The 111,879-nt window shown below is 66.1% G+C and carries 107 protein-coding genes, 1 tRNA gene and 1 pseudogene (2 of these 109 only partly in view); 66 read left to right on the top strand and 43 right to left on the bottom strand.

Annotated features, from left to right (window positions below):
• Together AAFF27_15040 and AAFF27_15035 are read right to left on the bottom strand one after the other, a co-directional pair.
• On the bottom strand, window positions 1-386 hold the 5' portion of the coding sequence (locus tag AAFF27_15040) for a CoA transferase (GenBank protein ID XAH21343.1). Its footprint begins 814 nt before the window's first position; only the first 386 of its 1,200 coding nucleotides appear in the window; it begins with the start codon at window positions 384-386; its stop codon lies off the left edge, out of view.
• On the bottom strand, window positions 383-1,561 hold the full coding sequence (locus AAFF27_15035; GenBank protein XAH21342.1) for an acyl-CoA dehydrogenase family protein: 1,179 nt from the start codon (window positions 1,559-1,561) through the stop codon (window positions 383-385). Before AAFF27_15035 ends, AAFF27_15040 begins: the two co-directional genes overlap by 4 nt.
• Before the next feature lie 239 nt (window positions 1,562-1,800).
• Between AAFF27_15035 and AAFF27_15030 the strand changes: the two genes are divergently transcribed.
• Genes AAFF27_15030 through AAFF27_15020 form a run of 3 tightly spaced genes read left to right on the top strand, consistent with a single transcriptional unit; the run spans window position 1,801 to window position 4,194 of the window.
• A complete protein-coding gene (locus AAFF27_15030; GenBank protein XAH21341.1) occupies window positions 1,801-2,340 on the top strand; it encodes a cupin domain-containing protein in 540 nt (179 codons plus the stop codon).
• Window positions 2,341-2,342: 2 nt separating this feature from the next.
• On the top strand, window positions 2,343-3,308 hold the full coding sequence (locus AAFF27_15025) for a tripartite tricarboxylate transporter substrate binding protein (GenBank protein ID XAH21340.1): 966 nt from the start codon (window positions 2,343-2,345) through the stop codon (window positions 3,306-3,308).
• A gap of 10 nt (window positions 3,309-3,318) precedes the next feature.
• Entirely contained in the window at window positions 3,319-4,194 is an 876-nt protein-coding gene (locus AAFF27_15020) for an amidohydrolase family protein (protein ID XAH21339.1), read from the top strand.
• Between the two features lie 65 nt (window positions 4,195-4,259).
• On the opposite strand, the gene AAFF27_15015 is transcribed toward AAFF27_15020, so the two are convergent.
• Window positions 4,260-4,991, bottom strand: a complete 732-nt coding sequence (locus AAFF27_15015) for an IclR family transcriptional regulator (protein ID XAH21338.1) — start codon at window positions 4,989-4,991, stop codon at window positions 4,260-4,262.
• Window positions 4,992-5,167: 176 nt separating this feature from the next.
• On the opposite strand from AAFF27_15015, the gene AAFF27_15010 reads away from it, so the two are divergent.
• From AAFF27_15010 to AAFF27_14985, 6 genes are all read left to right on the top strand, one after another.
• Entirely contained in the window at window positions 5,168-6,385 is a 1,218-nt protein-coding gene (locus AAFF27_15010) for a CoA transferase (protein XAH21337.1), read from the top strand.
• Window positions 6,386-6,415: 30 nt separating this feature from the next.
• Window positions 6,416-7,276 carry a CoA ester lyase gene (locus AAFF27_15005; protein XAH21336.1) on the top strand — a complete coding sequence of 287 codons (861 nt, stop codon included), beginning with the start codon at window positions 6,416-6,418 and terminating at the stop codon, window positions 7,274-7,276.
• A gap of 338 nt (window positions 7,277-7,614) precedes the next feature.
• Window positions 7,615-8,889: an acetyl-CoA hydrolase/transferase C-terminal domain-containing protein gene (locus AAFF27_15000; protein ID XAH21335.1), complete on the top strand. Its 1,275-nt coding sequence runs from the start codon at window positions 7,615-7,617 to the stop codon at window positions 8,887-8,889.
• A complete protein-coding gene (locus AAFF27_14995; protein ID XAH21334.1) occupies window positions 8,886-9,653 on the top strand; it encodes an enoyl-CoA hydratase-related protein in 768 nt (255 codons plus the stop codon). Before AAFF27_15000 ends, AAFF27_14995 begins: the two co-directional genes overlap by 4 nt.
• 33 nt (window positions 9,654-9,686) lie before the next feature.
• Window positions 9,687-10,859, top strand: coding sequence for an acyl-CoA dehydrogenase family protein (locus AAFF27_14990; protein ID XAH21333.1), 1,173 nt, complete (start codon window positions 9,687-9,689; stop codon window positions 10,857-10,859).
• Window positions 10,860-10,918: 59 nt separating this feature from the next.
• On the top strand, window positions 10,919-11,926 hold the full coding sequence (locus AAFF27_14985) for a tripartite tricarboxylate transporter substrate binding protein (GenBank protein ID XAH21332.1): 1,008 nt from the start codon (window positions 10,919-10,921) through the stop codon (window positions 11,924-11,926).
• A 12-nt stretch (window positions 11,927-11,938) separates the two neighbouring features.
• Here the strand turns inward: AAFF27_14985 and AAFF27_14980 are convergent, their stop codons facing one another.
• The 4 genes from AAFF27_14980 to AAFF27_14965 form a co-directional block, all read right to left on the bottom strand.
• Window positions 11,939-12,577, bottom strand: coding sequence for a LysE family transporter (locus AAFF27_14980; GenBank protein ID XAH21331.1), 639 nt, complete (start codon window positions 12,575-12,577; stop codon window positions 11,939-11,941).
• Window positions 12,574-13,224 carry an RnfABCDGE type electron transport complex subunit B gene (locus AAFF27_14975; protein XAH21330.1) on the bottom strand — a complete coding sequence of 217 codons (651 nt, stop codon included), beginning with the start codon at window positions 13,222-13,224 and terminating at the stop codon, window positions 12,574-12,576. The genes AAFF27_14980 and AAFF27_14975 overlap by 4 nt, the downstream gene beginning before the upstream one ends.
• Entirely contained in the window at window positions 13,221-14,543 is a 1,323-nt protein-coding gene (phaZ, locus tag AAFF27_14970; protein XAH21329.1) for a polyhydroxyalkanoate depolymerase, read from the bottom strand. The genes AAFF27_14975 and phaZ overlap by 4 nt, the downstream gene beginning before the upstream one ends.
• 253 nt (window positions 14,544-14,796) lie before the next feature.
• Complete coding sequence (locus AAFF27_14965; GenBank protein XAH21328.1) at window positions 14,797-15,993, bottom strand: amino acid aminotransferase; 1,197 nt, start codon at window positions 15,991-15,993, stop codon at window positions 14,797-14,799.
• A gap of 140 nt (window positions 15,994-16,133) precedes the next feature.
• Between AAFF27_14965 and uvrB the strand changes: the two genes are divergently transcribed.
• The 11 genes from uvrB to AAFF27_14910 all read left to right on the top strand — a co-directional run bounded on the left by uvrB (window position 16,134) and on the right by AAFF27_14910 (window position 28,061).
• Window positions 16,134-18,239 carry an excinuclease ABC subunit UvrB gene (gene uvrB, locus AAFF27_14960; GenBank protein XAH21327.1) on the top strand — a complete coding sequence of 702 codons (2,106 nt, stop codon included), beginning with the start codon at window positions 16,134-16,136 and terminating at the stop codon, window positions 18,237-18,239.
• Between the two features lie 215 nt (window positions 18,240-18,454).
• Entirely contained in the window at window positions 18,455-18,991 is a 537-nt protein-coding gene (iscR, locus tag AAFF27_14955) for a Fe-S cluster assembly transcriptional regulator IscR (GenBank protein XAH21326.1), read from the top strand.
• Window positions 18,992-19,081: 90 nt separating this feature from the next.
• Window positions 19,082-20,302 (top strand): IscS subfamily cysteine desulfurase, encoded by a 1,221-nt coding sequence (locus tag AAFF27_14950; protein XAH21325.1) that lies wholly within the window; start codon window positions 19,082-19,084, stop codon window positions 20,300-20,302.
• Window positions 20,303-20,347: 45 nt separating this feature from the next.
• Complete coding sequence (gene iscU / locus AAFF27_14945) at window positions 20,348-20,752, top strand: Fe-S cluster assembly scaffold IscU (GenBank protein XAH21324.1); 405 nt, start codon at window positions 20,348-20,350, stop codon at window positions 20,750-20,752.
• Between the two features lies 1 nt (window position 20,753).
• Complete coding sequence (iscA, locus tag AAFF27_14940; protein ID XAH21323.1) at window positions 20,754-21,077, top strand: iron-sulfur cluster assembly protein IscA; 324 nt, start codon at window positions 20,754-20,756, stop codon at window positions 21,075-21,077.
• A 138-nt stretch (window positions 21,078-21,215) separates the two neighbouring features.
• A complete protein-coding gene (gene hscB / locus AAFF27_14935) occupies window positions 21,216-21,734 on the top strand; it encodes a Fe-S protein assembly co-chaperone HscB (protein XAH21322.1) in 519 nt (172 codons plus the stop codon).
• Between the two features lie 45 nt (window positions 21,735-21,779).
• Window positions 21,780-23,645 (top strand): Fe-S protein assembly chaperone HscA, encoded by a 1,866-nt coding sequence (gene hscA / locus AAFF27_14930; GenBank protein ID XAH21321.1) that lies wholly within the window; start codon window positions 21,780-21,782, stop codon window positions 23,643-23,645.
• Window positions 23,646-23,683: 38 nt separating this feature from the next.
• Window positions 23,684-24,022, top strand: coding sequence for an ISC system 2Fe-2S type ferredoxin (gene fdx, locus AAFF27_14925; GenBank protein ID XAH21320.1), 339 nt, complete (start codon window positions 23,684-23,686; stop codon window positions 24,020-24,022).
• Window positions 24,023-24,035: 13 nt separating this feature from the next.
• A complete protein-coding gene (gene dnaQ, locus AAFF27_14920; protein XAH21319.1) occupies window positions 24,036-24,752 on the top strand; it encodes a DNA polymerase III subunit epsilon in 717 nt (238 codons plus the stop codon).
• Window positions 24,753-24,781: 29 nt separating this feature from the next.
• Window positions 24,782-24,856 (top strand) — tRNA-Val (locus tag AAFF27_14915).
• Window positions 24,857-25,001: 145 nt separating this feature from the next.
• Window positions 25,002-28,061 (top strand): EAL domain-containing protein, encoded by a 3,060-nt coding sequence (locus AAFF27_14910; GenBank protein ID XAH21318.1) that lies wholly within the window; start codon window positions 25,002-25,004, stop codon window positions 28,059-28,061.
• An 80-nt stretch (window positions 28,062-28,141) separates the two neighbouring features.
• Here AAFF27_14910 and AAFF27_14905 read toward each other — a convergent pair whose 3' ends face one another.
• The gene (locus tag AAFF27_14905; protein ID XAH21317.1) at window positions 28,142-29,191 is read right to left on the bottom strand and encodes a quinone-dependent dihydroorotate dehydrogenase; all 1,050 of its coding nucleotides are present in this window, start codon (window positions 29,189-29,191) and stop codon (window positions 28,142-28,144) included.
• Between the two features lie 35 nt (window positions 29,192-29,226).
• Here AAFF27_14905 and rpiA point away from each other — a divergent pair, with 35 nt between their 5' ends.
• Entirely contained in the window at window positions 29,227-29,916 is a 690-nt protein-coding gene (gene rpiA / locus AAFF27_14900; protein ID XAH21316.1) for a ribose-5-phosphate isomerase RpiA, read from the top strand.
• A 7-nt stretch (window positions 29,917-29,923) separates the two neighbouring features.
• On the opposite strand, the gene AAFF27_14895 is transcribed toward rpiA, so the two are convergent.
• From AAFF27_14895 to AAFF27_14875, 5 genes are all read right to left on the bottom strand, one after another.
• Entirely contained in the window at window positions 29,924-30,550 is a 627-nt protein-coding gene (locus AAFF27_14895) for a glutaredoxin family protein (GenBank protein XAH21315.1), read from the bottom strand.
• Window positions 30,551-30,569: 19 nt separating this feature from the next.
• Entirely contained in the window at window positions 30,570-32,618 is a 2,049-nt protein-coding gene (locus AAFF27_14890) for a M3 family metallopeptidase (protein ID XAH21314.1), read from the bottom strand.
• Between the two features lie 51 nt (window positions 32,619-32,669).
• Window positions 32,670-33,524, bottom strand: a complete 855-nt coding sequence (gene folD / locus AAFF27_14885; protein XAH21313.1) for a bifunctional methylenetetrahydrofolate dehydrogenase/methenyltetrahydrofolate cyclohydrolase FolD — start codon at window positions 33,522-33,524, stop codon at window positions 32,670-32,672.
• Between the two features lie 77 nt (window positions 33,525-33,601).
• The gene (locus AAFF27_14880; GenBank protein ID XAH21312.1) at window positions 33,602-34,234 is read right to left on the bottom strand and encodes a response regulator transcription factor; all 633 of its coding nucleotides are present in this window, start codon (window positions 34,232-34,234) and stop codon (window positions 33,602-33,604) included.
• The gene (locus tag AAFF27_14875; protein ID XAH21311.1) at window positions 34,231-36,777 is read right to left on the bottom strand and encodes a PAS domain S-box protein; all 2,547 of its coding nucleotides are present in this window, start codon (window positions 36,775-36,777) and stop codon (window positions 34,231-34,233) included. Before AAFF27_14875 ends, AAFF27_14880 begins: the two co-directional genes overlap by 4 nt.
• A gap of 175 nt (window positions 36,778-36,952) precedes the next feature.
• Between AAFF27_14875 and aceE the strand changes: the two genes are divergently transcribed.
• From aceE to AAFF27_14845, 6 genes are all read left to right on the top strand, one after another.
• Entirely contained in the window at window positions 36,953-39,673 is a 2,721-nt protein-coding gene (gene aceE, locus AAFF27_14870; GenBank protein XAH21310.1) for a pyruvate dehydrogenase (acetyl-transferring), homodimeric type, read from the top strand.
• 42 nt (window positions 39,674-39,715) lie between these two features.
• Window positions 39,716-41,374 carry a dihydrolipoyllysine-residue acetyltransferase gene (aceF, locus tag AAFF27_14865; GenBank protein ID XAH21309.1) on the top strand — a complete coding sequence of 553 codons (1,659 nt, stop codon included), beginning with the start codon at window positions 39,716-39,718 and terminating at the stop codon, window positions 41,372-41,374.
• A complete protein-coding gene (locus AAFF27_14860) occupies window positions 41,371-41,961 on the top strand; it encodes an MFS transporter (GenBank protein ID XAH21308.1) in 591 nt (196 codons plus the stop codon). Before aceF ends, AAFF27_14860 begins: the two co-directional genes overlap by 4 nt.
• Window positions 41,958-43,793, top strand: a complete 1,836-nt coding sequence (lpdA, locus tag AAFF27_14855; protein XAH21307.1) for a dihydrolipoyl dehydrogenase — start codon at window positions 41,958-41,960, stop codon at window positions 43,791-43,793. The genes AAFF27_14860 and lpdA overlap by 4 nt, the downstream gene beginning before the upstream one ends.
• A gap of 197 nt (window positions 43,794-43,990) precedes the next feature.
• Window positions 43,991-44,836: an AraC family transcriptional regulator gene (locus tag AAFF27_14850; protein ID XAH21306.1), complete on the top strand. Its 846-nt coding sequence runs from the start codon at window positions 43,991-43,993 to the stop codon at window positions 44,834-44,836.
• 163 nt (window positions 44,837-44,999) lie between these two features.
• Complete coding sequence (locus tag AAFF27_14845) at window positions 45,000-45,551, top strand: YbhB/YbcL family Raf kinase inhibitor-like protein (protein ID XAH21305.1); 552 nt, start codon at window positions 45,000-45,002, stop codon at window positions 45,549-45,551.
• A gap of 111 nt (window positions 45,552-45,662) precedes the next feature.
• Here AAFF27_14845 and AAFF27_14840 read toward each other — a convergent pair whose 3' ends face one another.
• The 7 genes from AAFF27_14840 to AAFF27_14810 form a co-directional block, all read right to left on the bottom strand.
• Entirely contained in the window at window positions 45,663-46,985 is a 1,323-nt protein-coding gene (locus tag AAFF27_14840) for a four-carbon acid sugar kinase family protein (protein XAH21304.1), read from the bottom strand.
• Window positions 46,982-48,259 (bottom strand): ribulose-bisphosphate carboxylase large subunit family protein, encoded by a 1,278-nt coding sequence (locus AAFF27_14835; protein XAH21303.1) that lies wholly within the window; start codon window positions 48,257-48,259, stop codon window positions 46,982-46,984. Before AAFF27_14835 ends, AAFF27_14840 begins: the two co-directional genes overlap by 4 nt.
• A 68-nt stretch (window positions 48,260-48,327) precedes the next feature.
• Entirely contained in the window at window positions 48,328-48,870 is a 543-nt protein-coding gene (locus tag AAFF27_14830) for a VOC family protein (GenBank protein XAH21302.1), read from the bottom strand.
• Window positions 48,871-48,917: 47 nt separating this feature from the next.
• A complete protein-coding gene (locus AAFF27_14825; GenBank protein ID XAH21301.1) occupies window positions 48,918-49,721 on the bottom strand; it encodes a transporter substrate-binding domain-containing protein in 804 nt (267 codons plus the stop codon).
• Between the two features lie 48 nt (window positions 49,722-49,769).
• The gene (locus AAFF27_14820; GenBank protein XAH21300.1) at window positions 49,770-50,522 is read right to left on the bottom strand and encodes an amino acid ABC transporter ATP-binding protein; all 753 of its coding nucleotides are present in this window, start codon (window positions 50,520-50,522) and stop codon (window positions 49,770-49,772) included.
• Window positions 50,523-50,536: 14 nt separating this feature from the next.
• Window positions 50,537-51,220 (bottom strand): amino acid ABC transporter permease, encoded by a 684-nt coding sequence (locus tag AAFF27_14815; protein XAH21299.1) that lies wholly within the window; start codon window positions 51,218-51,220, stop codon window positions 50,537-50,539.
• A 43-nt stretch (window positions 51,221-51,263) separates the two neighbouring features.
• A complete protein-coding gene (locus AAFF27_14810; GenBank protein ID XAH21298.1) occupies window positions 51,264-51,956 on the bottom strand; it encodes an amino acid ABC transporter permease in 693 nt (230 codons plus the stop codon).
• 252 nt (window positions 51,957-52,208) lie between these two features.
• Here AAFF27_14810 and AAFF27_14805 point away from each other — a divergent pair, with 252 nt between their 5' ends.
• Both AAFF27_14805 and AAFF27_14800 read left to right on the top strand, forming a co-directional pair.
• Window positions 52,209-53,267: a LacI family DNA-binding transcriptional regulator gene (locus tag AAFF27_14805; GenBank protein XAH21297.1), complete on the top strand. Its 1,059-nt coding sequence runs from the start codon at window positions 52,209-52,211 to the stop codon at window positions 53,265-53,267.
• A 231-nt stretch (window positions 53,268-53,498) separates the two neighbouring features.
• Window positions 53,499-54,434, top strand: a pseudogene (locus AAFF27_14800) (class I SAM-dependent methyltransferase).
• Between the two features lie 13 nt (window positions 54,435-54,447).
• Here AAFF27_14800 and AAFF27_14795 read toward each other — a convergent pair.
• The 3 genes from AAFF27_14795 to AAFF27_14785 all read right to left on the bottom strand — a co-directional run bounded on the left by AAFF27_14795 (window position 54,448) and on the right by AAFF27_14785 (window position 55,801).
• Window positions 54,448-54,870 carry a type II toxin-antitoxin system VapC family toxin gene (locus tag AAFF27_14795; GenBank protein ID XAH21296.1) on the bottom strand — a complete coding sequence of 141 codons (423 nt, stop codon included), beginning with the start codon at window positions 54,868-54,870 and terminating at the stop codon, window positions 54,448-54,450.
• 3 nt (window positions 54,871-54,873) lie between these two features.
• Window positions 54,874-55,107: a plasmid stability protein gene (locus tag AAFF27_14790; GenBank protein XAH21295.1), complete on the bottom strand. Its 234-nt coding sequence runs from the start codon at window positions 55,105-55,107 to the stop codon at window positions 54,874-54,876.
• Window positions 55,108-55,252: 145 nt separating this feature from the next.
• Window positions 55,253-55,801 (bottom strand): C40 family peptidase, encoded by a 549-nt coding sequence (locus AAFF27_14785; protein ID XAH21294.1) that lies wholly within the window; start codon window positions 55,799-55,801, stop codon window positions 55,253-55,255.
• 112 nt (window positions 55,802-55,913) lie between these two features.
• Here AAFF27_14785 and AAFF27_14780 point away from each other — a divergent pair, with 112 nt between their 5' ends.
• From AAFF27_14780 to AAFF27_14760, 5 genes are all read left to right on the top strand, one after another.
• Complete coding sequence (locus AAFF27_14780; GenBank protein XAH21293.1) at window positions 55,914-57,053, top strand: PQQ-dependent sugar dehydrogenase; 1,140 nt, start codon at window positions 55,914-55,916, stop codon at window positions 57,051-57,053.
• 66 nt (window positions 57,054-57,119) lie between these two features.
• Entirely contained in the window at window positions 57,120-57,722 is a 603-nt protein-coding gene (locus AAFF27_14775) for an isochorismatase family protein (protein XAH21292.1), read from the top strand.
• 114 nt (window positions 57,723-57,836) lie between these two features.
• Entirely contained in the window at window positions 57,837-59,753 is a 1,917-nt protein-coding gene (locus AAFF27_14770; GenBank protein ID XAH21291.1) for a propionate--CoA ligase, read from the top strand.
• A gap of 64 nt (window positions 59,754-59,817) precedes the next feature.
• On the top strand, window positions 59,818-60,123 hold the full coding sequence (locus tag AAFF27_14765; GenBank protein XAH21290.1) for an NIPSNAP family protein: 306 nt from the start codon (window positions 59,818-59,820) through the stop codon (window positions 60,121-60,123).
• 33 nt (window positions 60,124-60,156) lie between these two features.
• Complete coding sequence (locus tag AAFF27_14760; protein XAH21289.1) at window positions 60,157-60,843, top strand: DUF1345 domain-containing protein; 687 nt, start codon at window positions 60,157-60,159, stop codon at window positions 60,841-60,843.
• Between the two features lie 68 nt (window positions 60,844-60,911).
• On the opposite strand, the gene AAFF27_14755 is transcribed toward AAFF27_14760, so the two are convergent.
• The 3 genes from AAFF27_14755 to AAFF27_14745 are packed head-to-tail and all read right to left on the bottom strand — an operon-like array spanning window position 60,912 to window position 63,896.
• Entirely contained in the window at window positions 60,912-61,841 is a 930-nt protein-coding gene (locus AAFF27_14755) for a DMT family transporter (protein XAH21288.1), read from the bottom strand.
• Entirely contained in the window at window positions 61,838-62,353 is a 516-nt protein-coding gene (locus AAFF27_14750) for a methylated-DNA--[protein]-cysteine S-methyltransferase (protein ID XAH21287.1), read from the bottom strand. The genes AAFF27_14755 and AAFF27_14750 overlap by 4 nt, the downstream gene beginning before the upstream one ends.
• The gene (locus tag AAFF27_14745) at window positions 62,337-63,896 is read right to left on the bottom strand and encodes an AlkA N-terminal domain-containing protein (GenBank protein XAH21286.1); all 1,560 of its coding nucleotides are present in this window, start codon (window positions 63,894-63,896) and stop codon (window positions 62,337-62,339) included. The genes AAFF27_14750 and AAFF27_14745 overlap by 17 nt, the downstream gene beginning before the upstream one ends.
• A gap of 150 nt (window positions 63,897-64,046) precedes the next feature.
• On the opposite strand from AAFF27_14745, the gene AAFF27_14740 reads away from it, so the two are divergent.
• Genes AAFF27_14740 through AAFF27_14720 form a run of 5 tightly spaced genes read left to right on the top strand, consistent with a single transcriptional unit; the run spans window position 64,047 to window position 67,657 of the window.
• Complete coding sequence (locus AAFF27_14740) at window positions 64,047-65,429, top strand: phosphomannomutase/phosphoglucomutase (protein ID XAH21285.1); 1,383 nt, start codon at window positions 64,047-64,049, stop codon at window positions 65,427-65,429.
• Window positions 65,430-65,473: 44 nt separating this feature from the next.
• Window positions 65,474-65,764, top strand: a complete 291-nt coding sequence (locus tag AAFF27_14735) for a nucleotidyltransferase family protein (protein XAH21284.1) — start codon at window positions 65,474-65,476, stop codon at window positions 65,762-65,764.
• Window positions 65,761-66,147: a DUF86 domain-containing protein gene (locus AAFF27_14730; protein XAH21283.1), complete on the top strand. Its 387-nt coding sequence runs from the start codon at window positions 65,761-65,763 to the stop codon at window positions 66,145-66,147. The genes AAFF27_14735 and AAFF27_14730 overlap by 4 nt, the downstream gene beginning before the upstream one ends.
• Window positions 66,144-66,308 carry a hypothetical protein gene (locus tag AAFF27_14725; protein ID XAH21282.1) on the top strand — a complete coding sequence of 55 codons (165 nt, stop codon included), beginning with the start codon at window positions 66,144-66,146 and terminating at the stop codon, window positions 66,306-66,308. The genes AAFF27_14730 and AAFF27_14725 overlap by 4 nt, the downstream gene beginning before the upstream one ends.
• Window positions 66,299-67,657, top strand: a complete 1,359-nt coding sequence (locus tag AAFF27_14720) for a 3-deoxy-D-manno-octulosonic acid transferase (protein ID XAH21281.1) — start codon at window positions 66,299-66,301, stop codon at window positions 67,655-67,657. Before AAFF27_14725 ends, AAFF27_14720 begins: the two co-directional genes overlap by 10 nt.
• A gap of 135 nt (window positions 67,658-67,792) precedes the next feature.
• On the opposite strand, the gene AAFF27_14715 is transcribed toward AAFF27_14720, so the two are convergent.
• The 5 genes from AAFF27_14715 to AAFF27_14695 form a co-directional block, all read right to left on the bottom strand.
• Window positions 67,793-68,653 (bottom strand): hypothetical protein, encoded by an 861-nt coding sequence (locus AAFF27_14715; GenBank protein ID XAH21280.1) that lies wholly within the window; start codon window positions 68,651-68,653, stop codon window positions 67,793-67,795.
• 139 nt (window positions 68,654-68,792) lie between these two features.
• Window positions 68,793-70,130, bottom strand: a complete 1,338-nt coding sequence (locus AAFF27_14710) for a TolC family outer membrane protein (GenBank protein XAH21279.1) — start codon at window positions 70,128-70,130, stop codon at window positions 68,793-68,795.
• A 136-nt stretch (window positions 70,131-70,266) separates the two neighbouring features.
• Window positions 70,267-70,620: a rhodanese-like domain-containing protein gene (locus AAFF27_14705; protein XAH21278.1), complete on the bottom strand. Its 354-nt coding sequence runs from the start codon at window positions 70,618-70,620 to the stop codon at window positions 70,267-70,269.
• The gene (locus AAFF27_14700; GenBank protein XAH21277.1) at window positions 70,620-71,309 is read right to left on the bottom strand and encodes a protein-L-isoaspartate O-methyltransferase; all 690 of its coding nucleotides are present in this window, start codon (window positions 71,307-71,309) and stop codon (window positions 70,620-70,622) included. The genes AAFF27_14705 and AAFF27_14700 overlap by 1 nt, the downstream gene beginning before the upstream one ends.
• 39 nt (window positions 71,310-71,348) lie before the next feature.
• The gene (locus AAFF27_14695; GenBank protein ID XAH21276.1) at window positions 71,349-72,020 is read right to left on the bottom strand and encodes a TetR/AcrR family transcriptional regulator; all 672 of its coding nucleotides are present in this window, start codon (window positions 72,018-72,020) and stop codon (window positions 71,349-71,351) included.
• Between the two features lie 110 nt (window positions 72,021-72,130).
• On the opposite strand from AAFF27_14695, the gene msrA reads away from it, so the two are divergent.
• The 4 genes from msrA to AAFF27_14675 all read left to right on the top strand — a co-directional run bounded on the left by msrA (window position 72,131) and on the right by AAFF27_14675 (window position 76,289).
• Window positions 72,131-72,676, top strand: coding sequence for a peptide-methionine (S)-S-oxide reductase MsrA (msrA, locus tag AAFF27_14690; GenBank protein XAH21275.1), 546 nt, complete (start codon window positions 72,131-72,133; stop codon window positions 72,674-72,676).
• 38 nt (window positions 72,677-72,714) lie between these two features.
• The gene (locus AAFF27_14685) at window positions 72,715-73,107 is read left to right on the top strand and encodes a hypothetical protein (GenBank protein ID XAH21274.1); all 393 of its coding nucleotides are present in this window, start codon (window positions 72,715-72,717) and stop codon (window positions 73,105-73,107) included.
• A 102-nt stretch (window positions 73,108-73,209) separates the two neighbouring features.
• The gene (locus AAFF27_14680; protein ID XAH21273.1) at window positions 73,210-75,276 is read left to right on the top strand and encodes a TonB-dependent receptor; all 2,067 of its coding nucleotides are present in this window, start codon (window positions 73,210-73,212) and stop codon (window positions 75,274-75,276) included.
• Between the two features lie 71 nt (window positions 75,277-75,347).
• A complete protein-coding gene (locus tag AAFF27_14675; GenBank protein XAH21272.1) occupies window positions 75,348-76,289 on the top strand; it encodes an AEC family transporter in 942 nt (313 codons plus the stop codon).
• Between the two features lie 9 nt (window positions 76,290-76,298).
• Here AAFF27_14675 and pdxH read toward each other — a convergent pair whose 3' ends face one another.
• Complete coding sequence (gene pdxH / locus AAFF27_14670; protein ID XAH21271.1) at window positions 76,299-76,946, bottom strand: pyridoxamine 5'-phosphate oxidase; 648 nt, start codon at window positions 76,944-76,946, stop codon at window positions 76,299-76,301.
• Window positions 76,947-76,979: 33 nt separating this feature from the next.
• Here pdxH and AAFF27_14665 point away from each other — a divergent pair, with 33 nt between their 5' ends.
• Window positions 76,980-77,561, top strand: a complete 582-nt coding sequence (locus AAFF27_14665) for an NTP transferase domain-containing protein (GenBank protein XAH21270.1) — start codon at window positions 76,980-76,982, stop codon at window positions 77,559-77,561.
• Here the strand turns inward: AAFF27_14665 and AAFF27_14660 are convergent.
• On the bottom strand, window positions 77,548-78,072 hold the full coding sequence (locus AAFF27_14660; GenBank protein XAH21269.1) for a superoxide dismutase family protein: 525 nt from the start codon (window positions 78,070-78,072) through the stop codon (window positions 77,548-77,550). The two genes, AAFF27_14665 and AAFF27_14660, sit on opposite strands and share 14 nt — an antisense overlap.
• A 46-nt stretch (window positions 78,073-78,118) precedes the next feature.
• A complete protein-coding gene (locus AAFF27_14655; GenBank protein XAH21268.1) occupies window positions 78,119-78,685 on the bottom strand; it encodes a gamma-glutamylcyclotransferase in 567 nt (188 codons plus the stop codon).
• A gap of 104 nt (window positions 78,686-78,789) precedes the next feature.
• Between AAFF27_14655 and AAFF27_14650 the strand changes: the two genes are divergently transcribed.
• Complete coding sequence (locus AAFF27_14650) at window positions 78,790-79,293, top strand: OmpA family protein (GenBank protein ID XAH21267.1); 504 nt, start codon at window positions 78,790-78,792, stop codon at window positions 79,291-79,293.
• 89 nt (window positions 79,294-79,382) lie between these two features.
• Here AAFF27_14650 and AAFF27_14645 read toward each other — a convergent pair whose 3' ends face one another.
• Window positions 79,383-80,357: a tripartite tricarboxylate transporter substrate binding protein gene (locus tag AAFF27_14645; GenBank protein XAH21266.1), complete on the bottom strand. Its 975-nt coding sequence runs from the start codon at window positions 80,355-80,357 to the stop codon at window positions 79,383-79,385.
• Window positions 80,358-80,428: 71 nt separating this feature from the next.
• On the opposite strand from AAFF27_14645, the gene AAFF27_14640 reads away from it, so the two are divergent.
• On the top strand, window positions 80,429-81,337 hold the full coding sequence (locus AAFF27_14640; GenBank protein XAH21265.1) for a LysR family transcriptional regulator: 909 nt from the start codon (window positions 80,429-80,431) through the stop codon (window positions 81,335-81,337).
• Here AAFF27_14640 and AAFF27_14635 read toward each other — a convergent pair.
• From AAFF27_14635 to AAFF27_14620, 4 genes are all read right to left on the bottom strand, one after another.
• Window positions 81,325-82,188 carry an amidohydrolase family protein gene (locus tag AAFF27_14635; GenBank protein ID XAH21264.1) on the bottom strand — a complete coding sequence of 288 codons (864 nt, stop codon included), beginning with the start codon at window positions 82,186-82,188 and terminating at the stop codon, window positions 81,325-81,327. The two genes, AAFF27_14640 and AAFF27_14635, sit on opposite strands and share 13 nt — an antisense overlap.
• A complete protein-coding gene (locus AAFF27_14630; protein ID XAH21263.1) occupies window positions 82,185-83,318 on the bottom strand; it encodes an NAD(P)/FAD-dependent oxidoreductase in 1,134 nt (377 codons plus the stop codon). The genes AAFF27_14635 and AAFF27_14630 overlap by 4 nt, the downstream gene beginning before the upstream one ends.
• Before the next feature lie 19 nt (window positions 83,319-83,337).
• Window positions 83,338-84,507, bottom strand: coding sequence for a CoA transferase (locus AAFF27_14625; protein XAH21262.1), 1,170 nt, complete (start codon window positions 84,505-84,507; stop codon window positions 83,338-83,340).
• Window positions 84,508-84,695: 188 nt separating this feature from the next.
• Window positions 84,696-85,559: a CoA ester lyase gene (locus AAFF27_14620; protein XAH21261.1), complete on the bottom strand. Its 864-nt coding sequence runs from the start codon at window positions 85,557-85,559 to the stop codon at window positions 84,696-84,698.
• A gap of 183 nt (window positions 85,560-85,742) precedes the next feature.
• On the opposite strand from AAFF27_14620, the gene AAFF27_14615 reads away from it, so the two are divergent.
• From AAFF27_14615 to eda, 3 genes are all read left to right on the top strand, one after another.
• Entirely contained in the window at window positions 85,743-86,723 is a 981-nt protein-coding gene (locus AAFF27_14615; GenBank protein XAH21260.1) for a tripartite tricarboxylate transporter substrate binding protein, read from the top strand.
• A 203-nt stretch (window positions 86,724-86,926) separates the two neighbouring features.
• Window positions 86,927-88,771, top strand: coding sequence for a phosphogluconate dehydratase (gene edd, locus AAFF27_14610; GenBank protein ID XAH21259.1), 1,845 nt, complete (start codon window positions 86,927-86,929; stop codon window positions 88,769-88,771).
• Complete coding sequence (gene eda, locus AAFF27_14605) at window positions 88,762-89,415, top strand: bifunctional 4-hydroxy-2-oxoglutarate aldolase/2-dehydro-3-deoxy-phosphogluconate aldolase (protein XAH21258.1); 654 nt, start codon at window positions 88,762-88,764, stop codon at window positions 89,413-89,415. The genes edd and eda overlap by 10 nt, the downstream gene beginning before the upstream one ends.
• A gap of 257 nt (window positions 89,416-89,672) precedes the next feature.
• On the opposite strand, the gene AAFF27_14600 is transcribed toward eda, so the two are convergent.
• From AAFF27_14600 to AAFF27_14590, 3 genes are all read right to left on the bottom strand, one after another.
• Window positions 89,673-90,668, bottom strand: coding sequence for an aldo/keto reductase (locus tag AAFF27_14600; GenBank protein XAH21257.1), 996 nt, complete (start codon window positions 90,666-90,668; stop codon window positions 89,673-89,675).
• Between the two features lie 261 nt (window positions 90,669-90,929).
• Window positions 90,930-91,442, bottom strand: coding sequence for a 2,4'-dihydroxyacetophenone dioxygenase family protein (locus AAFF27_14595; protein ID XAH21256.1), 513 nt, complete (start codon window positions 91,440-91,442; stop codon window positions 90,930-90,932).
• 18 nt (window positions 91,443-91,460) lie between these two features.
• The gene (locus tag AAFF27_14590; protein XAH21255.1) at window positions 91,461-91,904 is read right to left on the bottom strand and encodes a nuclear transport factor 2 family protein; all 444 of its coding nucleotides are present in this window, start codon (window positions 91,902-91,904) and stop codon (window positions 91,461-91,463) included.
• A gap of 315 nt (window positions 91,905-92,219) precedes the next feature.
• On the opposite strand from AAFF27_14590, the gene AAFF27_14585 reads away from it, so the two are divergent.
• The 5 genes from AAFF27_14585 to AAFF27_14565 all read left to right on the top strand — a co-directional run bounded on the left by AAFF27_14585 (window position 92,220) and on the right by AAFF27_14565 (window position 96,825).
• Window positions 92,220-93,293 carry a substrate-binding domain-containing protein gene (locus AAFF27_14585; protein XAH21254.1) on the top strand — a complete coding sequence of 358 codons (1,074 nt, stop codon included), beginning with the start codon at window positions 92,220-92,222 and terminating at the stop codon, window positions 93,291-93,293.
• A 149-nt stretch (window positions 93,294-93,442) separates the two neighbouring features.
• Entirely contained in the window at window positions 93,443-93,982 is a 540-nt protein-coding gene (locus AAFF27_14580; GenBank protein ID XAH21253.1) for a VOC family protein, read from the top strand.
• Entirely contained in the window at window positions 93,979-94,977 is a 999-nt protein-coding gene (locus AAFF27_14575) for a zinc-binding dehydrogenase (protein ID XAH21252.1), read from the top strand. The genes AAFF27_14580 and AAFF27_14575 overlap by 4 nt, the downstream gene beginning before the upstream one ends.
• A 77-nt stretch (window positions 94,978-95,054) precedes the next feature.
• The gene (locus tag AAFF27_14570) at window positions 95,055-96,026 is read left to right on the top strand and encodes a tripartite tricarboxylate transporter substrate binding protein (protein XAH21251.1); all 972 of its coding nucleotides are present in this window, start codon (window positions 95,055-95,057) and stop codon (window positions 96,024-96,026) included.
• 16 nt (window positions 96,027-96,042) lie between these two features.
• Complete coding sequence (locus tag AAFF27_14565; protein XAH21250.1) at window positions 96,043-96,825, top strand: SDR family oxidoreductase; 783 nt, start codon at window positions 96,043-96,045, stop codon at window positions 96,823-96,825.
• Window positions 96,826-97,147: 322 nt separating this feature from the next.
• Here AAFF27_14565 and AAFF27_14560 read toward each other — a convergent pair whose 3' ends face one another.
• Window positions 97,148-98,173 carry a LacI family DNA-binding transcriptional regulator gene (locus AAFF27_14560; protein XAH21249.1) on the bottom strand — a complete coding sequence of 342 codons (1,026 nt, stop codon included), beginning with the start codon at window positions 98,171-98,173 and terminating at the stop codon, window positions 97,148-97,150.
• 196 nt (window positions 98,174-98,369) lie between these two features.
• Here AAFF27_14560 and AAFF27_14555 point away from each other — a divergent pair, with 196 nt between their 5' ends.
• From AAFF27_14555 to AAFF27_14500, 12 genes are all read left to right on the top strand, one after another.
• Entirely contained in the window at window positions 98,370-98,903 is a 534-nt protein-coding gene (locus AAFF27_14555) for a gluconokinase (protein XAH26244.1), read from the top strand.
• Window positions 98,900-99,406, top strand: coding sequence for a TRAP transporter small permease (locus tag AAFF27_14550; protein XAH21248.1), 507 nt, complete (start codon window positions 98,900-98,902; stop codon window positions 99,404-99,406). The genes AAFF27_14555 and AAFF27_14550 overlap by 4 nt, the downstream gene beginning before the upstream one ends.
• Before the next feature lie 10 nt (window positions 99,407-99,416).
• Window positions 99,417-100,697 (top strand): TRAP transporter large permease subunit, encoded by a 1,281-nt coding sequence (locus tag AAFF27_14545; GenBank protein ID XAH21247.1) that lies wholly within the window; start codon window positions 99,417-99,419, stop codon window positions 100,695-100,697.
• Between the two features lie 46 nt (window positions 100,698-100,743).
• The gene (locus AAFF27_14540; protein ID XAH21246.1) at window positions 100,744-101,757 is read left to right on the top strand and encodes a TRAP transporter substrate-binding protein; all 1,014 of its coding nucleotides are present in this window, start codon (window positions 100,744-100,746) and stop codon (window positions 101,755-101,757) included.
• Window positions 101,758-101,979: 222 nt separating this feature from the next.
• A complete protein-coding gene (locus AAFF27_14535) occupies window positions 101,980-102,480 on the top strand; it encodes a sigma-70 family RNA polymerase sigma factor (GenBank protein XAH21245.1) in 501 nt (166 codons plus the stop codon).
• A gap of 6 nt (window positions 102,481-102,486) precedes the next feature.
• The gene (locus tag AAFF27_14530; GenBank protein XAH21244.1) at window positions 102,487-103,500 is read left to right on the top strand and encodes a FecR domain-containing protein; all 1,014 of its coding nucleotides are present in this window, start codon (window positions 102,487-102,489) and stop codon (window positions 103,498-103,500) included.
• Between the two features lie 116 nt (window positions 103,501-103,616).
• Entirely contained in the window at window positions 103,617-106,145 is a 2,529-nt protein-coding gene (locus AAFF27_14525; protein ID XAH21243.1) for a TonB-dependent siderophore receptor, read from the top strand.
• A gap of 78 nt (window positions 106,146-106,223) precedes the next feature.
• Complete coding sequence (locus AAFF27_14520) at window positions 106,224-106,727, top strand: sigma-70 family RNA polymerase sigma factor (GenBank protein ID XAH21242.1); 504 nt, start codon at window positions 106,224-106,226, stop codon at window positions 106,725-106,727.
• A gap of 5 nt (window positions 106,728-106,732) precedes the next feature.
• On the top strand, window positions 106,733-107,716 hold the full coding sequence (locus AAFF27_14515; protein XAH21241.1) for a FecR family protein: 984 nt from the start codon (window positions 106,733-106,735) through the stop codon (window positions 107,714-107,716).
• Window positions 107,717-107,808: 92 nt separating this feature from the next.
• Window positions 107,809-110,244 (top strand): ferric-rhodotorulic acid/ferric-coprogen receptor FhuE, encoded by a 2,436-nt coding sequence (gene fhuE / locus AAFF27_14510; GenBank protein XAH21240.1) that lies wholly within the window; start codon window positions 107,809-107,811, stop codon window positions 110,242-110,244.
• Between the two features lie 91 nt (window positions 110,245-110,335).
• A complete protein-coding gene (locus tag AAFF27_14505; protein ID XAH21239.1) occupies window positions 110,336-110,629 on the top strand; it encodes a hypothetical protein in 294 nt (97 codons plus the stop codon).
• A 35-nt stretch (window positions 110,630-110,664) separates the two neighbouring features.
• Window positions 110,665-111,879, top strand: the 5' portion of a protein-coding gene (locus AAFF27_14500) for a PepSY-associated TM helix domain-containing protein (protein ID XAH26243.1). 450 nt of this gene lie beyond the right edge of the window; the window shows 1,215 of its 1,665 coding nt (coding positions 1-1,215); its start codon is at window positions 110,665-110,667; its stop codon lies off the right edge, out of view.

Here is a 111,879-nt window from a genome sequence, read left to right as displayed (position 1 = left end):
TTCAGCTCCGACAAGGCTGCGTAGTCGAGCCGCAGCTTGGCGGGCTGGTCGCCGCGCAGGTTGTTCAGCACTACGTCGGCACCGCGCGCCAGTTCCTCGAACGCGGCGCGGCCCTCGGGCGACTTCAGGTCCAGCGTGACGCTGCGCTTGTTCAGGTTCCAGCCCTGGAAGTACTCGCTGTCGTCCTGGCCAAGAAAGTAGGGCCCGCTGTGGCGCGACGGGTCGCCGCGCTGCGCGGGGTTCTCGATCTTGATCACCTCCGCACCCAGGTGGGCGAGGAACATGGTGCCGTACGGGCCGGCGCCAAACTGCTCCACCGCAATCACCTTCACGCCCTGCAGCGGCAGGTGCGCCGGCCGGCTTGCGCCGTCGCGGGCCGCGCTCATGCGGCGGGGTTCCTCTTGACCCACTGCTTGGCGATGATGATGCGTTGCATCTCGTTGGTGCCTTCGCCGATGCAGGTGAGCGGCGCATCGCGGTACAGGCGCTCGATGTCGTACTCCTTGGAGTAGCCGTAGGCGCCGTGGATGCGCATCGACTCGGTGCTGTTCTCCAGTGCCGCCTCCGAGGCGAAGTACTTGGCCATGCCGGCCTCCATGTCGCAGCGCTCGCCGCGGTCGAAGATCGCCGCGGCGTCCAGCGTGAGCAGCCTCGCGGCGCGAGCGCGCGTGGCCATTTCCCCGAGCTTCAGCGCGATCGCTTGGTGCTCGGCAATCGGCTTGCCGAAGGTCTTGCGAATCTGCGCGTACTGGGTTGCCAGGCGCAGCGCGCCTTCGGCAATGCCCACGCCGCGCGAGGCCACGTTGATGCGGCCCAGCTCCAGCCCGCCGGTTGCCTGGTAGAAGCCCTGGCCTTCGACACCGCCTATCAGGTGTTCTGCGCCCAGCACGTAGCCGTCGGCGATCAGCTCGCCGGAGTCGATGCTCTTGTAGCCCAGCTTCTCCAGCTTGCGGCCGCTGGAGAAGCCCGGCCCCTTGGGCGCGATGAACAGGCTCATGCCCTTGTGGCGCGGCTGCGCCTCCGGGTCTGTCTTGACCAGCAGCGCAAAGCAGGAGCCTTCCACTGCGTTGGTGATCCAGGTCTTGGCGCCGTTGATGACATAGTGCCCGCCCTCGCGGCGCGCCGTCATGCGGATGCCCTGCAGGTCGGTGCCGGCGTCCGGCTCGGTCAGGGCCAGGCCGCCGCGCACCTCGCCGGAGGCGAGCCTTGGCAGCCATTCGTCCTTCTGGTCTTCGGTGCCGAACTTCTCTATCGCCAGCGCCAGCATCAGGTGCGAGTTGAAGATGCCGGTCACGGCCATCCATACGGAAGAGATCCGCATCACGATCTTGGCGTAGGTACTGGCGGGCAAGCCAAGGCCGCCGTACTCGGTGCCAACCGTGGCGCCAAACAGCCCGAGGGCCTTCATCTCTTCCACGATCTGCGCGGGGTAGCGGTCGGCGTGATCGAAGTCGCGGACCACTTCCGGCTTGAGCGAGCGTTCGATCCAGCGGTCGATGGCGGCGATGAACTCGGCCTCGTCCTCGGCTGAAATGGTGTGGGGTTTGCGTCGTACGTCCATGTTGTTTCCTAAAATGTACGTACAACTATAAAAACCATTCCGCGCATTTGTCAACTGCAGGCACTTGGCTGACTTCTGTGGAAATCGCATTTATTCCGCTGAAAACAGAGTGGAATCGTGCGATGTTTTAGGTGTTAACCCGGCTTGAGTCACGTGCTTGTTCGTATAAATTTGATTGTCCGTACAAATAAACCATGACGCACAGACGTGTCCCGTGGTCCAGACGAAAGGATTCCCCTGTGACAACTCTTGCCGATGCCGCCTCGGTGGCCTCAAAGCTGGTCTTCTCCATGCGCAACCTGCCGCTGCTGGAAGGCGGCGCCACCATGGAGCTGCTGGGCCTGGCGCCGATGCTGTGGGCGCACTCCAAGGTCTATTCGTCAGGCGGCGAGAACGCGCTGCACAGCCATGACATCGAGGACCACGTGTTCCTTGTGCTCCAGGGGCAGGCGGTGTTCACCTTTGGTGACGGCAGCACCTCGTCCGTGCGGGCGTTTGAAGGGGTGATGGTGCCGCGCGGCACGCGCTACCGCTTCCACGCGGAGGAGGGCGGCGGCAATCTGGTGATGTTCCGGGTGGGCGGCGGGGCGGTCAAGGACTCGTCCGACCTGGACCCCAGGTTCTCGATCCCGCGGGAGGCGCTGCAGAGCCGCAAGGACCCGGGCGGCCAGTACGCGGCTGGTGATGCCAAAGCCAATGGCGTTGCGGCACAACCCACGGTGTTCAAGGCGGGTGCTTTCTTCGCCGCCGATGCCGACACGATCACCCAAGGAGACTGAGCATGGACCGACGCACGTTATTGCAGGCGGCCGGCGCAGCGCTGGCTGCGCCCGTGTCTGGGCTGAGCTTCGCGCAGGCCTTTCCCTCGCGGGCGCTCACGCTGGTGGTGCCGTATGCGGCCGGCGGCAACGCCGACCTGACCGCGCGCCTCTTCGCTGATGCGCTGTCCAAGGCGGTGGGGCAGTCGGTCATCGTGGACAACAAGGCGGGTGGTGGCGGTGCGATTGGCGCGATGCACCTGGTCGGGTCGCGGCCCGATGGCCACACCTTGCTGTTCTCGGCGCCCAGCGTGTTCTCGGTCACGCCGCACCTGGTGAAGGTTGGCTATACCTTGACCAACATCCGGCCGGTGTGCCTGGTCAGCAAGACGCCGCTGGTGCTGGTGGTGAAGAAGGGCAGTCGGTTCAAGTCGCTGGCCGAGGTGGTGCAGGCCGCCAAGGCGGGCGCGTCTGCGGTGGCCATGGGCTATAGCGGCCTGGGTACGCCCAACCATCTGGCCATGCTGGACCTGGAGATGGTGGCGGGCGTGAGCTTCAACGGCATCGCGTACAAGGGCTCCGGCCCGATGCTGCAGGACATGCTCGCGGGCCAGATCGAGCTGGCCGCCGACCAGATATCCACCTCCAGGCCCTATATCGAATCCGGCGACCTGGTTCCGCTGGCTGTGTTTGGTGCGCCGCTGGAGCAATTGGCGGGCGTGCCTTCCGTCTCGACGCTGGGCAAGGAGCCCTTCGACGTGACCACCTACCTGGGCATTGCCGCGCCCAGCGGCACGCCGGATGCGGTGGTCACCGCGTTCCAGGCGGCCGCGAGTGCGGCGGTGCAGGAGGCCCGCTTCCAGGCCGGCATGCAGAAGATGGGGTCTTCTGTCTTCTGGGGCACGGGCGAGGCCTACGAACGCACGATGCGCGCAGAGAACGACTTCATGCAGCAGATGGTGGCCAGCGGGCGCGTCAAGGCAGGCTAGGCGGGCGTCCATGATTGCATCGCACGCAAACAGTCGCCTTGAAATCGATCCAGCGCCCGACGCCCAGCCGCGGCCGCCGCGCCGCTACAAGCTGCCCGAAGGTGCCGTGGACGCGCATGCGCATGTCATCGGTGACACCTACATAGAGGCACGCAGCTATACGCCACAGCCAGCGCCCGCGAGCGCCTACCTGCGGATGCTGGATGCCACCGGCATGGCCCGTGGCGTGCTGGTCCAGGTGAGCGTGCACGGCACTGACAACAGCTTGATGCTGCAGACCCTGCAAGCCCACCCTGAGCGTCTGCGCGGCATCGCCGTGGTCAGGCCGGACCTGCCCGAGGCCGAGCTGGCGCGCCTGAAGGCGTTGGGGGTCGTCGGCTTGCGCTTGAACACCACCACCGGTGGCGGTGTGGGCGTGGCCGATCTCGAGCGCTATGACGCCTTGTGCGCGGAGCTTGGCTGGCACCTGCAGTTTCTGGTTGAGCCTGGCCAACTGGGGCCACTCGCCCCAAGAATCGCCAGGCTGCGCGTGCCGGCCGTCTTTGATCACATGGGTTATGTCCATGCGGGCGAGGGGATGGAGGAGGCCGCGCGCACCTTGGTGCAACTGGTACGCGACGGTGCGTGGGTGAAGCTGTCTGGCGGGTTCCGGCTCTCGCGCGCACCGGCGCCCTACGCGGACACCATCCCGTTCGCCAGCGCGCTCGCCGAGGCCGCACCCGAGCGCTGCGTCTGGGGTTCGGACTGGCCCCACGTGAGCTTTCGCGGCGTCATGCCGAACACGGGTGACCTGCTTGATCTGCTGGCCGATTGGGTGCCCGATCCGCAGCGCCGCGAGGCCGTCCTTGTTCACAACCCGCGGCGCCTGTATGGCTTCGTGGCGTGATCAATGATCAATCGCGGACTGGTCGATCAGCCTGCCCTCGTAGGTGAGCGCGCCCGAAGCGGTGCTCACTTCGACAACTGTCGGCTGATGGCTGCCTGAACGATGTCCACGAACTCCGCGATCCGGTGCTCGATCCTCGTCAGTGGCCCCGCCACCAGCACCGCGAACTGCCGGTTGGCCAGGCTGAGCGGCACGGCGATGCCACCGAGGTCGAGCGTGTACTCGCCGCGCCCCTCGAACCACCCAAGCCCGCGCGAGGCCTCTACCGCTTCCTCGACCGCCTGGGCGGTCATCAGCGTGGTGGGCGTGTAGCGCTTGAACACCGCCTTGCGCAGGATGGCGGCGCGGTCTTCGGGCGTCATCTGCGACAGCAGTGCGCGGCCGGTGGCGGTGACATGGAGCGGCACCAGCTTGCCCGGCTGTGCGGTGTAGCGCACGGCATGCGGCGACTCCACCGCATCCAGGAAGAGGGCGTGCGAGCCGCTGGCGGCCGCCAGCACCGCGGTCTCGCCGGTCTCGCTGGCCAGTGTCTCCAGCAGGCCATGGAATTCAGCCGGGATCGGCTGCGCTGATTCGATCTCGCGGATCAGTGCCGCCCACATCGGTGCCGGGTAGTAACCGCCGCGCGCACGCGGCTCGTAGAGAAAGCCGCGCGCGGCCAGCGTGCCCAGCAGGTTGAAGGTGCTGGAGCGCGGCCAGTCGAAATGCTTTGCGATGTCGGCCAGCGTGGCTGGGCGACGGTGGGCCGCAAAGAACTCGATCAGGTCCAGGACGTTGGCGGCTTGCTTGACTATCACTTGGGGAGGGCGCTTTCGAGGCAGGAACGAGCGGGTTGAAAACCGGGGACGCGCCACTTTACCCGAGGGGTGCGCCCGGTTGGTATTGTGCTTTCATTCATGTATATGTATGATTTGTTCACAAACATGAATGATAAAGACGGCCGCCACGACAGCGGCGGCCGCGACAGGAGACCATGGGACCACTTGCCGGAATCAAGGTGCTGGACATGACGTCTGTGCTGATGGGGCCTTTTGCCTCGCAGGCACTGGGCGACATGGGCGCCGACGTGATCAAGGTCGAAGCGCCCTCAGGCGATCTGGTGCGCCAGATCGGTCCGCTGCGCAATGAGGGCATGGGCCCGGTCTTTCTCAACGCCAACCGCAACAAGCGCAGCATCGTGCTGGACCTGAAGCAGGCCGGCGGCCTGGCCGCGCTGCAGCGCCTGATCGCCGATGCCGACGTGCTCATGTACAACGTCCGGCCCCAGGCCATGGCCCGCCTGGGGCTGGGCTATGAAGAAGTCGCATCGATCAACCCACGCATCGTCTATGCCGGGCTCTTCGGCTTCGGCCAGGATGGCCCCTATGCGGCCCGGCCGGCCTACGACGACCTGATCCAGGGCGGCGCGACATTGCCCGCGCTGATCGCGCGCGCCTCTGGCGGCATTCCGCGCTACGTGCCCACAGCGCTGGCAGACCGCATCGTCGGCCAGACCGCAGTGGGCGGCATCCTCGCGAGCCTGCTGGCGCGCGAGCGCACCGGCCGGGGCGACCGCGTCGACGTCCCGATGTTCGAGACCATGGTCGCCTTCGTGCTGGGCGACCACCTGGGCGGGCTCACCTACGAGCCTGCACTTGACGCGGGCGGTTACGCGCGCCAGCTGTCGCCCGAGCGCCGCCCGTACCGCACACGCGATGGCTATATCTGCGCGCTGGTCTACAACGACAAGCAGTGGGGCAGCTTCCTGCGTGCGGTCGGCCGCGATGCCTTGCTGGAGGACGAGCGCTTTGCCTCTTATGCGGGCCGCTCCCGCCACATCGACTTCGTGTACGGCACGCTCGGCACGATCTTTGAAGAGCGCTCGACCGCCGAGTGGGTGGACATCCTCGACCGCGCAGACGTGCCCTTCATGCCCATGCACGACCTCGAAAGCATCCTGCAAGACCCGCACCTGAAGGCGACCGGTTTCTTCTCGATCGTCGAGCACCCAAGCGAGGGCCCGATCCGCTCGATGCGCATGCCGATGAGCTGGCAGAACAGCACGCCCGATGTGGCAAGAGCGGCGCCGCGCCAGGGTGAGCACACCCGCGAAATCCTGCAGCAGGCCGGCTACGCCGCCGAAGAAATCGATGCGATGTTGGCCGCGGGTAGCGCCGCCCAGGCATTGCCACACCCGCCCCTGGCTGCGTAGCCGCTTGTCCACCCTGGAGACCCCGCTCCCATGATCCGTTCGCTCTTCTTCGCCCCGGCCAACCGGCCTGAACTTGTCGTGAAGTTCCAGCGCTTTCGCGCCGATTGCTGCGTCATCGACCTGGAGGACGGCACGCCCGAGCTGGAGAAGGCCAAGGCGCGGCAGATGCTGGGCGAGACGGTCCGCCAGGTGCGCGAGGCAGGGCTGCAAACCATGCTTGCCATCCGTGTCAACGTGCCGGATTCACCGCACTACCTGGCCGACCTGGAAGCCGCCTTCGCCTGTGACATCGACGCCGTCGTGATTCCCAAGCTTGAATCCCCCGAGCAGGCGTTTCCGGTGGCCCACTGGATCAGGCAGCGCGACGCGCAGGCGCCGCGCGCGCGACCGCGCACCATCATCGGCGGCATCGAGTCGGTGCGCGGGGTGTTGAACGCGGTGAAGATCTGCGACGACACGCCGCACCTGGGCGCGGTCTATTTCGGCGCCGAGGATTTCGCGGCGGATATCGGTGGCCGGCGCACGCCGGGCGGCGAAGAGGTCGCTACGGCGCGCTCGTGGGTGGTGATGGCGGCACGCGCCGCGCAACGCGTGGCCATCGACCAGGCGGTGCTGGACATTCGTGACGACGCGCTGTTTCGGCAGGACGCCGCTAAGGGTTGCGACCTGGGCTACCAGGGAAAGATCTGCGTCGCGCCGGCCCAGGTGAAGCTCGCCAACGAGGCCTTCTCGCCCACCCCGGAGGAGCGCGCCTATGCCGCGCGCCTGGTGCAGGCCTATGAAGAGGCCACTGCGCGCGGCATCGGCACCATCGACTTCGAGGGGCGGATGGTCGATGGGCCGCTGCTGAAGCGCTCGCTCGCTGTGCTTGCTACGCCGCAGGATGTTTGAGATGAACTCCAGCCCTTCTGTTTGTAGCGTGGTGCGCGATCACGCCGACGGGGTGCGCAGCGAAGCGAATGTCCTCCGGCCTGCGGCCTCCCCCTCTATTTCGCTGCGCAAGGCCCCCCATCGACGTGATCGTCATGCGCCGCGGTTGTTGATCGGTCGCACATCAACAGCGTGCCCACGTGCGCAGGGCATCGGGTGCTTCCCGCAGCGAAATAAAGGAGGAGCCGCAGGCGGGGGACATTCGCGAAGGGGAGTACCCGGTGTCTTGTGCACGCTCACCAAACGCACAAAAGGGCTCACGCACAGCGCATCACGCGCGGGAACTGTGAAAAACTGACATGGCGCAGCACACCGAAACACCGGCCAGCATCGACCTGGCCGCTTACATCCGCCCCGGCGACGGCATCGTGTTCGGGCAGGGCACCGGCGAGCCCTTGAGCCTGACGGAGCAGTTGGTCGCGCAGCGCGCGGCGTTCAGCGGCGCGGGCATCTTCTTCGGTTCGGGCTTCTCTACGACGTTCCAGCCCGAGCATGCCGATCACCTGCGCTTCAAGGGCATCGGCGGCATCGGCACACTGCGCAAGTTGTCGAGCGCTGGCGTGCTGGACCCGGTGCCGTGCCACATCTCGGCGGTGGCAGACCTGATCCGCCAGGGCAGCATCCGCAGCGACGTGGTCATGCTGATGGTGAGCCCACCCAACGAACAGGGAGAGCACAGCTTCGGGCTGGTCAACGACTACCTGCGCACGGCCATCTCGCGCGCCCGGGTTGTCATTGCCGAGGTCAGCAGTCAGGTGCCGTGGACGCCGTGCGACGCGCCGCTGAGGGCCAGCGAGATCACCGTTGCGGTGCACACCGACAGGGCACCGCTGGAGCTGCCGGCTGCGAAATTTGGCGCGCTCGAACGCAGCATTGCCGCCCATGTGGCAGACCTCATCCCCGACCGCGCAACCCTGCAGATGGGCATTGGCGCCGTGCCAGAGGCCATCGTCTCGCTGCTGGTTGACCGGCGCGACCTGGGCGTGCATTCCGGCATGGTGGGGGATTCGCTGGTCGACCTGATGGAGCGAGGCGTTGTGACCAACGCCCACAAGGGCCTGGACGAGGGCGTAAGCATTTCGGGTGTGCTGTTTGGCACCCAGCGGCTGTATCGCTTTGCGCACCGCAACCCGCAACTGCGCCTGTGCCCGACGAGCTATACGCACCACCTGTCTACCTTGTCGCGCGTGAAGAACCTGGTATCGGTCAACTCCGCGCTCGAGGTAGACCTTACCGGGCAGGTGAACGCAGAGGCGATCGGCGCGGACTACATCGGTGCGGTGGGCGGGCAGGTGGACTTTGTCCGTGCTGCGGTGCAGTCCGAAGGCGGGGTTTCCATCGTGGCGCTTGCCGCTACCGGTAAGACCGGTGACAGCAAGATCGTCAGCCGCCTGTCAGGCCCGGTGACCACCGCGCGCAGCGACGTTGACGTCATCGCCACCGAGCATGGCATCGCGCGGCTGCGCGGGCTGGGCCTGCGTGAGCGCGTGCGGGCGATGGTGGCGATTGCGGCGCCTGAGCACCGAGAGTCTCTGCTGCGAGATGCGCACGCGTTTTTGAGGGACGCATCATGAACGACGAAGTCAGCTATGAAGTCGTCGAGGGCTGCATCGCCATCATCACCCTCAACCGGCCGGCGCAGCGCAATGCCATCAATCGCGGGGTCATCGACGGCCTGCGAAAGGCCTGGCGCGCGCTGGAGCAGGACGACGCGGTGCGCGTGGGCATCCTCACCGGCAGCGGGGACCAAGCGTTCTGCGCGGGCATGGACCTGAAGGAGGCCGCCGCTACAGGGCTGCGGGTGCCGCCGCGCGACATGCTGCCGGTGCTTGGCGATGTCGAGCATGTGAGCAAGCCCATGATCGCCGCGGTCAATGGCGTGGCGTATGCAGGGGGCTGGCTGTTTGCACAGATGTGCGACCTGTGCATTGCCGCAGACCACGCGAAGTTCGGCATCACGGAGGCGAAGGTGGGCCGGGGCATGCCTTGGGCCGCGCCGCTGGTGCACATGCTGCCGCAACGCGTGGTGATGGAGCTGCTGCTCACGGCGCAACCGATGTCAGCGCAACGCGCCATGGCGCTGGGTTTCGTGAACGACGTCGTTCCGCTGCCGCAACTACGCGAGCGCGCCCTCGACATGGCCCGCAGCATCGCCGCCAACGCACCGCTGACCGTCAAGGCCGCACGCGAGCTGGTCTACCTGTCGTCGGAGATGGGGCGGTCCGCAGGGCTGCGCGCGGCGCAGCACCTTTTCGAAAGCGTCTACCTGAGCGACGACGCGCAGGAAGGCCCGAGGGCCTTCGCAGAGAAGCGGGCGCCTCGTTGGACCGGCAAATGAACCACGCGAACCACGCCTGCAGCAACCCCGACCATGAACTTTGAACAAACCCCTGAGCAGCAATCGATCCGCGACGCCGTCAAGGATCTCTGCACACGCTTCCCCGAAAGCTATTGGCGCGAGCGCGATACCGACGGTGTGTTTCCGCATGCGTTCTATGACGCCATGGCCGAGGCCGGCTGGCTGGGGCTGGCGATCCCTGAGGAATACGGCGGCGCCGGGCTGGGCGTGCAAGAGGCCTGCGTGATGATGCAGACCGTGGCCGAATCCGGCGCTTGCCTGAGCGGTTGCTCCAGCGTTCACATCAACATCTTCGGACTCATGCCGATTGCCGTGTTCGGCACGCCCGAGCAGAAACGCCGCATGCTGCCGCCGATCGCCAAAGGCCAGGTCAAGGCCTGCTTCGGCGTGACCGAACCCAACGCGGGACTGAACACCACACGGCTCAAGACCCGTGCCGTGCGCCAGGGCGACAAGTACGTCGTACATGGGCAGAAGGTGTGGATCTCCACCGCACAGGTTGCCGACAAGATCCTGCTGCTGGCGCGCACCACGCCCATCGAAGAGCTGCCGCCGGGCAAGCCTGGCTCGGGCTTGTCGCTGTTCTATACCGACCTGGACCGCAGCAAGGTTGACGTGCGCCTGATCGAGAAGATGGGGCGCAAGTGCGTGGACTCCAACGAGCTGTTCATCGACGGCCTGGAGATCCCGGTAGAGGACCGCATCGGTGAAGAAGGGCAGGGCTTCAAGTACATCCTGCATGGCATGAATCCCGAGCGGGCGCTGCTGGCGGCGGAGGCCGTCGGCATCGGCCGCATCGCGCTGAAGAAGGCTGCGGACTATGCGCGCGAGCGTGTCGTCTTCGATCGTCCCATCGGGCAAAACCAGTCCATCCAGCATCCGCTGGCAGAGAACTGGGTCGAGCTGGAAGCAGCGCAGCTGCTCACCATGCGGGCCGCATGGCTGTACGACAACGGCAAGGAGTGCGGTGCCGAGGCCAATGCCGCCAAGTACTTCGCAGCCGAAGCCGGCTTTCGCGCCTGCGAGCGCGCGGTGCTCACGCACGGCGGCATGGGCTACTCCAAGGAATTCCATGTGGAGCGCTACATGCGCGAAATCATGATCCCGCGCATTGCCCCGGTGAGCCGCGAAATGATCCTGAGCCATATCGCCGAGCGCGTGCTGGGCCTGCCCAAGTCCTACTGAGTTTTCCCGACAGACATGGACCCATCGAGGTCCTCATGAATCACTACAAGGAGACAACCATGCGTTCAGCACTTGTGAACTTTGCCGGCCGCCGCGGTTCGCGGCTCATGCCGGTTTTGGTGGCTGCGGCCTTGCTTGGCAGCCTTGCGCCGGCTGCGGTCGCGCAGCCGTGGCCGGCGAAGCCGATTCACATCATTGTCCCCGCGGCTCCGGGCGGCAGTGCCGATCCGCTTGCCCGCCTGATCGCGGATGAGCTTGGCAAGGCGGTGAATCAATCCGTGATTGTCGAGAATCGCCCGGGGGCGAATGGCAACCTGGGCGGATCGCTTGCGGCGAAGGCGCCTGCCGATGGCTACACCTTGCTGATGAGCTGGACCGGGACCGTGGTCTCGGCCGTGACGCTCTACGACGCCAAGCCCTTCCATCCGCTGAAGGACTTCGACCCGGTCGTGATGGTGGGGTCGATTCCCAACGTCATCGTGGTCAACGCCTCCATTCCGGCCCGGGATCTGAAGGAACTGACGGAGTACGCGAAGAAGAACCCCGCCAAGCTGAATTTCGGATCGACCGGAAGCGGCAGCTCCTATCACCTGTCCGGCGAGCTGTACAAGAAGACCTTCGGCGTCTTCATGGTGCACGTGCCCTACACCTCTCCCGGCGCGGTCTTCACCGACCTGCTGGGGGACCGCTTGCAGCTCGCGTTCCCGGGCGTGGCGGCCGTGGTGCCCTTCGTGAAGGACAAGCGCCTGCGCGCGCTGGCCGTGATGTCGGACAAACGCTCGGTGGCCATGCCCGACGTGCCGACGACAACGGAGCTGGGCTATCCGGCACTGGTATCGGAGACCTGGTTCGGTCTGCTGGCGCCAAAGGGCACGCCGCCTGAGGTGACGCAGCGCATCAACAGCGCGCTCAACGCCGCACTGAATTCGCCGGCCTTCAGGGAGAGGATCGAGCAGATGGGCTACACCCCGCTGGGCGGCACGCCAGAGCGCTTCGTGACGGCCATCAAGGACGACATCGTGAAGTGGGGAGAGGTTGTGAAGTTCTCCGGGGCCAAGGTCGATTGAGTCTAGGCAAGCTCAGGCGCCTGGCCTGCGCCAGAACGCGAGCGTGGCCGCCAGCAGCCACATGCCGGCCGCGCAGCCGCGGTTCATGGCCCTGAGGCCGCGCTGCGAGAGGAATCGAACGGCTTGCGTGCCGGCACCCGCATAGGCCAGCATCACGCAGGTATCGAGCACGACGAAGACCGCGCCCAGCAGCAGGTACTGCGGGCCTTGTGGCTGGGTGATGTCGATGAACTGCGGCAGGAAGGCCGCGAAGAACAGCACCGTCTTGGGGTTCGACAGGGCCACCATCAGGCTGCGCAGCAGCGCGACGCGGCCGTGTGGACGTACCTCAATGTCGGACTTGGCGAGCGCGCTGCCAAGATCGGTTGCCTCGCTGCGCCAGAGCTTGATGCCAAGCCAGACGAGGTAGGCAACGCCCGCAATACGGATTGCGTTGAAGAGCAACTCGGATGCGGCCAGCAGCGAGCCCAGCCCCAACGCAACGACTGCGATCAGCACGACGCTGCCGAGCGACGCGCCGGCAATGCCCCAGCTTGCGCGGCGCATGCCGCCGTCGATACCGTTGGACAGCGCCAGCAGCATGGTCGGGCCGGGAATCACGGCTAGGGCGAGCGAGGCGACGCTATAGATCAGCAGGGTGTCGAGTGTCATGGCTTGGTGGCAGGTGGGCGTTGTGAGGCGGCGCGGGCGCGCGCCAGGGCGGCTTCGACGACGGAGCGCTTGCGCGTGTCGGCGGCCTGCACTTGGGCGACAGCAGGGGCCTCTTCGGCGTCCTGCTTGGCCGTATCGCGCTGGCTGCGATGTCGCTGGTAGCGCTGCAGTGCGACCTCGGCTTGCACCTGTGACCAGGCTTGCCAGCCGCTGCGGCCCGGCGTTGCGACTTCAAGCGATATGCAATCGACGGGGCAGACCGGAATGCACAGCTCGCAGCCCGTGCAGTGCGCATCGATCACCGTGTGCATGCGCTTGTTGCTGCCCAGGATGGCGTCGGTCGGGCAGGCGTCCAGGCACAAGGTGCAGCCTATGCACCAGGCCTCGTCGATCACCGCCAACTGGCGCGGGCCTTCGCTGCCAAAGACCGGGTCCAGCGGCAATGCCGCGCGGCCGGTGATGCGGGCCAGGCGCGCAATGCCTTCGGCGCCGCCGGGCGGGCATTGGTTGATGCCGGCTTCACCGGCGGCGATGGCCTGCGCATAGCCCGCGCAGTCCGGGTAGCCGCAGCGGGTGCACTGGGTCTGTGGCAGGGCCGCATCGATGCGGGCAGCCAGGGTTGGTTCGAGCAGGGCGGGTGCGCTCACGCCGCCTTGGCGGCCGCATTGCGCCGCCGGCGGGCTGGCGTGGCGGCCGTGTCCTGCACATCGTGCGTGCGGATGAAGTCGCGCACCTTGGGGTAGACGATCTCGCGCCAGCGGCGCCCGCTGAAGATGCCGTAGTGGCCCGCGCCCTTGGCTTCCAGGTGCTGCTGCTGGGTGGCCGGGATGCCGGTGCACAGGTCATGTGCGGCGGCGGTCTGGCCCGAGCCGGAGATGTCGTCCAGCTCGCCTTCGACCGTCAGCAGTGCCGAGCCGGTGATGTCCTGCGGGCGCACGCGCTCGACCTTGCCGTCCACACCGCGCACGTCCCAGGTGCCGTACACCAACTGGAAGTCCTGGAACACGGTGCGGATGGTCTCGAGGTAGTAGTCCGCGTCCATGTCGAGCACGGCGTTGTACTCGTCATAAAACTTGCGGTGCGCTTCGGCGCTGGCGTCGTCGCCCTTGAGCAGGTCCTTGAAGTAGTCGTAGTGGCTGGTGGCGTGCCGGTCCGGGTTCATGGCGACAAAGCCGGTGTGCTGCAGAAAGCCGGGATACACGCGCCGGCCTTCACCGGGGAAGTTGCCTGGCACGCGGTAGATGACATTGTTCTCGAACCACTCGTAGCTCTTGTTCATCGCCAGGTTGTTGACGGCGGTAGGCGACTTGCGCGCGTCGATCGGGCCGCCCATCATGGTCATGGACAGCGGCGTGGTCTCGCCGCGCGAGGCCATCAGCGACACGGCCGCCAGTACCGGCACCGTGGGCTGGCAGACGCTGATCACGTGGCAGTTGCCGTAGCTGGCCTGCAGGTGGCGGATGAATTCCTGCACGTAGTTGACGTAGTCGTCGAGGTGGAATTCGCCCTCAGACAAGGGCACCAGGCGGGCGTTTTTCCAGTCGGTGATGTAGACCTTGTGGTCGCGCAGCATGGTGCGCACGGTGTCGCGCAGCAAGGTGGCGTAGTGGCCGGAGAGCGGCGCCACGATCAGCACCACGGGCTGGGACTTGATGCTGGCCAGCACATCCGAGTCGTCGGTAAAGCGCTTGAAGCGCCGCAGCTCGCAAAACGGCTTGTCGATCTCCACGCTCTCGTGGATGACCACCTCGCCGCCGTCCACCGCCACGGTCTGGATGCCGAACACCGGCTTCTCGTAGTCCTTGCCCAGCCGGTACAGCAGGTCGTAGCCGGCAGAGACGCGCTGCGCAAAGGGCATCTGGCCCAGCGGCATGAGCGGGTTGCTATACACCTTGGAGGCGGCAAGGGCGAAGTCGGCAAAGGGCTCCATCATGGAGCGCTGGGCCTCGTAGAGCTGGTAGAGCATGCTGTGTTTTCGTGGAATTGTTGCAGTGCAATATAGCACCGGGGGCGCACAAAATATTTGACAACGAATTCCCACGCCGGTCTGCGGAGCAAACCCGGTACCGATGTTTGCAAATGCTTCATTTGCATCGAAAATGATAGCTAATAGCCCAGGCCTGTATTGGGCTAAAGCCACTTTTTATCAATATTTTTGATCGTAAAAAAGCCGCCCGGAGGCGGCTTCCATCAGGCCGTGGTGTTGCCTTCACGCCAACTTAAATCACCTTGGCGATGGCGGCGCAGACGTAGTCGACGTTCTTGCTGTTGAGCGCGGCCACGCACATGCGGCCGGTGTCGGTGCCGTACACGCCAAACTCGTTGCGCAGGCGCACCATCTGGTCCTTGTTCAGGCCCGAATAGCTGAACATGCCGATCTGCTCGACGATGAAGGACATGTCCTGCTGCACGCCAGCGGCCTTCAGGCCATCGACCAGCTTCTGGCGCATGGCCTTGATGCGCACGCGCATCTCGCCCAGTTCCTTCTCCCACAGGGCGCGCAGCTCGGGGTTGCCGAGCACCGCAGCCACCACGGCGCCGCCGTGCGTGGGCGGGTTGCTGTAGTTGGTGCGGATGGCGATCTTGAGCTGCGACAGCACGCGGCCGGCTTCTTCCTTGTTTTCGCACAGCACCGACAGGGCGCCGACACGTTCGCCGTACAGGCTGAAGCTCTTGGAGAACGAGGTCGAGACGAAGAAGGTCAGGCCAGCGTCAACAAATTTGGCGACAGCCGCGCCGTCTTCCTTCAGGCCGTAGCCGAAGCCTTGGTAGGCCATGTCGAGGAAGGCCACCAGGCCCTTGGCCTTGACGGCGGCAACCACCTGGTCCCACTGGGCGGCGGTGATGTCATAGCCGGTCGGGTTGTGGCAGCAGGCATGCAGCACGACGACGGTGCCGGCGGGCGCTGCATTCAAGGCAGCCAGCATGCCGTCGAAGTTGACGCCGCGCTTGGCTGCGTCGTAGTAGGGGTAGCTCTCGACCTCGAAGCCCGCGCTGATGAACAGGGCGCGGTGGTTTTCCCAGCTCGGGTCGCTGATCAGCACCTTGGCCTGGGGGTTGAGCTTCTTCAGGAAGTCGGCGCCGACCTTCAGGCCACCCGTGCCGCCAATGGCCTGGACGGTGGCGACGCGACCGGAGGTGACTGGCTCGCTGTCGGCACCAAACACCAAGGTCTTCACGGCTGCGTCGTAGGCCGCAATGCCGTCGATCGGCAGGTAGCCGCGCGCCGTCGGCGTGGCCATCATGCGCTTTTCGGCTTCCTGCACGCATTGCAGCAGGGGCAGCTTGCCGTTGTCGTCAAAGTAGACGCCCACGCCCAGGTTGACCTTCTTGGGGTTGGTGTCTGTGGCGAATTGCTCGTTGAGGCCCAGGATCGGGTCGCGCGGCGCCATCTCGACGGCGGTGAAGAGAGACATGAGAGAAAAGTCCTTGTGGATGGAAAAAGGTTTGCTGCTCCGCGTCCGCGGGCTGGCTGACTTGAATCGGCCGGCTGCGGGCCAACCTGGAATTTTACCTACGCCCGGGCCGTTCGCCCTGCCTGTACAGTTTCCCCACCATGCCTGATATCGCCGAAGCCCTGCCCGACACCGCTCCCGTCCCGGAGGGCACCTTCGTGCGCTTTCCCGACTCGCCCTTCGAACTGTTCCAGCCGTACCCGCCCGCGGGCGACCAGCCGGCGGCCATTGACCAATTGGTGGCCGGCGTGCAAGACGGCGAGGTGTTCCAGACCCTGCTGGGCGTGACCGGCTCGGGCAAGACCTTCACCATGGCCAACGTGATCGCCCGCCTGGGGCGCCCGGCCATCGTGTTTGCGCCCAACAAGACGCTGGCGGCGCAGCTCTACAGCGAGTTCCGCGAGTTCTTCCCCAAGAACGCGGTCGAGTACTTCGTCAGCTACTACGACTACTACCAGCCCGAGGCCTATGTGCCGCAGCGCGACCTTTTCATCGAAAAGGACTCGGCCATCAACGAGCACATCGAGCAGATGCGGCTGTCGGCCACCAAGAGCGTGCTGGAGCGGCGTGACGTGATCATCGTCGCCACCGTCAGCGCCATCTACGGCATCGGCGCACCCGAGGACTACACGCAGATGCGCTTCATCCTGAAGGTGGGCGGCAAGCAGAGCCAGCGCGACGCCATCTCGCAACTGATCCGCATGCAGTACACCCGCAATGAGCAGGATTTCGCGCGTGGCACCTTCCGCGTGCGCGGCGACACCATCGACGTGTTCCCGGCCGAGCACTCGGAATTGGCGGTGCGCATAGAGCTGTTCGACGACGAAATCGAGTCGCTGCAGCTGTTCGACCCGCTCACCGGCCGCATCCGACAAAAGATCCCGCGCTTTGTCATCTACCCGTCGAGCCACTACGTCACCCCGCGCGACAAGGTGCTGGCGGCGGTAGAGGCGATCAAAGAGGAACTGGCTGGGCGACTGAAATTCTTCGTCTCCGAAGGCAAGCTGGTCGAGGCCCAGCGGCTGGAGCAGCGCACCCGCTTCGACCTGGAAATGCTCAGCGAAGTCGGCCACTGCAAAGGCATCGAGAACTACTCACGCCACCTGGCCGGCTCGGCCGAGGGCGAGCCGCCGGCCACCTTGACTGATTACCTGCCCAAGGATGCGGTGATGTTCCTTGACGAGAGCCACGTCATGATCGGCCAGCTCGGCGGCATGTACAACGGCGACCGGGCGCGCAAGACCACGCTGGTGGAATATGGCTTTCGCCTGCCGTCCGCGCTCGACAACCGGCCGCTGCGTCTGCAGGAATTCGAGGAGCGCATGCGCCAGGTGGTGTTTGTCTCTGCCACGCCAGCCCAGTATGAGCAGGACCATGCCGGCCAGGTGGTGGAGCAGGTCGTGCGCCCCACCGGCCTGGTCGACCCGCAGGTCGAGGTGCGCCCCGCCACCCACCAGGTCGACGACGTGTTGCAAGAGATCCGCATCCGTGTCGACAAGCACGAGCGCGTGCTGATCACCACCCTGACCAAGCGCATGGCCGAGCAGCTCACCGACTATCTGGGCGACAACGGCGTGAAGGTGCGCTACCTGCACAGCGACATCGACACCGTCGAGCGGGTGGAAATCCTGCGCGACCTGCGCCTGGGCGCCTTCGACGTGCTGGTGGGCATCAACCTGTTGCGCGAAGGCCTGGATATCCCGGAAGTCAGCCTTGTCGCCATCCTGGACGCCGACAAGGAAGGCTTCCTGCGCTCCGAACGCAGCTTGATACAGACGATTGGCCGCGCAGCACGGAACCTCAATGGCCGCGCCATCCTCTATGCAGATAGGGTCACTGAATCCATGAAGCGGGCCATTGGCGAGACCGAACGCCGTCGCGCCAAGCAACTGGCCTGGAATGAAGAGCAGGGCATTACCCCGCGCAGCATCGTGAAACAGGTGCGTGACCTGATCGACGGGGTTTACAGCGAGAAGTCAGGCCGTGACGAGGCCTTGCTGGAGCAAAACGCTTTACAAAAGGCGCGGGTGGAGGACATGTCCGAGAAAGACATCGCCCGCGAGATCAAGCGGCTGGAAAAGCAGATGCTGGAGCACGCGCGCAATCTGGAGTTCGAGAAAGCGGCACGTTTGCGCGACCAGTTGGCGCACCTGAAGGAGCAGGCCTTCGGGGCCTCTGGCGGCGACCACGTGGAAGGGCTTTCGTAGTCGGTCGCAGGCGGGAAGGGAAGGCTATCCCGACACGGGCCACGGGTCTTATGCTATACTTGACGGAAATACTCAACAACAGAAACCTGCGATGAAGGGCTCCTGCCTCCCTTGACGGAGCGCAAGAGTAAGGGCGGAGACGGTACCCCGGTCGAGACCTGCAAGTGCAGGTTTCCTGGGTGTTTTGAAAAAGCAACAGCCAACAAGGAGCTGACATGCGTCTCACAACCAAAGGTCGTTTTGCCGTGACTGCCATGATTGATCTGGCCCTGCGCCAGAACAATGGTCCAGTCACCCTCGCTGCCATCAGCCAACGCCAGCAAATCTCGCTGTCCTACCTGGAGCAGCTGTTTGGCAAGCTGCGCCGCCATGAGCTGGTCGAATCCACCCGTGGCCCGGGCGGCGGTTACACGCTCGGTCGCAAGGCGGCCGACATCACGGTCGCCGACATCATCGTGTCGGTAGACGAGCCGATCGACGCCACCCACTGCGGCGGCAAAGAAAACTGCCTGGGTGAAGCCGGCCGTTGCATGACGCACGAGCTGTGGGCCTCGCTCAACCAGCGCATGGTGGAGTTCCTGGACTCCGTCACCCTGCAAAAGCTGGTGGACGAGCAGATCGCCAAGGGCGTTCAGATCGAAGACCGGCCGGTCGTGCGCCGCGCCATTTCCAGCGCTCCCGTGGTCAAGCCGATTCGCGTCAATGCGCCGAATTCGGTGTTTGCCCTCGGCAACGTCTTCGCCAAATCCTAAGGCCTTGGCCTGGTGCATGCCCCTGTCGGGGGCTGCGCTGCCGAGCCCGTTTTTAGCCAGCCACATAGCCAGCATTCGACAGAGTTAGCCATGGACATGACCCCGCATTTCCCGATCTACCTCGACTACGGCGCCACCACGCCGGTCGATGACCGCGTCGTTGACGCGATGATTCCCTGGTTGCGCCAGCACTTTGGCAACCCGGCTTCCCGCAGCCACGCCTGGGGCTGGGAGGCCGAAGAGATCGTGGAGAAATCGCGTGGCTACGTGGCCGACCTGATCGGTGCCGACCCGCGCGAGATCGTGTGGACCAGCGGTGCCACCGAATCCATCAACCTGGCCTTGAAGGGCGCTGCCCAGTTCTACAAGACCAAGGGCAAGCACCTGATCACGCTCAAGACCGAGCACAAGGCCGTGCTCGACACCATGCGCGAGCTGGAGCGCCAAGGCTTCGAGGTCACCTACCTGGATGTCCAGGAAGACGGCCTGGTGAACTTTGACGCGCTCAAGGCAGCCATTCGCCCCGACACCATCCTGATCAGCGTGCTGTTCGTGAACAACGAAATTGGCGTGATCCAGGACATCCCCGCCATCGGCGCCCTGTGCCGTGAGAAGGGCATCCTGTTCCATGTGGATGCTGCCCAGGCCACCGGCCGCGTGGACATCGACATGAAGGTCCTGCCCATCGACCTGATGAGCATGACTGCGCACAAGACCTACGGCCCCAAGGGTGTGGGCGCGCTGTATGTGCGCCGCAAGCCGCGCGTGCGGCTGGAAGCCCAAATCCACGGCGGTGGCCATGAGCGTGGCATGCGCTCGGGCACGCTGCCCACCCACCAGATCGTGGGCATGGGCGAGGCCTTCCGCATCATCAAGCTGGAAATGGCCGAAGTGAATGCCAAGGCCCGCGTGCTGCAGCAACGCCTGCTCGACGGGCTCAAGGACATCGAGCAAGTGTTCATCAACGGCAGCATGGAGCACCGTGTGCCGCAAAACCTGAACATCAGCTTCAACTACGTCGAGGGCGAGTCGCTGATCATGGGTATCAAGGGCCTGGCGGTGTCGTCTGGCTCGGCCTGCACGTCGGCCAGCCTGGAACCCAGCTATGTGCTGCGCGCCCTGGGCCGCAGCGACGAGCTGGCCCACAGCAGCCTGCGCATGACCATCGGCCGTTTCACGACCGAGGAAGAGATCGATTATGCGATCTCCACCATCAAGCACAACGTGGCCAAGCTGCGCGAGCTGAGCCCGCTTTGGGAGATGTTCCAGGACGGCGTGGACATCAGCACCATCCAGTGGGCGGCGCACTGACCCCCGCCGCGGTTTCCTGAATACAGAATCGAAGAGGTACCCACCATGGCTTATTCCGAGAAGGTCATCGACCACTACGAAAACCCCCGCAATGTCGGCTCTTTCGACAAGGGTGACGACACCGTTGGCACCGGCATGGTCGGCGCGCCAGCCTGCGGCGACGTGATGAAGCTGCAGATCAAGGTCAACCCCGAAACCGGTGTGATCGAAGACGCGCGCTTCAAGACCTACGGCTGCGGCTCGGCCATTGCTTCTTCCTCGCTCGTCACCGAGTGGGTCAAGGGCAAGACGCTGGACGAAGCGGCTGCGCTCAAGAACAGCGTGATCGCCGAAGAACTGGCCTTGCCGCCGGTGAAGATCCACTGCTCCATCCTGGCCGAGGATGCGATCAAGGCGGCCGTCGAAGACTACAAGAAGAAGAGCGTGGCGCTCGCCGCCGCTGCCCACTGACATGGCCGTCACGCTGACCGAAGCCGCCGCACGGCACGTCAACCGCTACCTGACCAAGCGGGGGCGCGGCCTGGGCGTGCGGCTGGGCGTGAAGACCACGGGTTGCTCGGGCCTGGCCTACAAGCTGGAGTACGTGGACGACCCGATCGAGGGCGACGTGATGTTCGAAGACCACGGCGTGAAGGTCATGATCGACCCCAAGAGCCTGGCCTACATCGACGGCACGCAGCTCGACTTCGTGCGCGAAGGCCTGAACGAAGGCTTTCGCTTCAACAACCCGAACGAACGGGATCGCTGCGGCTGCGGCGAGAGCTTCAGAATCTAGGCTCGCCCCCAGGCTGCGCGCACTTCGTGTCGCTGCGCCAACCCCCGACCGGGGGCAACACCTGCGGCCCGGCGGAGCCGGTTCCGCGGTGTTCCCTGATAAACGCCGCCGCTTTGTTGCAGGCGGCATTTTTTTGCCATGAACCTCAACGACACCGATTTCGAACTGTTCGCTGTACCGGCGGTTTTTGCGCAGGATCGTGCCGTGCTGGATGCGCGTTGGAAAGAGCTGCAGCGCGAAGCGCATCCTGATCGCTTTGCCGCCCAGGGTGCCGCCGCGCAGCGCGTGGCGCTGCAGTGGTCGGTGCGCATCAACGAGGCCTACCGGCGCCTGCGCGATCCGCTGAAGCGGGCTGCTTACCTGTGCGAGCTGCGCGGTGCGCCGATCGAGGCCGAGAACAACACCGCGATGCCGACCGAGTTCCTGATGCAGCAGATGGAATGGCGCGAGGCGCTGGACGACGCGGCCAGCGTGGCGGATGTCGACCGCCTGGAGCGGGATGTCGATGCCGCCCGCGCCGCAGCGCTGCAGCGCTGCGCTGCCTTGCTGGACGAGGCCGGCGATGCGGCCAGTGCCGCGCGCGAGGTCAGAGCCCTCATGTTCATTGCGCGTTTCGCCGAAGACGTGGGTGCTCGGCAAGAGCAACTGGGACAATAGACGGCTGCGGCCGGCACGAGACCGGCCCCCACAACACATTTGCACATGGCGCTTCTCCAGATATCCGAGCCTAACCAGTCCCCTGATCCCCATCAGCGCCGTATTGCCGTGGGCATTGACCTGGGCACCACCCATTCGCTGGTGGCCGCAGTGCGCAACGGCGTGGCCGAATGCCTGCCCGACGAGCGGGGCGAAGTGCTGCTGCCTTCGGCCGTGCGCTATCTGTCGCCGCAAGGGCGGGCCATTGGCGCTGCTGCTCGCGACGCGCAGACGGCCGACCCCGAAAACAGCATCGTCTCCGTCAAGCGCTTCATGGGCCGCGGCCTGGCCGACATCGAGCGGCCGGAGAGCCTGCCCTATCGCTTTGTCGCGCCCGAAGGGCAGGGCGGCATGGTCGGCATTGCCACGGTGGCGGGCGTGAAGTCGCCGGTGGAAGTGAGCGCCGAGATCCTGGCCACGCTGCGCCAGCGGGCCGAGGACTCGTTTGACTCCGACATCCACGGCGCGGTAATCACCGTGCCGGCCTATTTCGACGACGCCCAGCGCCAGGCCACCAAGGATGCGGCCAAGCTCGCGGGCATCGAGCTGCTGCGCCTCATCAACGAGCCCACGGCCGCCGCCATTGCCTACGGGCTGGACAACGGCAGCGAAGGCGTCTACGCGGTCTATGACCTGGGTGGCGGCACCTTTGATATCTCCATCCTGCGCCTGACCCAGGGCGTGTTCGAGGTGATCGCCACCGGCGGCGATTCGGCCCTGGGCGGCGATGACTATGACGCCGCACTGGCCGACTGGCTGCTGGCGCAGACAGGCCAAGCGGCCACTACGCCTTCGGAGAAGGCTGCGCTGCGGCAGGCAGCCCGTGCCTGCAAGGAAGCGCTGTCTGCTACTGATTTGGTAGCTTTCAGCCTAGATCTGGCAACGGGTTCCGTACGATTTGACGTAAAAAACGCAGATTTCGAGGCCGCCACTGCAGCCTTGACGGCGCGCACCATGGCCGCCGTGCGCCGCGCGCTGCGCGACGCCGGGCTGGCCCGCGACGATATCCAGGGCGTGGTGCTGGTCGGTGGCTCTACGCGCATGCCGCAGATCCGCCGCGCCGTGCATGAGTTCTTTGGCCGCGCGCCGCTCACCAATCTCGATCCTGACCAGGTCGTGGCGTTGGGCGCTGCGATCCAGGCGAACCAGCTGGCTGGCAATGCCGGCGAGGATGGTTTGCTGCTGCTGGATGTGATCCCGCTGTCGCTGGGCATCGAAACCATGGGTGGGCTGGTCGAGCGCATCGTCTCGCGCAACGAGACCATTCCCACCGCCAAGGCGCAGGATTTCACCACCTACCAGGACGGCCAGACCGCGCTGGCGCTGCACGTGGTGCAGGGCGAGCGTGATCTGGTGGCCGATTGCCGCAGCCTGGCGCGCTTCGAGTTGCGCGGCATCCCGCCCATGGCGGCCGGCGCGGCGCGCATCCGCGTGACCTTCACGGTAGATGCCGACGGCTTGCTGAGCGTTGCGGCGCGCGAGCAGGGCAGTGGCGTGGAGGCACGCATCGACGTCAAGCCGTCTTACGGCCTGTCTGATGACGACATCGCCCGCATGCTGCGCGACAGCTTCAGCACCGCCGGCCAGGACATGGCTGCACGCGCGCTGGTCGAGGCGCGGGTGGATGCCGACCGCATGCTGCTGGCCACGCGCAGCGCACTGGCCGCCGACGGCGACCTGCTGCCAGCAGAAAGCCGCGCTGCGGTGGATGGCCTGATGGCCGCGCTGGGGGCCAGCCGTGGCGCTGGCGACGCTGCCGCCATCGAGGCCGCCACGCAAGCCCTGGCCAAGGGCACCGAGGCCTTTGCCGCCGAACGCATGAACCGAGGCATCCAGCGTGCGCTGGCCGGCCGCAACGTGCAGTCGATCTAGCACCGCCCCATTCCAGAAGACCTCACCACGATCACGCCATGCCGGTCATCAAGATCCTCCCCCATCCCGAATACTGCCCGCAGGGCGCCGAAATCACCGTGCCCACCGGCACCTCTGTGTGCGAAGCGCTGCTGGACCACAAGATCAACATCGAGCATGCCTGCGACATGAGCTGCGCCTGCACCACCTGCCACGTGGTGGTGCGCCAGGGCTTCAATTCCCTGGGTGAGCTGGACGAGGCCGAGGAAGACCTGCTGGACCGTGCCTGGGGCCTGGAGCCGCAATCGCGCCTGTCCTGCCAGGCCATCCTGGCGCAGGAAGACGTGACGATCGAGATCCCCAAATACTCGATCAACCACGCCAAGGAAAACCATTGATGAAGGGGCTCGCATGACACGCCAGATCGTCCTCGATACGGAAACCACCGGCCTCTCGGCAGAAGGTGGCGACCGCATCATCGAAATCGGCTGCGTCGAGCTGGTGGCGCGCAAGCTGACCGGCAACAACCGCCACTACTACCTGAACCCCGAGCGCGACAGCCATGAAGACGCGTTGAAGGTGCACGGCATCAGCAACGAGTTCCTGCGCGACAAGCCCAAGTTCCCGGCGGTGGCCGACGAGCTGATGGACTACCTGGCCGGCGCCGAGGTCATCATCCACAACGCGGCCTTTGACGTCGGCTTCCTGAACAAGGAGCTGGAGTTGTCCGGGCGCGCGCCATTCCGCACCATCGTCGGCAGCGTCACCGACACATTGGTGATGGCCAAGGAAATGTTCCCGGGCAAGCGCAACTCGCTCGATGCGCTGTGCGATCGCCTGGGCGTGGACAACTCCAGCCGCACGCTGCACGGCGCACTGCTGGACGCCGAGCTGCTGGCCGATGTCTACATCGGCCTCACGCGCGGCCAGAACGCGCTGCAGATCGACGTCGCCACGCCAGAGGAAGGCGCGACCGAGGTGGTGCGCGTGGACCTGAGCCAGTTCACGCTGCCCGTGATTGCCGCCAACGAGCAGGAGCACACCGCGCATGCGGCGATCCTGAAGCAGCTCGAAAAAGCGAGTGGCGGAAAGACAATCTGGAAGGATTCCGTCGAATCTGTGTCATAATCAGTGGCTGACGTAAACACAACGTCAACGGGTGATTAGCTCAGCGGTAGAGCACTGCCTTCACACGGCAGGGGTCGCAGGTTCAAACCCTGCATCACCCACCAATTTCGAAAGGCCCGGCAATCGTCCCGGGCCTTTTTTGTTAGGGCCGCAGGATGCCGCAAGGGAACGCAATGAATACGTTGAACCCCGGGTGTGTCGATCGCAGGTTTTTCTTCCTGAGAGCTGCGCTGCGCTAACGCGCTTGCCATGGCTCCCTCCGCCAGCTTTTCCCCTACTGTTCCAGTGGCCCAAGGGCGCGGCGGCAAGCGCGCCTGGGCCTGGTTTGCCATCGGCTTTGCCGGCCTGGGGCTGCTGGCTGTACACACCCTCTATCTGGACCGCCTGCGCGTGGCCGCGCAGGAGCAGGACCGCCTGGAGGTGCAGGCCCGCATCATCGATGAGACGCTGACCCAGCAGATCGATGCAGTCCATGCCGTGCTGCTCGCCGTGCGCGATGAATGGGCGCAGGTGCGCGGAGCGGAAGAGGGCGCTGCTGCGGTTTTGTTGACGCGGCGCCTGCAGGCGATGGTGGACATCGTGCCCAGCGTGCGCAGCATCCTCGCGGCAGACAGCCACGGCAAGGTGCACGCAAGCAATCGCCCAGAGGCCTTGGGCCAACTGGTGGCGGAGTCGCCTTTCTTCCTGGCTGCGCGCAACGGCGGCAGCGCACGCGTGCTGCATGCCTCGGCCGCCGAGCCCGATGCGCCGCAGGGATCACTGGCCCTCACGCACAGGATGCAAGACACCGCCGGCGGCTTCGCGGGCATTGTTTCGGCTGCCATCGATCCGGACTATGTGTCGGCGCTGCTGCGTTCGACCGCCTACGCGCCGGACATGCTGGCCACGGTGGGCTACGGCACGGGTGCGCAGGCGCAGGGCTTTGTCGACAGCGGCACCAGCGGCAGCGCCCACCGTGTCGATGGGCCGCCGCCGGAGCGCCTGGCCACATCACGGACGGTGCTGGGCCCGGCCGCAGCCGCGCTGGATCGGCCGTTGGTGGTGTCCGTCAGCCGTGATGGCGGCGAGGTTTTCCGCATCTGGCGCCAACGTGTGGGCATGTATGTTGCCCTCTACCTGACGCTGTTGGTGGGCGGCGCCATGCTGCTCCTGCTCGTCCAGCGCCGGCAGCGGGTGCTGCATGAGCTGGCGTACCAGCGCGAGGCAGAGCGGCTGGCCTATGTGGAGCGGCTCGACTTCATGCTGACCGGCGCCGATGTCGGCCTGTGGGACTGGAACGTCTCGGCGCAGCGCATCGACTTCAGCGACCGCTGGCACGCCTTGCTGGGCCTGGCGCCCGGCGAATACTCCGAGAACGACGAGGCTTGGCATGCCCTGGTGCATCCCGACGATCTGCCCAGCCTGCGCGCCGGCCTGGCGGGGCACCACCAGGGCGGTGCCTCGCTCCACGAGATCGAGTACCGCATGCGGCACAAGTCGGGCCGCTGGATCTGGGTGCTGGACCGCGCCAAAGTCATGCGGCGCGACCGGAACGGGGCGCCGCTGCGCATCGTCGGTGCGCACATGGACGTCACCCAGCGCAAGCACGCGGACGAGGCGCTGCGCCAGAGCGAGGCGCGCTTTCGCAGCCTGACCGAGCTGTCTTCCGACTGGTACTGGGAGCTGGACGAGCAGCACCGCTTCGTGCGCTTCGAGGGCTATTCCGGCACCGAGATCGGCCTGCCCCAGGAAGACAACATCGGCCTCACGCGCTGGGACCTGGGCGCGCTCAACATGACCGAGGCGGACTGGCAGCGGCACCGGGCGGTGCTGGATGCGCACCAGACCTTTCATGATCTTGAACTGCAGCGGCTCGATGGCAGCGGCTCGGTGTACTGGGTGTCGATCAGCGGCACGCCGATTTTCGATACGCAGGGGGTATTTCGCGGCTACCGCGGCATCGGCCGCAGCATCACCGAGCGCAAGCGGGTAGAGGACGAGATCGAGCGGCTCGCTTTCTACGACGCACTCACCGGCCTGCCCAACCGCCGCCTGCTGCTGGACCGCCTGATCCTGGCGCTGGCGCAGTGCCGTGTGCAGCAGCAGCGCGGCGCCTTGCTGTTCATTGACCTGGACAACTTCAAGGACCTCAACGACACCATGGGCCACGATGTCGGCGACTCCCTGCTGGAGCGCGTGGCCAACCGCCTGGTGACCTGCGTCAAGGGCGGCGACACCGTGGCGCGCCTGGGCGGCGATGAGTTCGTGGTGATGCTCGAGGGCCTGGCCCAGGACGAGGCCGGGGCCACGGGCCAGGCACGCCTGGTGGGTGAACGCATCCTGGCGCTGCTGAACAACCCGTACCAGCTGGAGGGCTACCAGCACCACAGCACGCCTAGCCTGGGCGTTGCGCTGTTCGACGGCTCGGTGGAGAGCGTGGACGACCTGCTCAAGCGCGCCGACCTGGCCATGTACGAGGCCAAGGCCGCCGGCCGCAACACCATGTGCTTCTTCCACCCGAACATGCAAGAGGCGGTGTCTGCCCGCTCGGTGCTGGAGGCCGATCTGCGCCACGCGATCAACAACCGCGAGCTACTGCTCTATTACCAGCCGGTGGTAGACCACGAGGGCCGCCTGACGGGCGTCGAGGCGCTGGTGCGCTGGCGCCATCCACGGCGCGGCATGGTGTCGCCGGGCGAGTTCATTCCCCTGGCAGAGCAGACCGGGCTGATCCTGCAACTGGGCCACTGGGTGCTGACGACGGCCTGCGAGCAATTGGTGCAATGGCAGGCGCAGCCCGAGACCGACGGGCTGGCGATTGCCGTCAACGTGAGCGCGCGCCAGTTCCGGCAGCTGGATTTCGTCCAGCGCGTGCTCGACGTACTGAAGGAAACCGGCGCGCGCGGGGACCGCCTGAAGATCGAGCTCACCGAAACCCTGCTGCTCAACGACGTGGAAGACATCATTGCCAAGATGGCGGCGCTCAAGGCCCATGGCGTGGGCTTCTCGCTTGATGACTTTGGCACCGGCTATTCGTCGCTCAGCTACTTGAAGCGCCTGCCGCTCGATACGCTGAAGATCGACCAGTCCTTTGTGCGCGACGTGCTGACCGACCCCAACGACGCGGCCATCGTGCGCACCATTCTTGCGCTGGCGGAAAGCCTGGACCTGGCGGTGGTGGCCGAAGGTGTGGAGACACAAGGCCAGCTTGATTTCCTCAACCGCAACGGCTGCCGCGCCTTCCAGGGCTACCTGTTCGGCCGGCCCGCGCCGATGCAGGTGATGCTGGCCCAACTGGTGCCGAACGCGCTTGCGCAGCCCAACCGGTAGCCGGCAAAAAAATTTAAGCCAAATAGGCCTCTAGCCCAGGACCCGCCTGGGCTTTTAGCTATAAAAATAGGAGTGCGGGCTCAGCGCCGGGCGTCGCGCAGCGCCTGTGCTGCCTCGGTCACCAGGCCCGGGCCGCGGTAGATCAGGCCGGTGTAGAGCTGCACCACGTCGGCGCCGGCCTGGATCTTGGCCAGCGCGTCGGCCGCCGACAGGATGCCGCCCACGCCGATGATCGGGAAATCCTGGCCCAGCCGCGCGCGCAGTTGCGCGATCACGCGGTTGCTGGCCTCGCGCACCGGCGCGCCCGACAGGCCGCCGGCCTCCATCGCATGCGGCAGGCCGGCCACGGCCTCGCGCGCGATGGTGGTATTGGTGGCGATGACACCGTCCATCGCGTGGCGGCGCAGCGTGGCGGCGATGGCGTCGACCTGGGCCTCGTCCAGGTCCGGCGCGATCTTCAGGAACAGCGGCACGCGGCGGCCAAGGCGCTCGGCCAGCACGCTGCGGCGCTCGGTCAATGCGCCCAGCAGGCCGTCGAGTGCGTCGTCGGACTGCAAGCTGCGCAGGTTGCGCGTGTTGGGCGAGCTGATGTTGATGGTGACGTAGTCGGCATGCGGGTAGACGCCTTCCAGGCAGGCCAGGTAGTCGTCGGCGGCGCGTTCGATCGGCGTGTCGGCGTTCTTGCCGATGTTCAGGCCCAGCAGCATCGAACGCCCGGCGCGCCGGCGCAGGCGCGAGCGCTGCACATTGGCCAGGAAGGCATCGAGCCCGAGGTTATTGAAGCCCAGCCGGTTGATCAGCGCCTCGGCCTGCGGCAGGCGGAACATGCGCGGCTGCGGGTTGCCGGGCTGGCCGCGCGGCGTGACCGTGCCGACCTCGACAAAACCAAAGCCCATGGCGCCCAGCGCGTCGATGCAGCGGGCGTTCTTGTCCAGGCCTGCGGCCAGGCCCACACGGTTGGGAAAGTTCAGTCCGGCCAGTTGCACCGGGTCATGTACCGGCGTTTGCTGCCAGAGCGCCTGCAGCGGCGTGTTCTGGCCGCGGGCCAGCCAGTCCATGGTGAAGTCGTGGGCGCGCTCGGCGTCCATGCAAAAGAGCAGGGGGCGGGCCAGGGGGTAGGGCAGCAGCATTGGATAATTCCGGATTCGACTGCGGATTCTCTCCCATGCCCAACACCTCACTCTCCCAAGACGAACTCAAAACCCTGGTCGGCCGCGCCGCACTGGACTACGTGGTACCCGGCCAGGTGGTCGGCGTTGGCACCGGCTCTACCGTGAACAAGTTCATCGACGCCCTGGCCACCATACGCGACCGCATCCCTGGTGCCGTCTCCAGCTCGGTCGCCAGTACCGAACGGCTGCAGGCGCTGGGCATCCCGGTGCTGGACGCCAACGCGGTCGAATCGCTGGCCGTGTACATCGACGGCGCCGACGAGATCGACGGCCAGGGCCACATGGTCAAGGGCGGCGGCGCCGCGCTCACGCGCGAGAAGATCATTGCCGCACTGGCCACCAGCTTCGTCTGCATCGCAGATGCCTCCAAGCGCGTGCAGACCCTGGGCGCCTTCCCGCTGCCGGTAGAGGTGATCCCGATGGCCGCGCAGCGCATCGCGCGCCAGTTCGCCGCCATGGGCGGCCGCGCCGCCATCCGGCAGAAGGACGGCGCGCCGCTGGTCACCGACAACGGCCAGCACATCCTCGACGTGCAGGGCCTGAAGATCAGCGACCCACTGGCCTTCGAAACCCTGGTGAGCCAGTGGCCCGGCGTGGTGACGGTGGGCGTGTTCGCGTACCAGAAGGCGCAGATCTGCCTGCTGGGCACAGCGGATGGTGTGGAAACCATCCGCTACGCATAACCAGAAATTAGAACTGAATGCCGGCCGGATTGGCCGGCGCCGATGCTGGCGCGGCGGGCAGCGTCGGTATGTTGGCGCGTGGCGCAGGTGCTGCTGGCGGCGGCGCGCTGCGCTTGGCTACCAGCGGGCTTGGCGCAGGCGCCTGGTAGTTGGCCGGCAACTGCGACTGCTGCGGATAGCCGGCGGCATCCAGGTACTGGGTCCATTCCGTGCTGGAGAAACCCTTGAGCTGCTGCGCCCCCACGGTGGCAAAGGGCAGCGAGGTGTCGCCGCTGAGGCGCTGCAGCGCGTCGCTGTCCTCGGACGTGGTGATGGTCTTTTCCGTGAAAGGCACGCCGCGCGCCTTTAGCAGCGCCCGCGCACTGTTGCAGGGCTCGCAGTTGTCGGCGCTATAGAGCGTGGCGGGGTAGCGGTCGGCGGCCTGCTTCAATTCATAGGGCAGGTTGGCCGTATTGGGCGCGCCGGAATTGCGGGTGTTGACCGGTGCCACGCGCGCCTGCGCGGGCGCCTCGGGCCGGTCCGAGAAGCTGACCTTCCCGTCCGGGCCGACGATGCGGAACACCTGCTGGGCCTGTGCGCTGGCGCCCAGCGCGCAGAGCAGCAGCAGGGCAAGGCGGGGGGCGAAGGTCTTCATCTGGGCCGCTCCGGTTGGTTCAGGCCATGCCCTGGTGCCGCAGCAGTGCGTCTATGGTCGGCTCGCGGCCCCGGAAGGCCTTGAACGATTCCATGGCCGGGCGGCTGCCGCCAGCCTCCAGGATGGCGTGGCGGTAGCGGCGGCCGGTCTCGAGGTTGGGCGAGCCGTCGGCGTGCGCGGTTTCCTCGAAGGCGGCGTAAGCATCGGCCGACAGCACTTCTGCCCACTTGTAGCTGTAATAGCCCGCAGCGTAGCCGCCCGCAAAGATGTGGCTGAAGGTGTTGGCCGGGCGGCTGAAGGCCGGGGCCGGCAGCACGGCGACTTCGGCGCGCACTTCGGCCAGCAGGGCCATGGCGTCCACGGCTGCATCCGGGCGGGTGTGCAGCAGCATGTCGAACAGCGAGAACTCCACCTGGCGCAGCGTGCCCAGGCCGCTCTGGAAATTCTTGGCGCGCAGCATCTTGTCGAATAGTTCGCGCGGCAGCGGTGCGCCGGTGTCGACCTGCGAGGTCATGTGGCGCAGCACGTCCCACTCCCAGCAGAAGTTCTCCATGAACTGGCTGGGCAGCTCGACCGCATCCCACTCGACACCGCTGATGCCCGACACGTCGTGCTCATTCACTTGGGTGAGCATGTGGTGCAGGCCGTGGCCGAACTCGTGGAACAGCGTGGTCACGTCGTCATGCGTGAGCAGCGGCGGCTTGCCATCGTTGCCGCTGGCGAAGTTACAGACCAGGTGCGCCACCGGCGTCTGCAGGCGGCCGTCGTCCGGGCGCAGCCAGCGGGCGCGCACATCGTCCATCCAGGCGCCGCCGCGCTTGCCGGCGCGGGCCGATGGATCGAGGTAGAACTGGCCGACCAGCGTGGCGCCGCGCTCGATGCGGTAGAACTCCACCGACGGGTGCCAGACCGGCGCGCTGTCGCGGCGGATCGCCACGTCGAACAGGGTCTCGACGATCTTGAACAGACCGGCCAGCACCTTGGGTGCGGGCAGGTACTCCTTGACCTCTTGCTCGCTGAAGGCGTAGCGCGCTTCCTTGAGCTTTTCGCCGATGTAGGCCCAGTCCCAGGGCTGCGGATCAGCCAGGCCCAACTGCTCTGCCGCGAAGCTGCGCAGGTCGGCCACGTCTTGCTCGGCATAGGGGCGGGCACGCACGGCGAGGTCACGCAGGAAGTCAACCACCTGCTGCGGCGAGTTGGCCATCTTGGGCACGACCGAGACCTCGCCAAAGTTGGCGTAGCCCAGCAACTGCGCCTCTTCCTGGCGCAGCGCCAGGATGTCGCGGATCAGCGGGCTGTTGTCGAACTTGCGGAATTCTTCCGGCGCCTGGTCGCTGGCGCGCGTGGCGTAAGCGGTGTACAGGCGCTGGCGCAGCGCGGCGCTGTCGGCGAACTGCATTACCGGCAGGTAGCTGGGCATCTTCAGCGTGAGCTTGAAGCCCTCCTTGCCCTCGGCCTGAGCGGCGGCGCGGGCCGCTTGCTGCACGTCGGCGGGCAGGCCAGCCAACTCGTCTTGCGTGGCGTAGTAGGCAAAGGCGTCGGTGGCGTCGAGTGCGTTCTCGCTGAACTTCTGGCTCAGCTCGGCCTGGCGCTCCTGGATGGCGGCAAAGCGCTCTTTGGCGGCGCCCTGCAACTCGGCGCCAGAGAGCACGAAGTTGCGTACCGCGTTGCGGTGCGCCTGCTGCTGCTCGGGGCTCAGGCTGGCGGGCGCGATGGCCTTGTACTTGGCATAAAGCCGCTCGTCTGCGCCCAGGCGCGTCCAGAAGTCGGTGATGCGGGGCAGGGCGGCGTTATAGGCGGCACGCAGCTCAGGCGTGTCGGCCACGCTGTTGAGGTGGCTGACGGCGCCCCAGGCCCGGCCCAGGCGCTCGGTGGCCACGTCCAGCACACGGGCGATGGCGGCCCATTCGGCGGGGAAGTCCGGCGCCGTCACCGCCTCCAAGGCCTGCTCGGCGTCGGCAAGCAACTGGTCCAGGGCAGGTGCCACGTCGGCCGGCGTGATGCGGTCGAACAGCGGCAGATCATGGAAGTCGAGCAGGGGATTGGTGGCGGCGGTGTTGGAGGTCATGCGCTTTAGTGTGGTGGCGAGGCCGCCAGGTTCAAGTGAAAACTATGCCAATCAGGCGGCGGCTGCGCGCTCGGCCGATTCCAGCGTGTTGACCAGCAGCATGGTGATGGTCATGGGGCCGACGCCGCCGGGCACCGGCGTGATCCAGCCAGCCACCTGCGAGACGCCCGCGAAGTCGACATCGCCGCAGAGCTTGCCTTCGTCATTGCGGTTCATGCCGACATCGATCACCACGGCGCCGGGCTTGACCATGTCTGCGGTCAGCACGTTGCGCTTGCCGACGGCGGCCACCACCACATCGGCCTGCCGCGTGAAGGCGCCGAGGTCGGGCGTGGCGCTGTGGCAGATGGTCACAGTGGCATTCTTGGCCAGCAGCATCAGGGCCATCGGCTTGCCGACGATGTTGCTGCGGCCGATCACCACGGCGTGCTTGCCGCGCAGCTCATAGCCGATGGATTCGAGCATCTTCATGCAGCCGTACGGCGTGCAGGGCCAGAAGCCGGGCATGCCGGTCATGAGTGCGCCGGCGCTGGCAACGTGAAAGCCGTCCACGTCCTTCTCGGGGGCGATGGCCTCGATCACCTTCTGTGCGTCGATGTGTGCAGGCAGCGGGAGCTGCACCAGGATGCCGTGGATGGCCGGGTCCTGGTTGAGCGCTTCCACGCGCGCCAGCAGTTCGGCCTCGGACATGGTGGCCTCGTACTTCTCCAGTACCGAGTGCAGGCCGCTGTCTTCGCAGGCCTTGACCTTGTTGCGCACGTACACCTGGCTGGCCGGGTTGTCGCCCACCAGCACCACGGCCAGGCCGGGTGTGGTGCCGCGTGCTTTTAGCGCTGCCGCACGGGCAGTCACGTCGGCGCGGAGTTGGCGGGAGAGGGCGTTGCCGTCAATCAGTTGGGCTGTCATCGATTCTGATTTTCCAAGTAAAAACGCCCGCTTGCGCAGGCGTGGTCTAGGCTTCTAGCTATTGGTTTTATAGCTTTTTATGTGGCGGCCTTCGCCGGGGTCTGGCCCAGCGCGATCTTGAGCAGATCGGCCACGGTGTTGGCGTTGAGCTTTTCCATGATGTTGGCGCGGTGCGCCTCCACCGTCTTGATGCTGATGCCAAGGTCGTCGGCAATCTGCTTGTTCAGGCGCCCGGCCACGATGCGCTCCAGCACCTGGGCTTCACGCGAGGTGAGCTTGCCCAGCAGCGCGTCGCGGCTGGCGGCCTGCTGCGAGTCGGCGAACACGCTCTTGGCGTAGTCCAGCATGCGCTCGACCAGGCCCACCAGCTCGTCTTCCTTGAAGGGCTTCTGGATGAAGTCCAGCGCGCCTTTCTTCATGGTGTTGACCGCCATCGGGACATCACCGTGGCCGGTGATGAAGACGATGGGCAGTGGCGATTTGCGCTCGATCAGGCGGTCCTGTAGTTCGAGGCCCGTCATGCCGCCCATGCGGATGTCCACGATCAGGCAAGCCACTTCGCGCGGGTCGTAGCGGGAGAGAAAAGACTCGGCGGATTCAAAGCAGCGGACACGGTAGTCCTTGCCTTCCAGCAACCACTGGAGCGAATCGCGTACGGCCTCGTCGTCATCCACCACATAGACCGTGCCTTTTTTCGGAATCAAGCTCATGCAGTTACCCCAGGGTCTCTCGTCGTTTCAGCAGAAGGCGCGGCTGTGTCGGCGGGTTGTACGAGCGGAATCCAGAAGGAAAAGCGACAACCCGTTACGTCTGGACCATTGTAGAGGTTCTCTGTCTGCATTCGCCCCTGGTGCGACTCGACAATGCTGCGGCAAAGGTTGAGGCCAATGCCCATGCCTTCGGACTTGGTGGAGAAGAAGGCTTCGTACAGCCGCTCAAGTACCTCGGGCGCCAGGCCCTTGCCAGAGTCGAGCACCGAGAATTCGACCACCGGCTGCTCGTCGATGCGCCGCGGCACCACGCGCAGTTCCACCGTGCGCCGCCCGGACGGGCGCTGGGCCTGGTCAATCGACTCGGCGGCGTTCTTCATCAGGTTGATCAGCACCTGCTCGATCAGGATCGGGTCCACCAGCAGCCGCGGCAGGCGCGCGGCCACGTAGTGCGACAGCCGCACGTTGCGCCGGCGCAGCTCGATCTCGGCCAGCTCGACGGCTTCGGTCACCATCTCGCTCACATCTGCAAGCGTGCGGTTGGGCTCGCTCTTCTTCACGAAGGCGCGGATGCGCTGGATGATCTGGCCGGCACGCTGCGCCTGCTTGGCGGTCTTCTCCAGCGCGAAGAGCATGGATTCTTCGGTGATCTGGCCACCCTGGATGCGCGTGATCATGCCGCTGCAGTAGTTGCTGATAGCGGTCAGCGGCTGGTTCAGCTCATGCGCCACCGACGAGGCCATCTCGCCCATGGTGATCAGGCGGCTGACCGACTGCGCGCGTTCAGCTTGTTGGGCGCCCAGCTCTTCGGCGTGGCGGCGTGGCGTGATGTCGGTGGCGATCACCATCTGCGCCAGGCGGCCGTCGGTCCAGTTGAGGTAGCGCGAGCGCACCTCCAGCCATTTGCCCAGGGTGGGCAGGAAGATTTCGGCGTTTTCGGTTTGCGCATCGGTCAGGGTCTCGGTGGGCAGGCCAGCCAGGCCGTCCACGTCGTCCGCCGCGTCTTCCTGGCCGCCTTGCGGCACGCCGGCCTGCACCACCATTTGCAGGTGGCCGCCGGTGTCGGTGCCAAACCATTGGCGGTAGAGCTTGTTGGCGAACAGCAGCTCCTTGCTGCCCAGCGGCGCCACGGACACGGAGGCGTCCAGTGCTTCCAGCACCACGGTGAAGCGCTCGTGCGAGGCTGACAGCTGTGCGCGAATGCGGTTGGGTTCGGTGATGTCGGTCATCGAGGTCATCCAGCCGGTTTGCTGGCCGCGCGGATCGATCAGGGGCGACACATAAAGCCGCGCATCGAAGATGCTGCCGGACTTGCGCTTGACCCGCACCTGGAAGCCGCCGGGGATGTGGTGGCCGCTCAGCTCGTCGCGCAGGCGCGCGGCCAGGATCTGGTGGTCGTCCTCGGGCCAGTAAGAGTAGGGCGGCTTTTGCCCGACAAGTTCGCTTTCGCTCCAGCCGGTCATCTGGCAGAAGGCCGCATTCACGTAGGTGATGCGGCTTTCCATATCCAGCGCCCGCATGCCGGTGAGCACCGAGTTCTCCATGGCGCGGCGGAAGTTGGTCTCGGCCACCAGGGCCTCTTGTGCCTGCACGCGGCGGCGGGTGTGGCGCCAGGTGGCGATCAGCATCCAGGCGGTCATGGCGCTCAGGGCGCTGACCAGCCAGAAGAAGCCGCTGCCGACCACGCCCAGCGAGGTGCGGTAGGCCTGCGCGTGGATCACCAGGCCGTTGCCCACCGGGGACACCGGCACCTCGTAATCGATCGAGCGTGCGGCCCAGGGCACCAGGCGCTTGGCGCCGGCACGCTCGGGCAGGCCGTTGCCGGCCAGCAGGCGGTCGCTGCCGTCGCGCAGCGTGACGGCGTAGCGTGCCAGCACCTCGCTGGGCGCGCCGTAGCGCAGCAGGCCGTCGATGGAGTATTCACCCAGCACCACGCCGGCGAAGTGGCCTTGCGTGGTCAGCGGGATCTGCAACTGCAGCAGGCTGGAGGCGTCAGGGCCGCCGGTGGGTTGGGAATACACCGGTTGCTGCAGATCGCGCGCCAGGCTGAAGACGCCTTCGGTCTCGCCGGGGCGCAAGACCTCGCCCACGGTGCGCAACTGGCTGCTGGCCAGCGTGGGCGCGGCGTGGCTGGCCTGCACGCGGCGGCGCTCGTCGATCCAGGTCAGGGCCTGGACTTCGGGGAACTGGCTGATCAGCGACTCGGCGCGGCTGGTGAACTCCTGGCGATCGACCTCGCCGTTGGAGATGTCGCGCGCGATGCGCATCAACTGCTCTTGCCGCTCCAGCAGGCGCAGGCGCACGCGTTGCTGCGTGTACTCGACATCGCGGCGCACGGCCTCGTGCTCTCGGTCGATTTCTTCTGCGCGCAGGTACCAGAAGGCCGAGACGATGGCCGCCAGAAACAGCAGCACGGCGGCCAGCGGGGCCAGCATGGCCAGGCGGTCCTGTCGCGTTGGCGACTGTCGCCGCCACCATAGGCGCCACACGGCACCCAGGCGGGATATGGCGCTATTGCGCCAGCGGGAAGAGGAAGGCGGCATAGCCGAAGTGTAGGTGGGTGCAAAGCCCCTTTGTGCGGCGCAGCATGAAATTCCTTAATGTGAAATCAAAAAGCGCCATTTGAAATCTAAAAGAAGTGTGCGACACTCCGGCCACGCGCCGATCCGGCGTGCCCACTGACCTGCGCCGAACGCGGCGCGCCACTGGAGACAAAGCATGTCCGCCCTCCCTGACGACCTGTCTGGCGCCGCTGCGCGCGCGCCCCAAGATTCCGACCAGCAGGAAACCCGCGAATGGACCGACGCCCTGTCGGCCGTGATCCAGGCCGAAGGCCCGGAACGCGCGCACTTCCTGCTTGAGCAACTGCTGGAACATGCGCGCGAGAGCAGCATCGACATGCCGTTCTCGGCCAACACTGGCTATGTCAACTCCATCGAGACCGACCAGGAAGCGCGCTGCCCCGGCAACCTCGAGATCGAAGGCCGCCTGCGCGCCTACATGCGCTGGAACGCCATGGCGATGGTGGTCAAGGCCAACCGCCACCACCCGCCTGAAGGCGGTGACCTGGGCGGCCATATCGGCTCCTTTGCCTCGCTGGCCAATATGTTTGCGGCCGGCTTCAACCATTTCTGGCATGCCGAGAGCGAGAACCACGGCGGTGACTGCCTCTACATCCAGGGCCACGTATCGCCCGGCATCTACGCCCGCGCCTACCTTGAAGGCCGCCTGAGCGAAGAGCAACTGCTCAATTTCCGCCAGGAAGTCGACGGCAATGGCCTGTCGAGCTATCCGCATCCCAAGCTGATGCCCGAGTTCTGGCAGTTCCCCACGGTGTCCATGGGCCTGGGCCCGCTGATGGCCATCTACCAGGCGCGCTTCCTCAAGTACCTGCACGCCCGTGGCATTGCCAACACCGAGAACCGCAAGGTCTGGGTGTTCTGCGGTGACGGCGAAATGGACGAGGTCGAATCGCTGGGCGCCATCGGCCTGGCCGCGCGCGAGAAGCTCGACAACCTGGTCTTCGTCATCAACTGCAACCTGCAGCGCCTGGACGGCCCGGTGCGCGGCAACGGCAAGATCATCCAGGAGCTGGAGAGCGAATTCCGCGGCTCGGGCTGGAACGTGCTCAAGCTGATCTGGGGCAAGGGCTGGGACGACCTGCTGGCGCGCGACAAGGATGGCGCGCTGCGCAAGATCATGATGGAGTGCAACGACGGTGACTACCAGTCGTTCAAGGCCAATGACGGCGCTTACGTGCGCAAGAACTTCTTCGGCCGCGACCCGCGCACGCTGGAGATGGTCGCCAACATGAGCGACGACGAGATCTGGAACCTGCGCCGCGGTGGCCACGATTCGCAGAAGGTCTATGCCGCCTTCCACGCGGCCAACACCCACAAGGGCCAGCCCACCGTGCTGCTCGTCAAGACCGTCAAGGGCTTTGGCATGGGCAAGATCGGTGAAGGCAAGAACACGGTGCACCAGACCAAGAAGCTGGGCGACGAAGACATCAAGGCCTTCCGCGACCGCTTCAACATTCCTATTCCCGACAGCCAGATCGCCGACCTGCCGTTCTACAAGCCGGCCGACGACACGCCCGAGATGAAGTACCTGCACGAGCGCCGCAAGGCCCTCGGCGGTTACCTGCCGCACCGCCGCGTCAAGGCCGACGAGAGCTTTACCGTGCCGCCGCTCGAAACCTTCAAGGCCGTGCTCGAACCCACGGCCGAAGGCCGCGAGATCTCGACCACGCAAGCCTATGTGCGCTTCCTGACGCAGTTGCTGCGCGACCAGGCCCTGGGCCCGCGCGTGGTGCCCATCCTGGTGGACGAGGCCCGTACCTTCGGCATGGAAGGCCTGTTCCGTCAGGTGGGCATCTACAACCCCGCAGGGCAGCAGTACACGCCGGTCGATAAAGACCAGGTCATGTACTACAAGGAAGACAAGGCTGGCCAGATCCTGCAGGAAGGCATCAACGAAGCCGGCGGCATGAGCAGCTGGATTGCGGCGGCTACCAGCTACAGCACCAACAACCGCATCATGGTGCCGTTCTACGTGTACTACTCGATGTTCGGCTTCCAGCGCATTGGCGACCTGGCCTGGGCGGCGGGCGATATGCAGGCGCGCGGTTTCCTGTTGGGCGGCACCTCGGGCCGCACCACGCTGAACGGCGAAGGCCTGCAGCACGAAGATGGCCACAGCCACATCCTGGCCAACACCATCCCGAACTGCGTCAGCTACGACCCGACCTTCGCGCATGAAGTGGGCGTGATCCTGCACCATGGCCTGAAGCGCATGGTCGAGCAGCAGGAAAACGTCTACTACTACATCACGCTGCTGAACGAAAACTACGCCATGCCTGGCCTTACCGCCGGCACCGAAGAGCAGATCATCAAGGGCATGTACCTGGCCAAGCCGGGCCCTGCCATCAAGAAGGCGCCGACCGTGCAACTGCTGGGCAGCGGCACCATCCTGCGCGAGAGCTTCTTTGCGCAAGAGCTGCTGGAGAAGGACTGGGGCGTGAGCGCCAGCGTCTGGAGCTGCCCGAGCTTCAACGAGCTGACCCGCGATGGCCAGGACGCCGAGCGCTGGAACCTGCTGCACCCGACCGATGCACCGCGCGTGCCCTTCGTCACGCAGCAGCTGTCGGCCAGCGAAGGCCCGGTGGTGGCTTCGACCGACTACATGAAGGCCTATGCCGAGCAGATCCGCTCCTTCATCCCGCGTGGCCGCAACTACAAGGTGCTGGGCACCGACGGCTTTGGCCGCAGCGACTTCCGCAGCAAGCTGCGCGAGCACTTCGAGATCAACCGCCACTACATCGTGCTGGCGGCGCTCAAGGCGCTCAGCGAAGACGGCCTGCTGCCAGCGGCCAAGGTGGCCGAGGCGATCAAGAAGTACGGCATCAACGCCGACAAGATCAACCCGCTCTACGCGTAATTGAACCAAATCAACTGCGCCTGAGGGCGGGGGACAAGCGACATGGCAACAGTGGACGTGCAAGTACCGGACATCGGCGATTTCGACGAAGTCGCGGTGATCGAAGTGCTGGTGAAGGTGGGCGATACGGTCAAGGCCGAGCAATCGCTGATCACCGTGGAGTCGGACAAGGCATCGATGGAAATCCCGTCGAGCCAGGCCGGCGTGGTGAAGGAAATCAAGGTCGCCATCGGCGACAAGATCAAGCAGGGCTCGGTCGTGCTGGTGCTGGAAGCCGCGGGTGGTACTGCCGCCCCTGCGCCGGCGCCTGCCGCAGCCCCGGCAGCGGCCGCCCCGGCGCCCGCTGCGGCTGCGCCCGTTGCCGCTGCGCCGGCACAGGCGGCCGGCCCGGTCGAGGTCAAGGTGCCTGACATCGGCGACTTCAAGGACGTGTCCGTCATTGAGCTGCTGGTCAAGCCCGGTGACACGGTCAAGGCGGAGCAGTCGCTGATCACGGTTGAGTCGGACAAGGCCTCGATGGAGATCCCGTCGTCTGCCGCCGGCGTGCTGAAAGAGCTCAAGGTCAAGATTGGCGACGTCGTCAACATCGGTGATCTGATCGCCGTGCTGGAAGGCGTGGCGGCTGGTGCTGCCCCCGTGGCGGCCGCGCCCGCTGCGGCACCTGTCGCTGCGGCCAGCGCGCCGGCAGCGGCCCCTGCGGCCCCTGCGGCTGTTGCCCCGGCGCCGGCCCTGGCTGTGCCTGCGCACAACCCAAGCGCGCCGCAGGGCAATCTGCCGCATGCATCGCCTTCGGTGCGCAAGTTCGCGCGCGAGCTGGGCGTGCCGCTGGAAGAGGTCAAGGGCAGCGGCACCAAGGGCCGCATCACCCAGGAAGACGTGCAAGGCTTCACCAAGGCCGTGATGAGCGGCCAGGCCAGCACCAAGGCAGCGGCAGCCAAGGCGCCGGCCGGTGGTGGCGACGGCGCGGCGCTGGGCCTGATCCCCTGGCCCAAGGTCGATTTCGCCAAGTTTGGCCCGGTCGAGCGCAAGGACCTGTCGCGCATCAAGAAGATCAGCGGCGCCAACCTGCACCGCAACTGGGTGATGATCCCGCACGTCACCAACAACGACGAGGCCGACATCACCGAGCTGGAGGCCTTCCGCGTGGCCACCAACAAGGAGAACGAGAAGTCCGGCGTCAAGGTGACCATGCTGGCTTTCGTCATCAAGGCGGTGGTCTCGGCACTGAAGAAGTTCCCCGAGTTCAATGCCAGCCTGGACGGCGACACCCTGGTCTACAAGCAGTACTTCCACGTCGGCTTTGCGGCGGACACGCCCAATGGCCTGGTGGTGCCGGTGTTGAAGGATGCCGACAAGAAGGGCGTGCTGCAGATCAGCCAGGAAATGGGCGATCTGGCCAAGAAGGCGCGCGACGGCAAGCTCGGCGGCGGCGACATGAGCGGCGGCTGCTTCTCTATCAGTTCGCTGGGCGGCATTGGCGGCACGCACTTCACGCCCATCATCAACGCACCTGAAGTCGCCATCCTGGGCCTGTCCAAGAGCGCGATGAAGCCGGTGTGGGATGGCAAGGCCTTCCAGCCGCGCCTGGTGCTGCCACTGTCGCTGTCCTATGACCACCGCGTGATCGACGGCGCCCTGGCGGCCCGCTTCAACGCCTACTTAGGACAGGTGCTGGCGGACTTCCGCCGTGTCCTTCTATGACAACTATCGTCGTCGCCCGCAAGAATGGCCAGGTCGCGATTGCCGCGGACACCCTGGTCACCTTCGGCGACACGCGGCTGCTGCATCGCTTCGAGGACAACACCAAGATCTTCAAGCTCGATACGCCGGTGGGCGCCACCTATATCGGCATGGCCGGCACGGTGGCGCACTTCCCGGTGCTGCGCAAGGCGCTCAGTGCCTTGCCCAAGGCCGAGCGCAAGCTGGGCAGCCGTGACGACATCTTCGACACCTTCACGCGGCTGCACCCGCTGCTGAAGGACAACTTCTTCCTGCAGACCAAGGAAGAAGACCACGACCCGTATGAGTCGAGCCAGTTCAGCGTGCTGATCGCCAATGCGGCCGGCATCTTTGGCTTGTACAGCTACCGCGAGGTGTTCGAGTTCAAGGAGTTCTGGGGCATTGGCTCGGGCCGCAGCTTTGCGCTGGGCGCGATGCATGCCGCCTACGGCAACGCCCGCACTGCCCGCGAAGTGGTGCAGGCCGGCGTGGATGCCGGCTGCGCCTTTGACCGCAACTCCGAGAAGCCCGTGCATCTCTTCACCCTCAAATTGAAAGATTCCCCATGAGCCTGATCGACATCAAGGTGCCCGATATCGGCGACTTCGCCGAAGTGGCGGTGATCGAAGTGCTGGTGAAGCCTGGCGACACGGTCAAGGCCGAGCAGTCGCTGGTGACCGTCGAGTCCGACAAGGCGTCGATGGAAATCCCGTCCTCGCATGCCGGCGTGGTCAAGGAAGTGAAAGTCAAGATCGGCGACAAGATCGCCGAAGGCTCGGTGCTGCTCAGCCTGGAGGCCGCCGATGCGCCTGCAGCGGCCGCACCAGCGCCAGCGCCTGCAGCACAAAAATCTGAGCAAAAAGTGGCTCCGGCCCAGGATGCACCTGGGCTATTAGCTACTAATTCAGGAGCGCCTGCGCCTGAAATCGCCGATGCCGACTACGACCTGGTCGTGCTCGGTGGCGGCCCCGGCGGTTATTCGGCTGCCTTCCGCGCGGCTGACCTGGGCCTGAAGGTGGCTGTGGTCGAGCGCTACGCCACCCTGGGCGGCGTCTGCCTGAACGTGGGCTGCATCCCGTCCAAGGCGCTGCTGCACGTGGCGGCCGTGATGGACGAGGTCAAGCACTTCGCCGACCTGGGCGTGGACTTTGGCGCGCCCAGCGTGGACATCGCCAAGCTGCGCACCCACAAGGAAAAGGTCATCGGCAAGCTCACCGGCGGCCTGGCGGCCATGGCCAAGATGCGCAAGGTCACCGTGCTGCGCGGCCTGGGCAGCTTCAGCGGTCCGAATGCGCTCGAAGTGGCCGAGACCTCCGGCCCGGCGCAAGAGAAGACCGGCAAGACGCAGACCGTGAAGTTCCGCCGCGCCATCATCGCGGCCGGCTCGCAGGCCGTGCGCCTGCCCTTCCTGCCCAATGACCCGCGCGTGGTCGACTCCACCGGCGCGCTGGCGCTGGCCGGCACGCCCAAGCGCATGCTGATCGTGGGCGGCGGCATCATCGGGCTGGAGATGGGCACCGTCTACTCCAGCCTGGGCACCCGCCTGGACGTGGTGGAGATGCTCGACGGCCTGATGCAGGGCGCCGACCGCGACCTGGTCAAGGTCTGGCAGAAGATGAACGCGCCGCGCTTCGACAACATCATGCTCAAGACCAAGACGGTAGGCGCCAAGGCCACCGACAAGGGCATCGAGGTGACGTTCGAAGGCGAGGGTGCGCCCAAAGAGCCGCAGGTCTACGACCTGGTGCTGCAGGCCGTGGGCCGCACGCCCAACGGCGGCAAGGTCGGCGCCGACAAGGCCGGCGTGGCCGTAACGGACCGCGGCTTCATCAACGTCGACATCCAGATGCGCACCAACGTGCCGCAGATCTTCGCCATTGGCGACATCGTCGGCCAGCCCATGCTGGCGCACAAGGCGGTGCACGAGGCGCATGTGGCGGCAGAAGTCATCGCCGGTGAACTGCAAGGCAACAAGGAACTGGCCAGCGCCGCCTTCAACGCCCGCGTGATCCCGAGCGTGGCCTATACCGACCCGGAAGTGGCATGGGTCGGCCTCACTGAAGACCAGGCCAAGGCGCAAGGCATCAAGGTCAAGAAGGGCCTGTTCCCCTGGACCGCATCCGGCCGCGCCATCGCCAACGGCCGCGACGAGGGCTACACCAAGCTGCTGTTCGACGACAGCCCCGAAGCGCATGGCCACGGCAAGATCCTGGGCGGCGGCATCGTCGGCACCCATGCCGGCGACATGATCGGCGAGATCGCCCTGGCGATCGAGATGGGCGCAGACGCAGTGGACATCGGCAAGACCATCCACCCGCACCCGACGCTGGGCGAAAGCATTGGCATGGCGGCGGAGATTGCGCACGGCAGTTGCACGGACGTGCCGCCGCAGCGCAAGTAGTTCAGTTCGCCCCCTGACGCAAAGCCCGAGCCCTTACCGGTTCGGGCTTTTTGCTGTCTGGCATGTATGGTCGAGGTGCAAGCCAAAATCCCGGTCAAATGAATATGTCGGAACCACAGTCAATCGCTGACTTCCCCCGCGCGCAAACGGCACCGCTTCAGCAGGGTGGCTTGCTTGCGTCATCCGCCCATATTGCTTTGCCTGCAGCGCCCAGCCTGCCCGCCTGGTTGGAGGCCGGGCTGCAGTCGGGTGCCGAGCACGTCACCATCCTGGCCCAGCGGGCCTACCGTTTGCGCGCTGTTCAGGTGGATGCACCTCTGCTGGCGGTGCCTATGGCAGGACTGAAGCGTGTGGAGGTGGATGGCAAGCAGGCGGAGGTGGCATGCGGTGAGTTTGTGATGCTGCACCAGGCGTGCCGCATGGGGGTTGAGAACCTGCCACCACCGGGCACAGGGGAGGCCTACCGCGCCTGGGTGGTGCCAATCCCTTGGCGCGTGGTGACACTGGCGCGCAGCCTGGTGGGGTCGCACCGTGACAGTGCGCCGGCGGCGATGCCGGCCAAGCCCTTCAGTTGCGGGGATTTAACGCCCTTGTTGCCCGGCGTGCAGGCCTATTTGACGGCGATGTCCCCGGCGGGCGGCACACCCGATGCAGCGCAGCGTGACCATGCCTTGCTGGGCTTGCTACTGGCCTTGGCTCGCGCAGGCCATGACCATTTCTTGCATGCCCAGGACCCATCGGTAGCCGCGCGCATTCGCTTGCTGGTGGCGGCGGCGCCCGCGCGCAATTGGACCTCAGAGGACTTTGAGCTTGCCCTGCACATGAGCGGCGCCACCCTGCGCCGACGCTTGGCGCAAGAAGAAACCTCCTTGCGACAGATCCTGCGGGAGACCCGTTTGCAGCATGGCCTGGGTTTGCTGCAGTCCAGCCGGCGTCCGCTCAAATCCATCGCCTTGGCTTGTGGCTATCTGTCGGTGGCCAGTTTCAGCCGCGGCTTTGTGGCCCAGTTTGGGGTCGAGCCCGGCGCGGTGTCCGGCACCTGAGTTGATGGGCGCGGGTGCTGGCCTGAGCGTTTCACGCATTTCTTTGAGCGCCCGGTTTGGGCGCATACCTGGAACATGGGCCCCACACACGGCGCATCCGGTGGCCTGTGTCGGCTTGTGAGATCGGCGGTTCAGATCTCGGTTTTTTCCAGTGAAAGCTCTTATGAAGAATTCCCTTGTCCCTTTGCTGTGCGCGTTTGGCTTGAGCGCAGGCGTGTCTTTGAGCGTGCAGGCTCTGGAGCTGAGCAGCACAGACATTGGCAATGAAAAGACGCTCGGCAGTGCACAGGTGTACCAAGGCTTTGGTTGCAGTGGCGGCAATGTGTCACCCGCCCTGAGCTGGAGCGATGTGCCCGCGGGCACCAAGAGCCTTGCCATCACCGCCTACGATCCAGACGCACCCACGGGCAGCGGCTGGTGGCATTGGAGCGCATACGATTTGCCTGCAGACCTGCGCAGTTTGCCCGCGGGGGCCGGCAAAGCGGGGGGCTTGCCGGGTGGGGCCAAGCAAGGTCGCAATGACTACGGCAGCAAGGATTTTGGCGGCGCTTGCCCACCCCAAGGGGACAAGCCGCATCGCTACATCTTTACCGTGTTTGCACTGAAGGTGGATAAATTGGAGGTGCCAGCGGACGCATCGGCAGCCCTGATTGGCTATATGTTGAATGCGAACAAGCTGGCTACCGCCAGCATCACCGCGCGGTTCGGCCGCTGACGCGCGTGTACGTAAACCGGCCCTGACGCCCAAGCGCTACTGAAGCCGTAGCCCGCCGCGCAGGTTCCGCAAGGACTGCGCGGCTTTTTTGTTTTTGCGGGCTTTGCTCGCCTATTTCCCCAGCAGCCGCTCAAACAAATCCGTCCCGCCCATCTGCCCACCCTTGAGCATCAGCTCCAGCCCGTTGCGGCCAGGGATCGGGCTGTGGGCCTGGCTCAGGGTGACGCCTGGGCAGAGGGTGCCCAGGTACGACAGCCCCCACAGTTGCAGCGCCTGCACGGCGTGGCTGGAGGTGTCGCCCCCGGCAATGCCCACGCGCCGCAACGGTGCGCCGTGGTCTGCCTGGGCTTGCACCACGCGGGCGACCAGCCTGGCACTGGCCTGGGCGACATGCGCGGCAGCGCTGATGTTGGCTGCCCCGCCGTCGGTGGGGCCGGTGTAGGCCAGTACATGCTGGCCGTTTTGCAGCCCGGCGCAAATGGCGTCCTGCAGCGTCTGCACATAGGCCGGGTCGCTGCCGAGGCGCTGGGCGTCCACCGGGATGCGCTGGTAGTTGGTAGCGGCCTGCACCTGGGCGGCGGTCAGCGGGGACAGGCTGCCGACCCACGCGAAGACGGGGCCATCGGCCGGTGCCAGCGTGGGCGCGGCCGTGGGTGCGGGCCTGGCCCAGTACGCCACCAGTGCTTGTGCCACGGCGCTTGGGCCGACGGCCAGCAGCCGGGCCTGCTGCGCCTGTTGCCACAGCAGGCGGCCCACCGTGGCCAACTGGCTGGGTGTGGTCAGGTCCAGCAAGGTGGGCACCATGGAATTGATGGGCGCATGCTTGTCCAGCAGCGTGCGCAGCGTGGTATCCAGCGCGTCGGGGCCGGTGTCGTACTGCGGGTAGTGCAGGGCGGTGATGCCCTCAAGCCCTTGCTGTGCCAGGTGCAGGCGCAGGTCTGCCTCGGCCATCGGTGTGACCGGGTGTTGGCGCATGGTGGGGTGGCGGTCGATGCGGTGCACGGTGCCGCCCGTGCCTGCGGCGGCAAACAGGTTGCTGAAAGCGCAGTAGCGGCCCAGGCTGGGCTGCCCGCCGATGATGGGTACCCAGCGGTTGTCCACCGACGGGTGCAGCGCCTGGATGGCGCAGGCGATGTTGCCGACATGGGCGGCGCTGTCGAAGGTGGAGCACACCTTGTAGTGCAGCACCGGTGGCGCAAGCTTTTCAAAGAAACGGCCCACGCTCGCCAACTCGGCGCGCATGGCGTCGGGCGCCATGGCGCGTGCTGCACCCGCAATGCCTACGGCATCCAGCGGCCCGGCGGCGGCCAATGCCTCACGGCTGGGCACCCCCATGAACAACATCGAACGCAGACCCGCCTGGGCCAGTACCGCCAGCGTGTCCGTGGCGCCCGTGAAGTCGTCGCCGTACCAGCCGAACAAGGGTGCAGTCATTTCTTGCCGAAGAAGTCGATGGCCTTGCGCAGCTCGGGGGCGCGCAGCGCACGTTCTGCCAGGGTTTCGTTCTTCTGCACCGCGTCCCAGGCTTGCTGGATGCTGGCGACCCCGGCGGCCGGGCCGTCCGGGTGGGCCAGGATGCCGCCGCCCGACATGAACAGCAGGTCCGTGCTGCGGATGCCCTCCCATGTGGCGGGCACGGTGCCAGCCCATTGGCCGTTGGAGAAGGCGGGCAGCACCCGGTCGTCCAGCCCTTCACACAAGGGGGCGAGCGTGTCTTGTGCTGACTCGATCACCTCCTGGTCGGTCTGCGAGAACTTGCCCTGCAGGCCGTGCACGTGCATGTGGTCCACCCCCGCGAGGCGCCAAAGCGTCTGCCAGGCGTTGAAGGAAAAGCCCAGCAAAGGGTGGCGCGACAAGGCGCCGTAACCGTTGCGGTGGCCGTGCAGGGCCAGCGGGCTGTGGCGGCGCAGGGTTTGCACGGCGGAGTAGCCGCACCAGTTCAGGCTGACCATCACGCAGCTGCCGCCCTCGGCTGCAATCAGGTCGGCGTGGCGGCGCATGGCGTCGGTTTCATCGGTGATGTTGAAGGCCACCATCACCAGCTTGCCGGTCTTGTCCTGGTGGGCGCGCACGCGGCGCATGACGGCTTTGACACGCTCTGCGAGCGGCGCGTGGACCGGGTTGGCGCAGACCTCGTCGTCCTTGATGAAATCCACGCCGGCCGCACACAGGCGGCCCGCGAGCTCGCCGGTTTCTTCGGCCGACAGGCCGACGTTGGGCTTGATGATGGTGCCGATCAGCGGGCGCCCCTGCACGCCGGTCAGCGCACGGGTGCCGCTAATGCCGTGGCGAGGCATGTCGAACTGCTCGCGGTAGGCGCGCGGCAGCTTCATGGATTCGAGCCGCAGGCCGGTGACTTCGCCCAGGTCGTACAGGTTGCCCGACACGGTGGCCGCCAAGGTGGGCAGGTTGGAGCCGATGTTGTCGCACGGAAAGCTCACGCGCAGCCGGGCGCGCTGCCAGGTCTGTGGCGTGTCGAGCATGCCGCGCCGCTGCATCCAGCCGTTGGGCAGCGATGGCGCGGGGGCCACGTCCAGCAGCTCGACCGATTCGACCGTGGCGCGCGCGCGTTCGCGCAGCGCATCGGTCTCGCCCTCCACCCGGGTGAAGGTGCCGCATGATTGTTCACCCGCCAGCACTTCTGCCACGTGGGCCGGGGCCAGCGGGGTCTCGATCAGGTAGGTGGCTTCAAAACGGTCTGGGGACATATGCGCTATACATTTAATAGCTAATAGCCCTGGTGGAATAAGGGCTAGAAGGCTATTTGGCTTGAAAATCAGATTTTCGAGAGATCTGGGAAGGGCCGTACCGGGTCGGTCTTGCCGTCCCAGGTCTCGGCCTTGGCACGGATCAGGTCGAACATGCGGCCCTTGGGCCCGGCCACTTCCGATAGCTCGATCACGGTGCCGGGGTGGTATTCGGTGTCGAAGTAGACGAAGCGGCCACGCTCGCCCACCTCGCCGCTCATCACCGTCTTGAAACCCTCGGCCGTCAGCCGCGCAAGGTCGGCGTCGTAGTCGCTGGTCCAGTAGGCAACGTGTTGCAGCCCGATGCGCCCGGCCCGCAGGAAGTCGCGGTACATGGACGGCACGTCGTTGCGCGTCTGGATCAGCTCGACCTGTACGTAGCCCGAGTTGGCCAGCGCCACCGAGTTGTGGGGCTCGTGGGCCTCGCCGCGGTACTGGTAGTTCTGGATCGGCACGCGGGGGTTGTAGAACCAGGGGCCCACGCCCAGCGTGCGGCTCCAGTAGTCCATGGCGGCTTCGATGTCGTGGACCACATAGCCCAATTGGCGGATAGCGCCGAAGTGACGGCTCATGAGAATTTCCTTGGCTGAGGGGACAGGGGCGGCGGTGCGCTGTGCGCTTACTTGGCGCCGTCGATGATTTCCTTGGGGATCGGCACGCCTGCGTACTTCAGGTGGATCTCGTTGAGCTTGCCGTTGGCCAGGTTGGTCCTGATCCAGCCGTTCACGGCGTTCATCAGCTCTGGCTGGCCCTTGCGCATGGCCACACCCAGTTGGTAGGACTGCAGGATGAACTTGGTTTCGAACTCGCGCGCGGGATTCCTCTTGGCGATGGCCGCGATGATCGGCGGCGTGATGGCCACGATGTCGGCCTGGCCGGTGGCGGCCGCGGTGATGGAGGTGGCTTCGTCGTCGAAGCGCACCACCTTGGCCAGCGGCGCACGCTCGGTCACGATCTTGTCCTGCGGGCCGCCACGGGTGACGGCCACGGTCTTGCCGGCCAGGTCCTCGATACCGGTGATCTTCAGGCTCCTGGGCGCACCCACGGCCGCCTGGATGGCGCCGTAAGGGATGGAGAAGTCCACGGCCTTCTGGCGCTCGGGGGTGATCGACAGCGACGAGATGATCAGGTCCACCTTGTTGGACAGCAGATTGGGAACCCGTGCCGAGTTGGTAGTGTTCACGATCTCCACCTGCAGGCCCAGGTCCTTGGCCAGCAGCTCGGCGGCCTCTACATCAGAGCCCACGGGCTTCATCTTGTCGTCCACATAGCCGTAGAACGGCGCGCCGAAATCAATGCCGACGCGCAGCTTGCCGGTGGCCTTGATCTGGGCCAGGTCGGCCATGGCGGGCAGGCTCATGGCGGTGGTGGCGGCGACGCTTGCCGCCAGCAGGGCGCGGCGCAGGATGCGGGAAGTGCTCATGGTGAAGTCTCCTGGTGGTTTGTCGGCGATGGCGCCTGAGAGGACGGATCAAAGTCCGTGGGAGAGAAAGTCGCGCAGCTCGGCGGTCTGCGGGTTCTTGAGCATGTCGCCCGGGCCGGTCTCCCAGACCTTGCCCTCGTGCATGTAGATGATGGTGTCGGCCACCCGGGCGGCGAAGTCCATCTCGTGGGTGACCAGCACCATGGTCATGCCGCCCTCGGCCAGGGACTCGATCACCCGCAGCACTTCGCCGGTGAGCTGCGGGTCCAGGGCCGATGTCACCTCGTCGAACAGCATCACCTGGGGCTCCATGGCCAGCGAGCGGGCAATCGCCACGCGCTGCTGCTGCCCGCCCGACAACTGCTCGGGATAGGCCTGCGCCTTGTCCGCCAGGCCCACCTGCTGGAGCGTACGGGCGGCAATCTGGCGCGCCTTGGCCGCTGGCATGCCCTTGACGGCCTTGGGGGCGAGGGTGATGTTCTGCTCTACCGTCAGATGCGGGAACAGGTTGTAGCTCTGGAACACGATGCCCACGTCCTGGCGCAGTTGGCGCAGGTCGACGGCGGGGTCGTGCACGGCGTGGCCGCACACCTGGATGCTGCCGCTGTCGATGATCTCCAGCCGGTCGATGCAGCGCAGTGCGGTGCTCTTGCCCGAGCCGCTCCTGCCGATGATGGCCACGACCTGGCCTTTCGGGATGGCGAAGGACACGCCCTTGAGCACCTGGTTGCTGCCAAAGCGCTTGTGCACATCCTTGAGCTCGACAACAGGGGGCGCGACGGGGTTCACAACGGGATTCATGGCGTCTTCTTGCTTCAGGTTGCGTTCGCGGGCAGGGTGGCCGCACGGTTGCCAAACTGCTGGCGCTGCTCCAGCTTGTGGCTCCAGACCGAGAGCGGGTAGCACATGGCGAAGTAGATGGCGGCGATCAACAGGTAGACCAGGAAGGGCTGGAAGATGGAGTTGTTGATGAGCTGGCCCGCACGCACCAGTTCGATGAACCCCACGATCGATGCCAGCGAGGTGTTCTTCACGATCTGCACCATGAAGCCCACCGTGGGCGGCGTGGCTATGCGCACCGCCTGCGGCAACACCACCAGGCGCATGCGCTGGGCGCGCGACAGGGCCAGGCATTCGGCCGCTTCCCACTGGGTGCGCGGCACGGATTCGATGCAGCCGCGCCATATCTCACCCAGATAGGCGCTGACATACACCACCATGGCGATGCTGGCGGCCACGATGGCGGGCAGCTCGAAACCGATGATGCTCAGGCCGAAGTAGCAGAGGAACAGCACCACCAGCAGCGGTGTGCCCTGGATCAGCTGGATCCAGGCGATGGTCGCCCAGCGCACGGCTTTGATGGGGCTGACACGGCACAGGGCAATCACACCACCGGCCAGGCCGCCACCCACAAAGGCGATCAGCGACAGGCCGATGGTCCACAGCGCGCCCAGCAGCAGGTACTGCAGGTGATAGAGATTGAGTCCACCGTCGATCACAGGCCCACCTCGTGCTTGTATGCGGTTTCGAATAAGCGGGCATTCATCGCATGCCTCCAGACGTACCCAGCTTGCGTTTGCGCGTGAACACGATCTGGCCGACCAGCCACAGTCCCAGGCGCATCAGCAGCGCCAGAACCAGGTAGGCGACGGCCACCACGATGTAGGCCTCGAAGGGGCGGAAGGTCTCCGACTGCACCCGGGCCGCGACGGCGGTGAGCTCTTCCACCGAAATCTGCGAGGTGATGGACGAGGCCAGCATCAGCAGCACGAACTGGCTGGTGAGCGCGGGGTAGACCTTCTCCATTGCCGGGCGCAGCACCACGTGCCAGTACACCTGCCGGCGCGTGAGGCCCAGGCAGTCGGCTGCCTCGATCTGGCCTTTGTGGATGGAGTCCATGCCCGCCCGCATGATTTCGCAGGAGTAGGCCGCCACGTTGATCACCAGCGTCAGCAGCGCGGCCGCAAAGGCCGGCACCTTCCAGCCCAGGCTGGCCAGGCCGAAGAACACCAGGAACACCTGCACCAGCAGGGGCGTGTTGCGCAGCACCTCCACGTAGGCGCCGCAGGCCTTGGCAAGCCAGCGCTTGTCGCCGCGGCGGCCCATGGCCAGCAGCGTGCCGCCCATGAAGCCAATGACGGTGGCGGGGACGGACTGCAGGATGGTCATCCAGGCGCCTGCAAGGAACTGGGGCCAATTGGCCAGCACGCTGGCGAAGTCGAACTCGTAACCCATGGGGGCGACGCGAACGCTTCAGCGCGCGCTGACGAGGCAAAAAACCATCAGCGTGGCCTGCACGCAGAGCCAGGGTTGAGCGGGAGCTTCGGGCATGTCTTGTCTCCTGTGTGATCGACTGCTGCAGCCGTCACGACCTAGGGTTTGTATTGATTTAATTTGATGCTTTATTGCATCTATTTCAGAGTGATAGTATCCCTATAACCCATCAAATACCAAGCCATAATTTGATGGTTTTTGATTGACTCATCCATGACCCAAGCTCCCCGCAGCCCGCGCAGCCCCCGCATTCCTGACATCGCGCAGTTGTCCGGTGTCTCCACGGCCACGGTCGACCGGGTGTTGAACCAACGCGCTGGCGTGCGCAGCGCCACCGTGCAGCGGGTGCTGCAGGCCGCGGCCAGCCTGGGCTACCTGCCGCAGGCCGAGCTGAATGCCGTACGGCAGCCTCAGCCGCTGCGTTTGATGGTGCTGATCCCGGAGGGCAGCAACCGCTTCCTGCAGATGCTGGGCGACGTGATCGGGTATGCCCAGGACCACTGGGCCCCGTTCAACGTGCGCTGCCAGGCGGCCTACATCGAAAGCTTCAACCCCGACGCCCTGGCACGTGCGCTGCTGCACTACGGCAAGCGCTGCGATGGCATCGCCTTCATGGCGCTGGAGCATCCCGTGGTGCGTGAGGCCGTGGCCCAGCTGGCCGAGCAGGGGGTGCCCACCGTGACCCTGATCTCTGACCTGTCCAACTCGCGCCGGGTGGCCTATGTGGGGCTGGACAACCGGGCCGCGGGCCGCACCGCCGCCTACCTGATCGCCCGCTTCATGGGCCCGCAGGCGCACAGCGGGCGGGCCCGTGTGGCGATGATCGTGGGCTCACTGCGCTACCGCGCCCACGAGGAGCGCGAAGCGGGTTTTCTGCATCTGTTCGAAGAGCAGTTTCCGTCGGTGCAGGTGGTGGGCGTGCGCGAGGGGCAGGACGACGCCGAGCGCAACTATCGCCAGGCCCGCGCACTGCTGGAGCAGCACGACGACCTAGCGGGCATCTACAACATCGGTGGCGGCGCCGAAGGCATAGGGCGCGCGCTGAAAGAAGCCGGACCGAGCCGCAAGATCGTGTTCATTGGCCACGGCCTCACACCCGACACCCGTGCCTTGCTCATCGACGGCACGATGGACGCGGTCATCACCCAGAATCCCCAGGGTGCGGTGATGAACTGCGTGCGCATCTTTGCCAACCTGCGCGACGGCCGTGAACCCACCAGTGGGGTGGAAACCACCCGCAGCCAGGTCATCTTCCGCGAAAACCTACCTTAGTGCCGCGTCAAGCATGATCTGCCGGCGTGCACTTGCCCTCGCCGCGCATCGCTGCGTTGCAGTCCTTGCCCAGGCTTCAGCCTGGGCGGCGGCCTACGCCTTGCGCTGCACACCGATGGCTGCGCGCACTCCCGTCACCTCACACTTGCCGCGACACTAGCGCGCCCTGAAAAAACATAGCTGCTAGCGCTTGATGGATAAGCGCTAGAGATCAAAAACACCAGAAGAATGATGCAAGCCCTGCTACATGCCATCGCGACCATGCCCCTGCCCACCGATGCCTGCCGTATCTTCCACGGCCGGGGCGGCATGCACCCCGGCTGCGAGCACTGAGTGCTGGATGCGTTTCCGCCCGTGCTGGTGCTGACCAGCTTTCAGCCGGCCAACGAGGATGAGCTGGCCGTTATCGGCGCCGCCTTGGCCGAGCGCTGGCAGCAACTGGCCCCGGGCCAGCCGCTGAATTGGGTCTTCCAGTGCCGGCACGAGCGCCACCCCGACACCCGCCTGATGGCCGGCAGCGTGCCCGACCCGCATGTGGTGACGGAGCAGGGCGCGCGCTTTCGGGTGCATGTGCTGAAGGGGCAGAACCACGGTCTGTTCCTCGACATGGCCGAGGGCCGCCGCTGGGTGCGCGAGCACGTGGCGGCAAGCAAGCTGCAGGAGCCGCGCGGCCTCAAGGTGCTGAACCTGTTTGCCTACACCTGCGCCTTCTCGGTGGTGGCGCTGCAGGCCGGTGCAAAGCAGGTGCTCAACATGGACATGAGCCAGGGCGCCATCACCGTCGGTCAGCAGAACCACCAGCTCAACGGCCTCACCGCCGGCGCCAGCTTTTTGGCCCATGACATCTTCAAGTCCTGGGGCAAGATCACCCGTGGCGGGCCCTATCGCGTGGTGATCGTGGACCCGCCCAGCTACCAGAAGGGCAGCTTCGTCGCCACCAAGGACTACGCGCGGCTGATGCGCCGGCTGCCGGATCTGCTGGTGCCGGGCGGGCATGCGCTGCTGTGCCTGAATGCGCCGGAGCTGGGCGTGGATTTTCTACAGGACCAGATGCAGGAGCTGGCGCCGGAGCTGACCTTTGTGGAGCGCGTGGCGAATCCGGCGGCGTTTGCGGATGTGGCGGAGGAGCGGGCGTTGAAGGTGCTGGTTTACCGGGCGGCGGGCTGACACGTCAGACACATCAGACAAAAGCCCACGGATCAATGACGTCAACATCCGTCCCCTTGAAGTCCCGCACATTGCGCGTCGCCACCGCAAAACCATGCGCCCGTGCAATCGCCGCAATGGCGCAGTCGGCAAACCCGATGGGGTTGCCCTGGCCCTGGGCACCGGCGAAGGTGGTGGCAAACGTGGCGGCAGCCTTGGCGTCGAAGGGCAGGATGCGGCCTTCGAACAAAGCCAGTACCTGGTTGGACAGTGCTTGCGCGAGCGCTTCGCGGCGCCGGCCCTGGGGCATGGCGGCGATGCCTGCCAGCAGCTCGGCTTGGTTGATGGTGGTGAGGTAGAGCGTCTCAGGCGCTTGCGCGTCGAGCCAGCGCAGCACGGCGGCGTGGGGCGCTGGCTTGAGCGGCTCCGAGACGACGTTGGTGTCCAGAATGATCATGTGTCAATCAAAGCTGGCAGATTCGACCAGGCGTTGGTCGCGAGGGAATGCCAGGTCCACGCCGCCCACGCTGCGGCCAATGGCTGCCAGGGCGGAGCCCAAGGCTAGCTTCGGGGCAACGGCGTTTTCGAGGATGAAGCGGATTTCCGCCTCTGTGCTGCGCCCCTGTTGCGCGGCGCGCAGCTTGAGTGCCCGGTGCGTAGCGTCGGGCAGGTTGCGGATGGTGACGGACGACATGGCAAAACTCCTTGAGTGGACAGGGGAATGATATCAATCAATTGATTTGATATCAAATTTGCAGAAAAAGCATGGTTGGAGTGTCGTCCGGGGCCCAAAGCAAAAGCCCCGCTTGAGCGGGGCTTTTGCTGGAAGTTGGTGCTGTTTAGTGGACGTCAGGAGCGTCCGGGTCTTGCAGCACGCGCCGGGCGCCGTCGAAGCGGCGGCTCCAGTAGCCCACGCCCATGTCTTCCACACGCACCTTGGCGCCGGGCTTGGGGGCGTGAATGAATTTGCCGTCGCCGATGTAGAGGCCCACATGGCTGAAAGCACGGCGCATGGTGTTGAAGAACACCAGGTCGCCGGGTTGCAGGTCGGATTTGTCGATCTTCTCGGTGGCGGCGGCCTGCTCGTTGGCGCGGCGCGGCAGCAGCTTGCCTACGGTTTGCTCGTAGATGGCGCGGACAAAGCCGCTGCAATCAAAACCGGTGTCTGCGGTATTGCCGCCACGGCGGTAGGGAACGCCCAGAAAGCCCATGGCATGCACGACCAGGTCAGAGGCCCGGTCAGTCACCTGGTGCTGCGCGGCTTGCAGCTGGGTGATCAAGCCCTTGTCGATCAGGAGCTTGTCCATGTCGTCGCGAGGAGAGACGGTCGGCGTTGCGTTTGCAGCGGTAACAAAAGCAAGCAAAAGAACGCAGAGCACTTTGGGCATGGAGGCGGAGACTACCGGTCGATTCGCCCTGCGTCAAGTGGGGTTACATGTGCAAGTCTTTGATTTTGCTGTGAAAGTGCATTTTTCTTCTTTAGGCATCTGGCCCGCCGACATGACGCAGACCTTTACCACGCGTTTTCTTTCTGTTCTGCGTTCTGCTGCGCAGGCCTTGTTGCTGCTGGGCGCCGCCGGGGCTGGGGCCGTAGATCTGGTGCGCCCGGTGACGGTGGCCGAAGGGCTGGCCTCGCCCTGGGCGCTGGCCTTTTTGCCCGATGGCAATTTTCTGGTGACCGAGCGGCCGGGCCGCCTGCGCGTGGTCACGGCCCAGGGCCAGGTCCGCCCGCCGGTCGAAGGTGTGCCCGCAGTGGATGCGCGCGGGCAGGGCGGTTTGCTGGATGTGGTACTGGACAGCGGCTTTGCCGGCAACCGCACGCTGTTCCTCTGCTTCTCGGAGGCCGGCCAGGGCGGCAACCGCACGGCGCTGGCACGGGCCAGGCTGTCTGCCGACAACGCGCGGCTGGAAGAGGTGAAGGTGATCTTTCGCCAACAGCCGTTGGTGGAGAGCCAGCTGCACTTTGGCTGCCGCATTGTCGAAGGCCGCGACGGCACGCTGTGGCTGACGCTGGGCGAGCGCTACTCGCGCAAGGACGATGCACAAAAGCTCGACAACCACCTGGGCAAGGTGGTGCGCATCACCAAGGACGGCGCGGCGCCGCCAGACAACCCCTTTGTCGGCCGGGCCGGCGCGCTGCCCGAGATCTGGAGCTACGGCCACCGCAATAGCCAGGGCGCCACGCTGGGGCCGGATGGCCGCTTGTGGATGCATGAGCACGGCCCGCAGGGCGGCGATGAGATCAACCTGCCCCAGCCCGGCCGCAACTACGGCTGGCCGGTCATCACCTATGGCGAGAACTACGGCGGCGGGCGGATTGGCGAGGGCATCACGGCCAAGGCGGGCATGGAGCAGCCGCTGCACTACTGGGTGCCGTCGATTGCACCCTCGGGCATGGCCTTTCTCACCAGCGACCGCTATGGCGCGGACTGGCGCGGCAATCTGTTTGTGGGCTCGCTCAAGTTTCGCTACCTCGACCGCATCGTGCTGCGCGATGGCAAGGTAGCGTCCGAACACAAGCTGCTGGAGGGCCTGGAGGAGCGCATCCGCGACGTGCGGCAGGGGCCGGATGGCTGGCTCTACGTGCTGACCGACAACCCACGTGGGCGGTTGCTGCGGTTGGAGCCGGCGCCGCGTTGAGCAGGGTGCGGTGTAATCGACCCCTTGCGGGCCCGTGCCGCCTGCCGACGAAAGACCTGAATCCCGATGTTGCTCGACGCCTCTGAATCCCAACTGGTACTGGTGGACTACCAGGAACGCCTGATGCCCGCCATCCACGATGGCCCGGCCGTACTGGCCAATGCGCTGCGCCTGGCCAAGGCGGCGCAGCTGCTCGACGTGCCAGTGTGGGGGACCGAGCAGAACCCGTCGGGCTTAGGCGCCAGCGACGCAAGCTTGCGCGCGCTGTACCACCGGACGCTGGCCAAGATGCAGTTCAGCGCCGCGGAAGAGGGCCTGGGCGAATGGCTGCGGCCGGCGGCCAAGCCGCAGGGCGGCAATGCCCGGAGCCTGCCGCGCCATCTGCAGAAGCCGCAGCAGCCCGCGGACGAGCGCGGTGCCATCGTCATCGCCGGCTGCGAGGCCCATGTCTGCCTGTTGCAGACCGCGCTGGACCTGCTGGAAGACGAGTTCGAGGTCTGGGTGGTGACCGATGCCTGCGGCTCGCGTACCGACCGCAACCGCGACGCTGCGTTTGACCGCCTGGCCGGCGCCGGCGCCGAGCTGCTGACCACCGAGATGGTGCTGTTCGAGTGGCTGCGCACGGCCGAGCACCCGGACTTCAAGGCGGTGCAGGCGCTGCTGAAGTAGCCGCCTGATCCTGGTCGCGGGCGGTAGTCAGCACAGCGCAAGACCGCTTCCCATAATGCTCCTGGACATTCATTAGAAAAAGCCCCGGCCCGCCCGAGGCATCCAGGAGACAGCATGACCGATGACTACCGCCAGTTCCATCGCCGTTCGCTGGAGCGGCGCGATGCCTTCTGGGCCGAGCAGGCCCGCCTGATCGACTGGCAGGCGCCGCCCGGCGAGATCTGCGACTACCGCAACCCGCCCTTCGCGCGCTGGTTTGCCGGCGGCACCACCAACCTGTGCCACAACGCGCTGGACCGCCACCTGCCGGAGCGGGCCGGGCAGCCCGCGCTGATCGCGGTATCGACCGAAACCGGCACCGAGAAAACCTACAGCTTTGCCGAGCTGCACGCCGAGGTCCAGCGCATGGCCGCCGCCCTGCAGGCGCTGGGCGTGCAGCAGGGCGACCGGGTGCTGGTCTACATGCCCATGATTGCCGAGGCAGTGTTTGCCATGCTGGCCTGCGCGCGCATTGGGGCCGTGCACTCGGTGGTGTTTGGCGGCTTTGCGGCGGCTTCGTTGGCCACCCGCATCGATGACGCCGAGCCCAAGGTGGTGGTCAGCGCCGACGCCGGCTCGCGCGGCGGCCGGGTGATTGCCTACAAGCCTTTGCTGGACGAGGCATTGCGCCTGGCACGCCACCAGCCGGCGCATGTGCTGCTGGCCGACCGCGGGCTGGCGCCCATGCAGATCGTCACCGGCCGCGACCACCTCTGGCGCGACATGCGAGAGCTGGTCTTTGATGCCCAGGTGCCCTGCGCCTGGGTCGACGCCACGCACCCAAGCTACACGCTCTACACCAGCGGCACTACCGGCAAGCCCAAGGGCGTGCAGCGCGACACCGGCGGCTACGCGGTGGCGCTGGCGGCCAGCATGCGCCACATCTTTGGCGCGCAGCCGGGCCAGACCTATTTCTGCACCAGCGACATCGGCTGGGTGGTGGGGCACAGCTACATCGTCTATGCGCCGCTGATCAACGGCATGGCCACCATCCTCTACGAAGGCCTGCCGATACGGCCCGACCCGGGCGTGTGGTGGCGGCTGGTGCAGCAGTACCGCGTCACGCACATGTTCTCTGCGCCCACGGCCATACGCGTGCTGCGCAAGCAAGACCCGGCCTGGCTGTCGCGCTACGATCTCTCCAGCCTGCAGGGCCTGTGGCTGGCCGGCGAGCCGCTGGACGAGCCCACCGCGCGCTGGATTGGCGAGGCGCTGAACGTGCCGGTGGTCGACAACTACTGGCAGACCGAATCCGGCTGGCCGATCCTGACCATTGCCAACGGCGTGCAGAAAACGCCCGCGCGCCTGGGCAGCCCCGGCTTTGCCATGTATGGCTACGACGTGAAGCTGATTGATGAAAGCACCGGCGAGGAGCTGACCGGCGCGCAGCAAAAAGGCGTGCTCGCCATCGAAGGGCCGCTGCCGCCGGGCTGCATGCAGACGGTGTGGCGCGACGATGCGCGCTTCGTCAAGACCTACTGGCAGAGCCTGCCCGGCCCCATGCGCTACAGCACCTTCGACTGGGGCGTGCGCGACGAGGACGGCTACTTCTACATCCTGGGCCGCACCGACGACGTGATCAACGTGGCTGGCCACCGGCTGGGCACGCGCGAGATCGAAGAAATCGTCTCCGGCCACGTCGGCGTGGCCGAAGTCGCGGTGGTTGGCGTGGCTGATGCGGTGAAAGGGCAGGTGGCCGTGGCCATCGTCGTGCCGCGCGACGCCGCGGCGTGTACCAATGCCAGCATTGCGCAGCGGCTGGAGGCCGATGTCATGGCGCGCGTCGATGCGCAGTTGGGCGCGCTCGGCCGGCCGGCGCGCGTGGTCTTCGTCAGCCTGCTGCCCAAGACCCGCAGCGGCAAGCTGCTGCGCCGCGCCATCCAGGCCGTGTGCGAGGGCCGCGACACGGGCGACCTGACCACGCTGGAAGACCCGGCGGCGCTGCAGCAGGTGCGCGATGCGGTGGCGGCGCGGGCGCTGCTCTCAAGCTAGCTCAGCACGCCCGGATTCGAGGGCCCTTCGGTACCATCCAGGGCCAACCAAGGAGCCCTCGCACATGATCACCTGCCACCTTCGCTATGTCCTCGACCCGACCAAGATCCAGGAGTTCGAGCACTACGGCCGGGTCTGGATTCCACTCGTGAAGAAGTTCGGCGGCATCCACCACGGCTACCTGCTGCCCTCGGAAGGCGCCAGCAATATCGCGCTGGCCTCCTTCTCGTTTCCGTCCCTGGCGGCCTACGAGGAGTACCGGACAAAGTCCTTCGATGACCCGGAGTGCCAGGCGGCGTTCAGGTATGCGGAGGAAACGCGCTGCTTCCTCAGCTACGAGCGCACGTTTTTTCGGCCGGTGTTTGAGTGAGAAAGCCCGCTTGAGCCAACCAAAGGAACACGCATGGGCCTACGCCACCACTTCACCGAAACCACCGGCCCCCAGCGCCTGGCCTATGCCGCCCTGATCGGCGTCTTGGTGGCCCTGGCGCCGCTGCCATTGAAGCCGGCCGCGCATGGCCTGCTGGCCTGGGTGTGTGCCGGTGTGGTGGACCTGGCGCTGGCCTGGCAATTGGCGCGGGGCTTTGGCGTGGAGCGGATTCGGGCACGTGCGCAGGCGCAAGACCAGTCGGCGGTGGTGCTGTTTCTGGCGATGGTGGTGGCGCTGTGCGCCAGCGTGGCGGCGATTGGCACGCTGCTGTTGCAAAGCCATGACCTGCCGCCGGGGCAGCGCTCGGCCCATCTGATGCTGGCGCTGCTGGCCTTGGTGGTGTCGTGGTTCTGGATTCACACGCTGTTTGCGTTTCGCTATGCCCACCTCTATTACCAGCACGAGGCGCATGCCGGCCACGGCGCAAGCGCCAAGGAGCGGGCCAATCGTGCCGGTTTGGATTTCCCCGGCGGGCAGGACCCGGACTACCTCGACTTTCTTTATTACGCGGTAGTGGTCGGCATGGCGGCGCAGGTGTCTGACGTGCAGGTGACCTCGCGGCCCATGCGCCGGCTGACCACGGTGCATGGGCTGATTTCCTTTGCCTTCAACATGCTGCTGCTGGCCTTGGGGGTGAACCTGGCGGCGGCGGCGTTTTAGTTTTCCAAATATGGGGTATCTGGGTAAAAAATGCCTTTAGCCCAGGTTCTTCCTGGGCTGGCTGCTATCTATTTAATAGTTTGGCCGATAGGCGGGGCTTCTGGGAGGGACCGCCGCCGCACCAGTCCGGTAGACAGCAGCGTGCCGGCCATGATGACCACGCCGCTGCCGACCATCCATGCGGTGACTGGCTCGCTCAATAGCGCCGCGCCATAAGCCAGCGCAAACACGGGGGCCAGGAAGGTCACCGCCACCGCGCGGCTGGGGCCGGCGCGCTCTATCAGGCGAAAGTACAGCAGGTAGGCCAGCGCCGTGCACAGCACGGCAATCGCCAGCACCGCGGCCCAGGCGCGCGGGCCGGGCATGCGCTCTGGCCAGAACCAGATAGCGGGCAGGGCCAGGCCCAGCGCCGCGCCGATCTGGCTGCCAGTGGCTGTCACCACCGGCGGTATGCCGCCCAGGTGCCGCTTGGCAAAGCTGGCGGCCAGGCCATAGCAGCAAGAGGCGCCCAGGCAGGCCAGCACCGCCCACAACCCGCTGCTGCCCGCGTGCAGGCTGGTGCTGCCGCTGGCCAGCAGCACCACGCCGGCAAAGCCTATGGCCAGGCCGCACCAGCGCAGCCAGCCCAACCGGTCGCCCAGCCAGGCCCAGGCCACCGCCGCGCCAAACAGCGGCACCGTGGCGTTCAGGATCGAGGCCAGGCCGGTGGTGATCGACAGCACAGCGTAGGAATACAGCGCAAACGGAATCGCCGAATTGAGCACGCCGGCAAACAGCACCGGCCGCCAGTGCTGGCGCAGCGTGCCGCCCATGCCGCGCGCCAGCAGCAAGGGCAGCAGCACCAGCGCGGCCACGCTGACGCGTATGCCGGCCGTGGTGATGGGGCCGAACTCGGGCGCGGCCCAGCGCATGAACAGGAAGGAGCTGCCCCAGATGGCCGAGAGCAGCAGGAAGTCGCCCAGCCAGGCCTGGGGCGCTGTGTTGGTAGTGGTGCTCATGCAGGCCGCGCCTCCAGCGCCAGCAGCGCCGCCTTGCGGTCCAGCCCGCCGGCGTAGCCAGTCAGCCCGCCATTGCTGCCCAGCACGCGGTGGCAGGGCACGATGATGGAGAGCGGGTTGCGCCCCACCGCCGCGCCCACGGCGCGCACCGCAGCCGGCCGGCCGATGCCGGTGGCCAGCGCGCCGTAGCTGCTGGTGCGGCCCAGCGGCAAAGCCAGCAGGGCCTGCCAGACCTCGTGCTGGAAGGGCGTGGCGCCGGGCAGCTCCAGCGGCACGGTGAAGTGCGTGAGCCGGCCGGCGAAGTAGTCGGCCAGTTGCGCCTCGGCAGCGTCCAGCACGGCGTGGGCGCCGGGGTGCTCGGGGCAGGCCTGTGCGCCGTCCAGCAGCGCTGCGGGCCAGTGGCGCTGCTGCTCGAACCAGAAGCCGGCCAGGCCTCGTGGCGTGGCGGCCAGGCGGGCGGCGCCGAGCGGGCTGGCCCAGCGGCGTTGAACGGTGTCAGGGGCGTATTGCATGGTCTTTTAGGGCTTTTGCCCTTGTTTTACTTGGACTCTTAGCTATGGTTTTTGATTTATCAGGCGCCAGCTGCGGGCTGTGCCAGGCACGCAGCACCGCATAGCTGCGCCAGGGCCGCCAGGCCTGCGAGGCGGCTTCCGCGGCGCGGGCCGGGTTGGGCGCATCGCGCACACCCAGCGCCTGCTGCAGGGCCACGTCACCGGCCGGAAAGGCATCAGGCCAGCGCAGCGCGCGCATGGCGATGTACTGCGCCGTCCAGGGGCCAATGCCGGGCAGGGTGAGCAGTGTGGCAATCGTGGGCGCGGGCGGGCTGCCGGGCTCCAGCGCCAGCCGGCCCTCGGCCACGGCACGCGCCAGCGCCACGATGGCGGCCTGGCGCTGGCGCACGATGCCCAGCGCGCCCAAGGCATCGCCCTCGGCCGTGGCCAGCACGGCGGGCGTGGGAAACAGCCGGTCTATGCCTTCGAAGGGCGTGGCCACCGGCGTGCCAAAGTGCTGCACCAGCCGCGAGCCCAGCGTGCGCGCGGCGGCCACCGTGATCTGCTGGCCCAGCACGGCGCGCACGGCCAGCTCAAAGCCGCTGGCGCCGCCGGGCACGCGCCAGCCTTCCATGCCGGGGAAGTGCGGCTGCAGTGCGGCATCGATGGCGGCTGGGTCGGCATCCAGGTCGAACCAGGCGCGCACCTGGTGGATGAGTGCGGGCAGGGCGGGGCACAGGGTGTCGGACACGCGCAGCAGCGCATGGCAGCGCTCGGTGTCGAAGCGCAGTTGCAGCCAGCCGGTGGCGCCGTCCACGGCCAGCACGCGTACGAAAGATGCGTCTTGCACCGCCTCGACCCCGCCCAGTGCGCGGCGGCGCAAAAATTCCAGCGTGCCCTCCACCGCATAGGGCGGCCGGTAGGCCAGCCGCACTTCGGCCCCGCCACTGCCGCCTTTGCCATCGCCGCGCCGCAGCGCTGCGGGGCTCAGGCCGTAGCGCGTGCCAAAGGCGGCTTGCAGGCGCCGCAGGCTGCCAAAGCCGCTGGCCTCGGCCACGCCGGCAATCGGCAAGCTGGTGTCGGTCAGCAATTGCTTGGCGGCCAGCAGCCGGCGCGTCTGCAGATATTGCAGGGGCGATACGCCAAATTGCGCCTCGAACACCCGGCGCAGGTGCCGGTCGCTGATGCCCAGGCGCGCCGCCAGCCGGGCCACGGGCGTGCCTGCGGCGTCACCGTCGGCACGCCAGCAGGCTGGGTCGTCCAACTGGCGCGCCGCCTCTTGCGCCAGGATGGCGGCCGCGTCCTGGGTCGACCAGGCCACATCGGCCGGGGCCAGTTCCGGGCGGCAGCGCAGGCAGGGGCGAAAGCCGGCGTGCTCGGCCTGGGCCGCATGCACAAAGAAGCGGCAGTTGCTGCGCAGCGGCGTGCGCACGCGGCACACCGGCCGGCAGTAGATGCCGGTGGAGGTCACGGCGGTGAAGAAGCGGCCATCAAAGCGCGCGTCCCGCGCCAGCAGCGCGCGGTAGCAGGCGTCGGCATCGGGCGGGGTGGTTGCGGGGCTCATGGACGCATGATACGGAGCCACGCGCTGTAGAAGGCGCCGTTTCCGGACCTGTGCCAGGGCGCCTCTGTAGCGTCTGGTGACGTCTGGGGCGCTGCCTACAATGCCCGCTGATTTTGTTCAGCCTGTCTTCTTCAGCATAGAGAGCCCTTCATGCCATTTGCTTCGTCCATCTTCAAGGCCTACGACATCCGCGGCATCGTGCCCTCTACGCTCGACGAGTCCGTTGCCCGCGCGCTGGGCCGGGCCTTTGGCGCTGCTGCGCTGGCCCTGGGCGAAAAGGCCGTGGCCGTGGGCCGCGATGGCCGCCTGAGCGGCCCGGCGTTGGCCCAGGCGCTGATCGAGGGCCTGGTGCAATCAGGCGTCGAGGTGATCGACGTGGGCGCGGTCACCACGCCCATGCTGTACTTCGCGGCCAGCACGCTGTGCAACAGCGGCATCCAGGTCACCGGCAGCCACAACCCCAAGGACTACAACGGCTTCAAGATGGTGCTGGCCGGCAAGGCCATCTACGGCGAAGAGATCCAGGGCCTGCGCCACACCATGGACGCCGACAGCGCGCCCACGCAGCCCGGCGGCAGCGCGCGCCAGGTGGACGTGTTTGATGCCTACATCAAGCGCATTGCCGGCGACATCAAGCTGGCCCGCCCGATCAAGGTGGTGGTCGATTCGGGCAACGGCATTGCCGGAGCGTCGGCGCCGGCGGTGTTCCGCGCCATTGGCTGCGAGGTGATCGAGCTGTTCAGCGAGGTCGACGGCAACTTCCCCAACCACCACCCAGACCCCAGCAAGCCAGAGAACCTGAAGGACGTGATCGCCAAGCTGCAGTCCACCGACGCCGAGCTGGGCCTGGCCTTTGACGGCGACGGCGACCGCCTGGGCATCGTCACCAAGGACGGCCAGAACATCTTCCCCGACCGCCAGATGATGCTGTTTGCGCAAGACGTGCTCAGCCGCGTGCCGGGCGGCGACATCATCTTTGACGTCAAGTGCACGCAGCGCCTGGCGCCCGCCATCGAGGCGGCCGGCGGCAAGGCCACCATGTACAAGACCGGCCATTCGCTGATCAAGGCCAAGATGCGCGAAACCGGCTCGCCGCTGGGCGGCGAAATGAGCGGCCACATCTTCTTCAAGGAGCGCTGGTATGGCTTCGACGACGGCACCTACGCCGGCTGCCGCCTGCTGGAAATCCTGAGCAAGCACCCCGACGCCAGCGCCGTGCTCAACGCACTGCCCACCAGCTTCTCGACCCCTGAACTGAACGTGAGCTGCGCCGAGGGCGAGCCGCACGTGCTGGTGCAAAAGCTGATCGAGACGGCCCAATTCGATGCGCCGGCCAAGGTATCCACCATCGACGGCGTGCGCGTCGATTGGCCAGACGGCTTTGGCCTGATCCGCGCCTCCAACACCATGCCGGTGCTGGTGCTGCGCTTCGAGGGCCACACGCCAGAGGCCCTGCACCGCATCGAAGAAGCGATGCTGGCCTTGCTCAAGAGCGTGAAGCCCGACGCGCAGGTTGGCGCTGCGGCGCACTGACAAGCTGTTGAAGCAAACCGGATTCTGTTGCGGAGGAGAAAGACATGAAGCCCTCTGAAGCCTTGGCATCGAACCGTGCCGCGATCCGGCGCGTGGTCGAGTCGCATCGCGCCCGGAATGCGCGGGTGTTTGGCTCCGTCCTGCATGGCCAGGACACGGAAAGCAGCGATCTGGATATCCTCATCGACCCGACGCCCGAGACGACCTTGTTCGATATCGGCGCGATCCGCCACGAACTTGGCAAGCTGCTGGGCGTGCCGGTGGACGTGCTGACCCCCAATGCCTTGCCCGACAACTTCCGGGCCGCAGTGCTCGCCGAGGCGCGGCCCGTATGACCCGTGACCAGCAGCGCCTTGCCGACTATCTGGCCCACATCATCGAGGCCATCGAACGCATCGAGCGCTACACCGGGGACATGGTCGAGCTGGCATTCCTGAACAACCAGTTGGTGCAGGACGCCGTGATCCGTAATTTCGAGATCATCGGCGAGGCCAGTAACAACATCGAGAAGCACTACCCCGACTTTGCGGCTGCGCATCCCGAACTCCCTCTGTCGTTCGCCTACCAGATGCGTAACGCAGTAGCGCACGGCTATTTCAAGGTGGACTTTGAAATCGTCTGGAAGACGATCTACCGCGATCTTCCCGGCTTGTGCTCCCAGATTCGGGATGCGCAGTCTGGCGTCCGCAACCAAGATGCTGAAGGGATGGAGCCGTGAGCACCGAAGGCAGCATCGCGGCGGCGTTTCATCGGCATTCATCAGAAGAAAAAGCTGTTGCCATGCGCGAACGATTGGTGCCGAAGAATCGGCGGGTGATGGCGTCCTGCACGACGCGATGGGTTACGGCCTGCCAAGCACCGCTGCTGCCATGCGCCTGACCGGCTCGCTGGCCCGCGCCGCCTACTCGGCCGCCACGTGGTTCGCCCAGCCGCTGCTGCGGCGCAAGCTGCGCCGGCGCGCCATCACCGAGCCAGGCTATGGCGAGGCGGTGGAAGAGCGCTTTGGACGCTATTCAGCAGAGCTGGCGCAATGGGTCGGCACCGCGGGCGGCCCCATCGTCTGGGTGCATGCCGTGTCTCTGGGCGAAACCCGCGCCGCCGCCGTCCTGATCACCGCACTGCGCGAGCGCCTGCCCGGCATGCGCCTGCTGCTGACCCACGGCACGGCCACCGGCCGCGCCGAAGGCCTGCGCCTGCTGCAAGAGGGCGACCGGCAGGTCTGGCAGCCTTGGGACACCCCAGGCGCGGTGCGTTGCTTTCTGCGCACCTTCAAGCCTGCGCTGGGCCTGCTGATGGAGACAGAAGTCTGGCCCAACCTGGTCGCCGGCTGCCGCGCCCAGGGCGTGCCGCTGGCACTGGCCAATGCGCGGCTCAATGCACGTTCATTGCGCCAGGCGCAGCGGCTGGCCGTGCTGTCGCGCGCCGCCTATGGCGACTTGGCGGCGGTATGGGCGCAGACCCCGGATGATGCCGAACGCCTGCGCGCCCTGGGCGCGCCGGTGCGGGGCGTGTTCGGCAACCTCAAGTTCGACGCCAAGCCTGATGCGACGCAGCTGGCGCGCGGCCAGCAACTGCGCGCGCAGGCCGGGCGGCCGGTGCTGCTGTTTGCCAGCTCCCGCGAGGGCGAAGAGGCGATGTGGCTGCAGGCTTTGCAGAAATTTAAAGAAAATATGCCTCTAGCCCAGTCGCAGCCTGGGCTGTTAGCTATCAATAACGTAGTGCAGTGGCTGCTGGTGCCGCGCCATCCGCAGCGCTTCGATGCGGTCGAGCGCTTGCTGCTGGAGCAGGGCATTGCCGTGTCGCGCCGCAGCACCTGGCAAGACGGCGTGCCGCCGCCAGGCAACACCGTCTGGCTGGGCAATTCGCTGGGCGAGATGGCCGCCTACTACGCCATGGCCGACGTGGCCCTGCTGGGCGGCAGCTTTGCGCCCCTGGGCGGGCAGAACCTGATCGAGGCCGCGGCCTGCGGCTGCCCGGTGGTGATGGGCCCCTCCACCTTCAACTTCTCGGAAGCCGCCACATTGGCCGAGGCCGCAGGCGCGGCCTTGCGGGTGGCGGATATGGCGGATGCGGTGCTACAGGCGACGGAACTGGCCCTGGATGCCCCACGCCAGCAAACCACCGCCAACGCCGCCACCGCCTTTGCCGCCGCCCACCGCGGCGCGGCGGCGCGCACGGCGGATGCCGCGCTGGCCCTGCTCAGGGTGCAGAAGCCAACAGCGCGTTGATGTTGTAGAGGTCCGTGCGCCTGACCTGGTAGCACTGGCCTTGCGCGTTGAGCACGCCCACCTGGTAGCTGAGCGGCCTGGTTTCAAGCGGACTTTGGTTCGGTGCCTCGGGAATTCTCTGGAGTTGAAAGAAATCTACCTGCTCTTGGCGGAATTCAGATCGTTGATGGAAATCAATATTGATCGAGACACTTCCGATAAATTTGGCAGGCGAGTTTTTTCGTAGGCTTTTGCTACGGTCGAGAGATGGTTTTTCTTGACATATTCGGCAATTTCAGGGCGACCACTCATCGCCCGCTCCACAATGAAAAGCGATTTATCCCTGTCTGGCGCCGTGCCCATTTTGAATTGAAGAAATGCGGCGTCAACTGCCTTGAGTCGACTCGGTCCGTCGCGGAGCGGCATGAATTTTGATACGCATTGTGAAACGCCGTTGCGAACTTCAAAAGCCTTATCAGTCAATAATGGCAAAAATTCATTAAAGAGCTGCCGGCAGCTGGATGAGTATTTTAACAGTACTGCCGCTGCGTGACGATCCAGCGGGCACTTGTCTTGAAAAAGCAAAGCGGTGAATTCAGAGGAGCGCTGCTGAGCGAGTGCAACCAGAGGGGCTTCGAGGCTGGTACGTGCATCTGGGTTTTCCAATAGTCGGACGGGGAAATCTTTGTAAATTGGATAAAATTCTTTGAATAGTCCAGATGAGCAATATTGAGGCTGAGGTTCGCTGGATTGGGCTCCTTTTGCATTATTTTCTGTGGAATCCTCAATCACCACTGCAACGGAGTCTTTGAACATGACGATTGAGCAGCGTATCTTTTTTGAGGTATTGAGCTCGAGAATATCTCCGCAGACCTTGCTGGGAGATTCTTTTTCAAATGCTTGTGGAAGATCTATGTGCGAGGACGCCCAACTTTCAATGAATAGCTCGGCATGAGAGGTACTTATAAATAAAGACAGCAAGCTTACGCCGAACATTCTGATGAGCAGGATTTTCATGTCTTGATGCGTAGTTGCCGTTGAGGTGCTTTTTGGGGTTCTGCGAGCTTTCATGCCGTTTTTATTCGGCACTACAACGTAGCCAGTTCGTATGACGACATGCGCCTGGACGCCTGCCGCCCCCAATCAATCGGGCAAATCAGAGCGCCGGAGCCAGCAGCGCGTTGATGTTGTAGAGGTCTTGCGGCGCCAGCGTGCCGGCCGCCTGGCGCAGCCGCAGGCTGGACAGCAGCAGGTTGTAGCGGGCCTGGGCCAGGTCGCGCTTGGTCTGGTAGAGCTGGCTTTGCGCGTTGAGCACATCGATGTTGATGCGCACGCCCACCTGGTAGCCCAACTGGTTGGCCTCCAGCGAGCTTTGGCTGGAGGCCTCGGCCGCTTCCAGCGCCTTGACCTGGCCGGCGCTGGACACCGCGCCAAAGAACAGGGCGCGCGTGTTCTGCGCGACACCGCGCAGTGCCGTGTCCAGGTCGGCACGGGCCTTTTCTTCCAGCGACAGCGTCTCGCGCACCCGGTTCTGGATCGAGAAACCGGCAAAGATCGGCACATTGAGCTGCACGCCAATGCTGCCGCCGTTGGCATTGAAATGGGCCGGCACGGTGGTCGTGCCGTTGGGGTAGCGCGCCGCGCTGTAGCCGGCCGTCAGGTCCACCGTGGGCAGGTGGGCGGCCTCTGCCTTCTTCACGTCCAGCTGGGCCACTTCCAGTGCCAGCCGTGCCTGGCGCACCGAGGGCTGGGTGTCTTGCGATTGCTCCACCCAGCGCTCCAGCGCCTGCGGCTGCAGGTCGGCCAGCGCGCCGGTGGCGACAAGCGGGCGCGGCACGATGCCGGTGCGGCCCACCAGTTGGTCCAGCGCCAGGCGCTTGACCTGCAGGTCGTTCTCGGTGGCGATCTCTTGCGCCACCACCAGGTCGTAGCGGGCCTGCGCCTCGCGCGAGTCGGTGATGGTGGCGGTGCCTACGTCGAAATTGCGCTTGGCCGAGGCCAACTGCTCGGCCACGGCGGCCTTTTGCGCCCGCACGAAGGCCAGCGTGTCTTGCGCGCCCAGCACGTCGAAATACGCCTGGCTGGTGCGCACCATCAGGTCTTGCCCGGCCGCATCGAGTGCGGCGCGGTAGACATCCACCTGGCGCTGCCCCTGCTCGTAGCTGATGGCATTGGCCGGCCGGTACAGCGGCTGCGTGGCGCTGATGCCTGCAGTCTGGGTGACGACGTTGTAGTTGGTGTTGGGCAGGCCCTGCACGCGCACGTCGGTCGGGGCGCGCGATACGCCCATTTGCAGGCCCACCTGTGGCAGCAAGCCGGCGCGCAGTTGCTGGGACCGGCTCTCGGCCGCGTCATAGGCCGCCTGCGCCGACTGAAAGCCCGCGTCATAGCTGCGCGCCGCGTCATAGACCTCCGTCAGGCTTTGCGCCGAGGCGCTGTGAAGGCCGGCGGCAGCAAGGGCAAAGGACAGGGCGAGCGTGCGGAATGGCGTCATGGGCGGGCAGAGGTGTGGCAGTGGAATTGAGCAGGCTATGCGCAGACATCCGCGGAACCGGCTTTGCCGGGCCGCTGGATGTGCCCCCCCAAGGGGGAGGGCGAAGACACGAAGCGCGCAGCCTGGGGGTGTTTCATCAATACCGCGGCACAGCCGCGTCGCGTTCGATCGACCAGGCGTCGATGCCGCCGGCGATATTGGCCACCTGCTCAAACTCCTGCTGCGCCAGGAACACCGCCACGCGCTGGCTGCGTGCGCCGTGGTGGCACAGGCAGGCAACAGGCGTGGCCGGGTCCAGCTCGGCGAGCCGGCCCGGGATCTCGTTCATGGGCACGGCCACCACGCGAAAGCCGGGCGCAGGCTGCACGCTGGCAGTCTGCAGCTCCCAGGGCTCGCGCACGTCCAGCACCACAGGCGCAGGGCTGCCGGTGGCGGCCAGCCATGCATCGAGTTCGGACGGGCGGAGCTGGGGAATGGACGCGGGTGTCATCAGAAGTTGAAGCGGGAAGGTTCGGGGAAATTCTTCAGGCGTTGCACCACCAAGTCCCAGGGCTCGGTGGTCTGGAACTGGGCTTCGCCGGTGCGGGTGATGAACTGGGCGTACATCATGGGTTCGCTGCCCACGACCGCAGCCAGGCGGCCGCCAATCTTGAGCTGGGCCAGCAGCGTCTGCGGCACCTGGGCCACCGAGCCGCTGAGCACGATCACGTCGAACGGGCCGCCAGCCGTGGTGGCCTGGGCGCCGTCGGCCTGGCGGACCTCGACATTGGCGATGCCGGCGCGCTGCAGGTTGCTGCGGGCCAGCTCGGCCAGTTCGGGCTCGATCTCAAGTGTCACGACATGCGCGGCGCGGCGTGCCAGCAGGGCGGCCATGTAGCCGGAGCCAGCGCCGATCTCCAGCACGCGGTCTTGCGGCTGCACGCGCAGGTCTTGCAGCAGGCGGGCTTCGACGCGCGGCGCCAGCATGCATTGGCCTTGCGGCAGCGGCACTTCCATGTCGACAAAGGCCAGCGCGCGGTAGGCCTCGGGCACGAAATCTTCGCGGCGCATCACGGCCAGCAGGTCCAGGATGTCGTTGTCGAGCACGTTCCAGGGGCGGATCTGCTGCTCGATCATGTTGAAGCGCGCCTGGTCAGTGGTGCTGGCTTCGGTGAAAGGGGTATTCAAAGGCATGGTCATCGGAGGCTTTCGGGTGGCGTCGGGGCAAACCTGCTGATTTTAGGACGCCGCCGGCATGTCCTGCGGGCGCCGGGGCGCGGCCAGCCCGTTGAGCAGCAGGTCGGCCTGCATGCGCAGGAAGCGCTCGGGGTCGAAACCCGGGCCGCCATCGTCGCCCTGGGGGTGCAGCATCAGGAAGGCCATGGGCGCCTTCAACGCATAGGCGGCGTAGTTCACGTCCAGCGGGCGAAACTCGCCGCGGTCGATGCCGCGCTGCACGATGCGCGCCAGCAGGGCCGTGCCAGGTGCCTCTACCTCTTGCTGGTAGAAGTTGATCAGCTCCGGGAAGTTGCCGGACTCGGCCTCCATCAGCTTGCACAGGCCGCCGGCCTTGGTGCTGCCCACCAGCCGCCACCACTCCTGCATGGCATAGGCCAGCATCTCGAAGGAGCTGGCGGTGAAGCCGTCGATCTCGGCCGACCAGTTGGCATACAGGCCGCTGATGTTCTTGCGCACCACGGCCTTGAACAGCTCTTCCTTGCTGGAGAAGTACAAGAACAGCGTGCCCTTGGAGACGCCGGCGCGGGCCGCAACCTCTTCGACCCGGGCGGCGGCAAAGCCCTTTTCCACGAAAACGTCGAGCGCGGCCTCCAGCAGCTCGCCGGGGCGCGCCTCTTTGCGGCGCTCACGGCGTGGCGGCTGATCGGTGGTGGGAGTGGGGGACGGAGACATTTTTAATGACTGACTGGTTAGTAATATACGGGCAGCGCCGCATGCGCGTCAATGGTCGGGCTTAGCATCGGGCTTGTTGGCTGCCACTGGCGGCAAGAAAAGGAAACTCCATGGCTTCTGAAGAAAGCATTGTTCTGGGCGGCGGCTGCTTCTGGTGCACCGAAGCGGTGTTCGACCGGGTGCAGGGCGTGACCGACGTCGAGAGCGGCTACGCCAACGGCGACACGCCACCCCCCAGCTACGAGCAGGTATGCACAGGCCGTACCGGCTATGTCGAGGTGGTCAAGCTGGTGTTCGACCCGGCGGTGATCACGCTGCGCGAGATTCTGGAGATTTTCTTCGTCGTGCATGACCCGACCACGCTCAACCGCCAGGGCAACGATGTGGGCACGCAGTACCGCAGCGGCATCTACACCACGGATGCGTCCCAGGCTGCTGTGGCTGAAGAGGTCATGGCGCAACTGCGGCAGGACGCGGCCTGGGGCGGCGCGCCGCTGGTGACCGAAGTAGAGCCGCTGCGCAACTATTACCCGGCCGAGGACTACCACCAGGACTACTTCCTGCAGCATCCCAACCAGGGCTACTGCGCCTTTGTGGTGGGCCCCAAGGTGGAGAAATTCCGCAAGACCTTTGCGCGGCTGGTGAAGGCTGGCTAGCAAGGCTTTTCGGCGAGAATGCGCGGTTGCCCCTTGCCATGACTGCCCACCACCTCTTCGCTCACCGCCTGCCTGCCGCCTGGTTCTGGGTGCTGCTGGCCATGCTGGCGCTGGCGCCCCTGCTGGGCAGCCTGCACTCGGTGGCGCATCCGCCGGCGGTGTCCAAGAGCCTGCAGGCGGCAACGGCCCAGGCCAAGCCCGCAGCACACGTGCACGCGGCGGGCTGGTCCAAGCGCCTGTTTGGCGAGCATTCCAGCGAGAGCGATTGCCGGGTCTACGACCAGCTCTGCCATGGCGAGGCGCTGCATTCGGTACATCTCATGGCACTGCCTTTTGCGCTGCCTATCGCTACCTTTGATTTCCTGCAGGGTGAGTTCCTCGCCCGCTGGGCTGCGCTGTTTGACGCGCGCGGCCCTCCCTCGGCCCGTTGAATTTTCTGGCGCCCGCCATGGGCGCCGTCTCGCGCCGGCCAACCCCAGGCCGGCTCGTTGCCGCGCTGCTGCGCGGCTATCCCTGATTCAACGGGCTTTCTCATGCATCCCACATTCCGCAGCAGCGCCATCGGCGCCGCCATCCTTTCGCTGGCCGGCATGGCCGCCGCCCAGACCTCGCTCAAGGAAGTCACCGTCACCGGCAACCCGCTGGGCGCCGCCGAGCGCGTGGTGCCGGCCGAGCAACTGTCGGGCGACAACCTGACGATCCAGAGCAAGACCACGCTGGGCGAGACGCTGGATGGCCAACCCGGCGTCAGCAGCACCTACTTCGGCCCCAATGCCAGCCGCCCCATCATCCGCGGCCAGGACGGCGACCGCATCCGCATCCTGCAGAACGGCGGCGCCACGCTCGATGCCTCGGCGCTGAGCTTCGACCACGCCGTGCCGACCGAGGCCCTGACCACCGAGCGCATCGAGGTGCTGCGTGGCCCGGGTGCGCTGCTGTATGGCGGCAGCGCTGTGGGCGGCGTGGTCAATGTGATCGACAACCGCATCCCGCGCGAGCCGGTAGATGGCGTGACCGGCAAGCTCGACGCCGGCCTGGCCACCGGCAACGGCGAGCGCAGCGGCGCGGCCATGGTCGAGGGCGGCAACGATCGCTACGCGCTGCATGTCGATGTCTTCGACCGCCGCACCGACGATGTGCGCGTGCCGACGCAACTGGCCTGCGAAAAGCCCGGATCGCCAAGCCTGGCGCGGCGCATCTGCAACTCGGCCAGCTCCACCCACGGTGGTGCGGTGGGCGGCACGCTGTTCTTCGACCACGGCTACCTGGGCGCCTCGGCCAGCACCTACCGCAGCAACTACGGCACCGTGGCCGAGGACGACGTGATGATCGGCATGCGCTCCAACACTTACGCGCTGGAAGGCGAGTGGCGCGTGAACGCCGGGCCGCTGCAAAGCATCAAGGCACGCTTTGGCCACAGCGATTACCAGCACACAGAATTTGAAGGCGGCGTGGCCGGCACCACCTTTCGCAACAACGGCAATGACCTGCGCATAGAGGCGCGGCACCAGCCCTGGGGCGCGTTGCAGGGCATGGTCGGCCTGCAGGCGGAGTCATCGCGTTTCTCCGCCGAAGGCGAAGAAGCCTTTGCGCCTGCCAGCCACACGCGCTCGACCGCGCTGTTTGCCTATGAGGAGTACGGCACCTCTTGGGGCAAGCTGACTTTTGGCGCGCGCACCGAGCAGGTCAAGGTGCAGTCCTTCGGCAGCCCGGATATCGACCGCTTCTTTGTCGGCTCGCGCGACTTCAATCCGCACAGTGCGGCACTCGGGGCCCTGGTCAATCTCACGCCGCAGTGGCAGTTGACCTCCAACCTGGCCTACACCCAGCGCGCGCCCAAGGACTACGAGCTGTTTGCCAACGGGCCGCATCTGGCCACGGCCGCCTGGGAGACCGGTGACCCGTCGCTGGGCCTGGAGAAATCCACCGGCATCGATCTGGGCGCGGCCTGGAAGGGCGGCCCGCACAAGTTCGCGGTTACCGCTTACGCCACGCGCTTCTCGAACTACATAGGCCTGACCTCGACCGGCGACGTGTTGACCGAAGAAGGCGAGCGCAACCCGCCCGCCGGCACGGAGGGCACCTTGCCCGAGTTCCGCTACCAGGGCGTGCGCGCGCGCTTCTACGGGCTGGAGGCCAGCGGCACGGTGCGCCTGCTGGGCGCTGGCGGTGTTGCGGGCGTGCCCGCCACCGGCTCCACGCTGGACCTGAACCTGCGCGGCGACCTGGTGCGTGCCACCAACTCCGACACCGGCCAGCCGCTACCACGCATTGCGCCGGCGCGCGTGGGCGCAAACCTGGCCTGGACGCAGGGCGCCTGGCGTGCGGGCTTCGGCTTTGACCACCTGGCCGCGCAGAACCGCGTGCCTGATGACGGCTCGCGCGCCACCGGCGCCTATACCTTGTGGAATGCATCGCTTGGCTACCGCACGGACGTCAGCTTTGGCGGCAAGCGCAGCAGCCTGCTCTGGTATGCGCGGCTGGACAACATCAGCAACCAGTTGGCCTACAGCGCTACATCCATCCTGACCAGCACCGCCTACCCCAAGGCGCCGCTGCCGGGGCGCAGCTTGAAGGTGGGGCTGCGCGCGGATTTCTGAGCGCCGTCGTCAGGGACAATGCAGGCCCCGAGCGGCAGCCGCCGCTCGTTTGACCCTTTTCCTGCAGTCCCGTGGCCCATCCCGTCGTCAGCGCGCTCGTTCCCGTCGTCCTCTTTATCTCTGCGGGCATCCTGGCCGCACGCCGTGGCTGGATAGGCGCAGGGGCGGTGAAGGACCTGTCCAACCTGGTCTTCATGCTGCTGACGCCGGCGCTGCTGTTTCGCACCATGAGCACGGTGCACCTGGAGCAGCTCGATTTCGAGCCGGTCCTTGCCTACTTGCTAGGCGCGGCGGTGGTGTTCGCTTTGGTGCTGGGCGTGCGTGGCTTCAGCCGGCACAGCGCCATCGTGGCGCTGGCGGGCACCTTCAGCAACACGGTGATGATCGGCGTGCCGCTGGTGGGGCTGGCGCTGGGCGAAGCCGGGCTGGTGACCCTGTTCACGCTGATATCGGTGCACGCTCTGGTGCTGTTGACCGCGGCCACCGTGGTGCTGGAGCTGGCCGTGGCACGCGAGGCCGGTCACGGCAGCGGCGCGCGGCACATGTTGGTGACGGTGCTGGCGGCGGTGCGCAACGGCGTGCTGCACCCGGTGCCGCTGCCCATCATTGCCGGCCTGCTGTTTGCGCAGACAGGGCTCACGCTGCCGGCAGAAATCGACCAGTCGCTGCAGCTGCTGGGTGCCGCGCTGGGGCCGATGTCGCTGCTGCTGGTGGGCGCCACGCTGGCCTATAGCGGCCTGGGCCATCAGCTGCGTGGCGCCATCGGCATTGCGCTGGTGAAGAACCTGCTGCACCCGGTGCTGGTACTGGGTTTGGGCAAGCTGCTGGGCTTGGGCGGCGTGCCGCTGGCGGCGATGGTGCTGACGGCCTCGCTGCCGGTCGGGGCCAATGTGTTTTTGTTTTCGCAGCGCTATCGCACGGCGGAAGAGGTGGTGACGGCCAGCGTGGCGGTGTCTACCGTGCTGGGCCTGGTCACGCTGCCGCTGGTGTTGATCGCGATCGGCTGGTTGTAGGGCGCAGGATCAGGGCGCGAGGCGTTCACGCACCCAGGCGTCGCCTTCGCGCCGGTAGCGCAGCCGGTCGTGCAGGCGGCTGGCGCGGCCTTGCCAGAACTCCCAGGCGTCGGGCACCAGGCGGTAGCCGCCCCAATGCGGCGGGCGCGGCGGTTTCAGCAGGAACTGGGCGGCGTACTTGGCGGCATTGGTCACCAGCAGGCTGCGGCCGTCGATGACCTGGCTTTGCGGGCTGGCCCAGGCGCCGATGCGCGAATCCAGCGGGCGGCTGGCGAAGTAGGCGTCGCTCTCGGCCTCGCTGGTGCGTTCCACGCGGCCTTCTATGCGTACCACGCGCTCCAGCTCGACCCAATGGAACTGCAGTGCGGCAAACGGGTTGCCGGCCAGTTGCTGGCCCTTACGGCTGTCGTAGTTGGTGTACCAGACGATGCCGCGCGCGTCGTAGCCCTTGACCAGCACGATGCGCGTGCTGGGCCGCAGGTCACTGCCAACAGTGGCCAGGGTCATGGCGTTGGGGTCGGGCAGGGCGCCGTTCAGCGCCTCTTGCAGCCACAGGTCGAACTGCTGCAGGGGGTCAGCATGCGAGGCTTGTTCATCAAGGGCGGCACGCCCGTAGTTCTTGCGCAGGTCGGCAATCGCGGTAGAAGTCTGGCTCATGGCAGTATTGTGCCGGCCACCTTCATCTCCCGCATGTCAACACTCCATTCATCCAATGTTGCCCAGCCCACGGTGCTGGTCCTGGCCTCCGGGCGCGGCGAACGCTTTCTGGCTTCGGGCGGCTCGGTGCACAAGCTGCAGGCCTTGCTGGGCGGCACAGCGGTGCTGGAACGTACCTTGGCTGCTGTGCGCGCAAGCGGGCTGCCCTGGCATCTGGAGCAAGCGCGGCATGCGGGCATGGGCGATTCGATTGCGGCGGCGGTGCGGGCCACGCCGGGCTTGGGCGGCTGGCTGGTGCTGCCGGCGGATCTGCCGCTGATCGCGCCGAACAGCCTGCGCCGCGTGGCTGCGCTGCTGGCCGAGGGCGGGCAGGCGGCGGTCGTGCCCTGGGTTGATGGCACGCATGCCCATCCGGTGGGCTTTGCCGCGTCTGCCGGGCCGCAGTTGCTGGCGCTGCGCGGCGATGAGGGCGCCAAAAGCGTGTTGCGTGGCTTGCGCGCAGCGCATGCGGTGGCCGACATCACCCTGGATGACATCGGCGCAGTGACCGATATCGACACCCTGGCCGATCTCGCCGCCGCCGAGCGCCTGCTGGCGCGCCTCAGCGCCGGGTGATGACGGCGCAGGCCAGGCGCGGGCCGGCGTTGCCGGTGGGCTGGGTTACGTAGTCGTCCGGGTCGCGGTGCACGATCAGGCCGCGCCCGACCACGTCGGCCGGGCCGCTGCCCACTGCGGCGCTGCGGTCGTCCGCGCTGAAGGTGGCAACGCCGTTGGCGTCGGCGTGCAGGCTGGGCAGGTCACCGGCATGCGCGCCGGGCTGGCCGAAGCGGCCGTGCGTGGCCGCCATGGGGTTGAAATGGCCGCCGGCGCTCATGCCGTCGCCGCTGGAGCAATCGCCCTTTTCATGGATATGAAAGCCGTGCTCGGAGTTGGGCGGCAGACCGCGGACGGTGCCGCTTACGTGCATCACGTCGCCTTGCTGCACAAATTCGACCTGGCCCGAGACGCTGCTGCCGCGGGTGGGCTGCAGCTCTGCCACGGCGCGGGCGGAAGGGCCGGTGCCGCTGGCGCAGCCAGCCAGCAGCAGTGCCGCCAGGGCGGGTGCGGCAATCATCGATTGGTGCATGGGGGAAGCCTCGGCAAAGAAACAGACAGCCGGAAACTCTACGTGCTTACTTGTCGGGCGATGCATCCGCTTGTGACAGGCGCAGCAGGCGCGCCAGCGCTCTGTCTTCTATGCCCAGCCGGCACAGCGCGTCGTAGGTGCTGCGGGCGTAGTCACGGGTGGTGCCAAAGCGGCCGCTGGCGGCGGCAAAGATGCGGCGGTAGTCGGCATCACTGAGCACGCCGGTGTGGCTGGGGCTGGTGCGCGACAGGGTGAAGGCGAGGGCGCTGACCGGCCCCTCAGGCGTGGTGCAGCGCAGCCAGCGCGGGTCGTAGACGCCGGTCACCATCTCGCGCGCCCACAAGGCGGTGAGCGTGTCGCGCCCAAGCCCGCCCTCGACCCGGAACACCATGCCGCAGCAACTGCCGCCGCTGAGCAGGCCAAACACCAGGCCCGGGCATTCCGGCGTGCCACGGTTGACGCGGCTCCACATCTTGAGCGCGCGGTGCCAGCCGTGCACCCGCGCCGCGCGGCGTTCCGCGTAGGGGAAGTCGGGGCGCCAGATGAGGGAGCCGTAGCCAAACAGCCAGAGGTCGTCCTGGCCGCCCCAGCGGGCCAGGGTGCTTTGCAGCATGGCTGCGGGATCGCGTCCCGGGGCCGGCGGAGGTAGCGGGGAGAGGGGGGACATCTACAATTTGGGCTTGGCAACACGCCAATTTTCATCCAGGTGTCATCTCCATGAGCATTTCGCATGACGAAGACAGCCAGCAGCGTCTGGCTTTGGGCCTGGTGGCGGTCGTGGTGGTGCTCGTTGTAGCCACCGTGATCGCCGCCACGGTCCACCACGTTCGTCACAAGCCGCAACGGCGGCCGCACGCGGTGCCCGCGCTCGTATCGTCCGAAGGTGCGCGCGTGGCAATCGAAGACGGCATCGTCAAGTTCTACTTCGCGCCGGGCAGCAGCACGATGGCGCCGGGGGCCGAGCAGGCGCTGGCCAATGTCGTGAAGGGGGTGACGGTCGGGCGCCGCGCCCTGGTGCTGGGCTATATGGGCGCCTCGATCGGGCCGATGGATTCCACATCCGTCGATGCGCTGCGTGTGAACAACGTGCGCGAAGCGCTCAAGGGGCTGGGCCTGCCCGAGGACAAAATCGAGCTGCGTGGCCGCGTCAGCAGCGTGCCCACCACCCAGTTCGGCAAGGCCGACGCCGCCAACCGGGTGGACGTGATGCTGGTCGACTAAAAGGCCGCCCGGCCGGCGCAAATTTATAGTGAAATATGCCTCTAGCCCAGGTGCAGCCTGGGTTATTAGCTATCTATTTAATAGCTTTATCAATCAACCGTAATGCCATTGGTCTTGACCAGGGCGCTCCAGCGCGAGATCTGTCCACCCAGGAAGGTCTTGAACTCTTGCGGCGTGTTGCCGACCGGCTCGATGCCCAGGGACAGCATGCGCTGCTTTACCTCGGGCTGGCGCGTGGCGTCGCGCACGGCGGCGGCCAGGCGGGCGATCACCGGTTGCGGGGTGCCGGCGGGCGCGAAGAAGCCGTTCCACTCGACCACCTCGAAGTCCTTGTAGCCGCTCTCCTGGACGGTGGGCACATCGGGCAGAGCCTCCATGCGGCGCGCGCCGGTGGTAGCCAAGGCGCGCAGCTTGCCTGCCTTCACATAGCTCAGGCCGGAGACCGGGTTGGCGAAGTACGCCGACACCTGGCCGGCCAGCAGATCGGTGATGGCGGGCGCGCCGCCCTTGTAGGGCACGTGCACCCAGTCGATGCCGGCGTCGCGCTTGAGCATTTCTGCGGCCAGGTGGGCCGAGCCGCCGGCGCCGTAGGAGGCAAAGTTGAGTTCTGCGGGGTGGGCGCGGGCGTACGTAACCAAGTCCTTGAAGGTCTTGTAGGGTGCATTGGCGGGCACGACCAGGATGTTGGGCATGTTGAGCGCCTGCGATACCGGCACCAGGTCCTTGACCGGGTCGAAGGGCAGCTTGCGCAGCACCGCATTGACTGCATAGGGGAAGGCATCGAACAGCAGCGTGTAGCCGTCGGCAGGCGACTGCACCACGGCTTGCGCGGCCAGCACGCCGCTGGCGCCGGGGCGGTTCTCCACGATCACCGGCTGGCCGAGCAGCACCGACAGGGGCTGGGCCAGCAGGCGCGCATTGGCATCGGCACCACCGCCAGCGGCATAGGGCACGATGACGCGGATCGGCTTGGAGGGGAAGGCGGCGGGCTGCGCCATGGCGGCCAGCGGCAGCAGGGCGGCGCCGGCTGCGGCCAGTACAAGGCGGCGGGGAAGCTGTGTCATCAAGATCTCTCTTCTACAAGCAGTAAAAAGCGTGCGATGCACGGGGGGACAATGGCGCCGAAAACGCGCCCATGAAACTTCAATTTCTCCAGACCCTGGTGGCCGTGCTGCAGCACGGCTCGTTTGCCGCCGCCGCCAAAGACGTGAACCTGACCGCGAGCGCGGTGAGTCTGCAGATGCAGCACCTGGAAGCTTACTTTGGCCAGCCGCTGTTCGACCGCTCGGCCCGGCAGGTGCGACCGACACCCTTCGCGCTCGAGATCGCCGGCACGCTGGCCCAGACGGTCGATACGCTGGAGGCACTGCGCAGCCGCCAGGGCGTGGCGATCACCGGGCGCATCCGGCTGGGTACGGTGGAGTCGGCCCAGGTGGCGCTGCTGCCGGCGGCCATGCAGAAGCTGCGCGAGCGCGCGCCGACGCTGGAATACGCGATCTCCAAGGGCCCGTCGACCGTGCTGCTGGACGATGTAAAGGCCGGCCGCATCGACGCCGCGGTGCTGGTGCGGCCGCAGTCTGGCGGGTCGAGCCGGCTGAGCTGGTTCCCGCTGCTGCGCGAAACCTTTGTGATGATCGCGCCGCCCACGGCGCGCCTGGCGCCGCCGGCCGAGCTGCTGCGCCGCTACGACTGGATCCGGATGGACCCGGTCACCACCGGCGGGCGGATGGCCGCGCAGTACGTGCAGCGGATTGCGCCGCGCCTGCGCGAGGCCTTCGACCTGCCCGGCACCGAGGCCATCGCCGCCATGGTGTCGGCCGGGCTCGGCGTGTCGGTGGTGCCGGCGCTGCGCGACGAATTGCTGCAGGCCTACCCGATGCTGCAGGTGCCGCTGGGCCGCGGCGCGCCGGTGCGCCACATCGCGCTGGTGTGCCGGCCGGCCGATGCCGAAAGCCGGTTGATGCAGGCGGTGCTGGAGGCGTTCCATGGGGCGGTGCGGCGGCGCTATGGCGAAGAAGCGATGGCTGGCGCTCAAAAGCCGTAGAGCCGCGCCGAGTTGTCGACCAGCACGCGCTGGCGTGCCGCGGCATCCGGCACCCAAGAGGCCCAGCGGTCCAGCAGGGCGGCGTCATCGGGCGTGTTTTGTTTTTCGGTCGGGTGCGGCCAGTCGCTGCCCCATACCAAGCGCTCGGGGGCGCGTTGCAGCAGCGCGGCCGCCACGGCCGCACGGCTGTCGGCCTGGCCTGCGGGCGCCGGGTCCAGGTAGGGACCAGACATCTTCACCCAGGCGCGCCCGCTGTCCAGCAGCCGCGCCACCACTTCGAAAGCCGGGTGCGCCGGGCCATCCGGGTGCGGCAGGCGGGCCATGTGGTCGAACACCATGGGGCAAGGCAGGCGCTGCAGCAGGGCGGCGTGCCGGGCGATCTGGTCGCCACGCCAGTGCAGTTGCACATGCCAGCCCAGCGGCGCGATGCGGCGCGCCAGCGGCTCGACCATGTCAAAGCGGGTGACGGCGGTGGCCGGGTCGAACAAGGTAAAGCGGATGCCGCGCACGCCACCGGCGTCCAGCGCTTGCAGCGTGGCGTCGTCCACATCCGGGTGCAGCACGGCCACGCCACGGGCGCGGTCTGCGCCCAGTTGGGCAATGGCGTCGAGCGTCACCCGGTTGTCGGTGCCATACACCGTGGGCGTGACCACCACGGTGCGCGAGGTACCCAGCCGCGCCTGCAGCCGCTGGTAATCAGCGGCGGTGGCCTGAGCCAGTGCGCGCTGCGGGTCGCCAATGCTGGGAAAGCGCCGGTCGTAGATATGGATGTGCGCGTCGCAGGTGTTGGCCGGCACGGCCAGCTTCGGTGCGGCCGTGCCCTGGGTGTGGGGGATGGCGGTGTCGGTCATGCGGCAGTGCCTTGTTGTGCGACCAGTGCGGCCACGTAATCGCCCAGCGCCAGCGACGAGGTGAGCCCGGGCGATTCGATGCCGAACAGGTTCACCAGCCCTTTGACGCCGTGCTGCGCCGTGCCCTGGACGATGAAGTCGTTGGCGCCGTCTTGCAGCGACGAGCCCGGCCCTTGCAGGCGCGGGCGGATGCCGGTGTAGCCGGGCTGCAGGTCGCCATCGCGCAGGTCGGGGTAGTAGCGGCGCACCGCCTGGTAGAAGGCGGCCTCGCGGCTGGCGTCGAACTGGTAGTCCACGCCCTCGCGCCAAGACAAATCAGGCCCGAACTTGCACTGCCCGCCCAGGTCCATGGTGACGTGGGCACGCAGGTCGCCCTCGCGGTTGGTGGGGTAGACCAGGTGCTTGAAGGGCGAGCTGCGTGCCAGCGTGAAGTAATGCCCCACCGCGTAATACAGCGGCGGCACCAGCGCCGCCGGCATGCCGGCGATGGCGCGTGCCACCCGCTGCGCGCCCAGGCCTGCGGCATTGACCACGGTGGTGCACAGCAGCTCGGTGGCGTCGTTGCCATGGCCGGCGCGCAGCACGATGCCGTCGGCCGTGGCCTGGCCGTGGGTGACCGGGCTTTGCAGCGCCAGCACCGCGCCGTGGTTTTCTGCGTCGCCCAGGTAGGCCAGCATCAGCCCATGGCTGTCGACAATGCCGGTGGACGGCGAGAACAGCGCGCCCACGCAGGCCACCGCGGGCTCCATCGCACGGGCCTCGGCGGCGCTGAGCAGTTGCAGGTCGGTCACGCCCTGGGCGGCGGCCAGCGCCAGGTACTTCTGCAGGTCTGGCAGCTCGGACTCTTGCGTGGCGACCACCAGCTTGCCGATGCGCTGGTGGCCAATGCCGCGCTCTTCGCAGTAGGCGTACATGGCGGCCTTGCCCGCCACGCACAGTCGGCCCTTGAGCGAGCCAGGCGCGTACGAGATGCCGGCATGGATCACCTCGGAGTTGCGCGCGCTGGTCTGGGTGCCAATGGCGTTCTCGGCCTCCAGGATGACGACTTCGCGCCCGGCGGCGGCCAGCGCACGCGCAATGGCCAAGCCGACCACGCCGGCGCCGATGACGGCGCAATCAATCTTGTCCATGGCTTGTTCCGGTGTGGGTTCAGGCCCGCACTGCGGCGCGCACGCTCGCATCGTGCTGGCCCAGCGTCGGGGCGGCGAACGGATCGGGCCCGGGCGTGCGCTGGAAGGCGATGGCGCGCGTGAAGCCGCGGTAGCTGCCGAGCACCGGGTGCTCAAAGCGCGCGATCATGTCTTCGGCCTGCGCCTGCGGGAAGTCAAACATGTCTTCTACCGTGCGGGCCGCGGCGCAGGGCACCTCTTCGCCAAACAGGCGCTCCCAGTCCAGTGCGCTGCGGGCGGCCAGCGCGGCGTGCAGCTTGGGCAGGATTTCTGCGTGGTGCTGGGCGCGCTTGCGCACGCTGTCGTAGCGGTCGGTGGCCAGTAGTTCGTTCAGGCCGGTCTTCTCGCACAGCGCGCGCCAGAAGTGCGGCGTGTTGGCCGATATGTAGATCCAGCCCTCTTGGGTGGGGTGGATGCCGGTGATGCCACCAGAGCGCATGTCGCGGCCCACCTCGCGCGGCTCGTCCTCGGCCCACACCAGGCGCGCCGACTGCATCGCCAGCGCCGAGCGCAGCAGCGACACGCCCACTTGCTGGCCGCGCCCGCTTTTCTCGCGCTCGTACAGGGCCGACGACACACCGGCGGCCACCATCGAGGCGGCGTAGTAGTCCACCACCGAGCCATAGAGGATCTGCGGCGCCGCGCCGGCGGGCGCTTGCATGGTGCACATGCCGGTCATGGTCTGCAGCACCTGGTCGTAGCCGGCTTTCTCGCACAGCGGGCCTTGCTCGCCGTAGCCGGTGACCGCGCAGTAGATCAGGCGCTGGTTGATGGCGCTCAGGCTCTCGTAGTCGATGCCCAGGCGCGCGGGCACGCTGGGGCGGAAGTTGTGCACCAGCACATCGGCACTGCGCACCAGCTCGCGCAGCACGGCCAGGTCTTCGGGCTTTTTCAGGTCAAGCACGGCACCCAGCTTGCTGCGGTTGACGCCCAGGAAGGCGCGGCTTTCGGCCTCCAGCGTGGACGGGTACTTGCGCAGGTTGTCGCCGGCGGGTGGCTCGATCTTGATGACATCTGCGCCCTGGTCGGCTAGCAGCGCGCAGCCATAGGGCCCGGCGATATAGGCGCTGAGGTCCAGCACACGCACGCCGGTCAGGGGGCCGCGCGGGCCGGTGCGCACGGGAGGGGAGGAAGAAGCATCAACGGTCATGGCGGCAGTCAGGGAAGGGCAGGGAAGCGGGGAGGGGGCTTGGGTGCAATGCTGTTCATTAAACAAATACGCCCGTTCGGGCTGAGCTTGTCGAAGCCTGGGCTCGCACCTGGCACCCCTTCGACAGGCTCAGGACAGGCTCCTTCGACGGGCTCAGGGCGAACGGGAATAAATGAACAGCATGGGGCTCAGGCACCAATCAGGCCCAGCCGCCGCGCGCTGGCGGCGATGGCGCGGGCCCGCGCGAGGAAGGGGGCATCGATCATTCGGCCGTCCACCACCCAGGCGCCCACGCCGCCAGCGTCGGCCGCATCGGCGGCCTCCAGCACCTTGAGCGCATGGGCAATCTCGGCATCGGTCGGGCGGAAGGCGGCATTGGCCAGCGCGATCTGGCTGGGATGGATGCAGCTCTTGCCCATAAAACCCAGCCGGCGCGCCATGGCGGCCTCGGCGCTGTAGCCGTCTGCATCGCGGATATTGGCAAACGCGCCGTCGTAGGCAAACACGCCAGCCTCGCCCGCAGCCATGCGCACCGCGAACATCACCTGGTGCACCACGGCGGCGTCGCGGCGGTCCACGCCCAGCGGCTCGAACAGGTCGCCCAGGCCCATCTGCAGCCCGGCCACGCGCGGGTGGGCGCTGGCCAGGGCTGCGGCATTGCGCAGTGCGCGCGGGGTTTCGATGTTGAGCAGCAGGCCGACGGGTTGGGCAACGCCGTTGTCGCGCTCGGCGCGCAGCAATGCCTCGGCCGCTTCTATGACTTGCTCGGGCGTCTCGGGCTTGGGCAGGTTCAGCAGGTTCAGGCCCGGGCGCACCACGGCCGCCAGGTCGGCAGCGAAGTGCGGCGTGTCCAGCGCATTGACGCGCACGATCAGCGTCTTGCCATGGCCGCTGGCGCCAGCGACGAAGCCGCCAACCGCATCTCGCGCTTCAGCCTTGCGGGCTTCGACCACCGAGTCTTCCAGGTCGAAGGACAGGGCATCGGCCTCGCCCTGCAGGGCTTTAGCGAAAAGTTCAGGCCGGGAGCCGGGGACAAACAGTTTGCTTCTCATGGGAAGGGGCATTTCATAGGCTTGGCAAAGGCGCAGGCGTCGCGAAGGCCGCTCAGTGTGGGCCATGCCGTCGGGAAAAAGCACAAGAAAAACTTGTCTTTGGAGTGCTGAAACATCGTGAATGAAACGCGCGTGCCTGGGTACGATCGCGCCGCTATTGCTATTACATACAGGAGACAAGACATGCCCCGTATTCCGTTTCGCCGCACTGTGCTCATGGCCGGCGCTTTGCTTGCCTTGTGCGGCGCCGCTTTCGCGCAGGGCGCGGCCTATCCCACGCGCCCGGTCACGCTGGTGGTGGGCAGCGCTGCGGGCGGCTCGAACGACGTGTTCGCCCGTGCCATCGGCAAGCGCTTGCAGGATGTGCTGGGCCAGCCCTTTGTGGTGGACAACAAGCCCGCAGGCGGCGGGGTGATTGCCAATGCCACGGTTGCGCGCGCGCCGGCCGACGGCTACACGCTGGTGGTGGTGTCGTCTACCTTCACCACCGGCGCGGCGATCCGCACCAACCTGACTTATGACGCGGTGAAAGACTTCAAGCCGGTCGCGCTGCTGGCCAAGGGCCCGCTGCTGGTCACGGTCAACAAAGACACGCCGTACAAGACGATCCAGGAGCTGGTCGCCGCCGCCAAGGCCTCGCCCGGCAAGCTGAACTACGGCAGCTCTGGCGCCGGCAGCATCAACCAGTTCGCCACCGAGCTGTTTGCCGACGCCTCAGGCACCCACTTCCTGCATGTGCCCTACAAGGGCATGGGCCCGGCCACCAATGACTTGCTGGGCGGCCAGATCCAGATGCTGGTGGCCAGCGCGCCGTCGATCATGCCGCAGGTGCGAGGTGGCCGGGTGCGGGCGCTGGCGGTTACCACGGCGGGCCGGTCGCCGGTGGCGCCCGATCTGCCTTCGCTGGAAGAGGTGGGCTACAAGGGCAGCGCGGTGGACCTGTGGTGGGGCGTGCTGGCGCCGGCGAACACGCCGCAGCCCATCGTCGACAAGCTCAATGCCGAGATCAACCGCCAGATCCAGTCCGAGGAAATGCGCGCCTTCTTCCTGAAAGAGGGCGCGGAGCCCGCCGCCATGAAGCCGGCCGAGTTCGCCAGCTTTGTCGCCGGCGAGGTGTCCCGCTGGAAGGAAGTGGCGAAGAAGGCCGATATCAAGGCAGATTGACACGGGTTTGCAATCGGAGTGAGAACAAGGCGAAGCAACGCAGTTATCGCTTCGATTGCGAAGCCGTTTAGTAACCGGTTCGTACCTGCGGACTCTCGTAGGCGGTGCACTGGGGGTAGGATCGTCCGATTACAAGGCGCAGTCGCCGGTGGGCAGGCCCCGCCCGGCCAGCCTGCCGCCATTCGCCGTCCTCGGAGCCCCGCATGAAACTTCACCCCACCGTACGCGGCGTCACTGACCGCATCCGCGAACGCAGCCAAGGGCCGCGCGCTGCCTACCTGGCGCTGGTCGAGCGCATGGCCAGCCGCACGCCCGGTGCCGAGCGCATGGGTTGCGCCAATGTCGCCCACGCCTTTGCCGGCATGCCCGCCAACGACAAGCTGCGCGTGGTGGCCGAGCGCGCGCCGAACCTGGGCGTGGTCACGGCCTACAACGACATGCTGTCGGCCCACGCGCCGTTCCAGCACTACCCGGACATCGTCAAGGACGAAGCACGCCGCGGCGGCGCCACGGCCCAGGTGGCGGGCGGCGTGCCGGCCATGTGCGACGGCGTGACCCAAGGCACGCCCGGCATGGAGCTGAGCCTGTTCAGCCGCGACGCCATCGCCATGTCTACCGCCATCTCGCTGTCGCACGACGTGTTCGACGCCGCGCTGCTGCTGGGCGTGTGCGACAAGATCGTGCCGGGCCTGTTGATCGGTGCGCTGCACTTTGGCCACTTGCCCACGGTGTTCGTGCCAGCCGGGCCCATGACCAGCGGCCTGTCCAACAAGGACAAATCCAAGGTGCGCGAGCAGGCAGCCCAAGGCCTGGTCGGCCGGCCCGAGCTGCTGGCGGCCGAGCAAAAGGCCTACCACGACCAAGGCACCTGCACCTTCTACGGCACGGCCAACAGCAACCAGATGCTGCTGGAGGCCATGGGCCTGCACGTGCCGGGCACGGCCTTTGTCAACCCGGGCAATGCGGCACGCGAGACGCTCACGCGCGAGGCCACGCGCACCGCGCTGGGCATCACCCGCGGCAAGCGCTTTGCGCCCATTGGCCAGTTGGTGGACGAGCGCTGCATCGTCAACGCCATGGTCGCGCTGCTGGCCACGGGCGGCTCCACCAACCATCTGATCCACTGGGTGGCGGTGGCGCGCGCGGCCGGCATCACCATCGACTGGAATGACTTTGCCGCGCTGTCTGAAGTGGTGCCGCTGCTGTCGCGCGTCTACCCCAATGGCAGCGCCGACGTGAACCAATTCCAGGCCGCAGGCGGCCCGGGCTATGTGATCCGCGAGCTGCTGGACGCCGGCCTGATGCACGAAGACGTGCTCACGGTGCGCGAAGGCGGCATCCGCGAATACACCCGCATCCCGGCGCTGGAAGAGGGCGGCGCGCTGCGCTGGCACGACGCCGGCGCGTCGAAGGACGACAGCGTGCTGCGGCCCGCGACCGCGCCGTTCAGCCCCATCGGCGGGCTCAAGCTGCTGTCGGGCAACCTGGGGCGCAGCGTGATCAAGGTCTCGGCCGTGCCGGACGACCGCCATGTGATCGAGGCACCGGCGGCGGTGTTTGACTCGCAGGACGGCCTGCAAAAAGCCTTCCAGGACGGCAGCCTGGAGCGCCTGTGCCAGGCCGGCGACGCCAACGGCGTCATCTGCGTGGTGCGCTGGCAAGGCCCCAAGGCCAACGGCATGCCCGAGCTGCACAAGCTCACCCCGCCGCTGGCGGTGCTGCAAGGCAAGGGCTACCGCGTGGCGCTGGTGACCGATGGGCGCATGAGCGGTGCCTCTGGCAACGTGCCTGCCGCCATCCACGTATCGCCCGAGGCGCTGGCCGGCGGCCCGCTGGCCAAGGTGCAGAACGGCGACCGGGTGCGGCTCGATGCCAACGCCGGCACGCTGCAGGTGCTGGTGGCTGACGCCGAATGGAACGCACGCCCGCTGGCACAAATGCCGGCGGAACTACAAGACAACAATGGCGCAGGCATGGGGCGCGAGCTCTTTGCCGGCATGCGCCGCAACGCCCTGACGGCGGAAGAAGGAGCCTGCACATGGCTGTGAACAAGCAACTGAGCGCACTCGATGTGATGCGCGACGCGCCGGTGATCCCGGTGATCGTGCTGCACGACGTGGCCCATGCCGTGCCGCTGGCACGCGCGCTGGTGGCTGGCGGCATTCGCATGCTCGAAGTCACCCTGCGCACGCCGCAAGGCCTGGCCTGCATAGAAGCCATCGCCCGCGAAGTGCCCGAAGCCGTAGCCGGCGCCGGCACCGTGCGCACCGCCGCCGACGCCCAAGCCGTAGCCAAGGCCGGCGCCCGCTTTGCCGTCAGCCCCGGTTACACCCGCGCCGTAGGCAAGGCCTGCCGTGACCTGGGCCTGCCCTTGCTGGCCGGCGTAGCCACCGGCAGCGAAATCATGGTGGCGCAAGAAGACGGCCTGACCGAGCTGAAGTTCTTCCCTGCCCTGCAAGCCGGCGGCGCGCCCATGCTCAAGGCCTGGAGCGGGCCGTTTGGCGATGTCACTTTCTGCCCCACGGGTGGGATTCATGCGGGCAATGCGGCGGAGTTTTTGGCGCTGCCGAATGTGGCTTGCGTGGGGGGGTCTTGGTTGACGCCGGCTGATGCGATTGCCAGCGGGGACTGGGGGCGCATTACGCAGTTGGCGCGGGAGGCGTCGCAGCTGGTGCGGCCTGTGCGGGGATGATACTTATAGAGAAAATTGCTTGAAGCCCAGGTGCGGTCTGGGCTTTTGGCTATTATTTGTGTAGCAAATGGGTGGGCGCTGCGGATAGGGTACACGCAGGTCGTAGGGCTGCCCTTTGGTTCGATAAATGAGGGTAAGCTCTTTTCGACTCCGATCAGAAGTCAAAACCAACGGCGCATTTGCAGCGATTGCCGTCAATCGCAGACGAGGCTTTGATGTCGGCTGTTGGCCCATCTGTGGGCGTTGGGTAGAAGCTACTAGCGGTCGAGCATATTCATCATCGAGGCATGGTAGCGATCGCCATGAATCTGGCCGGGAGCGAAGAGGTGGTCGATTTTCTGGACGGTGTCGTTGTCCAGATGACTGCGAAGAGCGCCCAGGTTTTCTTTCAGAAAGCCGAGGGTGTCGCATCCGCAGATCGCCATCATCCGCGGATTCTTGCTGAAAAGCCAGATAAGGGCCAACTGCGACACGCTGCAATTGGCTGTCTGTGCGATGTCGGCAAGGCGGTCTACTAAGGCTACGTTCTTCGGAAAATTCTCGGGAGAAAACCGAGGGTACTTCCGGCGCACGTCATGGGGCTCCAATTGATCGAGGCTGCGAACCTTGCCCGACAGCATTCCACGCGCAAGCGGCGAGAACGCCATGAGCGTCACATCAAGCTCGTCGCAGACCTCGAGCATGCGCGCCTCCAGGTCGCGGGTCCACAGCGAATATTCGGCCTGGACAGCGGTTATGGGATGCACTGCGCAGGCGCGGCGCAGTGTGTTCTCCGAAACTTCGCACAGGCCGAGATAGCGCACCTTGCCTTCCTTCACCAGTTCGGCCATGGCCCCCACCGTTTCCTCAATGGGCACGCTGGCGTCAAGCCGATGCTGGAAATAGAGGTCCAGATAATCCGTGCTCAACCGCCTCAGCGAGGCCTCGCAGGCCTTGCGGACGTAGAGCGGATCACCACAGACACCGAACGTCCCATTCTCGGCCGGGACGTAGCCAAATTTGGAGGAAAGAATTACGTCGCCGCGACGCCTCTGCAGTGCCGAGGCGACCAACGCTTCGTTGTGGCCCCATCCATAGAAGTCTGCGGTGTCAATAATGTTGATGCCCTGGTCGATCGCTTGCTGGATGACCTGCCGAGATTCGGCATCGGAGCGTGTGCCGTAGGCATTGCTCATGGAGTAGCAGCCCAGCGCCATCGGATTCGCGAGCAGGCCACTCGTACCGAGTTCGCGCTGAGGAAGATGATTGCTCATAGTGGATTCCCTGTGCGTTCGCAGCCCGCGTTGATCCTGGCGTAGACAGCCACCGCGGCCTCATGTGAGGCTGCGCGGCTATCGGATTTGGGCTTTGAGCCTGGTCCGGTCGATCCCTGGACGTTTTGCGATGACGCTGCCGTGTTGTGGCCGGTGGAGAGGCCTGGGTGGCCTGATGACCACGAATGCGCTTGACGCCCCAAGCTTCGCGAAGCTGTGGTGTCGCTGCGTTCGTGGCCGGCTGCGGTGCCGATGCCCCCGTTACTTCGATACCCGATGCTTGAAGTCCGCCGCACGCGGCGAGATGTAGGCCGGGATCGGAAGCTTCTGCTCCCGCACATAGTCCAGGATGCCATCCTCGATGGCACTGGCGTCGCGAATTCCGAGGAATTTCTCACCGTCGAAATTCACGTTGGCGCCATGGACCACCATGAATCCTTCGGCCGGACCTGCCGCGGTCGCCGGCACCGAGAACGTGTGGATGGAGCCGGCGGGCTCATAGAGATAGCTGCCTGCAGTCTGCGGGTTCTCCGGGTACTCCTGGTAGTTCCATTCACCCTTGGTCGTGAAGAAGTGGACGGTGCCGGTGTGGAAGTGCGTCGGCAAGGTGGTGCCAGGTGCGAACTTGCCATACAACACCCAGGTCCCATTCTCTCGATCCAGGAACAGCGGGATGATTTCATAGCCGGGCGCGGCGCCGGGGATGAATGTCGCGTCGTGAATGTTCAGGGTCAGAAGCTCGTCCTGCTTCGTGATGGAGGAAGGCTGTGCCATGGGAGGTCTCCTAAATGCTTACAAAAGGCCCAACTGCTGGAGCTTCAGGTCTGGCGACGTATACGGGCGCTCGCAGATGATCTTGGCCGAGCCGGGCGCGAACTGGAAGGTCGCCGCCATCCGGACCTTGAACTGGCGGCCGGTCGGGGCGTAGGTCTTGTCCCGGACCGTCAGCTCGCCCAGATGGGTGCCGAGCAGATAGAACTCCACCAGCACTGTGTCGGCGGCGTCGTCGGCGGCCAGGGAGATGATTTCGTTGGCCTGGTCCGGGAAAGCCCTTCGCGAGGCGTCGAAGTACCGGCGGACTTCTGCTTCGCCGTCGTGCACCTGGCCATTGCCGTACATCTCGTACCGCGGGTGTTCGAAGGTGTCGATGACACCGTCCCAATCCTGTGCGCATTCAAGTGCCATGTGGTCGCGAACCGTCTGTAGTCGCGCTTGCTTGAGCTTTTCATCGTTCATGGAAAGTTCCTTGGTAGTTGTGGAAACGTTTTCGCAATTCTGGTTGGCATGATCGATGTCGCAAATAAGGGTTTGCCCGGGAGTGTGGACGGTGCTGATTCGATCGGGGGCGTGCAGGCCGGAGAGTGGCGAACCAGGTGCAATGGCTCGCAGAAGGCCCATTTCCTCTGAGGCAGGGATGCTGGCCGCTGTTCTGCCGGAGCATTCATGCATCGACCAGTTGCTAGCTGGGTGGGTAGCTAGGTATTTTTCCTAAGTGGAAACGTTTCCTCAAAATCTCTACATTTCTCCCATATAGAAAGCAGAGGTAGAACCATGAAGCAACGCCCCACCATCCGCGACGTCGCGAAGGCCGCGGGGGTATCCATAGGTACGGCGTCCCGCGCCATGAATCGCACGGGCCGCGTGAGCGAAGAAACCATCGCAGCGGTCACGAAGGCGGCCCGCCAACTAGGCTACGAACCCGACGCCGTGGCTCAGAGCATGCGCACCCGCTCGACGGGTGTCGTCGGGATGCTGGTATCGGACTTCGCCAATCCGCTGTATGCACGGATCATTACTTCGGTGGAGGCGAGCATGCAGGCTGCCGGCTACACGCTGCTTCTTGCCAATACGCACAATGAGCACAAGCGCGAGAAGAGCCTCATCGACACCTTCAGGCGCCGCCGGGTTGATGGCCTCATTCTCGGGCCTTGCGAGAGCGAGTCGCCGGAATTCCTGGAGCGCGTCGGCGCTGAACTGCCCGTAGTGGCCTTGGATCGCGACTTCCTGCCTTCCGGCGTCGGGGCGCATGTGGATCATTTTCACGGTGCTCTGCAGGCCACGCGCCATCTGCTGAACCTCGGTCATACCAACATTGCATTGATGACGCCTGGCAGCGTGCTGCGGCCGGGGCGGGATCGTATTGCCGGCTTTCAGGACGCGTTCCGCGAACGTGGGCTGGAGCCCAATCCAAAGCTGATCCGGGTTGAAAACTCCGCGATGGAATATGCGTTCAGCGAGGCCCTGGGCTTGTTGTCGGCGTCGCAGGCGCCCACCGCCTTCATGTGCCTGGGGACGCGCATCCTCTCGGGCGTTCTGCAAGCATTGAAGCACTCCGGCCATTCGGTTCCGGACGATGCCAGTGTGATCAGCATCGGCGACACCGATCTCTCTCAACTCTTCACCCCCGCGATCACATCGCTGACCTGGGACTTCGAAGCCTTGGGGACCGCGCTAGCGCAGCTGCTGTTGAAGCGGCTTGACCGTGATCGCCAGCCGGAGCCTGAGCGCATCGTGCTGACGACCCAGATGGTGCTGCGTGAATCGTGTTCGGCCACGCGTCCATTCAAGGACCGGGCGATGAATGCGCAGCCGAATCCGCTGCAGCAGGCAAGTCAAAAAAGCTAGCGCCGGCTTCTCTGGGCTGGGTGAGCCGGGGTGTCTTCGCGCCCCCGGCTGGGGCGCCGTCGTCTCTGAAATCGACGTGTCGCAGTCGAGGCGGGGCACCAGGCTCGCATGCGTTTCATTGGTAGCAGGTCTACAGAAAGGGTTTCATCATGAGTTCAATGTTTGGCGGGGTGCGCCAGATCGGCTATGTGGTCAAGGATATCGAGAAGGCGATGCAGCACTGGATCGATCTTGGTGTCGGGCCCTGGTTCTACAAGGAGGATGTCGGCTCGACCGAGTTCCGCTACTACGGCAAGGAGTCTCGGATTCCCAAGCTCTCCATTGCCCTCGCGAATTCGGGCGACTTGCAGATCGAGCTGATCGAGCAGCACGATGATGCACCTTCGCTGTACCTCGATTCGCTGAGGAAGCATGGTGAAGGCGCGCAACACGTCGCCTACTGGACGCCCGACCGCTTCGAGGAGATCTGCCAGCACCTGCTGGAGCAGGGATACGTGGAGGGGCACAGCGGACGCATGGGCGCCAACCGCGGGCCCTACGCCTACTTTATCCACCCAGACCTCCCCAGCGGCATGTTCGAGATATCCGACTCGAGCGGCGGAAAGGCGGAATACTTTGCGGAGGTCAGGCGCGCAGCCCAGAACTGGGATGGCAAGGATCCGATCCGCCGAGTTGGGACGCCGAAATGATGCCGCTGATCCCTGAGCGCATGAAAGGGGCGGTGCTGACGCCGCAAGGCATCGATATCCAGGAGCTGCCCGTTCCCCGGCCTGGTCGCACTGAACTGCTCGTCAAGGTTCGCGCCAGTTCGCTGAATCGCGCTGACCTGTTTCTGGTCCAGGGCAGGGCGCACGGCGGCCATGGCGGCACGGGCACGCAACTGGGGTTGGAGTGGTCCGGCGACGTGGTCGCGATCGGCGCAGAGGTACCCGCCTTCAAGGTGGGGGATCGGGTCATGTGCTCCGGGATCGGTGGGCTCTCCGAATATGCAGTCGCAGACTGGCGACGGACCTTTTCCTTCCCGCAACGCGACATCGGCTACGCGGCTGCCGCATGCCTGCCGGTATCGCTGCGCACGACGCATGTCTCGATTGCGACGACAGGCAGGCTCCGCAGGGGGGAGTCCGTGCTGGTTTTGGGTGCATCGTCAGCAGTTGGCCTGATGAGCCTGCAGGTCGCGAAGCTGCTTGGCGCGGGCCTGGTGATCGGTACCTCGACCAAGGCTGATCGACGGGCAAAGCTCGGTGAGTTTGGGGCGGATGTGACCATCGACAGCAATGACGCCAATTGGGCCGAACAGGTGCTCCGGCATACGGATGGCCGCGGTGTCGACCTGCTGATCGACTTCCTGGCCGGCCCGCTGATCAACGACAGCATGCGCGCCGTGAAGCTGGGCGGCCGCATCGTCAATGTGGGGCGGATGGCTGGCGAATCAGGCACGTTCGACTTCGACTTGCACTCGATGCGGCAGATCCAGTACCTGGGGACCACGTTCCGCACCAGGACGGCCGACGAGGTCCTGGCGATCCAGCGGCAGGTACAGGACGACTTCTGGCCGGCGCTGGAGGCCGGGCAACTCGGGGTTCCCATCGATGCGACGCTGCCGATCGAACGCGCGTGCGAAGCTTTTGCCCTCATGAAAGCCAACGGGCACTTTGGAAAGATTGTCCTGCTCCAGCCATGAGCTGCCATGCCGAGCACCGCGCGGCGTCCATCCGGTGGGCTGCTCGCCTCACCTATAGAACTTTCAGGAGACACTACATGACTGCATTCGCAAAACTCGGACTGGTCGCGGCGCTGGTGGTGGGCGGGGCCGCCACACATGCACAGCCAGGCGCTGACTATCCTAATAAGCCCATCAAATTCATGCTTCCCTCTTCGCCGGGTGGGGGGGGTGACATGGTCGGCCGGCTGATTGGAGACGGTCTGTCCAAACGCCTGGGCCAGCCGGTGATTGTCGAGAACAATGCGGGCGCATCGGGGACGATCGCCATCTCGCAGCTGTCCAAGGCGCATCCAGACGGGTACACGATCGGCCTGGGCACCATGACGTCCACGACGCTGTCCCCAACCGTATATCCAAAGCTTCCTTACGACCCCGTCAAGGACTTGACCACCATCGCAGGAATCGGAACTTCACCCATCGTGCTGCTGGTGAGAAACGATGTTCCGGTGAAAAATCTGAAAGAGTTCCTGGACTACGCTCGCAAGAGTCCGGAACCATTGCAGTATGGGAGTTGGGGTCTGGGCTCGACCGGGCACTTTTGCGCGGAGGTTCTGAGCCAAAAGACGGGCGTCAAGCTGAGCCACGTGCCTTACAAGGGGTCAGCACCGGTCATGACAGCCATGTTGGGTGGTGAAATCAAGGCGGCCTGGCTCGATATGGCCACCGGCACAGCGGCAGTCCGTAGCGGAAAGATCCATCCCGTTGCGCTGTGCTCCCGGCCCACAGCCGCTTTCCCGGACGTCGGCACCTACAAGGAGCAAGGCGTCGACTTTGACCAATGGACGGGTTGGGCCATGTTCGCACCGCCGAACCTGCCAAAACCGATCCTCGACAAGCTTGCCAATGCGGTCAAGCAAACGATCACCGATCCAGCCGTGGCCGCGAAACTGCTGGACTGGGGCATCACGGCAGAGTTTATTCCCGGTGAGCAGCGCAATGCCGACAACGCCAAGGACATCCAGGCATGGCGCAAGATCGCTGTCGATGCCGGGATGAAGTTCGACTAGGTTGGAGGAGAAAACGATGGGATCGTTCGACAATTGCGTAGCACTGATCACGGGCGGCACGGGTGGCATCGGCGCGGCGACGGCCCGCCTTTTGGCTGAGCGCGGGGCCACAGTCATCGTCGCAGACCTGCGAGAGCCTCCGACCCTCCCCGCGGAGACTGGTGTGCCCCTGGATTTTCTGGCGCTGGATGTGACGTCCGAAGAGGAATGGGCCTCCACGGTGGCGGACATTGTCGGGCGATATGGAAAGCTCGACGTGTTGGTCAATGCGGCCGGTATTGTTGGCGATGTGGTATCGGGTGCCCTGGAGCACACCACGCTCGAGGAGTGGCGCAGGGTCATGGCGGTCAATCTTGACGGGACCTTCCTGGGCTGCCGCGAAGCGATGAAGGCAATGAAGCGGCGGGGAATCGGTGTGATTGTCAACCTCTCGTCGGTCGGGGCCTACTATCCCACTACGCAAAGTGTTGCGTACGGAGCCAGCAAGGGCGGCGTCACGCAATTGACCAAGTCCGTTGCGCTGTTTGGCAGCCAAGGCGGCAACCGTATTCGTTGCAACTCGGTACACCCCGGCCGCACGGACACGGCAATGCTGGACAGCATTGTTGCTCAGCGTGCGCAGCGCGCCGAAAACACCGGCAGCAGCCAAGCTCAAGCCTCGGCACAGCGTATTCCACTCGGTGCAGCAGGTACTCCCCAGGACGTGGCGAACCTGATCGCATTTCTGGCGTCTGATGAAGCGGGCTATATCACTGGGGGGGAGTTCGTCGTGGATGGCGGTTGGAAGCTGCTCCGGTAATTTCCACTATCTAGAAGCACGCTATTCCGATGTGGTCGGCCCTGAAGGCATCCCCCTGCAGAAGTCAATTTCACGCATGAGCCACGCGTTTTTGTATTGACTAAAGAAGTACCGCAGACACTTAACAGGACAACATGCCAATGTCAGGGAATTCCGCTTGAAGCGGACATGATCCATGACGTCTCAGATCAGCCTTGAGCCGCCACTCGGAGAGCTGAGACGAAGAGCTTCTTCTGGCCGAATCCCTCCGCCGTCTCCAACGCATTGGCGTTGTCGCCCATCAAGACATCGACGCCATACCGTCCCGACGACAAGCACCCCGCTACGTACTCTCCCGCACCACCAGCGCATAGTCCAACCGGACGCACCGCCCCTCCGCCCCACCGCCGCGCATCAACTCCAGCAGCATGGCCGCGCCCGCTTGCCCGACCTCGCCGCGCGGGGTGCGCACGGTGGTCAGCGGCGGCACCATCTGGTCGCTGCCGGCCAGGTCGTTGAAGCCGGCCACGGCGATGCGGCCGGGCACTGCCACGCCAAGCCGGTTGGCGGCGAGCAGGCCGCCTTGGGCGATGTCGTCGTTGCAGAAGAAGATGGCGTCTACCTCGGGCTGGCGTTGCAGCAGTTCTTCGAATTGGCGTGCGCCCAGTGCCATGGATGAGCGCTCGGGGCTCAGCAGCTCCAGCCGCGGGTCGTACAGGCCGGCGGTGCGCAGGCAGCGGCGGTAGCCTTCGGCGCGCTGCAGCGTGCGCGGGTCCAGCTGCGCGGCGCAGAAGGCGATGCGGCGCCGGCCGCGGTCCAGCAGGTGCTGGGTGATGGCGGCGCCGGCATCGATCTGCGAGAAGCCCACGCAGTGCACGCCGGGGGCGTCGCTGGTTTCCATCAAATGCACACAGGGCACGGCGCTGCGGGTGATGAGCTGGCGCGCGGTTTCGCTGCGGTCAAAGCCGGTCACCAGCAGGCCGGCCGGGCGGTGCGGCAGGTAGGTGCGCAGCAGCAGTTCTTCTTCTGCCGTGTCGTAATGGGTGACGCCAATCAGCGGCTGGAAGCCGGCCGGGAACAGCACGCGGTGCACGGCTTCCAGCAGGTCGACGAACAGCGTGTTGGAGAGCATGGGCACCAGCACCAGCACCTGGGTGCTGCGCTGCGAGGCGAGGGCGCGCGCGGCCGGGTCGGGTACGTAGCCCAGGCGGTCGGCGGCGGCGCGCACGCGTTCGACCAGGGCCGGGTCCACGCTGCGCTCTTGCCGCAGCGCGCGGGATACGGTGATCGGGCTGACCTCTGCCGCGCGGGCAACGTCGTCAAGGGTGATGCGGCCGCTGTTGCGGCGCCGGCGGGGCGCTTCGGTCAAGGGTTAGTCCTTATGGATCAGGCTTGATTGTCTTTTAGGATAGCGCTGTCCGGCTGCAGGGTTTTCCGCAGGCGGATTCTTTTTGTGCGCGCTCATCCTGCGGAGAGGGCGCGGCATCCCGACAACTTCTTCGATCTTTGCTGTGACCTTATTGGATAGCGCTAGCCCATCGCGGCCCGGACCGGCCATCGTCGTCATGGGCGTTTCTGGCTGCGGCAAATCCAGTGTGGGCGAAGCCTGCGCCCAGGCCCTGGGCTGGACCTTGTACGAGGGCGACAGCTACCACGCACCCGAGAGCGTGGCCAAGATGCGCGCCGGCGTGCCGCTGACCGATGCCGACCGCAGCGGTTGGCTCGACCGGCTTGCAGCCCTGTTGGCCAGCACGCCGGCAGACGGCGGCGTGGTGCTGACCTGTTCGGCGCTGCGGCGGCGCTACCGCGACCGCTTGCGCCAGGCACAGCCGCAACTGGGCTTTGCCTTTTTGCAGCTGGACTACGAGGCCGCGCTGGCCCGCGTCAGCACGCGGCCCGGCCATTTCTTTTCGCCTGCGCTGGTGGCAGACCAGTTCGCCACGCTGGAGTCGCCCGAGGGCGAGCCCGGCGTGCTGACGCTGGATGCCACCGCGCCCATTGCCAGCTTGGCGGCCCAGGTCGTGGCCTGGCAGCGCGACGCGCGATCCGCGTCATTTGCCGCTTCATTTACCACTGCTATCCCAGGAGGTGCTGCATGAGCCAGCCCGAGACACCCGCAACCCCGCCCGGCAAACTGCAGCGCGCCGCAGAAATCACCATGGTGGTGGCGCTCGCCGGCATGGTGATTGCCGTGTTCGTCAACGTGGTGCTGCGCTACGTGTTTGACACCAGCATCGTGTCTTACGAAGAGATCTCGCGCCTGCTGTTTGTCTGGCTGGTGGCCATTGGCGCCATCGTGGCGGCTTTCGAGGGCAAGCACCTGGGCTTCGACATGGTGACCTCGCGCCTGAAGGGCCCGGCGCGCAAGGCGCTGTTCTGGGTCAGCCAGTTGCTGATTGCGGTGTGCATGGTGCTGCTGCTGGTGGGCTCATGGGAGCAGGTGAAGGCCGGCATGAACAGCTTCAGCACGGTGCTGGGCTACCCGCTGGCGCTGGGCGCCGTGGCCACGCTGGTGCTGGCCGTTGGCATGCTGGTGGTGGTGGCGCGCGACCTGCTGCGCGGCCACGAGCACGAGCACTCGTCCGATTCGGCCGTGGAATAAGGGGCGCACCGTGGTCGTTACCGCTATTTTTCTGTTCGTGCTGATCGGCGGCATGGTGATCGGCATGCCGATTGCCCACTCGCTGGTGCTTACCGGTGTTGCGCTGATGTGGCACCTGGACTTTTTCGACTCGCAGTTGCTGGCGCAGAACCTGCAGGCCGGCTTTGACAATTTCCCGCTGCTGGCCGTGCCCTTCTTCATCCTGGCCGGCGAGCTGATGAATGCAGGCGGCTTGAGCCGCCGCATCATCGACCTGGCGCGCGCCTTTGTCGGCCATATCCAGGGCGGCCTGGGCTATGTGGCGATTGGCGCGGCGGTGCTGCTGGCGTCGATGAGCGGCTCGGCCATTGCCGATACTGCGGCGCTGGCCACCATCCTGCTGCCCATGATGCGGCAGCAGGGCTACCCGGCAAGCTACAGCGCGGGGCTGCTGGCCTCGGGCGGCATCATCGCGCCGATCATCCCGCCGTCCATGCCCTTTGTGATCTACGGCGTGACCACCAATACCTCGATCAGCAAGCTGTTCCTGGCGGGGGTGTTTCCGGGGCTGATGATGGGCCTGTTTTTGATCTTTGCCTGGTGGCGCATTGCACGCAGCCACAGCCTGGCGTCTATGGAGCGTGTGGCCTGGCCGCAGCGCCTGCGTGCATTGGGGCGCAGCTTCTGGGCCATGATGATGCCGGTCATCATCCTGGGCGGCCTGAAGGGCGGCATCTTCACGCCGACCGAAGCCGCCGTGGTGGCTGCGGTGTACGCGCTGTTCGTCTCGATGTTCGTCTACCGCGAGCTGAGCTGGAAGGGCGTCTACCAGGTGTTCCTGGCCGCAGGCAAGACCACCGCCGTGGTGATGTTCCTGTGCGGCGCGGCCACGGTCACCGCCTACATGATCACCCTGGCCGACCTGCCCAACATGCTGGCCGACAGCTTCGCCGGCGTGATGGGCAACCCCATGGTGTTCATGGCGCTGATGATGGTGTTTTTGCTGGTGGTGGGCACGGCCATGGACCTGACGCCCACCATCCTGATCTTTGGCCCGGTGTGCGCGCCGCTGGCCATCAAGGCCGGCATCGATCCGGTGTACTTCGGCTTCATGTTCATCTTTGTCGGCTGCATCGGGCTGATCACGCCGCCGGTGGGTACGGTGCAGAACGTGGTCGCGGGCGTCGGGCGGCTGCGCATGGAGACGGTCATCAAGGGCACCAACCCCTTCCTCGCGGTCTATGTGGCGCTGCTGGTGCTGTTCGTCGTGTTCCCCTGGCTCATCACGGCGCCGCTGCGCTGGTTGCACTGAGCCTTCTTCTTGCCTTCTCTAAAAACTTCATTTTCAGGAGACTCTCATGCGCATCAAGTTCGTTCTTGCCGGCCTCGTGGCCGCCCTTGCCACCGCCGGTGCCGTGCAGGCACAAGACTTCAAGCCGCGCCTGGTGCGCTTTGGCTACGGCCTGGTGGACCAATCCAACCAGGGCCGCGCCGTGCGCTACTTTGCGCAAGAGGTCGAGAAGGCCACCGGCGGCAAGATGAAGATCCGCGGCATCGGCAATGCCTCGCTCGGCTCCGACACGCAGATGCAGCAGGCGCTGATCGGCGGCGCGCAAGAGATGATGGTCGGCTCCACCGCCACCCTGGTCGGCATCACGCCCGAGATGGCCATTTGGGACACGCCCTTCCTGTTCAGCAACACCAAGGAAGCTGACACCGTGCTTGACGGCCCGGTGGGCGAAAAGGTCAAGAGCCTGCTGGAGCCCAAGGGCATGGTCGGCCTGGTGTACTGGGAGAACGGTTTCCGCAACCTCACCAACAGCAAGCGCCCGGTGCAAAAGCTGGAAGACCTGAGCGACATCAAGCTGCGCGTGATGCAGAACAACGTGTTCCTCGACAGCTTCAAGACCCTGGGCGCCAACGCCGTGCCGCTGCCGTTCTCAGAGCTGTTCACCGCGCTGGAAACCCGCGCCGTGGATGGGCAAGAGAACCCGTTCAACACGGTCGTCTCCAGCAAGTTCTATGAAGTGCAGAAGTACCTGACCGTCACCAACCACGTCTACAGCCCCTGGATCGTCACCGTCAGCAAGAAGTGGTGGGACACGCTGAGCCCGGCCGAGAAGAAGGTGCTGCAAGACGCCGCCGTGAAGAGCCGTGATTTCGAGCGCAAGGACACGCGCGAAGAAGCCACCAAGGCCCTGGCCGAGCTGAAGGACAAGGGCATGCAGATCAACGAGCTGCCCGCAGCAGAAGCCAACCGCATGCGCGACAAGCTGGTGGCCGTCAACGCCGGCATCGCCAAGAGCGTGGGGCAGGGCACCTGGGACGCGGTGCAAGGGGCGGTGGCGCAGGCGCGCGGCACGGCCAAGTAAGGACCGGGGAGGGCGGGTACGCGCATCCGCCTTTCGCCATTTTTATAAGAAAAGTGCCTCTAGCCCAGGTCCCACCTGGGGTAATAGCTATAAAAAATAGAGCAAAGTTGCGGCGAGCAGCCTGCAGGTTGATGCCTATGCGCTAGCCGTGAGAAGGGCTGTCATAGAATGAGAATTGTTCTTGTTCAATGGACGGCCGCAGCTGGTCGTGCACTGCCAGCCATGTCCACCGCCGATCCCGCCTTTCAGCAAGTCCATGCCCTCTATACCGACCACCACGGTTGGTTGCAGGGCTGGCTGCGCAAGAAGCTGGGCAATGCCTTTGATGCGGCGGACCTGGCGCAGGACACCTTTTTGCGCGTCCTGCGCGCGCCGGGGATTGATCGCATCAACGAGCCGCGTGCCTATCTCACCACCATCGCGCGCAATCTGTTAATCAACCACGTGCGCCGGCGCGCCATCGAGCAGGCCTATCTCGATGCGCTGGCGCTGTTGCCCGAGTCGGTCGCGCCATCGCCTGAGGCGCGGCTCATGGTGCTGGAGACCTTGGTCGAGATCGATCGCCGGCTCGACGGGCTTGCGGCGCAGGCCAAGCAGGCCTTTCTGCTCGCGCAGCTCGAAGGCCTTGGGCAGGCGGAGATCGCCGCAGAACTGGGCATATCACTGTCGACGGTCAAGCGCCACCTGACCAAGGCGGCGATGCGCTGCTTCTTCCCGGAGTAGCCGCGCGTGGAGTTTTCCCGAAGCGATACGCCTGGAGCCGGCTCATTCGGCGATGCCGCCAAGGTGGCGCCGGCGATTGCGCAGCAGGCCGTGCAATGGTGGGTTGAGCTGCGCTCGGGCGAGCTTGGCGCCGCACGGCGTGCGCTCTGGGAGCGCTGGCGCGCGGCCGATCCTGCGCATGAGGCCGCATGGCAGCGTATTGAGGCCGTCGGCGGCCGGCTGGCAGAGATCCCTTCGCCGCTGGCCAAAGCCGCCTTGAGCGCCGCGCCCCGGTCCATGCACCGGCGCCGCAGCGTGCAACTGTTGAGCATGCTGGTCGTCGGTGGCGGTGCCGCCATGGTGGTGCGACAGTCCACGCAGTGGCGCTGCTGGGCCGCCGACGTGGCCTCGGCGGCCGGCCAGCGGCCATCCCTCGCGCTGCCCGATGGCGGGCGCGTCACGCTCAATTCCGGGAGCGCGATCAACATCCGCTTCAGTGCCGAGCGCCGTGTGCTGGAGCTGGTGCGCGGCGAGATCCTGGTGCAGACCGCGCAAGACGCGCTGCGCCGGCCGTTCTTTGTCGAAACCGAAGCCGGTTCCGTGCGCGCCATTGGCACGCGCTTCATCGTGCGCCAGCGCGACGATGCCAGTGTCGACGTTGGCGTGCTGCAGGGGGCGGTCGAGCTGCGGCCCGTCGACGCGCCCTCTGAATTGCGCGTTCTGCACGCTGGCGAGGCGGGCCTGCTCACGCGCCTGCATGCAGATGCCGCGCCCGCGCTCGACGGCAACGCGGGGGCCTGGGCTGAGGGCATGCTGGTCGTCTCGCATATGCGGCTTGACGACTTTCTGGTTGAACTCGGGCGCCATCGCCAGGGGCGGCTGGGCTGCGATCCATCCATTGCCGGCCTGCAGGTGTCGGGTGCCTATCCGTTGCAGGACACCGACCGCGTGCTGGCTGCGCTGACCTCTGCCTTGCCGGTGGAAGTCCACATGTACACGCGCTATTGGGTGACGCTGCGGCCACGCCGCACGCGGACTTGAACCTTGGTGAAAAAAAGTTGAGCTGATTCGGTGGGGATAGCTGTCAAGGAAGTGAAGGGCACAGATGTCCGGGCCATTTCCTTTATCCGACTGTTCATTTCCTCCAAGGCAATTTCATGCTTCAGCACACCGGCTTGCGCGCTTGCGCACCGCACTCATCTACCTCGCACGCTCTCGCCCAAGTGCGCTTGCGCCCGCTCGCGCAGGCCACGCGCACGCTCTGCACCGGGGCGATGGCCAGCCTGATCGTGGCCGGCGTGCTGGTGCCGCAGGTGTCGCAGGCGCAGGCCCAGGCGGCGCAAACCGCCAGCCAGGAACTGAGGAGCTTCGACATTCCTGCCGGCCCACTTGAAGGCGTGCTCAACCGCCTTGGCCGTGAAGCGGGCGTGCTCATCAGCTTTGGATCGGCCACGACCGAGGGCGTGCGCAGCAAGGGCGTCAGCGGCAAGCATTCGGTGGAAGACGCGCTGTCACGTGCGCTCTCGGGCACGGGCCTGGGGGCTGTTCGTGCGGCCGGTGGTGGGTATGCGCTCGGCGTGCTCCCGTCGACAACAAAGCCCGCCGACGCCGGTGCTGCATCAACGCTGGCCGGGGTGACGGTCACGGCCCAGGCCGAGCGCAGCGCGACGACCGAGGGTACGGGTTCTTACACCCCGCGTGCCGTGACGATAGGCCGGGGCGAGCAGGCGTTGAAGGACATCCCGCAGTCGGTCAGCGTGATGACGCGCCAGCGCATGGACGACCAGAACCTTGTCAGCCTCACGGACGTGATCAGCAACACCACGGGCCTGATCGCCACGCAGGGCATGGGCGCGGGCATTGCCGTGACCTCGCGCGGCTTCCTGCTGGACTCCATGCAATACGACGGCGTGCCGGTGCCGCGCAACACCTATGCGCTGGGCAACTGGGGCAGCGAGACGCTGGTGTTCTACGACCGGGTCGAAGTGCTGCGCGGGGCGGCTGGTTTGCTGCAGGGGGCAGGCAGCCCGGGCGGCGCGGTCAACTTCGTGCGCAAGCGCGGGCAGGCCGAGCGAACCGTGACGCTGACCACCAAGGCCGGCTCCTGGGACCGCTACGGCGTGCAACTGGATGCGGGCGGGCCGCTCAATGCCGAAGGCACGTTGCGCGGGCGCATGGTGCTGGACGAAGACCGTGGCCACTCCTTCATCGACACCGTGTGGAGCCGCACCCGCTCGGTGTATGGGGCGCTCGATTACGACATCAATGCCGACACCACCATCGGCATTGGCGTGAGCAACAAACATGGCCGCTCGCGGCCGAGCCTCATCGGCATGCCGCGCTACAGCGACGGGCGCGACCTTGCCCTGCCGCGCTCCACCTACACCGGTGCCGACTGGAACCGCGCCTACAACGACCAGACGAGCGTGTATGCAGACCTTGAACACCGCTTCAACGACCGCTGGACGCTGAAGGTCTCTGCCCTGGGAATGAATGAAGAGAACAACTCAGTGCACCAGCGCATCGTCGGACCCATCGCGGCAGACGGCAGTGGTATGCGCTATGGCGACTTCGCCAGCGAGCTGAAGGGCCAGCAGCGTGCGCTGGACGCCTATGTGCGCGGCCGTTTCGAGGCGTTTTCGATGAAGCACGAGGTTGTGATCGGTGCCGACTATTCGAAGTACACCACCGACGACACCTATGCCCGGCTCTGGACGCCGGGCGGGAATATCTTCGCCATCGACAACCATCGCCCTCGGCAGGACTTCGCCAGCATTGCGGCGAGCGGGGTCGTGGTCCCAAGCCGCTACGACGTGCTGCAGAAGGGCGTCTACGGCACCTGGCGCGCCGGGCTCACTGAACAGCTCACCGCCATCGTGGGCGCACGTGCGAGCTGGTACCACAACATTTACTCCCCCGAAGGCGGCGCCTCGACTGTCAGCAGCGCGTCTGGCAAGGTCACGCCCTATGTTGGCCTAGTGTACGCGCTGAACAAACAGTGGTCGGCCTATGCGAGCTATTCCGACGTGTTCGAGCCGCAGTCCGCGCGCACGGCAGCAGGCTCGGTGCTGCCGGCGATCCAGGGCAGCAACTACGAAGTGGGCGTGAAGGGCGAGCTGATGGACGGGCGTGTCAATACGTCGCTGGCGCTGTTCCGCTACGACAACAAGAACCGCGCCGTGAACGACACCGCATCCCCCTTGAACTGCAACGGTTGGTACTGCTCGGTTGCGTCGGGCAAGGTGCGCAGCCAGGGCTTTGAGGCAGAAGTCAGCGGCGAGGTGCTGCGTGGCCTGCAACTCATGGCGGGCTATACCTTCAACACCACCAAGTACCTGGAAGACGCGCAGTTGCAAGGCCAGGTCTTCAGCACCTGGACGCCCAAGCACCTGGTGCGCGTGTGGGGCGACTACAAGCTGCCGGGGGACTGGAACCGCCTGAGCGTCGGTGGTGGCGTCAATATGCAGAGCAACACCCTGGCCTTCGACCGCAGCTTCGAGGTGCCGGGCGTTGCGGTGTGGGGCGCGCGCGTCGCCTACCAACTGACGCCCGCGACCTCTGTGGCCGTCAACGTCAACAACCTCTTCGACAAGCGCTACTACATCTCGTCGTACAACAGCACGACCTACAGCAACTACTACGGCGACCCGCGCAACGTGATGCTGACCTTGAAGCACAAGTTCTGACGCGGGGGGATTGGCTGTCTTAAAATGAGAACTATTCTTGTTTAATGGACGACCGCAGCTGGTCGTGCACTGCCAGCCATGTCCACCGCCGATCCCGCCTTTCAGCAAGTCCACACGCTCTACACCGACCACCACGGCTGGCTGCAGGGCTGGCTGCGCAAAAAGCTGGGCAATACCTTTGATGCGGCGGACCTGGCGCAGGACACCTTTGTGCGCCTGCTGCGTGCGAGCCCGCCAGAGGCCATCGCGCAGCCGCGCGCCTACCTGACCAGCATCGCCAAGAACGTACTCGTCAACTGGTACCAGCGCCAGGCGCTGGAGCGGGCCTATCTGGAGGCCCTGGCGGTGCTGCCCGAGGATCTGGCGCCGTCGCCCGAGCAGCAACTGATCATTCTCGAGACCTTGCACGAGGTCGATGCCATGCTGGATGCGCTGCAGCCGCAGGCCAAGCGCGCCTTCCTGCTGTCGCAGATCGAGGGCATGAAGTACGAGGACATCGCGCAGCAGATCGGCGTGTCGCTCACCAGCGTCAAGCGCTACATGCAGCAGGGCTTCCGTGGCTGCCTGGCCTTGATGGACTGAGTGCGATGTCAGCGTCTTTCCTGCCGGTGCGCGCTGCGCCGCTCGACCCGCGCATCCTCGACGAGGCGGCCGACTGGCTGGTACGGCTGCACGACAGTACCGCCACAGATGAAGACCGCCAGGCCTGCGAGCGCTGGCGCCAAAGCAGCCCCGAGCATGCACGCGCCTGGGCGCGTGCCGAGCTGCTGGTGAACAAGCTGGGCGGCCTGCCGGCATCGCTCGCCATGCCCGCGCTGGGCCGGCCGGCCCAGGTGGGCCGCCGCGCCGCCGTGGCCAAGCTGGCCGCGCTGCTGGCCGCGGCGCCTGCCGGCTGGGCCGCGTGGCGCCTGGCCGAGCAGCAGGGCTGGACGGCCGACCACCGTACCGCCACCGGCGAGCGGCGTGACCTGCAACTGGCCGACGGCAGCCGTCTTGCGCTCAATACCGGCAGCGCCATTGATCTGCGTTTTGACGGCACACAGCGCCTGGTGTTCTTGCGCGCGGGCGAGATCCTGGTGGAGACGGCCCCGGATGCGTCAGGCCAGCAGCGGCCCTTCCGCGTGGCGACAGCGGCCGGCGTAATGCAGGCGCTGGGCACGCGCTTCAGCGTGCGCGAGGAGGACGGACGCACGCATATCGCCGTGCTGCAGGGCGCGGTGCGCATCTCGCCCGCGGGCGGCGTGGTGGCACCACAGGTGCTGCCGGCCGGGCAGCAGACCTCGTTCACGGCGGGCGGCATCGGCGCATTCCTGGATGCCGACGAGACGGCCATCGCCTGGACCCACGGCATGCTGCTGGCGGACAAGATGCGCCTGGCCGATTTCGTGGCCGAGCTGTCGCGCTACCGGCGCGGCGCGCTGTATTGCGATCCGGCGGTGGCGGGGCTGCAGGTCTCGGGGGCCTTCCCCACCGACGACACCGAGCGCGTGCTGCGCATGCTGGTGTCGACCTATCCGGTGGAGGCGGTCACGCGGTTGCGCGGTTACTGGGTCACGCTGGTGGCCCGCTAAAGAATTTGCGCGAGGGGTGAGACTTTTTTGCGTTTCGGCTGGCAAGGAGGGTGAAGAACTCACTCTCTCTGCTACCGAAAGGCCTGCTTTCCATGTCCGTATTTCGTCCGCGCGCCGTGCCACCTCTTGCCAAGCGGCGCCTGAGCCACGCCGTTCACCACGCCTTGCTGGCCCTGGCCCTGGGCGCCGCCCCGGCATGGGCGGCAGACGCCGTATCGCTGGATGCGCTTGCGGCCAGGCCGTATGCGCTGGCGGCCGGGCCGCTGGGCCGCACGCTGTCGGGCTTTGCCGCCAGCAATGGCGTCGCGCTGTCTTTTGACCCGGCACTGACGGAAGGCATGACCAGCCCGCCGCTGTCGGGCCACTACACCGCACGCGAGGCCATCACGCGCTTGCTGGCAGGCAGCGGCCTGCAGCTCACGGCCCGGTCTGATGGCAGCTACACCCTGAGCCGGCGCCCGGCTGAAGTGCAGGGCGATGCCCAGGCCTTGTCTGCGGTGACGGTTACGGCGCAGGCCGAGCGCAACGGCACAACCGAAGGCACAGGCTCCTACACCACGCCGGCCACGGCGGCGGCCACGGGGCTGGCCTTGTCATTGCGCGACACGCCGCAGTCCGTCAGTGTGCTGACGCGCCAGCAGATCGACGACCAGAACCTGGTGTCGCTGAACGATGCGCTCAGGAGCGTGACTGGCGTGTATGTGGCCAGCTCCGACAGCGACCGTGCCGACTTCTATTCGCGCGGCTTCTATGTCGACAACCTGCAGTACGACGGCGTGCCGACCTCGCTCGGCCTGTCGTTTTACGGCGAGTCAACCAACGACACGACCATTTATGACCGTATCGAGGTGGTGCGCGGAGCGACCGGGCTGCTGACCGGCGCGGGCAACCCTTCGGCGGCTATCAACCTGGTGCGCAAGCACGCTGACAGCAAGGTGTTCACGGGCAATGCATCGGTCGGCATCGGGTCCTGGAGCCAGCGCCGTGCATCGGTCGACCTGTCGACGCCGCTGACCGCAGACGGGCGCATCCGGGGCCGGTTTGCCGCGATGACAGAAGAGCGCGACTCGCATGTGGACCTGTACCACACCCGCAAACATGTGCTCTACGGTGTCATCGACGCCGACCTGACGCCCGCCACCACCCTGCGCGTGGGTGCGGACTACCAGGCCAACCGGCCCACTGGCTCGACCTGGGGCGGCTTGCCCCTGGTGTTCAGCGACGGCACCCCTACGGACTGGGACGTCTCGAAGACCACCGCAGCCCGCTGGACCCGCTGGAGCAGTACCAACCGCACCCAGTTTGCCAACCTGGAGCATCGCTTCGACAGCGGCTGGAAGCTCAAGGCCAACTTCTCGCACCGCGAGAGCGATTACGACGCCAAGCTGCTCTACCTCTACGGCCAGATCAACCGCAGCACCGGCGCTGGCCTGGTCGCCTTGCCCAACTATTCCGAGTACAGCTTTCAGCAAAACAGTGCTGACCTGCAGGCGACCGGGCCGTTCGAGCTGCTGGGGCGCAAGCACGAGGCGGTGGTGGGCCTGAGCAGCAGCCGCGCACGCGAAGTCAAGGCCGGCCATGCGCGCACCAGCGCACTGCAGGGCACCGGCAATTTCTACCAGTGGGATGGCTCCTATGCCGAGCCGGCCTGGGGGCCGCTGGCCACCCACGGCCTGGATCACACCCGGCAAGACGGCCTGTACGGTGCGATACGCCTGTCGCTGGCAGACCCGCTCAAGCTGATCATTGGTGGGCGCCAGAGCAGCTGGAAGGTGCAAGGCCTGAGCGAGACGCGCAAGCACGATGTGTTCACGCCCTATGCCGGGCTGGTGTATGACATCAACGACAGCTACTCGGCCTATGCCAGCTACACAGAGATCTTCCAGCCGCAGAACTACCAGGACCGCAATGGCGCCTACCTGGACCCGGTAACCGGCAAGAGCTACGAGGCCGGCATCAAGGGCGAGCACCTGGATGGCCGCGTCAACACCTCCTTCTCGGTGTTTCGCATTCAGCAGGACAACGTGGCGCAGCAGGACACCGGCAATGTGGTGCCGGGCACCAGCAACTTCGCCTACTACGGCGCCAAGGGCGTGACCAGCAAGGGCTTCGAGGCCCAGGTGTCGGGCGAGCTGGCACGTGGCTGGAGCCTGTCGGCCGGCCTGGCGCGCACCATTGCCACCGACGTTGACGGCAGTGCCATCAACAGCTGGGCCCCGCGGACCCAGCTGCAGTTGTTCAGCACCTACCGCCTGCGGGGCGACTGGCAGCGGCTCACGCTGGGCGGCGGCTTCAACTGGCAGAACCGCACCTACTACCCGCTGTCCACCAGCGCGGGCGACACGGTGTACGAGCAAAAGGCCTTTGGCATCGTCAACCTGATGGCGCGCTACGCCTTCAGCCCGCAACTGTCGCTGCAGGCCAACCTGAACAACCTGCTGGACAAGAAGCACTACGCCAACATCAGCGGGCAGGGCCAGTTCGGTGCGCCGCGCAATGCCCAGGTAGCCTTGAATTACAAGTTCTGACGCCGGAGGTGGCCCTTTTTTCGGGCTCGTTGGTCATAGAAGGTAAGGGGGCGCAGTTCCCTGTCTTTCACCCCATGACCAACGATGCCCGATGACCACTGCCTATCCCACCGCCCGTCCGGGCCTGCTTTTGCTGTCGCGGCTCGCGGCAGCCGTCCTTGGCGGCTACGCGCTGGCGGCGGCGGTCGCCGTGTTTGCCGGCGCCCTGCTGCCGGGCGGCCACGCTGATGCCGTGCTGGCTGGCGTGCAGCTCAGCTTTGTCGTCCACGTGGCCGCCGTGATCTGGGCCTTTTCGCCGGTGCGGCTGGCACGCGTCTGGGCTGGCCTGGCCATGCCCGCCGCCACCCTTGCGGCGCTGGGCTGGCTGTTTGGAAAGCTGACATGACCAGCTCCAGGAACAAAGCCCTGCACAAGGCCGTGATGTCTGCCAGCGGCCCGGGGCAGGGCAGCTTCCGCCAGGCGCAGGCCTGGCTGCACACCTGGTGCGGCCTGTGGTTCTCGTGGCTGCTGTTTGCGGTGTTTCTTACGGGCACTCTGGCCGTCTTCGACGAGCCGATCTCGCACTGGATGACGCCTGAGCACCACGCCGAGGAGGCCGCCGCTGCGTCAGCGCCGCCGGCGACTGCGGGTGTAGACCGTGCCCAGCGCCTGGCCTGGGGCATGGCCTACATGGCCGAGCACCATCCGGCCGCGCAGATGTGGGAGCTGTGGCCGTCCGATGCGCAGGGCGGCGGCGATCTCACGGTGTACTGGTTCAACGAGAAGCAGCAGTACGTCGCAGCCAAGCTCGATCCGGCCACCGGGGCACCCATCGTTGGCGCTGCAGGCCCGGCGGTGCGCGGCACGCAGGCCGGCCACCACTTTGTCGACTTCCACTACGAGCTGCACGCGGGCAGCGTCGGCCTGTGGATCGTCGGGATCGCCGCGCTGGCCATGCTGGTGGCGCTGGTGTCGGGCGTGATCACGCACAAGCGCATCTTCAAAGATTTTTTCACCTTCCGGCCTGGCAAGGGCCAGCGCAGTTGGCTGGACGCCCACAACGCGGTGGCGGTGCTGACGCTGCCTTTTCAATTGATGATTGCCTACACCGGCATCGTGATCTCCGGCATGACCTTCATGCCTGCGGCCAAGCTGGTCCACTACGGCGCCGACAAGGCCGCGCAGCAGCAGTTCATCGCCGACCTGGGCGGTGGCAATCCCACGCGCAGCGGGCACGCGATGCCCGTGCCTGACCTGGAGCCCTTTGCCGCGCGCGGCCAGGCGCTGATGGGGCAGCCGGTGCGGGCGGTGGTGATAGACCATCCCGGCGACGCTGCGGCGCGCATAGGCATCTATGGCTGGAACGACGAGGCCGGCGCCCTGCAACGCCTGAGCCCGACCACCGGCATGGCGTCGTTCTCTGCGGCGACGGGCGAGGTGCTGCGGGTGCGCCAGCCGGGCGCTGCAGACGGCGGCACCGCGGCGCTGGCGCAGTCTGCGATGGGCGGGCTGCACATGGCGACCTTTGGTGGCTGGGCCGTGAAGTGGCTTTACTTTTTGTGCGGGCTGGCCGGCGCCGCAATGATGGCCACGGGCGCGATCCTGTTCATGGTCAAGCGCCGCAGCAAGCATTTGGGTGAATTTGGCGGCGCCACC

The sequence above is a fragment of the Xylophilus sp. GW821-FHT01B05 genome, assembly GCA_038961845.1.
Classification (GTDB): domain Bacteria; phylum Pseudomonadota; class Gammaproteobacteria; order Burkholderiales; family Burkholderiaceae_C; genus Xylophilus.
The sequence above is the reverse complement of the archived record's forward strand: the minus strand, read 5'-3'. Positions and strand labels throughout refer to the sequence as shown.

Excerpts from the sequence above, each read along its gene's own strand:
- AAFF27_15035 (XAH21342.1), bottom strand. The coding sequence starts at position 1,561 with ATGGACGTACGACGCAAACCCCACACCATTTCAGCCGAGGACGAGGCC.
- AAFF27_15025 (XAH21340.1), top strand. The coding sequence starts at position 2,343 with ATGGACCGACGCACGTTATTGCAGGCGGCCGGCGCAGCGCTGGCTGCG.
- AAFF27_15020 (XAH21339.1), top strand. The coding sequence starts at position 3,319 with ATGATTGCATCGCACGCAAACAGTCGCCTTGAAATCGATCCAGCGCCC.
- AAFF27_15010 (XAH21337.1), top strand. The coding sequence starts at position 5,168 with ATGGGACCACTTGCCGGAATCAAGGTGCTGGACATGACGTCTGTGCTG.
- AAFF27_15005 (XAH21336.1), top strand. The coding sequence starts at position 6,416 with ATGATCCGTTCGCTCTTCTTCGCCCCGGCCAACCGGCCTGAACTTGTC.
- AAFF27_15000 (XAH21335.1), top strand. The coding sequence starts at position 7,615 with ATGGCGCAGCACACCGAAACACCGGCCAGCATCGACCTGGCCGCTTAC.
- AAFF27_14995 (XAH21334.1), top strand. The coding sequence starts at position 8,886 with ATGAACGACGAAGTCAGCTATGAAGTCGTCGAGGGCTGCATCGCCATC.
- AAFF27_14990 (XAH21333.1), top strand. The coding sequence starts at position 9,687 with ATGAACTTTGAACAAACCCCTGAGCAGCAATCGATCCGCGACGCCGTC.
- AAFF27_14985 (XAH21332.1), top strand. The coding sequence starts at position 10,919 with ATGCGTTCAGCACTTGTGAACTTTGCCGGCCGCCGCGGTTCGCGGCTC.
- AAFF27_14980 (XAH21331.1), bottom strand. The coding sequence starts at position 12,577 with ATGACACTCGACACCCTGCTGATCTATAGCGTCGCCTCGCTCGCCCTA.
- phaZ (XAH21329.1), bottom strand. The coding sequence starts at position 14,543 with ATGCTCTACCAGCTCTACGAGGCCCAGCGCTCCATGATGGAGCCCTTT.
- AAFF27_14965 (XAH21328.1), bottom strand. The coding sequence starts at position 15,993 with ATGTCTCTCTTCACCGCCGTCGAGATGGCGCCGCGCGACCCGATCCTG.
- uvrB (XAH21327.1), top strand. The coding sequence starts at position 16,134 with ATGCCTGATATCGCCGAAGCCCTGCCCGACACCGCTCCCGTCCCGGAG.
- iscR (XAH21326.1), top strand. The coding sequence starts at position 18,455 with ATGCGTCTCACAACCAAAGGTCGTTTTGCCGTGACTGCCATGATTGAT.
- AAFF27_14950 (XAH21325.1), top strand. The coding sequence starts at position 19,082 with ATGGACATGACCCCGCATTTCCCGATCTACCTCGACTACGGCGCCACC.
- iscU (XAH21324.1), top strand. The coding sequence starts at position 20,348 with ATGGCTTATTCCGAGAAGGTCATCGACCACTACGAAAACCCCCGCAAT.
- iscA (XAH21323.1), top strand. The coding sequence starts at position 20,754 with ATGGCCGTCACGCTGACCGAAGCCGCCGCACGGCACGTCAACCGCTAC.
- hscB (XAH21322.1), top strand. The coding sequence starts at position 21,216 with ATGAACCTCAACGACACCGATTTCGAACTGTTCGCTGTACCGGCGGTT.
- hscA (XAH21321.1), top strand. The coding sequence starts at position 21,780 with ATGGCGCTTCTCCAGATATCCGAGCCTAACCAGTCCCCTGATCCCCAT.
- fdx (XAH21320.1), top strand. The coding sequence starts at position 23,684 with ATGCCGGTCATCAAGATCCTCCCCCATCCCGAATACTGCCCGCAGGGC.
- dnaQ (XAH21319.1), top strand. The coding sequence starts at position 24,036 with ATGACACGCCAGATCGTCCTCGATACGGAAACCACCGGCCTCTCGGCA.
- AAFF27_14910 (XAH21318.1), top strand. The coding sequence starts at position 25,002 with ATGGCTCCCTCCGCCAGCTTTTCCCCTACTGTTCCAGTGGCCCAAGGG.
- AAFF27_14905 (XAH21317.1), bottom strand. The coding sequence starts at position 29,191 with ATGCTGCTGCCCTACCCCCTGGCCCGCCCCCTGCTCTTTTGCATGGAC.
- rpiA (XAH21316.1), top strand. The coding sequence starts at position 29,227 with ATGCCCAACACCTCACTCTCCCAAGACGAACTCAAAACCCTGGTCGGC.
- AAFF27_14895 (XAH21315.1), bottom strand. The coding sequence starts at position 30,550 with ATGAAGACCTTCGCCCCCCGCCTTGCCCTGCTGCTGCTCTGCGCGCTG.
- AAFF27_14890 (XAH21314.1), bottom strand. The coding sequence starts at position 32,618 with ATGACCTCCAACACCGCCGCCACCAATCCCCTGCTCGACTTCCATGAT.
- folD (XAH21313.1), bottom strand. The coding sequence starts at position 33,524 with ATGACAGCCCAACTGATTGACGGCAACGCCCTCTCCCGCCAACTCCGC.
- AAFF27_14880 (XAH21312.1), bottom strand. The coding sequence starts at position 34,234 with ATGAGCTTGATTCCGAAAAAAGGCACGGTCTATGTGGTGGATGACGAC.
- AAFF27_14875 (XAH21311.1), bottom strand. The coding sequence starts at position 36,777 with ATGCCGCCTTCCTCTTCCCGCTGGCGCAATAGCGCCATATCCCGCCTG.
- aceE (XAH21310.1), top strand. The coding sequence starts at position 36,953 with ATGTCCGCCCTCCCTGACGACCTGTCTGGCGCCGCTGCGCGCGCGCCC.
- aceF (XAH21309.1), top strand. The coding sequence starts at position 39,716 with ATGGCAACAGTGGACGTGCAAGTACCGGACATCGGCGATTTCGACGAA.
- AAFF27_14860 (XAH21308.1), top strand. The coding sequence starts at position 41,371 with ATGACAACTATCGTCGTCGCCCGCAAGAATGGCCAGGTCGCGATTGCC.
- lpdA (XAH21307.1), top strand. The coding sequence starts at position 41,958 with ATGAGCCTGATCGACATCAAGGTGCCCGATATCGGCGACTTCGCCGAA.
- AAFF27_14845 (XAH21305.1), top strand. The coding sequence starts at position 45,000 with ATGAAGAATTCCCTTGTCCCTTTGCTGTGCGCGTTTGGCTTGAGCGCA.
- AAFF27_14840 (XAH21304.1), bottom strand. The coding sequence starts at position 46,985 with ATGACTGCACCCTTGTTCGGCTGGTACGGCGACGACTTCACGGGCGCC.
- AAFF27_14835 (XAH21303.1), bottom strand. The coding sequence starts at position 48,259 with ATGTCCCCAGACCGTTTTGAAGCCACCTACCTGATCGAGACCCCGCTG.
- AAFF27_14830 (XAH21302.1), bottom strand. The coding sequence starts at position 48,870 with ATGAGCCGTCACTTCGGCGCTATCCGCCAATTGGGCTATGTGGTCCAC.
- AAFF27_14825 (XAH21301.1), bottom strand. The coding sequence starts at position 49,721 with ATGAGCACTTCCCGCATCCTGCGCCGCGCCCTGCTGGCGGCAAGCGTC.
- AAFF27_14820 (XAH21300.1), bottom strand. The coding sequence starts at position 50,522 with ATGAATCCCGTTGTGAACCCCGTCGCGCCCCCTGTTGTCGAGCTCAAG.
- AAFF27_14810 (XAH21298.1), bottom strand. The coding sequence starts at position 51,956 with ATGGGTTACGAGTTCGACTTCGCCAGCGTGCTGGCCAATTGGCCCCAG.
- AAFF27_14805 (XAH21297.1), top strand. The coding sequence starts at position 52,209 with ATGACCCAAGCTCCCCGCAGCCCGCGCAGCCCCCGCATTCCTGACATC.
- AAFF27_14795 (XAH21296.1), bottom strand. The coding sequence starts at position 54,870 with ATGATCATTCTGGACACCAACGTCGTCTCGGAGCCGCTCAAGCCAGCG.
- AAFF27_14790 (XAH21295.1), bottom strand. The coding sequence starts at position 55,107 with ATGTCGTCCGTCACCATCCGCAACCTGCCCGACGCTACGCACCGGGCA.
- AAFF27_14785 (XAH21294.1), bottom strand. The coding sequence starts at position 55,801 with ATGCCCAAAGTGCTCTGCGTTCTTTTGCTTGCTTTTGTTACCGCTGCA.
- AAFF27_14780 (XAH21293.1), top strand. The coding sequence starts at position 55,914 with ATGACGCAGACCTTTACCACGCGTTTTCTTTCTGTTCTGCGTTCTGCT.
- AAFF27_14775 (XAH21292.1), top strand. The coding sequence starts at position 57,120 with ATGTTGCTCGACGCCTCTGAATCCCAACTGGTACTGGTGGACTACCAG.
- AAFF27_14770 (XAH21291.1), top strand. The coding sequence starts at position 57,837 with ATGACCGATGACTACCGCCAGTTCCATCGCCGTTCGCTGGAGCGGCGC.
- AAFF27_14765 (XAH21290.1), top strand. The coding sequence starts at position 59,818 with ATGATCACCTGCCACCTTCGCTATGTCCTCGACCCGACCAAGATCCAG.
- AAFF27_14760 (XAH21289.1), top strand. The coding sequence starts at position 60,157 with ATGGGCCTACGCCACCACTTCACCGAAACCACCGGCCCCCAGCGCCTG.
- AAFF27_14755 (XAH21288.1), bottom strand. The coding sequence starts at position 61,841 with ATGAGCACCACTACCAACACAGCGCCCCAGGCCTGGCTGGGCGACTTC.
- AAFF27_14750 (XAH21287.1), bottom strand. The coding sequence starts at position 62,353 with ATGCAATACGCCCCTGACACCGTTCAACGCCGCTGGGCCAGCCCGCTC.
- AAFF27_14745 (XAH21286.1), bottom strand. The coding sequence starts at position 63,896 with ATGAGCCCCGCAACCACCCCGCCCGATGCCGACGCCTGCTACCGCGCG.
- AAFF27_14740 (XAH21285.1), top strand. The coding sequence starts at position 64,047 with ATGCCATTTGCTTCGTCCATCTTCAAGGCCTACGACATCCGCGGCATC.
- AAFF27_14735 (XAH21284.1), top strand. The coding sequence starts at position 65,474 with ATGAAGCCCTCTGAAGCCTTGGCATCGAACCGTGCCGCGATCCGGCGC.
- AAFF27_14730 (XAH21283.1), top strand. The coding sequence starts at position 65,761 with ATGACCCGTGACCAGCAGCGCCTTGCCGACTATCTGGCCCACATCATC.
- AAFF27_14720 (XAH21281.1), top strand. The coding sequence starts at position 66,299 with ATGCGCCTGACCGGCTCGCTGGCCCGCGCCGCCTACTCGGCCGCCACG.
- AAFF27_14715 (XAH21280.1), bottom strand. The coding sequence starts at position 68,653 with ATGAAAATCCTGCTCATCAGAATGTTCGGCGTAAGCTTGCTGTCTTTA.
- AAFF27_14710 (XAH21279.1), bottom strand. The coding sequence starts at position 70,130 with ATGACGCCATTCCGCACGCTCGCCCTGTCCTTTGCCCTTGCTGCCGCC.
- AAFF27_14705 (XAH21278.1), bottom strand. The coding sequence starts at position 70,620 with ATGACACCCGCGTCCATTCCCCAGCTCCGCCCGTCCGAACTCGATGCA.
- AAFF27_14700 (XAH21277.1), bottom strand. The coding sequence starts at position 71,309 with ATGACCATGCCTTTGAATACCCCTTTCACCGAAGCCAGCACCACTGAC.
- AAFF27_14695 (XAH21276.1), bottom strand. The coding sequence starts at position 72,020 with ATGTCTCCGTCCCCCACTCCCACCACCGATCAGCCGCCACGCCGTGAG.
- msrA (XAH21275.1), top strand. The coding sequence starts at position 72,131 with ATGGCTTCTGAAGAAAGCATTGTTCTGGGCGGCGGCTGCTTCTGGTGC.
- AAFF27_14685 (XAH21274.1), top strand. The coding sequence starts at position 72,715 with ATGACTGCCCACCACCTCTTCGCTCACCGCCTGCCTGCCGCCTGGTTC.
- AAFF27_14680 (XAH21273.1), top strand. The coding sequence starts at position 73,210 with ATGCATCCCACATTCCGCAGCAGCGCCATCGGCGCCGCCATCCTTTCG.
- pdxH (XAH21271.1), bottom strand. The coding sequence starts at position 76,946 with ATGAGCCAGACTTCTACCGCGATTGCCGACCTGCGCAAGAACTACGGG.
- AAFF27_14665 (XAH21270.1), top strand. The coding sequence starts at position 76,980 with ATGTCAACACTCCATTCATCCAATGTTGCCCAGCCCACGGTGCTGGTC.
- AAFF27_14660 (XAH21269.1), bottom strand. The coding sequence starts at position 78,072 with ATGCACCAATCGATGATTGCCGCACCCGCCCTGGCGGCACTGCTGCTG.
- AAFF27_14655 (XAH21268.1), bottom strand. The coding sequence starts at position 78,685 with ATGCTGCAAAGCACCCTGGCCCGCTGGGGCGGCCAGGACGACCTCTGG.
- AAFF27_14650 (XAH21267.1), top strand. The coding sequence starts at position 78,790 with ATGAGCATTTCGCATGACGAAGACAGCCAGCAGCGTCTGGCTTTGGGC.
- AAFF27_14645 (XAH21266.1), bottom strand. The coding sequence starts at position 80,357 with ATGACACAGCTTCCCCGCCGCCTTGTACTGGCCGCAGCCGGCGCCGCC.
- AAFF27_14640 (XAH21265.1), top strand. The coding sequence starts at position 80,429 with ATGAAACTTCAATTTCTCCAGACCCTGGTGGCCGTGCTGCAGCACGGC.
- AAFF27_14635 (XAH21264.1), bottom strand. The coding sequence starts at position 82,188 with ATGACCGACACCGCCATCCCCCACACCCAGGGCACGGCCGCACCGAAG.
- AAFF27_14630 (XAH21263.1), bottom strand. The coding sequence starts at position 83,318 with ATGGACAAGATTGATTGCGCCGTCATCGGCGCCGGCGTGGTCGGCTTG.
- AAFF27_14625 (XAH21262.1), bottom strand. The coding sequence starts at position 84,507 with ATGACCGTTGATGCTTCTTCCTCCCCTCCCGTGCGCACCGGCCCGCGC.
- AAFF27_14620 (XAH21261.1), bottom strand. The coding sequence starts at position 85,559 with ATGAGAAGCAAACTGTTTGTCCCCGGCTCCCGGCCTGAACTTTTCGCT.
- AAFF27_14615 (XAH21260.1), top strand. The coding sequence starts at position 85,743 with ATGCCCCGTATTCCGTTTCGCCGCACTGTGCTCATGGCCGGCGCTTTG.
- edd (XAH21259.1), top strand. The coding sequence starts at position 86,927 with ATGAAACTTCACCCCACCGTACGCGGCGTCACTGACCGCATCCGCGAA.
- eda (XAH21258.1), top strand. The coding sequence starts at position 88,762 with ATGGCTGTGAACAAGCAACTGAGCGCACTCGATGTGATGCGCGACGCG.
- AAFF27_14600 (XAH21257.1), bottom strand. The coding sequence starts at position 90,668 with ATGAGCAATCATCTTCCTCAGCGCGAACTCGGTACGAGTGGCCTGCTC.
- AAFF27_14595 (XAH21256.1), bottom strand. The coding sequence starts at position 91,442 with ATGGCACAGCCTTCCTCCATCACGAAGCAGGACGAGCTTCTGACCCTG.
- AAFF27_14590 (XAH21255.1), bottom strand. The coding sequence starts at position 91,904 with ATGAACGATGAAAAGCTCAAGCAAGCGCGACTACAGACGGTTCGCGAC.
- AAFF27_14585 (XAH21254.1), top strand. The coding sequence starts at position 92,220 with ATGAAGCAACGCCCCACCATCCGCGACGTCGCGAAGGCCGCGGGGGTA.
- AAFF27_14580 (XAH21253.1), top strand. The coding sequence starts at position 93,443 with ATGAGTTCAATGTTTGGCGGGGTGCGCCAGATCGGCTATGTGGTCAAG.
- AAFF27_14575 (XAH21252.1), top strand. The coding sequence starts at position 93,979 with ATGATGCCGCTGATCCCTGAGCGCATGAAAGGGGCGGTGCTGACGCCG.
- AAFF27_14570 (XAH21251.1), top strand. The coding sequence starts at position 95,055 with ATGACTGCATTCGCAAAACTCGGACTGGTCGCGGCGCTGGTGGTGGGC.
- AAFF27_14565 (XAH21250.1), top strand. The coding sequence starts at position 96,043 with ATGGGATCGTTCGACAATTGCGTAGCACTGATCACGGGCGGCACGGGT.
- AAFF27_14555 (XAH26244.1), top strand. The coding sequence starts at position 98,370 with ATGGGCGTTTCTGGCTGCGGCAAATCCAGTGTGGGCGAAGCCTGCGCC.
- AAFF27_14550 (XAH21248.1), top strand. The coding sequence starts at position 98,900 with ATGAGCCAGCCCGAGACACCCGCAACCCCGCCCGGCAAACTGCAGCGC.
- AAFF27_14540 (XAH21246.1), top strand. The coding sequence starts at position 100,744 with ATGCGCATCAAGTTCGTTCTTGCCGGCCTCGTGGCCGCCCTTGCCACC.
- AAFF27_14535 (XAH21245.1), top strand. The coding sequence starts at position 101,980 with ATGTCCACCGCCGATCCCGCCTTTCAGCAAGTCCATGCCCTCTATACC.
- AAFF27_14525 (XAH21243.1), top strand. The coding sequence starts at position 103,617 with ATGCTTCAGCACACCGGCTTGCGCGCTTGCGCACCGCACTCATCTACC.
- AAFF27_14520 (XAH21242.1), top strand. The coding sequence starts at position 106,224 with ATGTCCACCGCCGATCCCGCCTTTCAGCAAGTCCACACGCTCTACACC.
- AAFF27_14515 (XAH21241.1), top strand. The coding sequence starts at position 106,733 with ATGTCAGCGTCTTTCCTGCCGGTGCGCGCTGCGCCGCTCGACCCGCGC.
- fhuE (XAH21240.1), top strand. The coding sequence starts at position 107,809 with ATGTCCGTATTTCGTCCGCGCGCCGTGCCACCTCTTGCCAAGCGGCGC.
- AAFF27_14505 (XAH21239.1), top strand. The coding sequence starts at position 110,336 with ATGACCACTGCCTATCCCACCGCCCGTCCGGGCCTGCTTTTGCTGTCG.